We start from the raw sequence: 115,343 nt of genomic DNA on the forward strand, positions 1-115,343 counted from the left end.
AGGCTCGGGGTGTAAGCTCAGTAATGGGTGTAGCTGACGAGTACTAATCGGTCGAGGGCTTATCCTACGGTTTGCTTTTCAAAGCAGACCAACGGCCAAGCCGCACAGGCAAGAGAATTTCTAGCGCAGGTTCGTTTCGCATCCGGTTTTCAGGGCGCAAGCTCTGTAAGCTGCAAAGCTGGTTGGCAAATGCCAAACAGTAGGTCTGGTGGTAATGGCGGAGGGGTCCCACGCGTACCCATCTCGAACACGACCGTTAAGCCCTCCAGCGCCAATGGTACTTGGACCGCAGGGTCCTGGGAGAGTAGGACGTCGCCAGGCTAAGTGCAGTAAAGAGAACCACCTTCTTCGGAAGGTGGTTTTTTTGTTGGTTTTTGCAATTAAGCTGGCATGGAAGTCCGCGGGAAACGAAGATGCGGTTACTAGAACAGGTGGAGAGCAGTGCACCGTTACTCAAGCGCTGCAGGCATCGGACATAGGAGCCGCTGTTTCGCGAAAAAGGGCCCATTTGCGAGAGGCTGCGGACCGAAGAGACGTTATTTGGTGGAGTTAGGGCCTAAACGACCCAAAATCCCGCCAATGCGGATCCTGAGTCCGCGAACGGTCAAAAATTGGCGATCTGAGCAAAAATAACGGAACTGCGGTCCGATTGCTGGATTTATTGAAACGAAAAGACCGCCGGCGCTGTGCGCCGACGGCTTCTTCTAAGTAGAGTGGTTATAACGCGTTCCTGCGGCCGCGGGACAGAAGGACGAGACCGATGATCAGGACGATCAGACCGATGCCGCCGAAGGACCAGACGAATTCGACCGCTGCCTTGGCCAACCAAAGTACGATGGCTACGATAACCGCTAGGATTCCGAGTACGAGTACCATTGTGATGACCTCCATATCGTAAGGGGATATCTTCTATTACCCAAATTCGAGAGTTTGAACAAAATCGCAATAAATTTCGCAAAATTAGCGGGTTGTCTTTAAGCGGCGTGCTGTTAAAATAACGTCGAGCAGCCATTACGAAGGGGAGCGATCCAGTGAAGTTGGAAACGACGAGCAAGCCGGAAATCGTCCGCGTTCGCGGAGATTTGACGAATACGAAGCGCAGGCTGGCGGAAGGCGGGCTTACGGTCGGGTTTATCGGGGGATCGATCACGGACGGACGACCCGGCCACAATTGGCCGGAGCCGGTCGCGCGCTGGCTGGTCGCTCAATATCCAAACGCCAGAATATCCGTGGAGAACGCTGGCATCGGCGCGACCGGGAGCGATTTGGCTGCCTTCCGCGCCAAACGGGATCTGATCGATCGGGGCTGCGATCTCGTTTTCGTGGAGTTCGCGGTGAACGACAATAGCGTAGCGACCGAGAGACGGCAAAAAACGCGGGAAGGCTTGCTCAGACAGCTGCTCGCGAGCGGAACGACTGACGTGGTACTGGTTTATACCTACTGCAGGGAAATGTACGAGCCCATGACGGAAGGGCGAATGCCGCCAAGCATAGCGGAATTCGAGACGCTGGCGGAGCATTATGGGCTTAGCTCCGTATGGATGGGACTGCATGCGTTCAATGAGGTAAAGGCCGGGCTCCTTCGCTGGGAGGAATGGCTTCCCGACAACCTTCATCCAACCGAGCGGGGCAGCTACAGCTATGGCGAGAGCGTCATCGGATATTTGCAATTAGCGATCGCGCACATGCAAGCGGAGACAGCATCCAAAGTCGCCGAGGCTGCCGCTCGTTTGCCGGAACCGCTGGATCCCGGCCATTGGCAGCAGGTTTCCTTCGTGCCGTTCGAGGAGATTCGGACGGAAGGACCGTGGATGATCAAGCGCTGGGTGACGCTGGAATGGATCGACCGCGCGCTGTCGACGTCGGCGATCGGCGCCAAGCTCGCTTTTTCGTTCGAGGGGAGAGGGTTTGCCTTGGCATTCGACTTCGGCAAGCTGTCCGCCGAGTGCCGCTATCGGATCGACGGCGGCGAGTGGCAAGAGACGTCCAGGGTACGCCACGACTGGTGCGGGCCGGCCGGATGGCTCAAGCTAGAGACGCTTGCGGACGATCTGCCGGAAGGCAGGCATGAGGTCGAGCTAGAGGTCATTCACGGCAACAAGCCGGATTGCGGAGGCACGCGCTTCGATCTCGCCTTTATCGGCGTCATTGAATAATTTCACAAAAAGAGGGAGCCCATCGATGGGGCTCCCTTTGTCATTTAGCGCAAGTTCGCGATTGCCACGTCGGGTTCGGCTTCCGCCTCGTAATCGACGGCTCCGGTCTCGAATCCGAACAGCTGGAAAAACTCTTTGCGGTACCCTTCCAGATCGGACAGCTCGTACACGTTGTCCGTCGAGAGCGCCGCCCACAGCTTTTCGACTTCGGCTTGAATCTCGGGGCGCATCTCCCAATCGTCGATGCGAATGCGGCCTTTGTCGTCCACCGCGGTCTCGCTGCCGCCGTACAGCCGCTCGGAGAAGAGTCTGTACATTTGCTCGATGCAGCCTTCATGAAGATCCTTTTCCTTCATAACCTTGTACAGCACGGAAATATAGAGCGGAACGACCGGTATGGCGGAGCTCGATTGCGTGACCAGCGCCTTGTTCACCGATACGAAGGCTCTTCCGCCGGTCGCGGACAGACGGTCGTTCAGACGGAGGCCGGTCTCTTCCAGATGCTCTTTGGCCCGTCCGATCGTACCTTCGCGGTACACGGCATGCGTGATCTCCGGCCCGATATACGTATACGCGACGGTGGTCGCATCCTCGGCAAGAACGCCGGCTTCGCGAAGCGCGTCGATCCACATCTCCCAGTCTTCGCCGCCCATGACGGCGACCGTCTGGCGAACCTCGTCTTCGGTGGCGGGTTCGATCGAGGCGAGCGAGACTTCGCCTGTGTGGAAATTGACCGTCTTGTTCGTGTAGGTGCCGCCCAGCGGCTTGATGACGGAGGAGAACGTCTCGCCCGTCTTCGGATGCGTCCGGCGCGGCGATGCGACGCTGTAGACCACGAGGTCGATTTGGCCGAGCTCTTCGCGGATCGTGGCGATCGTCTTGTCCTTGATCTCGTCGGAGAAGGCGTCGCCGACGATGCTGAACGACTTCAGCCCGGCCTCGGAGGCCGATCGTTCGAAGGCGGCCGAGTTGTACCAGCCGGCCGAAGCCGTGCGGGCGCCTTCTGCGGCTTTGTCGAAGTAGACGCCGATCGTATTCGCGCCGGCGCCGAAAGCGGCGACGATGCGGGAAGCGAGGCCGTAGCCCGTCGATGCGCCGATGACGAGCGCATTGCGCGGGCCTTTGACGGCAGGCTTTCCTTTTACGTATTCCACTTGACGCTGAACCTGGATAGCGCAGCCGTCCGGATGCGCGGTCGTGCAGATGAAGCCGCGAGTTTTCGGTTGGATGATCATGGGTTCGCATTTTCCTTTGCCATATAGAATTTGAGGACTGGTCAAGCTGTTGGTCTAACTTCCCTATTGTACCTAATTCGGGCACGGGAAGGGAAGGCGTGCCGGATGCCGAAACATACGCGATTTTCATATGACAGTTGTCATGCCAGGAAGATTACGGTTGTTAGTGCATGAATATTTTTCCAAACGTTACAATGTCCTTAGCGGTTAGACGAATGGAGGAAGATTGAATGGACCACGTCATCGAACTCGAACGGGTCAGCAAAGTATACAAAGGCAAACGCGCGGTCGACGGTCTGTCGCTTCGCGTGGCCAAGGGCAGCGTGCTCGCCCTGCTCGGGCCGAACGGCGCCGGCAAGACGACGACGGTCTCGATGATCCTCGGCCTGCTGCAGCCTACGGAGGGGAAAGTCCGGCTGCTCGGGGGCGATCCCCGCGAGGCCGGCGTTCGTAAAAGAATCGGCGCGATGCTGCAGGAAGTAAGCGTCATCGACAATCTGAAAGTATCCGAGACGATCGAGCTGTTCCGCAGCTACTACGACAAGCCGCTGCCGCTCGCCGATCTGCTCCGGATCTCCGCGCTTGAATCGGAACGGGGGAAGATGGCCTCGGCGCTCTCCGGCGGGCAGCAGCGCCGTCTCGGCTTCGCTCTCGCGCTTGCCGGCGATCCCGAGGTGCTGTTCCTCGACGAGCCGACCGTCGGCATGGACGTCACTTCGCGCCAGCTGTTCTGGGAAACGGTGCGGAAGATGGCGGATCGCGGCAAAACGATCGTGCTGACGACGCATTACCTGGAGGAAGCGGACAGCATCGCGGACCGGATCGTCGTCGTGAGCGACGGCCGCATCGTCGCCGACGGTTCACCCAGCGAGATCAAAGCCCGCACGACGGGGCGCGTCATCTCGTTCACGGCCGGAGAGAGGACAAGCGACGACGAGCTTCGCGCCATCCCAGGCGTAACGGAGCTCAGCCGAAGCGGCAGGCGCGTGAAGCTCATGAGCGCGGATACGGACCGGCTGATCGCCGAGCTGATCGGCAGGCGCACGGATATGCGCGATATCGAGATCGGCAGCGGAGGACTGGAAGAAGCGTTCCAGGCGCTCGTGAGCAAGGCGGAATAAGACGCACCCCATTTTACATGATCGAAGGAGCTGTTCCTATGAGTCAGACGGCGCGCGCCACTTGGGCGCAATGCAAATCGGAAATGCTGCGCACGGCGAGAAACAAGCGGTTCGTCATTTTTTCGGTCATTATGCCGATCGCCTTTTTCTTTATTTTCACCGGAACGATGAACGCGGACGAGACGATCGACGGCACGGATTGGATCCCGTACTATTTGATGTCCATGACCGCCTACGGCGTCATCGGCGCGAGCCTGACTTCGTTCGCGCCTCGCATCGCCAAAGAGCGGGCGCAGGGATGGATCCGCCTGCTGCGGATTACGCCGCTTCCTTCGGGCTCCTACGTGCTCTCCAAGATCGTGGCCCAGGCGCTTATCAACCTGGTGATCATCGTGCTCGTGTTCGCGGTCGCAGGCCTATCCAAAGGCATCGATCTGCCGGCGGCGGTCTGGGTCGAGAGCGGGCTGTGGATCTGGCTGGGCGGATTCGCCTTCATGGCGCTCGCTACGCTCGTCGGTTCGATGCGCAACGCGGACGCGGTTCAGGTGCTGAGCATGATCCTATACTTGGGCATGTCCGTCATGGGCGGTTTGTGGATGCCGACGAGCACGTTTCCGCAAGTCATGCAAGATATCTCGAAGTGGCTCCCGACCTACCGGGTCGGCCAAGGCGCATGGAATCTCGTAGGAGGCGGGCACCCGGACTGGGCCGGCTTCGGAATATTGGCTGCGTACGCTTTCGTTTTCGTGATAATATCGTCTTATATCATGAAAAAGCAGGAAGCGGTGTAGCATGATGCAAAAAAGCGGGCAGGCGCGAAACGGGCCGCCCCTTTATTTTTCCCTCATATGGCTCGTCTATCTGGCCTTTCCGCTCGAAACGATTCTGAATATGCCGATCGCGCAAATGCTGCCGAGCCTGCTGCTGCTGAGCTTGTTCATCGGTACGTATCTATACAGCTTCAAAGCGCCGCGTTTCCGTTTTACGGCCGCCCTGCTGCTGCTCGCGATGGTCGGCGGCTTCTGCTGGCTATTCGGAGAAAACTTCGTTTTCCTGACCTTTTATCCGTCGCCGATCGTCGGCACGCTGAACGAAAAGTGGAAGCGATTCGCGGGCATGGGCGCCATGCTGGCGCTGCTCGCAGCGGTTGCGGCGTATTTCGGCTTGTACGAGAACGAGACGGATATCTTTCAATATTTGCCCGCGATGCTGATCATGCTGACGGTACCGCTCGGCATGCAGCTGACCAAGCGTTCGAACGAGCTGAAAAATAAGCTGTCCTTGGCCAACGACGAGATCGCACGCCTCTCCAAAAACGAGGAGCGCGAGCGCATCTCGCGGGATCTCCACGATACGCTCGGGCATACGCTGTCCCTCATCACGCTGAAAAGCGAGCTGGCCGAGCGGTTGATCGCCAAAAATCCGGAACGTGCGGCGGCCGAAATCCGGGATGTGCAGAATACGAGCCGAGCTGCACTGAAGCAGCTGCGCGAGCTGGTATCCGGCATGAATGCGGCCACGACGCGGGAGGAGACCGCGCATGCATCGCAACTGCTGCAGGCTGCCGGCATCCGTCTGCAGGCGAGAGGCGAGGCTCATCTTGCAGGGCTGCCTCCGTTGGTCGACAATATTATGGCCATGTGTCTGCGGGAGGCGATTACGAATGCGGTTAAGCACAGCGGAGCCTCCACATGCCGAATCGAATGGACCAAGCATGACGCGGGCATCGCGATGACCGTCAGCGACGACGGCCGCGGCTGTTCGGCTGCTCGCGCCGGCGAGACGAAGGGCGGCTCCGGTCTGCGCGGTATGCGGGAGCGGCTGCGACTGATCGAGGGCGAGCTTGAATGGCGTTCGGAAGCGGGTACGGGAACGCAGCTCGTCATTAAACTGCCGCTGGTGGAAAAAACGGGAGATGAGGAGGCGACGGGCGCGTGAGAGTCATCGTTGCGGAGGATCAAGGCATGCTGCGGGGCGCGCTGAGCGCGCTGCTCGATCTCGAGGACGACATCGAGGTCGTCGGGCAGGCGGCGGACGGCGAGCAGGCGCTTCGGATGATCGAATCGCTCGATCCCGACCTGTGCGTGATGGATATTGAAATGCCGAAGCTTACCGGGCTGGATGTCGCCGAACGGCTAAAGGAAGCGAAGCATGGCTGCAAGGTCGTCATCCTGACGACATTTTCCCGATCGGGCTACTTCCAGCGCGCGATGCGGGCCGGCGTCAAAGGCTTCCTGCTGAAGGATTCGCCGATCGACGAGCTCGGCGCCGCGCTGCGCTCGGTCCATGGCGGGGGGCGCGCGGTCAGTCCCGAGCTGGCCATTCAGCTGTGGGAAGCGGAAAACCCGCTCACCGAAAGAGAGCGGGAGGTGCTGAAGCATGCCGGCGCGGGGCTTGGCGCAGGAGAGATCGCGTCGAGACTGTTCCTGTCGCACGGGACGGTGCGCAATTATCTGTCCGAGGCGATTCAGAAGCTGGACGCCAAAAACCGAGTCGAAGCGACGTTGATCGCGGAGCGCAACGGCTGGCTGGGCTAGCCGGCCGGGACGCATGCGTCGCCGAAAACGCACAAACGGCCTCGAAGGGCGAAAGTCGCCCCTTCAAGGCCGTTTTTCCGTTTGCCGGATCGATTAGAAGAAGCCGACCCGCAGAATGATGACGAGCAATACGAACATAACGAGCGCGAACGCTGCACCGCTGCCTCCGCCTTCAACCGGATATCCCATCGCTATCACCACCGTGTCCGAGGTTAATTGCTCATTGCTCAGACAGTGTATGTGGATCGCGGAGATCGGCTTATGCTATAGCCTAGACGGATCGATTTCACGCTTGCGGCGGCCGTTTCTTTTTCGACGCCCTTACCCGCCGCCAGCCGAAGACGGCAAGCGCGATGCCGGCGACGACGAGGACGGCGCCGACGTAAGGGTTCAGGAAGAGGAGGTCGGCGACGCCGAAAATGACGATTAAAAAGCCGAAAATGACGAATTGAAGCGGGTGGGTCTGCATGCGACGGAACCTCCGAGTATCTGGCGATTAAATGACGATGATACGATCATAGGGCGAACGGGTGCATTTTGCAATTGTGGCGGCCAGCTTTTATGATGAAGAAAAAAGACCGGGTAAGGAGAGTCGACATGTCCACCGTCTCGCGGCTTCGAAGATACGGCTTGTGGTTGGCAGGCTGCGCGGCGATCGTGCTGTTGTATGTATGGTATACGTCGCCCAATGCGGTACCGGACGCATACAAGGGGACGGCCGCCGATCCGTCGCTCTTCTATTCGGCGGATCGGCTCAGCGAGAGCGCGACGCTGAACGCGATCAGGAACGCCATCTTTTTCTTCAGCTGGCCGTGGCAGTGGGCGATCTATTTGTTTCTGCTGACCGGCGGTTGGTCGCGCGCTTGGAAGGAGCGGATTGAACAAAGCAAGCTGCCGGCGATCGTGCGACTGCCTTTTTACGTTCTGCTCGTGTATGCGGCGTCTACCTTGCTTTATTTGCCGCTAAAGATTGCGAGCTATACGGTGTCGCGCAGCTATGGCATCTCGACGCAGACGGCGGGGGGCTGGCTGGAGGACCGGGGGCTCGACTTCGTTATCGGTTATGCCACGCTGGTAGCCGTATACGCCGTAGCCAGATGGATCATGTCCCGGGGCGGGCGATGGTGGCTTCGGCTCTGGCTCATATCGGTGCCGTTTACGCTGTTCATGATGTACGTCCAGCCCGTCGTCATCGATCCGCTCTACGACAAGTTCGAGGAACTGTCCGATCCTGCGCTCGAGTCCGCGATCTTGGACTTGGCGGCCAAGGCCGATATCCCGGCGGATCGGGTGTACGAAGTGCATATGTCCGGCAAGACGAACGCGATCAATGCCTATGTGTCCGGCATCGGGAGCTCGCTCCGCATCGTACTGTGGGACACGGCGCTCGCCAAGCTGGATCGGCCCGAGATTATGCAGATTATGGCGCACGAGATGGGTCACTACGTCAAGCATCACCTGGAATGGAGCGCGGTCGGCGCGATCGGCAGCTCCTTCGCGTTGCTCTGGATCGGCGGCGGAATCTTGCGCATCGTCGTTCGGACGAAAGGCAGGGAGTGGGGCATCCTCCGGGTATCGGACCTGCATGCGCTGCCGCTCGTTCTGCTGCTGTTGTCCGCGTTGAACTTCGTAGCGCTGCCCGTATCGAATGCGGTGTCCAGACAAGCCGAGGCGGCCGCGGACCGGTACGCGCTCGAGATGCTCGGCACGGCCGACGGCGCCGTGACGATGCATCAAAAGCTGGCGGTCGCCGCGCTGAGCGACGTGAATCCGCCGCTGCTCGTCAAATGGCTGCGGTCGACCCATCCGAGCGATATGGCGCGGATCGTGCAGGCCGAACGCTATGCCGCGGCGCACGGAGAGAATGCGCCATGACGGGGGCGAGGGAAACCCAGGCGTTCCCGATTTCGAGCGCTGCGGACGCGAATCCGTTGCTGAGACTGTACTTGCTAAACGGCGTGCGCAGCGCTCCGCACTTTCTCGACCGCCTGAAGGATACGCTGGCGGAGCGCCTGGCTGCACTGGGATTCGAGGTGCGGGGCCGCGTTCTTTTTCCTTACGACGATTGGCACAGGCGTCTGCTGCCGCAAATCCGGGAGGCGCGCTTCGACATCATGCTTCCTTATCGCAGGTATGAGCGCTCCGTCGGCGGACGGCGCGTGTTGGCCGCGCTGGAGCGGGACCGGGCCGAAGAAGCTGCGCCACCTGAACGGCAGGAGGAAGGCCCGGGGCGAACGGATCGCGCGCCGGCGAACGAGACGAAGACAGTGGTTCGTCGAAAGGAGCTCACTGTCTTCGTCGGTCATAGCGCGGGCGGCGTAGCGGCCGTTCACGCGGCCGGACTGCTGCACGCGCGCGAAGAAGGGATGCCGTGCCCGGTCGTCATGATCGGGTCGCCGAAGTGCAAAATCCCCGGGCCGCTGCAAAACGCCGTGCTCTACGTGCAGGCGGAGCGCACGCGGGAAGCGGGAGGCGCAGCGCGAGATGCGGAACGCGGCCCGGAGACGGTGGCAAGGGAGCAGCCGGGCGAGCTGGCTATAGGCAAGTCGGCGGACCCTATCTGCCGGATCGGCTCGTTCGGCGGCTGGGGCAAGGACGCGGACCGGCTGCTGCCGGGATGGCATGGCGATCGTCATGCGCCCGGCGCTCGCGCCGCCGTCCGGATCGCCGGCGGACACGCGGATTATTTTCGCGACCGTCCGCCTTTTATCGCGGGCGACGGCAGGACCAACATGGACGAGACGCTCGCGGCCGTATGGCCTTGGCTGACGGCGCGGCTGGCCGAACGTCTGCGCTAGCCGGCGCAAGCTTCCATGATGAGCGCGTACGAGCGAACCCGGTCGGCGAAATCGTGCGCGTACGAAACGATCATGAGCTCGTCCGCCCCGAACGTCTCGCGCAGTTCGGACAGCCGTCCGCGAACTTGCTCGGGTCCGCCGACGATCATGGCGTGTTCAGAGCCGGGATCGCTCGACCCTGCCGGCCGCGAATCGCCGAGCAGGCGCGCAGCTTCGTCCGGCCCGGGAATGCCGGCGTCGCCGCGGCCCTGGCCGGCTAGCAAGCGCCAAGCCCGCACGCCGAGGGCGATCTCTTCGGCCCGTTGCTGCGTATCGGCGCATACGGCCGACACGGCCAGGACGACGTAGGGACGTTGGCCGCGCGACCGGTCGAAGCCGCCGCGATAGGCTGCGATCGCTTCGCGCGTATTTTCGCGGTTCATAAAATAACCGTAAGCATAGCCCGTGCCGTACGCGGCGGCCAGGTTCGCGCTCTTGACGCTCGTGCCGAGCACCCATGGCGCGGGGCTTTCGCCGGAAGCGCTCGTCAGCGAGCTGGCCGCCCCCGCTTCCGCGGGATCGTTTTCCCCGTGACCCGGTTCCTGCGTTCCGGGTTTTTCGCCGTTCAGGTAGCGGACGAGGGCGGCGAAGTCGTCCGGCATCCGCAGCGCGCGCTCCAAGTAATTGTCGGACAGCGCCATGGAGATCTCGGCAGGACCGCCGGGAGACCGGGCGACGCCGAGGTCGATCCGTCCGGGGAACAAAGAAGCGAGGAGCCGGAACGTCTCCGCGACTTTGTACGGCTTGTAGTAAGGCAGCAGGATCGCGCCGGCGCCGAGCCGAATGCCCGTGGTCATGGCGCCGATCATGCCCAGCATGACTTCGGGCGTCGAGCAAGCGAGCCCTCCGAGTCCGTGATGCTCGGCCAGCCAGTAGCGCGAATAGCCGAGGCGCTCGCCCGCCTGCGCGAGCGCCGCCGCGGACCGCAGCGCGTCGCCGGGGCTTTGGCCGGCGACGACGGGCGCCTGGTCCAATATGCTTAACTTCATGCAGAACCCTCCGATCTATCCTCCTAGTATACCGCAGCGCCTTTAAATAGGCGTTCACATTCCGAATCCCTTCTGATAGCATGGAAGTATTCGTCCGGCGGATGCCGGAACAGCTTGCAACCGGAAAGAAGGAGAACGGATGTCTCGCATGAAAACAGAAGATTCGCGGACGTTGCGGTACGAGCGGCCCGCGCTGGATTGGAACGAAGCGCTTCCGATCGGAAACGGACGCATCGGCGCGATGGTGTTCGGAGATCCGCGGCGCGAGCGGATGATGCTGAACGAAGACACGCTCTGGTCGGGGGAGCCGGCGGATACGAACAATCACGGCGCGCTGCCGCATCTGGCGCGCTGCCGGGAGCTGATCGCCGAAGGGAAGTATTGGGAAGCCCAGCAGCTCGCCGAAGCGAATATGCTCAGCGTCGATACGGAAGCCTATCAGCCGCTGGGCAACCTGGTCGTCGACGTGGAGCCGCTCCGCCCCGAAGCGCCTTCGGGATATGTCCGGCAGCTGGATCTTTCGCGCGCGCTGCACACCGTCTCTTACGTGGAGGACGGCGTCGTCTTTACGCGGGAATCGTTCGTCTCCGCGGCCGAGCAGGTGCTGGCCGTGAGATTGACGGCGAGCAGGGCGGGCGCGCTGAGCTTCACGGCTTCGCTTGAGAGTCCGCATCCTGCGGAGACGTCGGCATTGGACGGGGCCCTGGTCATGAGCGGCCGCGCGCCCGTATCCATCGATCCGGCGGTAATCTATGCGCCGGGACGGGGGACCGCGTTCGCCGCGGCCGTTCGCGCGGTGGATACGGACGGCCGGACCGAGACGCTCGAAGACGGCCGGGTGCGCGTCTTTGGCGCGTCGCGGGCAACGCTGCTGCTGACGGCGGCCACGAGCTTCGCCGGGTACGACAGCGATCCCGCCGCGGGACCGGATCCGGTCCCGCGCTGCATGCAGGATCTCGCGGAAGCCTCGCTGGCGCCGTACGATACGCTGATCGAACGGCATACGGATTCGTACCGCTCCTTCTTTGACCGCACCGACCTTCGGCTTGCTGACGGAGGCGAGGAGGAGCTGGCGGCGCTGCCGACCGACGAGCGGCTGGCGCGCGTAGGACAAGGGGGCGCGGATACGGGGCTGGCTGAGCTGTACTTTCATTACGCCAAGTATTTGCTCATCTCCAGCTCGCGCCCCGGCACGCAGGCAGCCAACCTTCAAGGCATCTGGAATCATCATCTGACGCCGCCGTGGCGCAGCAATTATACGATCAACATCAACACGCAAATGAACTATTGGCCGGCAGAGGCGCTCGATCTCCACGAATTGGCCGAGCCGCTGTACGATTTGATCGGCGAGCTTAGCGTCAAGGGCAAGGAGACGGCGCGAATCCATTACGGCGCCCGGGGCTGGACGTCGCATCACAACACGGACGTCTGGCGCAGGGCGAATCCCGTGACCGGGTCCGCCAGCTGGTCGTTCTGGCCGATGAGCGCGGCCTGGCTGTGCAGGCATCTGTGGGAGCGGTACCTGTACGGCGGCGACCGCGCCGAGCTGGCCGAGCGGTTCTACCCGATCATGAAGGAGGCGGCGCGCTTCGCGCTCGACTGGCTCGTGCCGGACGGCTCCGGACGGCTCGTCACCTCGCCAGCGTCGACGCCCGAAAACCTGTTCCTCGACGAGGAGGGGCGCAAGTGCTCCCTCTCCGCGGGTACGACGATGGACCTATCCATTCTGTCCGAGCTGCTGCGGAGCGTGATCGACGCCAGCGTCGAGCTCGGCCTGGACGAAGCGTGGCGGCCCGAGCTGCAGGACGCGCTGGATCGGATCGAGCCGTTCCGGATCGGCAGCAAGGGCCAGCTGCTCGAATGGTCGGAGGAATTCGAGGAGGAATCGCCCGGTCATCGGCACTTTTCCCATCTGTACGGCATGTACCCCGCCGAGCAGATCGACCTCGTTCGCACGCCGGAGCTAGCCGCGGCGGTACGCCGCAGCCTTGAGCTTCGCCTCGCGGCCGGCAGCGGACATACGGGCTGGAGCTGCGCTTGGCTCGTCAATATGTGGGCGAGGCTGGGCAACGGCGACGAGGCGCACCGCTACGTCGCGCAGCTGCTCGCGAAGTCCACGTATCCGAACCTGCTGGACGCGCATCCGCCTTTTCAGATCGACGGCAATTTCGGCGGCGCGGCAGGCATCGCCGAGATGCTCCTGCAGAGCCATGCGGGCGAGCTTCGGATATTGCCTGCGCTGCCTGCCGCGTGGCCGGACGGCAGCGTGCGCGGACTGCGCGCCCGGGGCGGTTATCGCGTCGATATCGATTGGCGGGGCGGCGATTGGACCGAGGTCCGCATCGCGGCCGAGCGGGACGGATACTGCGCGGTGCGGCTCGCGGGCAGCGAAGCGGCCGCGATCGAAGACGGGGACGGCCGAGCGGTGCCGTTCGGGACGGACGACAGCCGCTTGACGTTCCTCGCGGTCGCAGGTCAAGCGTTCAAGCTGAGCAAGGCCGCCCGCGGCCGGTAAGAGGGACAGGAGGGGATCGAATTGAACCGATTTGATAAAAAGGTGGAGCTTCGGCTCCCGGATTCGTTGAAATGGTCGGGCGCGGATCGCCTGTTCAAAGGCGAGGATCTGCTGCCGTTGTGGGTCGCGGACATGGACTTCGAGGCGCCGGCGCCCGTATTGGAGGCGATCCGCCGCCGGGTAGACGCGGGGCTGTTCACCTATACAGAGCTGCCCTCGTCGCTGTTCGAGGCGGTAGCCGGCTGGCTGGACCGGAGATTTCATTGGAAGGTCGATACGAGAGACCTGCTGTTCGCGCCTGGCGTCGTCACGCTGCTGAAGGCATCCGTTCGCGCCTTCACGCAGCCGGGAGATAGCGTTATCGTTCAGCCGCCGGTATACGGACCTTTCGGCGAGGCGGTGACCGGCCAAGGGCGGGAGCTGGTGCTGAATCCGCTGAAGATCGAACAGGGAAAGTACACGATGGATTTTGAAGACCTGGAGGCCAAGCTGCGGCTCACGGGGGCGAAGCTGCTTCTGCTGTGCAGTCCGCACAATCCGACCGGGCGCGTGTGGGAAGAGGCGGAGCTGAACCGGCTCGCGGCGCTCTGCAGCGCCTACGGCGTGACGGTCGCATCCGACGAGATCCATTCGGACCTGATTCTGACGGGGCGCCATGCGCCGATCGCGTCGCTGCCCGGCATGGCGGAGCGTACCGTTACGTTTATCGCGCCGAGCAAAACGTTCAACCTGGCGGGATTGCACACGTCGTTCGCCGTGGCGACCGACGAGACGTTAAGAAAAGGGCTCGATCAGGCGCTCGGCCACCGGGGTCCGAATCCGTTGTCGATCGCGGGGGCGGAAGCGGCTTACCGGGAAGGAGAAGAATGGCTGGAGGCGTGCCTGACGTACTTGCGCGGCAATGCGTCGTTAGCGGCCGCTTATCTGGCCGAGCGGCTGCCGGAGGCGATCGTCTACGTGCCGGAAGCGACTTATCTGCTGTGGATCGACCTGCGCCCGTTCGGTTTAAGCCAGGCCGAGCTAGGCGAGCTCCTCGTAAAAAAAGCGCGCGTCGCCGTGAGCGGCGGCGGCGCCTTCGTGAGCGAGGGAGAAGGACGCGTCCGCATTAACCTGGCGACCCGTCGCGAGATTTTGGAGGAGGGGCTGAGCCGGATCGCCCAAGCGCTCGGCAGCGTCCGTTCGTCCGGCGGAGCCAAAGCAGGCGAAGGCTAGAGCTCTTCGCCGTTCCAGCTGGCCCTGCGGATCTCCGACGGGGTTCGTCCGGTAATCTGCTTGAGCGTACGCGAAAAATGATGGGGCGTCTTGAACCCGCACTGCCGCGCGATCTCCGCGGCGGGCAGTCCCGTATGCTCGAGCAGCTCCACCGCACGCTCGGACCGGTATCGCCACACGTAATGGATCGGCGTCTCTTGCTCGTACTTGTTGAAAAGCCGCACCAGATGCTCGGGCGTCACGCCGGCCTCCCAAGCCAGATCGCTCAGCTTGATCTCCTTGCCGTAGTGCGAGCGGATCCAGGCCAGCGCTCGTTCCACGGCGGGCGAGGCAGGCGACGCGTCGGTTCCTTCAGCAGCCATGCCGTCCGCGTCGGGCTGAAGCCGGAGCACGGCTGCGCCCAGGCTTCGCATGATCGCGCCGTCGCTTGGCAGCTCGTTTTGCACGGTCAAGATGAGCTCGACGAGCTTGTTCATCTCCGGCGATACGGGCCATACGTCAGGAGGCTCGCCTGCATCTTCGCCGGGGAGCGAGCGCTTGTCGATCTGTACGGCGACCCAGTTGTGCCGCGTTACGTCGTTTCCGGTTATATCAAAGGACTCTACATGTCCCGGTTTCAACAGTATGGCTTGTCCGGCCTTGACCTGCTGGGGCGCGCCGTCGATCGTGACGCGCATCTCGCCCGCGTCCAGCAGCAAAAGCTCAAAATCGCGCTGCCTGCGCGGCCCGAACCGGCCCCCCGACGCATAAGTGGCCGAACCGGCAACCGCCGATTTGACCGCCTCGAAGGGAACTTGCGACCTGCTTGACGCCACTCGCATAACCTCCACTGCTGCGATGCGCAGCCTTCTTCGCTGTTTAGTACATACACGCCTGACGGCCATGTGAATCGCCGTCTCGCGCAAAAAAACGGCCGCGCCGTCCGATGGGGACGGCGCGGCCGTTTTGGCGCGGGCTTGCAGGAGGTTAACGGGCGTTCATGCCGCTCCTCAGACGGAGCGACGCCACGCGCGCTTCAGGCACGAGTCCTTCCGCGGCGGCGCGGCCGAGGAGCGCGTCGACGGCGGCGAAGCCGTCCTCGCCCAGATCGCGGGTGAAGCCGTTCACGTACAGGTCGATATGCGACTTGGCGACCTCGGGCGACAGCTCCTGCGCGTGCGACATGACATACTCGCGGGAAGCCTCGGGATTCGCCCAAGCATAATCGACGGAAGCGCGGATCCAGCCGGCCACCGCCTCCAAGTCGAGCGAGCGCTTCGCGACGATGGCGCCGAGCGGAATCGGCAGGCCGGTATCTTGCTCCCACCAGCTGCCCAGATCCTGCAGCATCGCGAGGCCGTACTGCTTGTAAGTGAAACGGGCTTCGTGGATGACGAGGCCGGCGTCGATCTCGCCGCGCTGCACGGCGGGCATGATCTGATGAAAAGGCATGACGATGATCCGTCCGATGCCGCCGGGGACGTTCCGGGACGCCCACAGACGGAACAGCAGATAGGCGGTCGAGCGTTCGCTAGGCACGGCCACCGTCTTGCCCGAGAGCCGGGCGGGGTCGGACTGTCCGTCCGACGGCCCGCCCGCGGTGAGCACGAGCGGCCCGCAGCCGCGGCCGAGCGCGCCGCCGCAAGGCAGGAGCGCGTAGTCCGGATGCGTCCACGGCAGGGCCGCGTAGGAGATCTTCATGACCTCCGGGCCGTCCGTGCCTTCGGACAGGCCGTTGGTGATATCGATATCGGCATAAGTCACGTCAAGGCGAGGCGCGCCGGGGATCAGGCCCGCCGACCAGGCGTGGAATACGAACGTATCGTTCGGACAAGGGGAATACGCGATTTTCATTAAAGCTCAGCCTCCTTAAAAATGGCGAACGCGGCGGACAGCGCCGACAGCGCGTCGCCGATCCGCCAAGCGTCGCGATCCCGCGGGCCGACCGCGTTCGAGATCGCGCGCAATTCGATAAACGGCTTGTCCGCATCGGACGCGGCGACGGCCACGCCGTAACCCTCCATGCCCTCCGCCACCGCCCCGGGCACTCGCGCCGCGCGCAGGGCCGCGGTGGCGGCCGTGCCCGTGGCCGTCGACGCGGTCACGATCGGACCGGCGGCCGCGACCAGCCCGGCCCTGTTCAGCGCCTGCAGCAGCGCTTCTGCGAGCGAAGCGTCCGCCGCGACGCCCGAAGCGCCGAAGCCGAGCTCGTCGACCGAGGCGAAGCCGTCCGCCGTCTCGACGCCGAGGTCGGCGGCGACCGAGGCGGTGCCGATCGCGAGCGTGCCCACGGGGGCTAGCTCGGGATACCCTCCGGCGATGCCGGCGCTGACGACGAGCGTCCAAGCCTCGCCGCCTGCGAGCGCGGCGGCCGTGCGTGCGGCCGCGCTCGCGGGCCCGACGCCGCAAAGTCGCACGTCGAAGCGGCGGTCGCCCTCCAAGCCGCGGAGCACCGCGTCCCGTTCCGCTTCTACCGCGGTCATCACGAGGACGCGGGCTTCGGAAGGGAGTCCCGTCTTACCCGGGCTTCCCGTTAATTCCGCCATTCTTTTCATCTCCATTTCGTCCCATATCGTTCATGTCCCGTCACGGAGGCATCGTTCTATTTTACCGCAGTTGCCCGCGGCAGTGAAGGGACGGCCGGGACAGTCCGAGCTGGCGAATAAAAAGACAGCCCCGCCGGCGCGGACCGGCGGGACTGTCGAAACGCGTATGGATGGATCACGACTTCGGCTTGATCGCTTCGAGCGGCTTGTGGTTGCCGTACTTCGGATATTCGCGCGTCGACGGCGCCGCCCACTTGGCGGCATTGCTGAGCACGCGGCGAACCTGTTCGTTGTAATAGGTCGGATACGTCTCGTGCCCGGGGCGGAAATAAAAGATCTTGCCCTGGCCGCGATGGAACGTGCAGCCGGTGCGGAACACTTCGCCGCCTTCGAACCAGCTCACCATGACCAACTCGTCCGGCGCCGGGATGTCGAAGTGCTCGCCGTACATTTCCTCGGCTTCGATGTCGATGTACTCGCCGATGCCATCTGCGATCGGATGGTTCGGCGCCACGACCCAGATGCGTTCCTTCTCGTCGGCTTCGCGCCACTTCAGGTCGCAGGACGTGCCCATCAGCTTCTTGAAGATCTTGGAGAAGTGACCCGAGTGAAGCACGATGAGTCCCATGCCGCGCAGAACCCGGGCGTGAACGCGATCGACGATCTCGTCCCTGACGTCGCCGTGCGCCATATGGCCCCACCAGAACAGCACGTCCGTCTCGCTGAGCACTTGCTCGGACAAGCCGTGCTCCTCGTCGTCGTCGAGCGTCGCGTAGCGAACCTCGAACGCGTCCGTGCCGAGTCCTTGCCCGATCGCGGCATGAATGCCTTCGGGATACACCTCGCGTACTTTTTCGTGCGTTTTTTCGTGGCGGTGTTCGTTCCATACGGTGACTCTGATACGCTGTGCCATTTAGCTGCAGCCTCCCGATCGTCGTTTTCTTGTTTATGCTTTCTTGTTATCAGTATAGACAATCGGAGCATGCCGGAATATGTCTGATCTTAATTCATTTGTATTCAAAAGTGTTATACTGCTTGATGAAGCTACTAAAGAGGTGAATGATCGCAGATGCCGAACGCCATCGACACGCACGCCGACGCGGTGAACGAAAAAGTCGTATACCAGAATCCGCTGCTGTTCCTCAAGGTATGGGAGCTCGAAGGCGTCGAGCGGGTTCGCAGGGCGACGGACGCCTGGCATTGGCATTATCATAAAGAAGTGGAGTTTCTGGCGATCTTCGAAGGCGGTCTCGAGGTCCAGACGATGACTTCGCTGACGACGCTCGGTCCGGGAGACGTCATGGTCATCGGCTCGTCCCGGCCGCACCGGACATGGAGCCTGAACGGCAAGCCCGCGCGGTATCTCGTTTTCCAAGTGGATCTCGTGCGGCATTTCGACCAGAGCATTCTGCCGTACCTGCACCATTTCTCGGAGCTGACCAGTCCGCTCGAGGATCTGAACTACATATTCGAAGCGAGTCCCGCCGCGAGAAACGAGGCCCATGCGCTGATCTCGGAGATTTACGACGAGACGTACAGAGGGAAAACGGGATACGAGATCGCGGTCAGCGCCTCGATCAAGCGCCTGCTGCTGCTGCTGCTGAGGGGCGACGACCGCGGCGTGCTGCGGGGCACCGAAGAAGCCGGCATCGCGCGGATGAGGCCGGTGCTGGATTACGTGGAGAGCCGTCTCGGCGAGAAGATCGCGGTGGACGACGTGCGCCGCCTGCTGGGCATGAGCTACCACCACTTCATCAAGACGTTCAAGCGGACCATGGGCATCCCGTTCGTCGACTACGTCAATTACAACCGAATCAAAAAGGCCGAACGCCTGCTGCTCACGACCGACCTGAGCATCATGGAGGTCAGCTTCGAAGTAGGCATCTGGAACATGGCGCAGTTCTACAAATTGTTCAAGCGGCACAATCAGCATTCGCCCAAAGAGTTCAGGCAGCGGATGCGCAATTGACGGCGAAAATTCGAAAACAATCCCTTGACAAATCGGACGGGATGTCACCCTATATGTAGTATGAGCGGGCCGACGCCAGCAATTGTCTGTCCGTCTTTTTTTTGCGAATCGACTGCAATCGACCGCAGCCCTTGCGTGGCGCGGGTTTTGCGAATTCCTGCCTGCAAGTCATAAATTTTAGGCCGCTCCATGGATTGACAGCCACAATATATTGATATAAATTTATAAATGTCCTCAACATATCGGTTTGAACTCCGCGGCGCTTGGTTAAGAGACGGTAGCGGAAAATGACGATAGGTTGACCCGGCAAGCCAATGCCGGCGGTGCAAACAACAGGATATTCGGCGGGTTTTCGACGGCTGCATCGCAGCACAAGCGAAAGCTTATTTCGTGATGCCCGCAAAGCGGATTTCCATGTGCCGATTCTTCAAATTCATTACATATTTTGATTTTTTAAGGAGGTATTGCGCCATGCTGATCGCATACGCATCGAAGACGGGGAACGTACGGAGGTTCATTAACAAGCTGAATCTGCCGGCGGTGCCGATCGACGGGACCGAGACGTTGGACGAGCCGTTCGTCCTCGTGACCTACACGACCGGATTCGGGCAGGTGCCGGACAGCGTGGCGTCCTTCCTGGAACGCAACGCAAGCAAGATGATCGGCGTATCGGCCAGCGGCAACCGCAATTGGGGAGACGGCTTCGCGAAGAGCGCGGACACGATCTCCGAGCGGTACGGGGTGCCGGTGCTTTATAAATTCGAACTGTCGGGCACGCAGCGCGACGTCGATAATTTCAAGCGGGAGGTGAGCGCAGTTGCGGCATATTGAATTGAACAACCTGCTGATGCAGCGCGACGCTGACGGATTCTTTCAATTGGACAAGGACCTGGAGGCCGTCGATGCGTTTATGGAAGAAGTGAAGCAGCGCAGCCTGTCGTTCACGGGGCATCTGTCCAAGGTTCATTATATGATCGAGAACGACTACTACGAGGACGTATTCGCGAAGTACAAGGAGCATGAAGTCGAAGAGGTGTACCGGATCGCGCACGGCTACGACTTCAAGTTTCCTTCTTATATGGCGGCCTCCAAGTTCTACACCGACTACGCGGTGAAGAGCAACGACCGCAGCATCTACCTGGAGCACTACCCGGACCGCGTCGCGATCGTCGCGCTGCACCTGGGACGCGGCGACGTCAATGCGGCCCACCTGCTGGCGCAGGCCATGATGGAGCAGCGCGTGCAGCCGGCGACGCCGACCTTCCTGAACGCGGGCAAGAGCCGCCGCGGCGAGATGGTGTCCTGCTTCCTGCTGGAGATGGACGACGCGCTCAATTCGATCAACCACGTGCTCGGCACTTGCATGCAGCTGTCCAAGATCGGCGGCGGCGTCGCCGTCAACCTGTCCAAGCTGCGCGGGCGCGGCGAGAGCATCAAGGGCGTCGAAGGCGCCGCGAAGGGCATCATGCCCGTGCTCAAGCTGATGGAGGACGCCTTCTCCTATGCCGACCAGATGGGTCAACGCAAGGGCTCGGGCGCCGGCTACTACAATATTTTCGGCTGGGACGTCATGGAGTTCCTCGACAGCAAGAAGATCAACGCCGACGAGAAGACGCGCCTCAAGACGCTGTCGATCGGCCTGATCGTGCCGTCGAAGTTCTACAGGCTGGCCGAAGAGAACAAGCCGCTGCACGTATTCGCGCCGTATACGGTGTTCAAGGCGTATGGCACGCACCTCGACGATATGGACCTCGACGAGATGTACGACACGCTGCTCGCCGACGACCGCGTGAAGAAGAAGGCGATCATGACCGCCCGCGACATGCTCGTGAAGATCGCGACGACGCAGCTCGAATCCGGCTATCCTTACATTATGAATCGCTCCAACGCGAATAAGGATCACGCGCTGAAGGATATCGGCGCGATCAAGATGTCGAACCTGTGCACGGAGATCTTCCAACTGCAGGAGACGAGCGAGATCGGCGACTACGGCCAGCCCGACGTCATCCGCCGCGACATCAGCTGCAACTTGGCTTCGCTGAACATCGCGAACGTCATGGAGCACAAGAAGATCAAGGAATCGGTCCACGAGGGCGTCATGGCCCTGACCGCCGTGAGCGACATGACGACCGTCGCCAACGCGCCGGGCGTCGCCAAGGCGAACCGCGAGCTGCACTCCATCGGCCTCGGCGCGATGAACCTGCACGGCTATCTCGCGAAGAACAAGATCGCTTACGAGAGCGACGAAGCGAAGGATTTCGCCCGCACGTTTTTCATGAGCATCAACTTCCACTCGATCGAGAAGAGCATGGATATCGCGAGGAAGTCAGGCATCACGTTCGACGGCTTCGAGAAATCCGAGTACGCGAAGGGCACGTACTTCGACCGCTATACGGAGACGGACTACACGCCGCGCACGGACAAGGTCAAGGAGCTGTTCGCCGGCATCGCGATTCCGACGCAGCAGGATTGGGCGCAGCTTCGCGCGGACGTCATGACGCACGGCCTGTGCCACGCGTACCGCCTGGCGATCGCGCCGACGCAGAGCATCTCGTACGTGCAGAACGCCACGTCCAGCGTCATGCCGATCGTCGAGCAGATCGAGACGCGGACATACGCGAACTCGACGACGTATTATCCGATGCCGTTCATGCGGCAGGATAACTTCTTCTATTACAAATCGGCCTATCAGATGGACCAGTTCAAGGTGCTCGATCTGATCGCGGAGATTCAGGCCCACGTGGACCAAGGCATCTCCACCGTGCTGCACGTCAACAGCAACGTGACGACGCGCGAGCTGGCCCGCTATTACATTTACGCAGACAAGCTGGGATTGAAGTCCCTGTACTATACGCGGACGAACCGTCTGTCCGTCGAAGAATGCATCGCCTGCGCCGTATAAGACGGCGCGGCGAATCTGAAGGAGATTAGACTATGGCAACGCATAAGGCGGTCAACTGGAACCGGCCCGACGACGATTTCTCCGCGATGTTCTGGAACCAGAACATCATGCAATTCTGGACGGACGAAGAAATCCCGCTGTCCGACGACAAGATGTCGTGGATGGAGCTGAACGACGACGAGCGCGATCTGTACATGAAGGTGCTGGGCGGCCTCACGCTGCTCGATACCGTGCAGGGCGGCGTCGGCATGCCGAAGATTCTGGAGCACGTCGAAGGCCTGCAGCGCAAGGCCGTGCTCGGCTTCATGGCGATGATGGAGCAGATCCACGCCAAGTCCTACTCCAGCATCTTCACGACGCTGGCGACGACGGAAGAGATCGACCAGGTGTTCGCTTGGGTCGAACGCAATCCGCATCTGCAGACGAAGGCGGAGACGATCGCCCAGTACTACAACAACATCAACACGCCGAAGGATCTGTACCTGGCGATGGGCGCTTCGGTTCTGCTCGAGAGCTACCTGTTCTACAGCGGCTTTTTCTACCCGCTTTATCTGGCCGGACAAGGCAAGATGACGAGCAGCGGCGAGATCATCGACTTGATCCTGCGCGACGAGAGCATCCACGGCGTATACGTCGGGCTGCTTGCCCAAGAGATCTACGCGAAGCTGGACGAAGACGAGCAGACGGCCGCATACGAGACGCTGAAGGGACTGCTTCGTTATCTGCATGACAACGAGGAGCGGTACACCGAGAGTCTGTACGGCACGCTCGGCCTGACCGGCGAAGTGAAGGCTTTCCTCCGTTACAACGCGAACAAAGCGATGATGAACATGGGCCTCGAGCCGCTGTTCGAAGACGAGGACATCAATCCGATCGTCCAGAACGGCATCAGCACGCGGACCAAGCAGCACGATTTCTTCTCGAAAAAGGGCAATGGCTACGTTCGCACGACGAACGTGCAGCAGCTCCGCGACGAGGACTTCGTATTCTAATTCGTTGACCGAGCTTCGCTAGACAACTCTATCTATAGATACTTAACATCTCCCGCAGCCGGATTGCCGGTTGCGGGGTCTTTTTTTATAATTTCCTCCGGAGTCCAGGATCTCCCAAGACCAAAGTCTGTCCCGCAAACCGCACCTGCGCCAGATTCCTTTGCATTCGCGCTTTGTTAAGCTAAAGCCATAGAGAATCCATGGCGGGGAGCGGGCGAACATGAACGACGGGAAGCGCAATGACAATCGGGAGAAAAGCATTTATATTTTATTGACCGATACGGGGACGTTGTTCACCACGATGATCAAACGGTTCACGGCTGCGCCCTACAATCATGCTTCGCTCGTTTTCGGCGCGGATTTAAGCGAGGTATACAGCTTCGGACGGAAAAAGCCGACCAATCCTTTTGCGGGCGGATTCGTCGAGGAGGATGTATATTCGGGTACCTTCAGCCACTTCCCGAATACGCATTGCGCGCTGCTGCGTCTGCGGGTTACGCAGCGGCAGTACGAGGAGGCGCGTCGTGTCGTCGGTAACTTCAAGCGGCAGCGGGAGCAATACCGATACAACCTTATCGGGCTGCTCGGCGTGCTGCTGGACCGTGAAATGGGCGCGGACAAGGCTTATTTTTGCTCCCAATTCGTGGCGGAAGCGCTGCGGGAAGCCGGTCTGAAACTATGGGACCGGCCGTCGTCGCTCGTGACGCCGGACCATTTTAGAGGGCATGCCGAGTTGGAAACGGTGTACGAAGGTCGCCTGTACGATTATCCGCTTCTCGATCGCGCAAGGCTCGGTTACGGCGTCGAAGCGCCGGAATCTGCGATGGAGTGGGCAGTGTCGTAAATGTAATTCATTCGCCCGACGTTCGTCCGCCCCGCGGATCGCGTGTCGGGTTATAATTGGTTTGACAATGAGAATCATTATCAATAAAATAAAGCTAAACGAATAACCGACGTGGCGGAAAGGAAGTTGATCATGTACTGTGCTTCTCCGATTACGGATCGACTCTACGCGAAGGAGGGGAGCAGTCATGCAGGCTGACGGGTGGAAGGAGCTCGATCATCTGTGGTTCAAGCTCAGAAGAGCGAAGCGAATCGCGAAAAGTAATGCGCAAGTCGGCATTTCCCTGTCGCAGGGAAAGGGATCCTATACGCTGCTCGCGGTGACGGAAGGACGCGGCGTGCTGTTGACCGACGGTCAAGCGTTCGGCGTCGAAGAAGGGACGATCTATGTCGCTGAGCCAGCAGCATCGATGACCCTCTTGCCGGAGGGCGAAGCGACGACGGAGCTTTATTTGTTTTCCTTCGACGTCATGCGGGACCGAACCCGGGAAATGGCCGGCGAATCGCGGGCGGAGCTTCTGCCGATGCCCCAAGCGGGCAAGCCCCTGCGCATCCCGCCGGTATCGCTCTCCGCGATGAGCCGCGCCGCATACGGCAGCATGACGGGCCAGAGCGGACTCGAGCGTTTTCGCAGCCAGTTCATGTTCCAGGAGCTTCTCCATCGCGTATTTAACGAGTGGATGGCCGAGCCCAGCGACGAGCTCAATATCGCGCTGGAGCATCTGCGTACTTATATCGAGCAGCACTACTATGAACCGTTGTCGGTCAAACGGCTCGCGGGATTGTCCAAGATCAGCCCGCGGCACCTGGTGCAAATGTTCAAGGATAAATATAAAGTCGAGCCGATGGAATACGTCCGAACGCTAAGGGTGCAGCGGAGGAAGGCGAAGACGATGACGGCAGGCCAAGCCTGAGATCCGGAGCGCGAGCATAGCCGAAGCCTGAAGCGCCGAAGCGCGAAAGCGAGAGCCGCCCGCAACGATCAGCCGGGATGGCCGATTCCGCCGATTGCGAGGGGCGGAAGGGCTGTCCCGGCTTGCTTGCGATACTGCCCGGGCGCGCAGCCGACGACGCGCTTGAACAGCGCCGCGAAGTGGGACATGTCCTGATAGCCTACGGCCTCGGCGACGGCGGCGAGCTTCCAATCAGTATCGCGCAGCAGCCGGCAGGCTTCGCGCATGCGCAGCGACTGCTGATAGGCCAGGGGCGTCATGCCGGTATATCGGACGAACAGCCGCTGGAATTGCCGTTCGCCGATGCCGGCTGCGGCTGCCAATGCGGAGGTCGAGAGCGGCGTCGCATACGCCGCGTGGAGGAGGCGAAGCGCCTCCTCGAGCCCGGTTGGAGCGGCAGCGGCGGCCGGAGCGCGCTCTTCGCCAAGGCGAAGCAGCAGGATCAATAGATCGAGCAGGAGTACGTGCAAGGCGGCTACGCGTGCGGAGCGCCGGGCCCGGTGTTCGAGATGCATCCGTCCGAAGAGCCGTTCGCATTCCCCGTCCGCGTCGCGGAAGTAGCGAATGTCCGGTTGCTCGAGCAGCGCCGTCAAAGGGGCGCCTCCCGGCATGCCGCGCAGCAACTCGCCGAACCGCTCCGTATGAACGAGGCAATTGCGGACGACCAGCGGACGGGATCGGGAAGGCGAGACGGGCCTGAACACATGAGAGACGCCGACGGGGATGAGAACGATGTCCCCTTGTTGTACGGCGACGGGCGGCTGGTCGGTATGGTGAACGCCGCTGCCCTCGGACACGTAGCTGATCTCGAGAAAGTCGTGGCGATGCTCGTGCAAGTCGTAGCTTTCGACCGCGCGATTGACGGAAATCGGCAGGTCGTCCTCAAAATACTTTTCCCCGTACAAGATGCGAATGTCCCGTCTAACCATGCGTGCCGCCTCCCCTTCGAGCGAATGTCGGATTTCCCCTGATCGAATGTCGGGATCGCCGCGATTCAACCGCTGTTTTTCATTATAAGATGAAGGCGGTTGCATGAAAAGCGAGAGGAGCTCGAAAATGCCGCTAACGATCAAGGAAACGACTTGCGAATATAAGCGCAGCCCGCTTGGCATCGACACGCCGCACCCGCGGCTGTCCTGGAAGCTGGAAAGCGAAAAGCGCGGAGAAGTCCAAACCGGATACCGGATCCAAGTCTCGGCAGGCGCTGAGAAATTTGACGAGCCGCTGTGGGATTCCGGCCGCGTAGAGAGCGAGGCGTCGGTCCTGGTCCCGTATGCCGGTCCGGAGCTTCGCTCGCGGACGAGGTATTATTACCGGGTAAAGGCGTGGGGCCGCGACGGGACGGAATCGGCTTGGAGCGAGACCGCCTGGTGGGAGGCGGCGTTGCTGTCGGCGGACGAATGGCAGGCGAACTGGATCGGGGCGGACCCGGCCGTGCTGGACCCCGACGATGAAGCGTCGCCGCTGCTGCGCAAAACGTTCGAGCTCGATGGGGAGATCGCGTCGGCGCGCATCTACGCGACGGCGGCAGGCTTGTACGAGCTGTATCTGAACGGCGAGCGGGTCGGCGAGGATCTGATGGCGCCCGGTTGGACGAGCTACGCGAAGCGTCTGCAGTACCAGACGTACGACGTGACGCATTCGCTCTCCCAAGGCATCAACGCGCTCGGCATCGCCTTGGGCAATGGCTGGTACAAGAGCGAATTGGCCAAAAAGAACAATCGGTACGGCAACCGCCGGGCGGCCTTGCTGCAGCTGCACGTCCTGTTCGCGGACGGGAGCGAACAAGTCGTCGTCACCGATCCTTCCTGGAAGGCTTCGACGGGCGGCATCCGATTTTCGGAAATTTATCACGGGGAAACGTTCGATGCGCGGCTTGAACCCGCCGAATGGCGTACGGCCGAATTCGACGATTCAACGTGGCGTGCGGCGACGGCGGCCGAGCCGGGGACAGGTCGACTCGTGGCGCAGGAGAATTGGCCCGTTCGCGTGACGGAGCGGCTCCTACCCGTCGCGCTGCTGCGGACCCCGGCGGGCGACACGGTGCTGGATTACGGCCAGAACTTAGTCGGTCGCGTGCGGCTGCGGCCGAACGTACCGGCAGGGACGACGATCAGGCTCAGGCATGCCGAGATTTTGGATCGCGACGGCAACGTGTATTACGGCAATCTCAGGGGCGCGCGGCAAGAGCTCGTCTATACGGCTTCTGGCGAAGCGGGCGAAACGTATGCCGCCGCGTTTACCTTTTTCGGCTTCCGCTACGTGCAGGTGGAGGGCTATCCCGGCCAAGACGAGGCGGGGCTGCCCTTCGAGGCGTTCGAAGCCGATGTCGTCCATTCCGACATGCCCGAGACGGGCCGATTCGAATGCTCGAACGAGCTGATCAATCGGCTGAACCTCAACATTCGCTGGGGACAGCGGGGCAACTTCCTCGACGTGCCGACGGATTGCCCGCAGCGCGACGAACGGCTCGGCTGGACGGGCGACGCGCAAGTTTTCGTGCGGACGGCGGCCTTCCTCTATCAGGTCGGACCGTTTTTTGCCAAGTGGCTCCACGATCTGGCGGCCGACCAGCATCCGGACGGGGGCGTGCCGTTCGTCGTTCCGAACGTGCTTCAGGGCCACTCCTCGGCGGCATGGGGCGACGCGGCGGTCATCTGTCCGTGGACGATCTATCAATGCTACGGAGATAAGCGTCTCCTCGAAGAGCAGTTCGACAGCATGAAGGCTTGGGTCGAATACATGCGCGCGCAGGGCGAAGACGAATATTTGTGGAATACCGGCTTCCATTTCGGCGATTGGCTCGGGCTCGACGCCAAGGAGAACAGCTACATCGGCGCCACGCCGAAGGACTTCATCGCCACCGCCTATTACGCCTATTCGGCGCGCCTGGTCCGCGACGCGGCAGTCGCGCTGGGCAAAGCCGCCGACGTCCGCTACTTCGGCGATCTGTACCATCGCGTCAGCGACGCGTTTCGGCGCGAGTTCGTCACGCCAGGCGGCAGGCTCGCGGCGCCTACGCAGACAGCGCACGCCCTGGCGCTCGTCTTCGGGTTGGTCGAAGGCGAGGTCAAGACGCGGGTCGCCCGCGAGCTGAACGAGCTGGTCGTGAAAAACGACCATCATCTAACGACCGGATTCGTCGGCACGCCTTATCTTTGCTTCGCGCTGTCGGACAACGGCTATCACGACACGGCGCTGAAGCTGCTTATGCAGGAGAGTTACCCATCCTGGCTGTATCCCGTGAAACAGGGCGCGACGACGATCTGGGAGCATTGGGACGGCGTAAAGCCGGACGGAACGTTTTGGAGCGAGCATATGAACTCCTACAACCATTATGCGTACGGCGCGATCGGCGACTGGCTGTACCGCCGCGTTGTCGGACTGGACGCTGGAGACGGAGGGACGGCGTACCGGGACATCCGCATCGCGCCGCTGTTCGGTGGATCGGACCTGAGCTTTGCGGCCGCGACGCTCGAATCGCCGTACGGCACGATTCATTCGGGGTGGCGTCGCGCGGACGACGAGATCGCGCTCGACGTGGCGCTGCCGGCCGGCACCTCAGCCACGGTACGTCTGCCGGCCGCCGATGTCGCTCGCATCCTGATTGACGGCAAGCCGGCCGACGCCTCGGAAGACGCGGCGGTCCTGCATGCCGGGGAAGGATTCGTGGAACTAAGGATCGGCTCGGGTCGATACGTATTAACCTGCCCGGCATAAGCAGAGGGCGGCCGACGCTTGATCCCATTCATTGACGATTTGCCCCCGCGCGGCAGCCGGGGGCATTTTCGCGTGTCTATTGATTTGTAAACTATTATTTCGAATTAAATAGTCAAATTACAATAACAATTAGCCTAAACTTTACGAGTCGAATACGGTACAATAGGGCAAGAATAATATTATCGAACCTATCGGGATTAGGAGCAATCGACATGACCACGTTGTTGTTGAACGGAAGCTGGGAGCTCTCGAACGGGCGCACCGGCGATCGCTATCAGGCTGCAGTGCCTGGATTCGTGCAAAAGGATCTGATGGAGCAGGGCGTGCTTGCCAATGAATTCGATACCTTGTTCGAGCCGAAAATCGAGTGGGTGGAATTCGACGATTGGACCTACGCCCGCGCGTTCGCGCTTGGCGAAGACGAGCTGGCGCGCGACGCGATCGAGCTGGTGCTGGAGGGCGTCGACACCTACGCCGAAGTGACGCTTAACGGTCAAGTGCTCGGCTCGACTGAAAATATGTTTATCGCTTACCGTTTCGATATCAAAGGCATCGCGCAAGCGGAAAACAAGCTGTCGATCCGCATCGCCTCGCCGACGAAGACGCTGAAGGAGAAGGAAGCCGCATTCGGCGAGCCTTTGAACCTGTGGAACGGCATACCCGCGCGGCTGTTCGGCCGCAAAGCGCAATACGGCTACGGCTGGGATTGGGGAGCCAAGGTCGTGACGGTCGGCATTCACAAGCCGGTGTCCATCGAAGCCTACGACGTCGTACGAACGAACGGCCTTGGCTATGCGATCACGCATCTGACCGACCGCAAGGCGATCGTGAACGCGTCGTTCAAAGTAGCGACCGCAGGCGCGGAGGCCGTAGAAGCGTCGCTCCGCTATCGGATCTTCGACGGCGAGACGGTCGTCTCCGAGCGGACCGAGCGGGTCAGCTTGGACCCGGGCGCCGTCGCTTACGAAGCGGCGCTGGAGATCGCGCAGCCGAAGCGCTGGTACCCGCTCGGTCACGGCGAGCAGGCGCTTTACCGATTGGAGGCCTCGGTGCTGGACGAGGGCGGGGAAGCGGTCGCGACGATGTCCCGCGCCGTCGGCCTGCGCGAGATTCGCATCGACATGCCTTACGACAAGCAAGGGCGCAAGTTCATCATCCAGGTGAACGGCGTGCCTATCCTGTGCAAAGGCATCAACTGGATCCCGCTCAAGCTGTTCCCGAATCTCGATACCAAGGAAGAATACGAGGTCGAGATCGAGCGCATCGCGGCAGCCAACATGAACATGATCCGCGTCTGGGGCGGCGGGACTTACGAGAACCACGACTTCTTCGACGCCTGCGACCGTCTCGGCGTCATGGTGTGGCAGGACTTCATGTTCGCGTGCGGCGACTATCCGGACGACGACGCGTTCAGCGCGCTCGTGCGCAAGGAAGCCGACTACGTCATCTCCGAGTTCGGCAGCCATCCGAGCATCGTGCTCTGGTGCGGCAATAACGAGAACCAGGTGTTCGTCGAGCGCAGCCGCGCCCGCCGCTTGCATGGCTACGGCGAAAAGCTGTACTTCGAGGTGCTGCACGATGCGTGCGCGGTCGACACGCTGCGGCCGTACTGGCCGTCGAGTCCGTATTCGCTCACGTTCGATCACACGAAGCTGGAAGGCAACTACGGGGACCTCCACTCCTGGTTCGTATGGGGCCAGACGCATCCGTACGAGGAGTACCGCGAGGTGAACGGCCGTTTCCTGTCCGAGTTCGGCATGCAGTCCTATCCTTCGAATCTTCTGCTGAACATGGTCGATCCGAGCTGCACGCTGCGCGATCCGAAGCTGGACGCCATGCAGAAGGCGCCGAACGGCATCCAGCGTTTGTTCTATTACACGGTCGGCGATTACAAGCTGCCTGCGTCGAAGGACGACTTCGTGTACGTCAACCAGCTTTTGCAGGCCAACGCGCTTCGATTCGGCGTCGAGCACTGGGTGTCCCGGATGCCGGACACGTCCGGCGCGCTCATCTGGCAGTGGAGCGACCTGTGGCCGTCCATCAGCTGGGCGCTCGTCGACTACGCCAAGGTGCACAAGCCTTCCTATTTTTATATGAAGCGCAGCTTCCAATCGCCCAATGCGTACGCCAAGATCGCGCCGGGCCAGGACGAGGCCGAGCTGTACCTGATTCACGATCACGGCGACTTCGAAGGTCGCATCGTCGTCGAGTTCTACGATCTGGACTCGGATAGCGTCGTACAGTCCGTCGTGAATGAAGTGAAGGGCACGGGTCACCGGTCGACGCTGATCGGCACGTTTTCCGTGGCGGGCTTCGCCCCCGCGCGGACGGTCGTCTGCGTGAACCTGTATCAAGGCGAAACGCGCTTGGCCGCGAACACGTACCTGCTGGGCAAGCCGCATCAGCTCGCGCTGAAGCCGGCGGACGTCCAGGTCGCACAGGAGACGCTGGCGAACGGCGATACGCGCTTCACGCTGACGACCGATGCGTTCGCCAAGGACGTCGGACTCGTCGACCTGCCGGGGACGCTCTCGGACAACTTCTTCGACCTGCGCGCGGACGAGAAGCGGGAAATCGTGCTCAAAGGCGCGCTGCCGGAAGGCGCGAAGGTCCAGGTCGCCTGCTTGAATCAAGTGAAGACGCTCGACTACGTATAATCGAAATGCGTTATTGAAACGCGGCATACCGAAAACAGGCCGATTCGGCCGGTCAAGTCCCGGAGATGCTCCCGCAAGGGAGATATCGACGGGACTTTTTGTATGTGATTTCGCAACCGAAGTCCCAAGTTCGTCCGAATTGATAACGCGCGGAAAAATTTACATATCCAAAATATAGGCCGCCATCCCGGTTTACAAAACCTGCCTATAATGAGTAATAGATCAATCAAAAGAAGGGTGACTGGGCGCACATGGTGATGAAAAAAGCAATCGCGGCAACGATTCTGGCAGCGGCTCTGGGAACGGCAGCGGCAGGAACGGCAGGCGCAGCACAACTCAGCTCGGCGGCCACCGCCAAAGCGGTAACGGCAAAAGCCGTAGCGCTGACGGTCAAGCAATCCGTATTCGTCGTCAACTACAATGACGTGCAAGTCCGCACGGCGTTGTCGAACGGCGAGACGCTGGTCTCGGTACGCGATCTGAGCGCCGCGATCGGCGCTAAGCTGTCGGCGGTAAACGGCTATACGACGCTTACGCTGGATTCGCATTCCTTTGCTTTTAAGACGGGGGTCAAGCAAGCATCGGTCGACGGCAACATCATCAATTTGAATCAAGCGGCTAAGGTATTGGACGGAACGGCGTTCGTAGCGGTCAAGCCGCTTGTACAAGCCCTTGGCGGCACGATGGCGCTGAAGGACGGCAAACTCGCGATCAACACGATCAAGCTGCTCGCAGGCGGCGACAACGCGCGCTTCGTGAACGCAAGCCAAGCGATCGTCTCCGTAGAGACGGACGCGAAGCGCACGGACTATCTGGTGGACGTGGCGACCGGCAAATCGGCAGAGCTTCTCTCTTCCGAAGGCGGTTCGGACCTGATCGTCGCTCCGGGCGGCGCCAAGGCAGCTTACACGGACGCTGAAGGCGCGGTGTACGTGATCGACCTGGCGAGCAAGCAAACGAAGCAAATCACAAGCGACACGTCGATCAAGACCGAGCTCGTATGGTCTGCCGACGGCTCCGCGATCTACTTCCTGCAAGGCGATAAAGGTTCGGTCATCGCGAAGGTAGACATCGCGACGGGCACGATCTCGAAGGTTGTAGAGGACAAGGTCGATTATAAGTCCGCGCTGTCGGTCTCGCCAGACGGCAAGAAGTTCGCGTACCTGGTCACGACGCCGCCGAAGGCGACCGCCGACGGCACGGATCTGGACAAGGACACGGTCGCCATCGACGCGAGCGGCGAGCAAGTACAAGTGAACTTGTACGACGCTTCGGTTGAAAAGCCGGCGGCAGTCGCGCTGACTTCGGCGAAGGACGACAAGCTGTTCGTGGTTTCTCCGGACGGCAGCACGGTTTACTATGTGAGCGTGGCGGACGAAAACGCAAACGCCACGGTCGTATCGGTCGACAAGGACAAGAAGACGGCTACGCTGCTGGCCGAAGGCGACGTAGAAGAGCTCGTCCTGTCCGGCGGCAAGCTGTACGTCCTGACCGCAGTAAGCGATGCCGAGTCCGCGATCTATGAAGTCGATCCAGCCACGGCTTCCAAGAAGCTGATGTACAACGTATCCGCTTCTGCATCCGGACTTGCCGTGAACGGGTCGCAAATCATCATAGCCCTTGAAGACGGCCTGTACGTGAACGCGAACGGCGCTTGGAAGCCGGTCACCCGCTAATCTTTTTTCCTAATACGAGAGGAGCACTTATTCCCATGAAAAAATGGTTCAAACCCGCCGCGCTGATCGCGCTTGCGGTCTCCCTGACGGCCGGCGGCGCTTCCGTCGCGTCCGCGGCAAGCTCGCTTAAAGGCAAGATCGTCATCAACGGCTCGTCGGCGCTGCTGCCGCTGACGCTGCAAGCGAAAAGCGAATTCCAGAAGCTGAACCCGAAGGTCAAGATCTCGGCGTCCGCGGTCAGCTCCATCGCCGGTCCGCAATCGGTCCGCAAAGGCATCGCCGACATCGGCGCGGTAGACTGGGATGCATCCATGGACGTTCCCGGCTTCAAAAAGTTCGACGGCCAAGTGGCCAACCCGGTCGCCGTCACGGTATTCACGGCCGTCGTCAACAAGAACGTGAGCGTCAGCAACCTGACGACCAAGCAACTGCAAGACATTTTCTCCGGCAAGGTCACGAACTGGAAGGACGTCGGCGGCTCGGACGCTAACATCGTCGTCGTCAACCGCAAGTTCGGTTCCGGTACTCGCGTTAACTTCCAACTGAAGGCGCTCGAAGGCAAGGACTTCATGACGAAGGGCGACAACTACAAGGAAACGGGCTCGAGCGGCGACATGAAAACCGCGATCGAAACGACCCCTAACGCAATCGGCTACATCGACCTGCCGTACGTGACCGACAAGATGAAGGCTCTGTCGATCAACGGCGCCGCGCCGACCGAGAAAAACGTGTTGAACGGCACGTACAAGGTATGGGGCATCGGCTACTTCATGACGAAGGGCCAGCCGACGGGCGCGACCAAAGCATTCATCGAGTATATTCAGAGCGCCAAGTTCCAAAACGGCTCGCTGAAAAAGCTGAAGTTCATCCCGCTGGCGGCCGTCAAGTAATAAAAGCGAAACCGATCGTATCACGCCATCAAGCCGGCTGCAGCGTCAAAGCGCTTAAGGCCGGCTTTTTCTTTACGTTTTTACCTGGGAGAGGAGATTCGTCCTATGCTTGAGATGAACGCGCAAAGCCGCGTCATCGCGCCGGCGGAGCTGGGCAACAGCTTGCGCCAAGCCGGCGGCGATCCGCTTGACCGCAGATCCCGGCTGAGATTTTTCAATTCGACGTTTAAGGTCCTCTGCGTATCCGCGGCCGTATTCGTTTGCCTTGTTCTGTTCGGCATTTTGATCTTGATGTTCAAGACGGGCGTCATGACGTTCGAAACGGTTTCGTTCAAAGAATTTTTCTTTTCTACCAATTGGGACCCCGAAAACGGACATTTCGGCGCGCTGCTCTTCATATTCGGCACGTTCGCCTTGACCGCACTTACGCTTGTGCTTGCCGTCCCGGTCGCCGTACTGATCGCCGTGTTCCTGGCGGAGATCACGCCGGTGTGGCTGCGCGGCGCGCTGCGCCCCGTAATGGACCTGCTCGTCGGCATCCCGTCCGTCGTCTACGGCTACCTGGGACTGACGATTCTGATCCCGATGCTCCGCGCGATGACGGGACGCGATCTGGCAGACGGACTGCTCGCCGCCGCAATCGTGCTGGCGATCATGGTGCTGCCGACCATCGCCCGCATAAGCGACGACGCGATCTCCGCCGTTCCGAAAAAATACAGGGATGCCTCGTATGCGCTGGGCTCGACGCGCTTCCAGACGATCTTCCGCGTCGTGCTGCCCGCGGCGCGCAGCGGCATCGTCTACGCGGTCATCCTCGGCATGGCGCGCGCGATCGGCGAAACGATGGCCGTCGTCATGGTCATCGGCAACACGCCGCAGCTTGCCGACAGCCTCTTCACGCCGACCGCCGTGCTGACAAGCAACATCGTCATGCAGATCACGAGCGTTGAATTCGACTCGACCTGGAACTATGCGCTGTACCTGATGGGCTTCCTCCTGCTCGCGATCTCGCTGCTGCTGATCGTCGCGGTTCGGCTGCTGCAGAAGAAGGGAGCGAAGGCTTCGTGAGCGACTCTTCCAAAAACGGCGCGCCGATCGCGCCGGTACCCGGCTCCAATCCCGGAACTGCGGCCGTCCGCCGTGCGAACGCGTTCGCGAGATCGTCAAGCTCCGCCGCCAGAAACGACCGGATATTCAACGTGTTCGTCTGGGCGCTGGGCATTATCGTCATCCTGTTTATTCTCGGCCTGCTGTTCATGCTGCTGCGCAAGGGACTGCCGAACTTGACCTGGGACTTCCTGACCGGACTGCCCAGCGAGATCGAAGAAGGCGGCGGGATCGGTCCCGCGCTGTTCAACTCGTTTTATATTCTGTTCCTGTCGCTCGCGATCTCGATCCCGCTCGGCATGGCCGCAGGCATCTACCTGGCGGAGTTCGCGCCGGACAACCGCTTTATCGGCTTTATCCGCATTTGCGTCGAAGGCTTGTCCTCGGTCCCGTCGATCATTTTCGGCCTGTTCGGCATCTCGCTGTTCGTAGACATTTTTCATCTCGATCTGACGATACTCGGCGGCGCGGTCAGCCTTGCGTTCCTGAACCTGCCGATGCTGACGCGCGTGACCGAAGAGTCGCTGCGGTCGGTGCCCACGGAGCTGAAGAACGCCTCGTTCGCGCTCGGCTCCACGCATCTTCAGACGATCCGTACCGTACTCATCCCGGTCGCCCTGAACGGCATTATCACCGGGATCTGCCTGACCGCCGGACGCGCATTCGGCGAGAGCGCCGTCATCATCTTGACCGCCGGGGTCACCACTTCGGGCGAGCTATGGGACTTCAACCTGTTGTCGCCCGGCGAGACGCTCGCCGTGCACCTGTGGTATGTCCAATCCGAAGCGATCGTCCCGGACGCCGGCGACATCGCGCAGAAGGCGACGGCCGTGCTGATCATGATCGTATTGGCCATCAATCTCGTATTCCGCTTGCCGCTCTGGATGAAGGCGCGCAAAATGAAGGGCTAGCCGACACGCGGCTGGAATTATCGCATCGGACTTATCGTAGTCAAGGAGGAATTTATCGTGCAAGCAACGGCGCTCATTGAAATCAACAAGCTGAATTTGTTCTACGGCGCCTTTCAGGCGCTGAAGCAAGTCTCCCTGGAAATCCCGCAGCGGGCGATTACCGCCTTTATCGGGCCTTCGGGCTGCGGCAAATCGACGCTGCTCCGTACGCTGAACCGGATGAACGACATGATTCCGGGCGCGCGGGTGGAGGGCAGCATCGAGATCGGCGGGACCGATATTTACGGCGGCGACGTTCATGTGGAGACGCTACGAAAAAAGGTCGGCATGGTGTTCCAGCAGCCGAACCCGTTTCCCAAATCTATTTACGACAACGTCGCCTACGGGCCGCGTCTGCACGGCATCACCAAACGCCGCGAGCTTGACGAGATCGTCGAGAGCAGCCTGCGTTCCGCGGCGCTCTGGAACGAGGTCAAGGATCACCTGAAGCGCTCCGCGCTCAGCCTCTCGGGCGGTCAGCAGCAGCGGCTGTGCATCGCCCGCGCGCTCGCGGTCGGTCCCGACGTGCTGCTCATGGACGAAGCGACGTCGGCGCTCGATCCGATCTCCACGATCAAGATCGAGGAGCTCGCGCAAGAGCTGAAGGACCGCTACACGATCGTCATGGTCACCCACAACATGCATCAGGCCGCGCGCGTCTCCCACCAGACCGTCTTCTTCTTGAACGGGGAAGTGGTGGAGTACAGCGCGACGGAGAAGCTCTTTTCCGATCCGTCCGACCAGCGGACGGAGGACTATATCAGCGGGAGATTCGGCTGATTGCAGGTTATCGTGTTTACCGGCTCAAGGCGCAAATTTGGCCTTGGGCTTTTTTTCTTGCGCTTCGAACCGACAACCGTTGGCTCGCTCATCGTCGCAGGCAGTATGCTCGGAATCGGCTGTTCATGCCATTATCCCACTCGCTCAGGAGCGAGTCTCCTCAATTCGTTTGTTATTGCGATAGCTGTCTATGGGATGAATCTGGATGAGGGCGGTCCGGCGTACCATCTATGCTGTTGCAGCAACTAAAGGACGCGGACCACAGTTCCGTTATTAGTTCGAAAATCGGCTTTTATTGGAGGAGGCGGACTATAAATCCGTTAAATCGAGTCTAATGGCCAACGCAGCGGAAATTTGGACATTTTAACGGATCGTATGTCCGATCAGACGTCATTTTGGGCGCAATAGAGAAGAATAACGAATTTGAGGTCCGCAAAATGGATGAGATGGCTGAAACGGTCGTGGCCCTGAGCAAGGGGATAATGGCATGGCGCGCGAAGAGGCACGGAAATGGTGCGCGGAACGGCCGAGGATCGCGTCCTGAGCGAAAGGGATAATGGCATGCAGCAGAAAAAACGGCATAACTCCGGCAATGAGCGAAATGCAACGGCCCGCGCTCCGTCGCAGGAGTGCGGGCCGATCTCGCGCGTATTAATCCCCGGACAGGCCGGTTTCTTTAATCATGACGTCGTGCGCGCCGCCTTCGACGAGGCTGGTCGCGGACACGAGCGTGATGCGGGCCTCGCGCTGCAGCTCGGGAATGCTGATCGATCCGCAATTGCACATGGTGGACTTGATTTTTCCGAGCGTCTTGTCGAGGTTCTCCTGCAGGCCGCCGGCGTAAGGCACGTACGAATCGACGCCTTCCTCGAACAGCAGGTTTTCCTTGCCGCCGCTGTCGTACCGCTGCCAGTTGCGCGCGCGGTTCGAGCCTTCGCCCCAGAATTCCTTCACGAAGTTGTTGCCGACCTTCAGCTTGCGCGTCGGACTCTCGTCGAACCGGGCGAAGTAGCGGCCCATCATGACGAAGTCGGCGCCCATGGCCAGCGCGAGCGTGATGTGGTAATCGTGCACGATGCCGCCGTCGGAACAGAGGGGGACGTAAATGCCGGTCTCCCGATAATAACGATCGCGCTCCTCGGCGACCTCGATCAGCGCGGAAGCCTGGCCTCGGCCGATGCCTTTTTGCTCGCGGGTGATGCAGATGGAGCCGCCGCCGATCCCGACCTTGACGAAGTCGGCGCCGGCCTCTACGAGATACCTGAAGCCTTCGCGGTCGACGATATTGCCGGCGCCGACCGGAATGTCGAAGTTGGACTTGATATATTCGATCGTATCGCGCTGCCATTCGCTGTAGCCGTCGGAGGCGTCGATGACGAGGATGTCCGCGCCGGCCGCCACGAGGGCGGGCACGCGCTCTTCATAGTCGCGGGTGTTGATGCCGGCGCCTACGACGTAGCTTTTTTTGGCGTCCAGCAGTTGGAGGGGATATTCCTTGTGGGCGTCGTAATCTTTGCGGAAAACGAGGTGCTCGAGCCGCTGATCCTCGTCTACGACGGGCAGGACGTTGAGTTTATGCTCCCAAATGAGGTCGTTCGCTTCGGGCAGCGTGATGCCCGACCGACCGCAGACGAGCGATGCGTAGGGCGTCATGAACGTTCGAATCGGTTTGTCGGACGGGTCGCGGCTGTCGCGGTAATCGCGACTCGTGACGATGCCGAGCAGCTTGCCGCGCGGCGTGCCGTCGTCCGTGATCGCGACGGTAGAATGTCCAGTCGATGCCTTGAGCGCCTTGACGTCGGCGAGCGTATGATCCGGCGTGAGGTTGGAGCGGCTCGCGACGAAGCCGGCCTTGAACGATTTGACTTTGCCGACCATGCTGGCTTGCTCGGCGACGGGCTGGGAACCGAAGATGAACGAGATGCCGCCGCTGCGGGCGAGGGCGACCGCCATCGCATTGTCGGAGACGGACTGCATGACGGCGGAGGAGAAGGGGATGTTGAGCGACAGGCGGGGCTGCTCGTCCTTGCCGTACTTGACGATCGGCGTTCGGAGCGATACGCGTTCGGTCGTGCATTCGCGCCTCGTCAAGTTCGGGATCAGCAAATATTCGCTGAACGTGCGCGAAGGTTCCGTATAATATTTGGCCACTGTCTATCGTCCTCCCATAGCTCTCGCTCGATAAATTTTAACAATAGTAGCACGACCGCGCGGGCTTGGCAACGGATGTTTGCGAATCGCGGCGAATCTATCGGCAAATGGAGAACGGTGTGCTAGGATATAGGGTGACGAAAGACGATTCTGATTCCGATCGAGGTGCGAAAATGTCAGCGCTTACCCCAGAAGAACGACTGCTCTGGCCGGATGGAGCTCCATATGCCAAAGGCGACACGCCGGAGGACCGGCCCGCTCTATTTCCTTATTTGCTCGAGGGGACCGACCGTCCGGTCGTCATCGTGGCGCCGGGCGGCGGCTACGGCGTACGGGCCGCCCACGAAGGCGAACCGGTCGCGAAGTGGCTGAACGGCCTCGGCATCTCCGCCTTTGTGCTGCGATATCGCGTCGCGCCATATAAGCACCCTGCGCCGGTTTCGGACGCGCTTCGCGCGGTCCGCACGGTGCGCGCCCGCGCGGCGGAATTCGGCGTCGATGCGAGCCGCATCGGCCTGCTGGGCTTTTCGGCGGGCGGCCATCTGGTCGCGTCGGCCGGCACCCAGTGGGAGGGTCCGAATCCGGAGGCGGCGGACGAGACCGATCGCGTATCCGACCGGCCGGACCTGATCGTGCTTTGTTATCCCGTGATCACGTTCAGGGATCCGCACACGCACGCGGGCAGCCGCCAGAATCTGCTCGGCGAGTCGCCAGACGCGGCGCTCGTGGACGCGATGTCAGCGGAGCTTCGCGTGACGTCCGAGACGCCGCCGGCCTTCTTGTGGCATACGTCCGACGATGCCGCGGTGCCGGTCGAGAACAGCCTTCTGTTCGCCGCGGCGCTGCGGGAGAAGGGCGTACTGTTCGACCTTCACGTCTACAGCAGCGGAGCGCACGGCATCGGACTGGCGGAGGATCATCCGTTCGCCTCCGGGTGGACGTCCGCTGCCGCGGCTTGGCTGAAGACGCAAGGGTTTTAACGAGACGTTAAAGGCGTCAAAAGAAGGCTTGGTCCGGTTGATCCGGGCCAAGCCTTCTTTATGCGGCGAAATCCGCCGTTATAGAATCGGCGTCTGCTCCGGCGTTACCTCGATCGGCTCGGGCACGATGAGCGTATCCGCGAGAAACGCCGTCAGCCGCTCGCTGAACAGCTGGGGCTCTTCCAATAGCAGCGCGTGCCCGCTGTCCTCGAAGCGATGGAGCGTCGATCCCGGAATGAGACGTCGCATCTCTTCCCCAAGCTCGAAGGGACAGATCTCGTCCTGAACCCCGTGGAAAATCGCCGTAGGGACACGGATGAGAGGAAGGTCTTCCCGCAGGTCCTCCGTGCGCAGCGACTCGAGCGCCTTGTAAGTGCCGACGGCGGAGGCTTCGAAGGCAAGCGACTGCAGCCAGGCCGACATGCCGGCGCTCGGCTTCGAAGCCGTCAGCATTTTGCCGAATTGGGCGGCGAGCGTCGGCCGGTCCGCGTACGCCTGCAGGATCATGTCGTCGACCTTGTCGGGCGGCGTGCCGAGGACGAAGTCTTCGCGCTGCACGAACGAAGGCGCGGCTGCCCCGACCAGCAGCAGCTTGGAGATGCCGTGTCCCGAATGGCGGGCCATGTACCGCGCGGCGACCGCGCCCCCTAGCGAGAAGCCGACGAGCGTCGCGCCGGTGATGCCGAGCCGGTCGACGACCGCTTTGACGTCGTCCGCCAGGCTGCAATAATTGTAGCCGTCCCAGGTCGCGTCGGACTTGCCGAAGCCGCGCAGATCGATGCCGATGCACCGGTAGCCGAGCCTAGGCAGCTCCATGAACTGATATTCGAACATTTTGTGATTGAACGGCCAGCCGTGAAGGAAGATGACGGGCGTGCCCGCTCCGATATCCTCGACGTAAATACGGACGCCTTGCTCGCTTTCCACGTAATGCGACATCGCAATCCCTCCTGCTCTGATTGATCTCCGCTTGCGAATCGGCGCTGCCGCTCAAAACCCGGTGGCAGCGGTCCGTTCAAATGTCCTTACCCTTGTCCCGGCAACCTCACGCTCAAGCGCGGATCAAGATATGTTCAAGAGGGACTGTGCCGCCTCGGGTCTTGTCCCGCGCGCATACGTTGTAAGGAGCCTGCCGGCGGATCCCGGACGAACGTACGGCTCGGGGGGAGGGAAAGGGATGTCTTGGACGTTGAACTGCGCGGTTGCCGTGGCCGGTTCGGTGCTGACTTTCGCATTCGGCATGTGGAGCGAAGCGCTGACGCTTCTGGTCGTCGCGATGGGCGTCGATTATGTGACGGGCGTGTACGCGGCAGTCCGTTCCGGCCCCGGCTTGAACAGTCGGACGGGCTTCAGGGGGCTGGCGAAAAAGGGTTTGATGCTGCTTGTGCTTCTCGTTTGCCACCGCATCGACCAATTATCGGGCATGAACGCAGTTATGGGGGGCGCGACTTATTTTTATTTGGCCAATGAGTTGATCTCGATCATCGAAAACTGCGGGCGGCTCGGCCTGCCGCTTCCGGAGCGGTTGAAGCAGGCCGTTCAGATCCTGAAAAGCAAAAGCAAGGACGATGATTTAAAATCGTAAAAATGGCAAAAATTATTAATAGATCGTTCATCAAATTGTCAAATGTGAAAAAAAGTTGACGCTTTCACGTCGTCAATAGTTGAGTTGAAGCGCCCCTTTTAGGTAATATAAGAGGTAGACATTTCGAGGAAGCAGGGGGAGCAACGATGTTTAAATGGATCATGCCGGCTTTGCTTGTCGTGGCCTGTCTTTTTGCTGTGTACCTCTTGGCTAACGATCTGCCGGCGAAGCCCGAGAGCGAGGAAGCAGGTTTGGCCGAAGGCCAGGAGCTGCTGAAGATCACCGCGACATCGGCAGGGTACAAGTTCGACCAAGCGGAGTATCACGTGAAGGCCGGAACGAACTACAAGATCAAATTTTCGAACAAGCTGGGCGTGCACGGCGCGGGTATCGAAGCTGCCGGCCTCGAGCTGAGCGCCGACAAGCCGGAAGCGGACTATACGTTCCCCGAGAGCGACAAGGGCAAGACGATCGAGCTGCACTGCACCATCATGTGCGGACAAGGCCACTCGACGATGAAGTCGACCATCATCGTGGAATAGCGTTTCCTTGCGCAAAGGAGAAAGGAGCCGTTGCCGGCTCCTTTTTTTCATAAGGTCGTTTCGTCCGTCACGCGCTTCTTCGCCTGTAGAGCCTTGCGATCAAGTAGTCGCAAACCGCTCCGATGACGGCGTAGCTGAGCACGGTGAGCGCGTACATACCCATCACGCTGACCTTGTGAATGTCGCCGAACAGCTCCACGAACCAGATCGGCACACTGAACATGAACAAAAAGGCGTTGTGGGGATCGTATCCCGTCGCGTTGAACAAGCATAGCGCAAGTCCGATCACCGTGAACACGATCGTATAAGTGAGCCGCATGACCTGCCTCCTTCCGCGGCGTCCAGCGAGAATGCGTATAGTATGCGCGTCGCGCCGGACGGACATGCGGGATAGCCGGACGGATACATGCGCACAATCCAGAAAGGGGACAAAAAATGCTGACCCATATCGTATTGTTCAAATTGAAGGACCGCAGCCCCGAGAGCGTCGCCAAGACGGCGGCCGTGCTCCGCAACATGGAAGGGAAAATCGAGCAGCTGCTGTCGATCGAAGTCGGCACGGACGTCGTTCATTCCGAGCGTTCCTACGACATCTCGCTCGTGACGACGTTCGCCTCCCTGGAGGACATGCAGGCGTACCAGGTGCATCCCGAACACAAAAAAGTCATCGAGCATATGACGGTCGCTCGCGAAACGCAAGCCGTCGTCGATTACGAGAGCTAAGGGGCGGAAGCATTGAATACGACGACCGACTCCGGTGCCGGCGACCTGTACGAAATGATGACTTATCTGCTGGTGATCATCATCAGCGCGTTGATCATGGTCTATTGGTTGCGGCGCAAAGGCCGCAACAAGCGCGGCAAGAAAGATTGAGGGTGATGGCATGTACTACGTGAATAGAGAAGCGATCGCGAGCCGGCTGCGCTGCGTGCCGGATTTGGGCGACGCATCGTCCGGACTCGCGGCTTCGTGGCAAGGCGATCTGCTGCAGGGGCTGGCGCAGGAGCGCTGCCTGCATCTGGCGCTCGAGATCGTGACGGACGTCGGCAGCTTCCTGATCGACGGCTTCATGATGCGCGACGCGGGCAGCTACGAGGATATCGTAGGCGTCATCGGCGGCGAAGGGGTTATCGGCGAGCGCCTGACCGAGCGTCTGCGCGCGCTCGTATCGCTTCGCAGGCCGCTCGTGCAGGACTACGATCTGTGGCAACGGCAGCAGCTTCATCCGCTTACAGGCGAGCTCAAGGCGCTGCTGGATTCGTTTTCCGAATCGGTAAAACAATACTTGCGCAGCGAGCTAGATCCCTGGGAGCAGCCTCGCTGACGAGGATTGGCAATTTACGCTGCCCGCTTATTCCTATACAATAGGAGCATAAGCGGGCGGCTTTTTTGGTTTGGCGCCGTTCGCACGTGGGAGGAGAGGCCTATGCTGCCGCATGACGAAGGAAGGACAACACGCCAGCAGCTGCTTCAGACGCTCCGTACGGGCGGCGGCAGCAGCATCGCCTCGCTCTCGCAGGCGCTGTCGATCACGGAGATGGGCGTCCGCCGCCACGTCCAGGCGCTGGAGCGCGAGGGACTCGTCGAAGCCGAGACGGTGAAGCAGGCGATGGGCAGGCCCGTTTCCATCTACCGCCTGACGCCGCGCGCGGACGATCTGTTTCCCAAAAATTATCCGCAGCTCGCGCTGGATCTCCTCGGAGAGCTCGATGACGAGCCCGCGGGCGAGGCGATTATCGGCCGCATGTTCGAAGGGCGCCGCGACAAGCTCATCGCCAGGCACAAGTCGGCGATGGCCGGCGCGACGCTCGAGGAGCGTGTAGCGGAGCTGGCCGCGATCCAGCAGGCCGGCGGCTATATGTCCCATTGGGAGCGGGACGGTGCGGGCGAAAGGTTCACGTTGTACGAGTACAACTGTCCGATCGCCCAGGTCGCGGGCAAGTACCGCGAGGCTTGCCGCTGCGAGCAGCAGCTGTTCGAGGCGCTGCTGGGCGCAGAGGTCAAGCGGACCGAATGCATCGCGGACGGCGGGGCGAAATGCGCTTATGCGATCCGGCGTCCTGCGAAGGAACGGGCCGCGACTTCTTAAAAGGCTAAATACTGGCGTAAACATAGCCGGCGGAGGCGGTAAGCTTCCGGCCGGCTTTTTGCTGCGCTGCGGGCAGCGTATTCGCGCGACTTGCAAGACGGGGAGTGAGCGCTAACGGCGGCGCTAATAGCAGATGCATTGGGCGGTCGAACGTCAGGTTAAAAATAAAGCTAGTCCGATGTGTCAGGACGGGCCGCATATTCTTATACTGTGTTAAGCGCATGGGCGGATGCCCGGCTTCACAAGCGAAGGTTCGATTCGGAGGGAGGAGAGACGATGGCCTGGACGATCGCAGGATACGCTGCGGCGGTCATGTTCGCGGCCGTGGCGATCGCGGCGCTGCTCGCGGGGATGTCGGCGGCGCGTGCGCTGAACGCCTGCAGGGAGGCGGCCAAGACGCTGGAGGCGGAAGGCGCCGAATCGCTGCGGCAGATGAGCCGGTTCGCGTCGGGCGCTGCGGAGGCCGCGGAGCTGTGCCGCGGCGCGGCGAGGTCCGCGGCAAGGCTGGCCGAGGGCGGCAGGGCGTTCGGCGAAGCCGCTGCCCGTTCGGCCGAGACTGCGGCGGCGTTCATGGATGCCTGGCGCGGGCGGTTCGTCCGCTGGACGCAGGGAGACGCGGATTCGGCCGACGAACAATGCGACGGACCGCCCCGCGAAGTCTCTCCTTCCGAAGGCGAAGGCAGGACCGGCTGACGCCGCAAGCGCGGATCCGACGCAAGGCACGACGGAATTCGAAAATCGGAGGGATTCACGATGGCAGAACGCAAGGTTGTTAAATCATTCCTTTTTGGAGCGCTGTCCGGCGCCGCGCTCGGCGCGGCCGCAGCGCTGCTCTTCGCGCCGAAGCCCGGCAAGGAGCTTCGCAAGGATATCGCGGACACGGCTCAGCTCGTCGGCGCGAAAACGGCCGATCTCGGCAAGGCGGCAGGCAACGCCGCGCAGACGGCGGCGAAAAAGTCCGCGGATTGGGCCGGAGGCTTGCGCGCCAAGTTCGCCAAGAAGAGCGCGGAGGAGAGCCCATCCGCATCCGACGACGCCGAGGCGATCTGATACCAGGATCGCGGCCTAAGCTGCAAGCCAGCGCCGTCCTGAGCTTCCGGGCGGCGCCGCTTCATGCCTTGAACCGCATCTGAATATGCGCTAATATGTAGGTACCTTTTGCGCGAAAATCTCATAATTTATCTAGATTCGTCATCTCCTTAGCAGAAAGCGGTGTTCTCGTGCAACAAGCGATCGCAGTCCTGGACTCCGGCGTGGGCGGACTGACAGTCGTCAAAGAAGTGATGCGTCAGCTACCCCGAGAGAAGATTTTATATTTCGGCGATACGGCGCGCACGCCTTACGGGTCCCGCTCAGCCGAGCAAGTGGTCGAATTTACCCGGGAGATTGTCGACTATCTGGTCCAATTCAATCCGAAAATGATCGTCATCGCCTGCAATACGGCAACGGCCGTCGCGCTCGAGGATATCACGGGCCGCGTCTCCGTGCCCGTCGTCGGCGTCATCGGTCCCGGCGCGCGCGCCGCGCTAGGACGCACGCGAACGGGCGTCATCGGCGTCATCGGGACGGAGGGCACGATACGCAGCGGCGCCTACGAGGCGGCGCTGAACACGCTGTCGGGCGGCAGCGTCCAAGTCGTCAGCCGCGCCTGTCCGGGCTTCGTGCCGCTCGTGGAGGACGGCAATTTCCGGTCCGAGCGAACGCAGTCGATCGTGGAGTCGTCGCTCGCGCCGCTGCGGGGCAAGCACCTGGACAGCCTGATCCTGGGTTGTACCCATTATCCGTTCCTCGCCGACGCGATCTCCGAAGCGATGGAACCGGGCGTCGCGCTCATCAGCTCGGCCGACGAGACCGCCAGAGAGATCCGCTCGATCTTGGAGCGGTCCGGTCAGCTTGCGGAGGCGGACGGAGCGCCGCTGCACCAGTTTTTTTGCAGCGGGGATCCGGTTAAGTTCCGGGAGATCGCCCAGACTTGGCTCGGCGAACAGATCCGGCTGACGCCTGTCGTCTGGCAGGTGCCGCATATCGGCGCATAAGCATGCCAATTACCGAAGCCTTCCAGTCGTCTCTCAGACGGCCGGAGGGCTTCGTTTTTGTTTTCCGGCGTCATATCCCCGCCTGCCGCGGCATACAAAAATATACCGCATCGACGCAAGGGGAAGGCGAGCCTAGCGCTGCGCGCAGCGGACGCAGGGAGGGATCGTAAAATGCGCATGGAAGAATACGTGGCAGCAAGCGGGGATACGTACAAGTCGATCGCCCGCGCGGCTCGTGTGGGAATCCGCGAACTTGTCGATGCAAACCCGCAGCGGCCTGCCGACGAGCCGCTCCGTGCGGGCGAGCTGTTGTACGTGCCCGCGGGACCTGCGCATAGGCGCATGTATATCGTACAGCCGGGAGATTCGCTGACGGGGATCGCCGAATGGCTCGGCTGCGCGGATCGCCGGCTGAGAGAGCTGAATCCGCAGCTGCCCGCAGGAGCCGACCCGGCGCCAGGGACGCGAATCGCGCTGCCTACGCCTGCGGGTCGCATCGTCATGCCTTCGTCCATCTACGGGCCGGACCGGGTGGCAGCCGACCTGAAGCGACTGGTTAGCGCGTTTCCGTTCATAAAGACGGCTACGATCGGGAGCAGCGTCATGGGCAAGCCGATCCTTGCGGCCGGCATCGGGGACGGTCCGTTCCGCTGGCATTTGAACGCGTCCCTCCACGCCAACGAGTGGATCACGTCGCTCATCGCGATGCGCTTCCTGGAGGATTACGGCCGGGCTTGCCGCCGCAAGACGCAGATCGGCGGCTTCGACGCGGCCGAGCTGTATCGGCGGACGACGCTGTGGGTCGTGCCGATGGTCAATCCCGACGGCGTCGAGCTCGTGCAGGAGGGGCTGCGGCCGGATCATCCGCTCGCCGCGCGGATCGGCCGGTGGAACCGCGGCTCCGCTTCTTTCCGCAATTGGAAGGCCAATGCCAGAGGGGTCGATCTGAACGACCAATTTCCGGCGGGCTGGGAGGAAGAGCGCCGCCGACGCGGGGTGCCCGGCCCTGCACCGCGCGATTATAGCGGCGACGCGCCGCTCTCCGAGCCGGAGGCGGCGGCGCTTGCCGCGTTCACGGAGGCGCAGAGCTTCGACGCGGTCATCGCGCTCCACACGCAAGGGGAGGAGATCTATTGGAACTACGGCGGACTCGAGCCGCCGGAGTCGAAGATCTGGGCGCACCGCCTCGGACTCGCTTCAGGTTATCGGCCGATAGCGCTGACGGGCAGCGACGCGGGTTACAAGGATTGGTTCATCGCGAAGTATCGCCGGCCAGGCTTTACCGTCGAAGCGGGCTGCGGGCGCAATCCGCTGCCGCTCTCGGCTTTCGAGGACGTGTACGACGATTGTTTGCGGCTGCTGACGGAAGCGCTGGACTTAAGCCCCGGGTGAATATACAATAGAACATGATCTCCCCGGCGAGGCCTGTCATCCGCAGGGAGAGATGCCGACGATTGGAGTGAATACGATCATGCAATGCAAGATTACGCGCAATGCGGCCAAGATCCTGAAGCTCGAGCTGGACAAGCCGGAGAACGAAGGATTGTATCTTCGCGTCCTGATTACGCACAGCCACGGCGATCACGCCCACTACGGCCTGGACATGTCCAAGCCGGCAGCGGACGACGAGATCGTCTCTACAGATAAAGGTATCGACGTCCTGCTGACCAAGGGCATCGAGCTGCTTGACGGCGTCAAGGTCGACTATCTCTATTTTCCGCAGGAAGGCTTCGTGATTACGAATCCGAGCAAAGGGAACCATGGCGATCATTGATCGGGGTGCGCCCCCGGAGGTCCGCGTTATTCCTCCCGCGGACCCCAATGCGGGCCCAAGCCCCAACGACATTCGCTTTTGCGACAAGTGCAACCATACTCGGGTCAAGACGCTGACGAGCAAGCTGCAGAAGCTGGACCCGGCGGCCGAGATCCGCGTCGGCTGCAAGTCGTACTGCGGCCCTTGCGCCAAGCGGGCGTTCATCTTCATCAACGGCCGATACATCGCCGCGCCGACCGAAGACGAGGCGCTCGAGAAGATCAAGCCGTTTATCAAAGCCCGCAAATAATTCAAAGAGCGCCCGGCGTTTAACAGCCGGAGCGCTCTTTTTTTGACCGTGTTTATCTTTTATCGATCGATCGGTCAGTCTTCTTTTTTAAGTTCGGGCAGCAGATCGTGCTCGACGACGACGTCCGATACGCGAAGCTCACGATCGGCCGCTGCCTTGCCTGCCGTGCATGCGGATAGGTCCGTCGCCGTGCCGTCCGCGAGCGAGTAGCAGGATCCCGCATCGGCCATGCCGCCGTTCGAAGGCATATAGTACACCTTGCCGTCCGTGAATCCCCCCGTCCGGAAGACGACGGGCTTTTCTGCGGCGGACAGCATGCTGACGCCCATCATCTTGTTGTCTCCCATCGGGATGCCGAGCATCTGCATGATGGTCGGGGCCGTGTCGAGCTGCCCGACCGCCTTTTCGCTGACGCCGGCATGTTCGTCGCCCGGGAAGTGAATGAAGAAGGGCACTTTGCGAATGATCGCGTCCATCTCTTCGTCGGACAGCGATTTTCCAAGCAGCTGTTCGTAAGGCTTTTTGTCGTAAAGCGAGTTGTCGTGGTCTCCGTACATCATGAGCACCGTGTTGTCCCACAGTCCCTCATCCTTCAGCCGATCCACGAGCTCTCCGATGGCGGCGTCGACGTAGTGCGCAGCTTTGATATAATCGCCGAACGTCGTCCCGTCGAAATCTCCGACTTCGAATTCGGTTTTGTAATCGGGCAGATTAAAAGGATGATGGCCGGAAATCGTGATCGCGAAGGCATAGAAAGGCGATGCGCCGCGTTCCTTGATCTGGTCGACCGTCTGCTGCAGGAACGATTTGTCGCCGATCGACCAACCGAGCGGCTCGTCGTCGTCGAAGTCCTTGATACTGTAAAACTTGCCGTAATCCATGTTGTGGTACATATTGTTGCGGTTCCAGAAGCTGCCGTCGTAGGCGTGATGGACCGTCGTATCGTAGCCCTCGGCATTCAAGATCTCCGGCAGGCAGTTAAAGTCGTGGTCCGCGAACCTAATGAATACGGAACCCGTAGGCATCGGATGGAGCGAGCAGCTGGTCAGGAAGTCGGCGTCCGACGTGCGGCCCTGTCCGGTCTGATGATAGAAGTTGGAGAAATACAAGCTTTTGCCGACCAGCGCGTTCAGGTTCGGGGTAATCTGCTGTCCGCCCACCGACTGGCCGATGAGGAACGATTGAAACGCTTCGGCTTGGATCATGAGAACGTTCTTGCCCTTAGCCGCGCCGAACATCGGCTCCGATTCGGCCTGCTCCTGCAGCAGCTTGCGATCGTCGAACCAGTCCTTCGCTTCTTGCACCTGCGATTCGCTGACACCGCCGCTGAACCAGTGCTCCTTGGCATAGCGGAACGTATCGTAGCCATGGAATCCAAGCAAGCCAGTCACGTTATAAATCGGAATGTTCCACCAATTGCCGACGAATAGCCCGCTGGCCCAACCGTTTTTTTGTTGGTTGACGGGTCCTACGATCATAGAAATTCCCAACGCGAGCAGGAGACCTGCCAGTGCGGTATTCAGCATCAGGCGAGAGCGGGACCTGCTGCGTATCCGTACGCCGCCGTTGCGGCGGGCAATCCGCGCCGGGCGCCAGTACCAACATGCCCATACGGCATATGCGAGCGCTACCGGAATGTCGCACAGCAACACCAGATCCCCGCGATGAACCAGGCTCCAGATGCTGTCCTCAAGCGAGCTGACCTGGTTCGCCTGAAGGAGTACGGGAATGGATATGAAATCTTTGAAATATCGGAAGTAGACGAGGTCGGCGAATAAAAGGACGGATATCGTTAAATCGAGCAGAGCCAGCGATACTGCGCGAGCCCGCCTCCCGAGCCAGACCACCCAGAAGGTCGCGATGACCATGGCGCCGTAATTGACCTTCCATTTCCAATGGTTCATGCCCCCGACGTTCAGCTGGTGATCGAGCCAATTCAGCTTGTATACGATCGAGAGAACGACCAGCATGGCGCCCCAATACGGCCAAGAGGCAAGACCGCCGGCCGCCAGCTTGACGCCCTTCGAGGCTGTCGTTCGAAGCTGTGTATTCATAAAATGATAATTCCTCGCTTTCCGGTTGATCCGAGAGTTCCGTTCCGGTTTGCCGCGACCGAGGCGGCCTTTACACACAGAAAACAGTATAACGCTTCCACCTCTTTTTTTCACGCGAACCTTGCAGTATTTTGCAGGAAAGCCGGACAACGTATATAATTTTGTTCGCTTAGGATAAGGGCGGAATCAAATTTTTAAGGGGGGAACCGCGTATGACGGAAAGTCGGGAGGATGGACGGGCAATCAGTCCCGAAGCGTACTTCGACGGATTGTTCGGGGAGGACGCCGACCTGGTTCGCGTTAGCGAATCGATTCGGGAGCGGGGGATGCCCGATATATCGGTGGCGCCCGGTTACGGCAGGCTGCTGACGATGCTGGTCGCCGCGGCGCGTTGCAGGGCGGTGCTGGAGATCGGCGCGCTGGCCGGATACAGCGGCATTTGCTTGGCTCGCGGATTGGCGGACGGCGGCAAACTCACATCGCTGGAGCTGAAGCCGGAGTATGCCGAGCTGGCGACGGCGAATATAGCGAAGGCAGGTTACGGGGACTGTGCAGAAATGATCGTTGGTGACGCGTTGGCGTCACTGGACAAGCTCAATGCAGCGGGAAGGCGTTTCGACTTCTTTTTCATCGACGCCGACAAGGAAAACTATCCGAACTACCTTGAACGCGCGATCGGTCTTGCAGCGCCCGGAGCGTTGATCGCAGCCGACAATACGCTTCTTAGAGGGCGCACGTTAAACGAAGCGAAGCAAGGACCGGCCGTGCAGGCGGTGCGGGATTTCAATCGCCGGCTGGCGACCGATCCCCGTCTGCTTGGCACGCATTTGCCTTCTTATGACGGTCTCGCGCTGTTTATGGTCCGCTAATCGCAGCAGGCGCATTTTTTACGAGCGAGCTTCGCGCCCAGAGCGAGGTGCCGAGAAGAGCGGCCGCGGAAATGAGAAAGAGGCCTTCAATGCCGATGTAGCCGGACAAGGCGCCTCCGATGACAGGACCGGCCATGTTGCCGAGCGCGACGGCGCTGCTGTTGAAGCCGAACGCCATGCTCACTTTGTCGTCGGGGGTATGCCGGCGAATGAGCGCGTTGACCGTGGGGATAAGCCCGCCGACGAAGCAGCCCAGCAAAAATCGGCACACAAGGAGCTGGCCCACGTTCGCTACGAAGGCCTGTGGAATAAAAAGAAGTCCGGCGCCGAGCAGCGAAAAGACAAGTACGCGCGTAGCGCCTTTTCGGTCGCTCAGCTTGCCGAGAAGCGGCGCGCTGATCATATTCGAGAAGCCCGTCACCGAGCCGACGAATCCGGCCCAGAAGGCGAGATTTTCAGTCGTGCCGTGAAGATGCTGCACGTAGATCGGAATGAGCGCCATCGGGCTCAGCATCGCGAACTGGATGAGGAACGTGACGGAAAACAGCGCCGGTAGCTGTCGAATGGCGGCAAGCTGCCGCAGTCCCGATGCAAGGCTGGCTTGCGGCGCGACGCGGGCTGCGGCCCGGTCGAAGCTTTCCCGCACAAGCAGCCAAGAAAGCGCGGAGGCGACGAACATGAGCGAGCCCGTAATATAGAAGATCGGCCGGAAGCCGAACGTGTCCGCCATCAAGCCGCCGATCAGCGGACCGAGAATCGTGCCGGCCGTGCCGCCGGATTGCAGCGTGCCCATGGCGAAGCCGATCTTTTCTTTAGGGGTCGAGGCTGAGACGAGCGACACGGCCGCAGGGGAGTAGCCCGAGATGATGCCGTTGGCCATGCGGAGCAGAAGCAAATGGAGAGGGGTCGCCGCAAAGCCCATCTGCACCATGACGATCGACATGCCGAATCCCGATCGAAGCAGCATCACTTTGCGTCCGTAGCGGTCGGACAGCTTGCCCCAAAGCGGCTGAAAGAAAAAAGAAGTGACGAAGTTCGCCGCGAAGATGAGCCCCGCCCAGACGCCGATCTGATGCTCGCCGATCACGCCGAGGTCCTGCTGCAAATAGAGGGACAGAAACGGCGTGATCATCGTCATGCCGGCCATGACCAGAAAGTTTCCCAGCCACAGCACCGCCAAGTTGATTTTCCAGCGTTCCAAGCGCGCACCTCGCTTCTTCTTCACGGGATATTTAACGGTTTGTCAACTAATTGTCATAAGGACCCGAGGGCGGAAGGTTGTGGCAGTCGGTCAAAAAGGGCATAATAAAACCGAATGATCGCTTCGTGTTCGGGACCCATCCTAATTACTTAAAAGGGGATACTGCAATATGAATGACCGCTTCTTGCGCGCGTGCCGACGCGAGCCCGTAGACCGGGTGCCCGTCTGGTACATGCGACAGGCAGGACGATACGACCCCGATTATCGCAAAATTAAAGAGAAATACAGCTTGCTGGAAATTTGCCGGCAGCCGGAGCTCGCAGCGGAAGTGACGATGATGCCCGTACGCAAGCTCGGCGTGGACGCCGCGATTCTTTACTCCGATATTATGAATCCGGTCGCTTCGATCGGCATCGACTTCGATATCGTCAAGGATATCGGGCCGGTCATCGACAATCCGGTCCGCTCGGAGGCCGACGTGGATCGACTTAAGCCGATCGACGCGGAACGGGACTTGGGACATGTCCTCGAGACGATCCGCATCCTGAATCGGGAGCTCGACGTGCCGCTGATTACGTTTGCGGGCGCGCCGTTTACGCTGGCCAGCTACATCGTGGAGGGCAGGCCTTCCAAGTCCTATATTCGAACCAAGGCGTTGATGTACGGCGAGCCGGCCGTCTGGCACAAGCTGATGGGCAAGCTCGCCGATATGGCCGCCGCGTACTTGCGCGCGCACGTCGACTCAGGCGCCCAAGCGGTGCAGCTGTTCGACAGCTGGGTAGGCGCGCTTGCGCCCCGGGATTTTGCCGAATTCGTGCTGCCGCACGTCGAGAGCATCTTCGCGCAGACCGCGGATATCGCCATCCCGAAGATCTATTTCCCGGGCGTGAGCTCCGGCGAGCTGCTACCTTATATGAAAAGCCTGCGGGCCGACGTGATCGGGCTCGATTGGCGCGTCTCCATCTCCGAAGGCCGAGCGCGCACCGGCGGTGGGTTCGCCGTTCAAGGCAATCTCGACCCGTACGTGTTGACCGCGCCGCAAGAGGTCATCCACGCCAAGGCGCGCGCCATATTGGACGAAGGCATGCGCGAGCCGGGCTTCATCTTCAATCTCGGACATGGCTTGTTCCCTGAAGCTTCGCTCGAGAAATTGAAGGAGCTTACCGACTACGTCCACGATTATACTGGCCAAAAGCTGGCATCGGAGGTATCCCTATGAGCGGTTCCGACCAAGCGCCGATCGGCGTCCTCGTTATGTCGTACGGCACGCCGGAGAGTTTGGAGGGCGTCGAAGCTTATTATACGCATATCAGACGGGGACATCCGCCGACTGAAGAGCAGCTCGCTGACTTGACGTCCAGATACCGCGCGATCGTCGGCGGCGTTTTTCCGCTGCGGGAAAATACGAACCGGCAGGTGGAGGCGCTTCAGCGCCGATTGGACGAGCTGGCGGGGCATGGACGTTACGTATGCTATCAAGGCTTGAAGCATGCGGCGCCGTTCATCGAGGACGGCATCGAGGCGATGTCGCGCGACGGCATCGAGCGAGCCGTCGGCATCGTGTTGACGCCACAATACTCGTCGATGAGCGTCGGCGGATATTTGAAGAGAGCGCGGGAAGCGGCGGAGCAACATAACATCGCTTTCGCCGGCGTAGAGAAATATCATCTTCATCCGGCGTTGATCGAAGCGTTGGCCGAACGGGTCACTGCCGGACTGGACAAAGCAGGCGTAACCGCCGACGACGGTCTGGTATTGTTCAGCGCGCACAGCTTGCCCGCCCGCATCCTCGAGATGAACGATCCGTACCAGGATCAGCTGCTCGAGACGTCGAAGGCGGTCGCGGAGGCCGCCGGCATCTCGCGGTGGCAGTTCACATGGCAGAGCGCCGGCCAGACCGGCCAGCCATGGCTCGGACCGGACATTCTGGAGACGCTGAACGGGCTCGCCAAAGAGAACGTCAAGTTCGTGCTCGTGACGCCGGTCGGATTCGTGTCCGATCATCTGGAGGTTCTGTACGATATCGATATCGAGGCGAAGCGCCATGCATCGGAGCTCGGACTTGCCTTGGATCGTATTCAGATGCTCAATGACGATACCAAATACATGCAGGCGCTCGCGGATTCGGTAATCGGCGCCGCATACCGATTCGACGAGAAAGCCGATGCCGCCGGAGCATCCGGAGTATGAGCGGCGAACGTTCGCTGCGAATCGCGATCATCGGCGGCGGTCTGACCGGATTAAGCGCCGCCTTTTACGCATGCCGCCTGGCCGACGAAGCGGGAGTCCGCGCGAGCGTCGCTATCTTCGATCCCTCGGACAGGCTTGGCGGTAAAGTCAATACGCTGCGGCGCGACGGCTTCGTTATCGAGCGCGGCCCGGATTCGTTTCTGGGACGCAAGCTTCCGATGCTCCATTTGGCCAAAGACCTCGGTCTGTTAGACGAGCTTGTCGGTACGAATCCGGCTGCCGTTAAAACGTACCTGGCCCATGGCGGCAAGCTTCTTCCGATGCCCAAAGGCCTTAATCTAGGCATACCGAACGACCTCGGCGCATTCGCGCAAAATTCGTTGATATCGCCGCACGGCAAGCTGCGGGCGCTCGACGAGCTGCGCCTTCCGCCCAAATTGTCGGAAGAAGACGAGTCCGTAGGCGATTTTCTCGAACGCAGGCTCGGGATAGAGATGGTCGAGGCGATCGCCGAACCGCTTCTCGCAGGCATACATGCCGGCGATTTGTACAAGCTTGGCCTACTGGCAACGTTTCCACAGTTTGCGGAAATGGAGCGCAAGTACGGCAGCGTCATTCGTGGGATGATCGACGCGAAGCGCAAAGCCCCGGCAGCCGGCGCCAAGGCTGCGGCCGCAAGATCGGAGGCGGTCGGCGGCTATCCGATCCCGCCGACTGCATTCCTGACCTTCCGCGACGGACTGAGCGCCTTGATCGAAGCTCTCCAAGCGCGACTCCAAGCGTATCGCTGCGCCATTCGGCTCGGCATCGGAGTCCGCTCGCTCGAACGCGCTTCGAAGGATATTTCTCCAAATGAAAGTCTCAATTCCGGGGCGTACAACTTACATTTGGACGATGGCTCCTCCTATGAAGCCGATCGCGTGCTGCTCGCTTTGCCGGCATTCGCGGCGTCAGAGCTTCTGAGTCCTCATATCGATGTCTCGGCTTTGGAGCGGGTCAATTACGTATCCGTAGCCAACGTTGTGCTTGGCTTTGACGCCAAGCGATTTGGGCATAAGCTGAACGGTTCCGGATTTTTGGTTCCCCATTCGGAGGGGCGGACGATCACTGCCAGCACGTGGACGTCAGCCAAATGGCGGCATACGGCACCTGAAGGGAAGCGACTGATCCGCTGCTACGTCGGCCGCGCAGGCGACGAATCCGGCGTCGAAATTCCCGACGACCGTCTCGCCGAAGCCGTTCGACATGATTTGAAAGAGCTGATGGGATTGACCGCTGTGCCCGAATTCGTAGAGATCACCAGGCTTCGCCGCTCGATGCCTCAATACCCGGTCGGACATACAGACGCTATCGCCGCGCTTCGAGCTCGACTCGCGTCGTCGCTGCCCGGCGTATACGCGACCGGAGCTCCGTTCGATGCGGTAGGCCTGCCCGATTGCGTTGAAATGGGACGAACCGCCGCGACCCAAATGCTGAGCTTATAGCGAAACAATCCACCGCCGTTTTGCCGATTATCGGCGAAGCGGCGGCTTTTGATTTAACTTCCAAAAAAATCCACTCCATTAAACGATCTCTCTTTTTCTCGCCCGCATGCCATTATCCCAATGACTCAGGTAATAAGGGGATGTATGCTCTTTAGAAAACTCCTAATAAACCAGAGACAATAAGCCAGTAAGGGACAAGAAACAGCCAGGAATCATCAGAGTCAGCTTAGGACAAAATCAGCAAGTGGCAGCAAAAGCAAGGAGCAAGAAACAGCCAAACGAGAATCAGAATAAAAACAAGATCAGCATGAAAAAAGAGTCACCATAGAAAATGAATCAGTTAGGGACAAGAAAAAGCAAGAATGAAGAATCATCAAGGGGCAATAATCAGCACCCGATCAGGCCCCCCAACGAGACAAATGCGAACCTCTCCAACGGGCTTTGCTTCCGAAATAGAGCCAAGGCACTTGTAGCTTTGGTTTAAACGCGGTGAGTTGCGGATAGGTAACGACAGGAGAGCTCGCGCACCAATCGACCGTCGCGTGAAAGGCCGAGCTGCCACGATAGGCGCAATTGAGGCGATATGTAAATTCGTTCAAGTAACCTTGCAAATGCTTGGCGCCGATGCCGTTGAAGGTTAGGTTGAGCCAAGCGTTCAATTGTCGAACAACCAAGCTTAGGGCAGGGTGATTTTTGCGATAACGGGAGATCTCGGGCAGAGACGCACAATCGGTATGCGCTTCGTGAAAAGCTTGGACGCCTTCGGGCTTGATAAATCGTTTATTTTCGTAAACGTGGATTGGATCAGGTTGTTTGATCTTGATGAAGGCAGGCAGGGCTTCGTCGTTTAACGAAGCGCCGATCAGCAACGGCTGACGTGCGTCGTCGAAAGTCGGGTCGCCGTAATAACAGCGGTCGATGCGGACATCGCCGGTTAACAGGACGGAGGCATCGGCTTCGGACATGGCGCTCCTGATCTTATGAGCCATCAACCAGGCGGTTTTGTAGGTGACCTGGATCAATTCGCTGAGCCGCAGAGCGCTGATGCCGTCCGTGCGGGATAACAAATAGATTGCATGAAACCATCGGGTCAAGGACGTGCGGCTGCCTTCCATAACCGTTCCTACGATCAGGGATGTCTGGAGCCGGCATGAAGCGCATTCGTACAAAGGTAAGCGTCGCGTCGATACTTCATAATATCGGGCACTGCCGCATGCCGGACAGCGAAACCCGCCTGGCCAGCGAGCCTCGAACAAGGACGAGATACAAGCTTGCTCCGTGCCGAATGCGGCAAGAAACTCGTCGTTTGTCACCGGGGCTTCAAGCATGGCACAGGCGCTCCTTTTATAAAACTCAATTCGTTAGATTAAATTATACCAAACGTATGTTCCTATTTAAATCGGAAGATTCCAAATTTCTGCTAAAAAATACGATCCGAATAATCGGCAACTCGCTTTTTCTGAGCGACGGGGATAATGGCATGAAATCAAAAAAAGAGGTGTATAGCGCCCGCGTCAGCTTGTAGACGATTTTATCCCTCGACCATATGAATGCCTGCTTATGCACGCCCCCGCCTCGCCCTATAATGTGACTACGGCCCGCTTACATCCTGCTATAATGACACCAGGCAGTTAGAAGAACAATCATCCCCAAATGGCGGGGATAGAGGAAGGCTGGGGCCGATGAGTCTGGGCAAGCGCGTGTTTACCGCCTTTTTTTTCTTTATCATCATGCCGCTCGTCGTGCTCGGCACGATCTCTTATTTGACCTTCCAGCATATTACGGAGCAGAAGTATTCGGATCAGATGGAGCTGTCGATGAACGCGATCGGCCGCAATCTGAACAATATGATCAAGGAAGCGAACTATTTCTCGGACTTCTGGGTGACGACGGAGGATAGCGTGGAGAGCGTGGAGCAGGCGCTCGGCGCGGGCGTGCAGAGTACCGGGGGCAAACAGGAAAAGTCCAAGGAAACCGAGAGCGGGGATTACGAAGAGCTGCTCGAGAAACAAAAGCTGACCGGCCGGGTGCTGCTCACGTACCCCGGGATTAAGTCGGTAACGCTGTATCATATCGACGGCAAAGTCGTGAATCTCCGGTTCGTCGTCGACGAGCCGATCCCGAGGGACGTGCTGGAGAGCAATCCGATCTACCCTGAAGTGCTGAAAAAAAACGGCGCGCCGGTATGGATCGGTCCGAACGAGGATGAGAGATTGACGGGCGCGAACAACCTGTTCACGCAGATCCGGGTGCTGCTCGACATCGATACGCTTCAGCCGAAAGGCGTGCTCGTCATGCGCTTCGGAATGACCGAATTGGCGCGGACGTTTAATTTTTATAATACGGAAGGGGACGGCGACAGGCGCTATCTTATCGTCGGAAGAGGCGGCGTCGTCGTGTACGACAGCGCGGGGAAGACGGAAGGCCAGTCGTTCGCGGAAACCGACCCGGACGGCAAGCTGGACCTCTCGCGTAATTTCCAGACCCAAAAAATGAAGTTCGACGGCGAGAAAAGCCTCGTTTCCGTCCACAATCTAGGCGACATCAAGCGCCTTGGCACGGGGGACTGGACGCTGGTCACCGTGACGGACTGGGGGTATTTGTCGGGGGATCTCGCTTCGATTCTCCGATACGTCGTGATGATCACGATCGGCTGCCTGGCCTGCGCGCTCGTGTTCAACTTGATGTTCGTCCGCCGGACCATCAGCTTCATCGTGAGCGTCGTCGGCGCGATGCGGAAGGTGGAGCGGGGCGATCTGACGACGCGGGTGCCCGTGACGGGCAATGACGAGACGGTTATCCTCGCCAAAGGCTTCAACAGTCTCGTCGAGCGGGTGTCGGAGCTGCTGAGCGACGTGACGATGGAGCAGCGGCGCAAGCGGAAGGCCGAGATGATGCTGCTCCAAGCGCAGATTAAGCCGCACTTCCTGTTTAACGCGCTGGAATCGATCAACATTTTGGCGGTACAGAACGAAGGGCGAAAAGTAAGCAAAATGGTGCAGCGGCTAGGCAATATTTTCCGTATCAGCATTACGCAAAAGGAAGAAATCACGATCGAGCAGGAGCTGGAGCATCTGCGCAGCTACTTGGAGATTCAAAAGTTCCGTTTTGAAGAGCTGTTCGAATATACGATCGAAGTCCCGCCGGCGTTGATGTCGCATTCGATTTTGAAGCTGACGCTCCAGCCGCTCGTCGAAAACAGCATTCAGCACGGTTTCGAAGGCATCGATTACTTGGGCAGGATTCGCGTATCGGCGGCGTTTGAAGACGAAAAAATCGTATTTTACGTGGAGGACAACGGTATCGGCATCTCCGACGAGCGGCTCGCCTTGTTCGCCTCCAGCGGCGTGACGACGCTCGAGCAGTTGTACGGGGAATCGCCTGAGACGGGCGAAAGGCGCGGGATGGGCGTCGGAAATGTCGCCGATCGGCTTCGCATTCATTACGGCGCCAACTATGGATTGATGCTGTGCAGCGCGCCAGGGCAAGGAACGATCATCAAGTGCGTCATACCAAGCGAGACGGGAGGCGGCGAAAGTGAGATTAAAGGCGCTGTTGGTGGATGACGAGATTAACATTTTAAAAAACCTTCAAGCCGTCATTCCTTGGGAGGAGCTTTGCGTCGACGTCGCGGGCACGGCCAAAAACGGCGAGGCGGCGCTTGCGCTCGCGCGCGAGCATTCGCCCGAGTTGATCTTGTGCGACATCCGCATGCCGGTTATGGACGGCATTCAGTTTCTGGAAGAGCTGCGCGAGATGGGGTCCGACGCCGAAGTGATCATGATGACGGGCTACCAAGACTTCAGTTATGTTCGTTCCGTCATTCGGTACGAGGTCAAGGATTATATTTTGAAGCCGCTCGACTACGACGAGCTGGGTCAGACGATCAGCAGGCTGGCGGACGGCATCCGGGAACGCAAGGCGGAGCAGCAAAGCATTCAGCGGGAGTGGCACCAGGTGTTTCACCTGGCCTACGAAAAGGTGCTTTATGACGTGCTGATGGAAGTAGGGGGCGGCTCGGCAAAGCCTTTCCTGAAGCAGCATGAACTGTCGGGCGGGGATTTGTCGTTCGCGATGCTGCTCGTGGACGTGGCGGATTATTCGCAGAAGGAACGCAATTGGGACGACAAGGAGCGCAAGCTCTGGAACTTCGCCGTGCACAACGTGCTTCAGGAGTATTTGTCGTCGCTGCAGATCCCGTACACCGTTTTGCAAGTTAGGAGCGGGGAATGGTGCGTGCTGGTCGAGCGCATGCCCGCCGAAACGTTCGACAGGGGACAGTGCGAGGATTGGAGCCGTCAACTGCGGGAAGCCGTCGAACGATATCTCAAGATCCAGATTCGCGTAGCGCTCCATCCGGCGCCGGTATCGCTGGAGAAGCTGGCGCGCGTATATAAAAATTTACAGCGCTCGCTAAGCCTGAATGCAGGGAAAGAAGATGCGATCGTCGTGCCCGAGCGGACGAAGGAGCATTCGGAGCACTCCCAGCGCCTGTGGGACCGGATCGAGGAAATGGTCACGGGTCTCAAGCGATGCGACCGCCGGAAGACGGAGGGCGCGCTGCGAGAGCTGAACGAGAGCTTCCGTCAACTGCCGGACGCTTCGTACGAGCGCGTTCAACCGATCCTGCACTATCTCTGTCTCCACCTGCTTCGGGAAATGCGCGCGATGGACGTGATTCAGGGAGAGGACGAAACGGCTTTTTGGAAACAGCTCGACCGCAACCCTGGCATCCGCGAGACGTTGGCCGTCATCAACCGGCTGGTGGATCGTTCGATCGAAAACGTGATGAAAAAGAAGACGAGCGACGTCCTGATGCTTTCGGCGCGCGATTTTATCGAACGCAACCTCTCCTCCGATCTCAGCATCGATGCGATGGCCGACTATTTGGGAATCAGCGGCAGCTATTTCAGCCTTTTGTTCAAACAGCACTTCGGCGAGACGTTCGTCGAGTACGTCACCAAGCAGCGGATGGAAATGGCGAAGTCGATGCTCGCCATCAGCGACAAGAGCATCACGGCGATCGGCTTGATGGTCGGTTATGCCGAACGAAGATATTTCACCCGGGTGTTCAGCAAATATACAGGGCTTCTGCCTTCGGAGTACAGGGAGCAAACCCAAGGCAAGACGTTGGCGCAGGACAAGAACGATTCCGGACGATAATCGCGCGGCAAAGCGAAGGAGAAAAGTGATGACGAATCTTAATCGCGGTCCGGACGACCTGGACCTCAAGAGCAAAGTCGGCCAGCTGTTCATGTGCGGATTCGACGGACATCAGCCTGCCGACGGCATTCGCCGGTTGATCGAGGATTACGGGCTCGGAGGCGTCATTTATTTCAGGCGTAACTTGAAGGATGCCATTCAGGTCGCTAGCCTGACGAAGGCACTCCAGGAGAGGGCTGCGGTTCCGCTCCTGGTGTCGATCGACCAGGAGGGCGGCATGGTCGTGCGCCTGGAAGAGGGCGTGACGGTCATGCCCGGCGCGATGGCCATCGGCGCAGCCGGCGACGCCGAGTTGGCCCGCGAGGCCGCGATGCGGTCCGGCGCGGAGCTGCGGGCGCTCGGCGTCAACATGAACTTCGCGCCGTGCCTGGACGTGAACAACAATCCGCGCAATCCCGTCATCGGCGTCCGCTCCTACGGAGAGATGCCGCAAAAGGTAGCCGAGCTCGGCACGGCGACCGTTCGCGGCTATCGGGAGGCCGGCGTCGCGGCCGTCGCCAAGCATTTTCCCGGACATGGGGACACGGCTGCCGACTCGCATCACGCGCTGCCGGTCGTGCCGCACGGGAGCGACCGCTTGGATGCGGTGGAGCTCGTGCCTTTCCGGGCTGCCATCGCAGCAGGCGTCGACGCGATCATGACGGCGCACGTCGTATTTCCGGCGTATGAGCCCGACGGGGTACCGTCGACGCTGTCGAGGCGCATCCTGACCGGCCTGCTGCGCGAGCGGCTCGGCTATGATGGCGTCGTCGTTACCGACTGCCTGGAGATGAACGCCATTTCGGAGACGATCGGCGTCGCAAGAGGGGCGGTCGAGGCCGTCAAAGGGGGCGCGGACCTGATCCTCGTAAGCCATCGGCTCGATCGGCAGATCGCGGCGCTCGAAGCGGTGTACGAGGCCGTGCTGGCGGGCGAAATCCCCGCGTCCCGCATCGACGAAGCCGTCCGGCGCGTCTGGTCGCTGAAGGAGAAGCGCGGGCTGTTCGCGAAGACGGCGGCTCCTGCGCCGGACGTCGCGGAGGCATATGCGGTGGCGCGCAGAGTAAGCGAACAAGCGGTGACGGTCGTGAAAGGCGGGGAGCGGCTGCCGCTTCGCGCCGACGGCCGGACGCTGGTCGTCTGGACGGAAGCCCGCGCGAGCACGGAGGTCGTCGAGGCGATCGAACAGAGCTGGACGCTCGGCGCGGCGCTTCACGCGGAAGGGCTGAACGTCGCCGAGCTCGCGATCGGTCTTGAGCCGACGGAAGCAGAGAAGGCCGATGTCGCGGCGGCAGCCGAGTCCGCAGAAGGGATCGTTTTCGCTTCCTACGATGCGGGCTTCTCCCCGGGCCAGTCGGCGCTCATTCGGGCGCTTCACGAATCGGCCGAAACGGCGGGCCGAACGTTCGTCCTAGCGTCCTTGCGCACGCCGTACGATCTGCTAGAGGCTCCGGCGGTTCCCGTCTATATTTGCGCGTACGAGAACAAGCCGGCGATGATGTCCGCCTTAGCGGGCGTATTGTCCGGCAGACTCCCTGCGGTCGGCCGGTTGCCGGTGACGATCGGCGATTATTCTTGTATTTGACCGATAGCATCGTCTTGGATAGCCGCCGTTCAGCGTCAGCGCTGAAGGCGGCTTCTTTTCGTCGACCGACCAGGCATCCGAAGGGGGCTTCGCCTCGGCGTTCGACTCTATGTTATAATAACGGGCATTAAGCAATCGTCGGAGGTCTTATCCGAATGCCTTATTCTCGCGTTCAATCCAAGCAAAAAGCCAAGCGAAGACGCCGTTGGCCGATCGTCTCCATCGCCGTGCTTGCCGTCGCGCTGATCGCGGCCGTAGGCATTTACGCAGCGTTCGTCGCGGGCAACGGAGACGGCGGTGCCTCGCAGTCGCCGCCGCCTGTCGCTACCGCATCATCATCCGCCTCGGCGACCTCGGATTCGCGGCCGGAAGGCGCCACGGCCTCGCCCGCCGAATCGTCGCAAGCTGCCGAAACGCCTGATGCCGCGCCTTCATCCGATCCGGACGACGATGACGGCGGGGCTGGGGATCCGTTAGACGAAGTCTTGCCTGCAGATCCTTCGCCTTCGGCCCAAGAGCCAACAGCCACGCCCGACGCAGGAACGGCTGACGATCCGAGCGATTCGCCGCCATCGGGCGCATCCGTCTCGCTTGCTTTCGTCGGCGATATTTTGCCGGCGTCGACCGTCGGCAAGCTGATCGAGCAATACGGCGTTGACTATCCGTTCAAGCTGGCGAAGCCGTTGTTAGAGTCGGCCGACATCGCGGCCGGCAACCTGGAGGCGCCGATTACGACGCGCGGCACGCCCGCCGAGAACAAACAATTCGTGTTCAAGGGCAAGCCGGAGTACTTGGCCGGACTCAAAAACGCCGGGCTGGACGTCGTCAGCCTCGCCAACAACCATACGCTCGACCAGGGCTGGGAGGGTCTGAGCGACACGATGGACGCGCTCGACGACATCAAGCTCAAGCATATGGGTTCGGGCGCGGACGACAAAGAAGCGTTCGAACCCGTCTATATCGAACATAACGGCATCACGGTCGCCTATATCGGCGTCTCCAACGTCGTGCCGGATGGCTCGTGGAAGGCGGGCCCCGATCATCCGGGCGTCGCCGAGACCTACGATACGACCCGTGCCGTGGCGGCTGTCAAGAAAGCGCGCGAGCTCGCGGAGATCGTCGTCGTGATGGTCCATTGGGGCAACGAGCGCGCGGATACCCCCAAGGACGCGCAGTTCAACGTGGGCCATACGCTGATCGACGCGGGCGCCGACCTGATCGTCGGCAGCCATCCCCATGTGCTGCAGGGCTTTGAGGCTTACAAAGGCAAGTGGATCGCCTACAGCTTGGGCAATTTCGTTTTTACCACGAAGCAAGAGTACTCCAAGACGCAGGATACCGGCGTGCTGACCGCGACTTGCACGGCGGACGGCAAGTGCCGGCTGAAGTTCGATCCGATGTACGCCAAGGCTTCGCAGCCCGGCCCGATGGAGCCTGAACAAGCCCAAGCGCTGCTGGCCAGGTTGAACAAGGTATCGTACGGCGCGACCGTCGATTCGAAGGGACGCGTTTCGGCTAAGTAAAGGGAGCACGAAAGAAAGGACGAATCGCATGAATGTGACGGAAAAGGCAGTCTTGCACCCGTGCGTCGCGCATCGCGGCTGGTCCGGCGCCGCCCCGGAGAACACGATGGCCGCGTTCAGGCTGGCGCTCAGCGAGCCTGCGGTCCAGCGGATCGAGCTGGACGTGCATCTGTCGAAGGACGAGGTTCCCGTCGTGATTCACGACGCGTCGCTCAAGCGAACGACAGGCGTCAAGGCGAGGGTAAGAGACAAGACCGCGGCCGAACTCGCCGCGCTGGATGCCGGCAGCTGGTTCCACCGCATGTATGCGGGCGAAGGTATCCCGTCTCTGTCGCAAGTACTCGAGCTGACGCGAGGCAGATGCAGGCTTAACATTGAATTGAAGGACGGGGAGCCGGACAAGGACCTGCTCGCGCGCAAGGTGGGCGAACTGCTGCAGTCGCAGGGACGCGAGGAGGATTCGATTTTGACGTCCTTCGATCATGCGCTTCTGCTCTCCGCGAGACGCCATGCGCCGCGCACGCGAACCGGGCTCATCATGGACAAGCGGCCGTCCAACATCGCCGCCGTCCTCGATTCGCTGGGCGCCAAGGTGCTATCGCTTAACCACAAATACGTAAACGTCGCGCTGCTCGCGCAGACCGAAGCCGCCGGCGTCGAGGTCATGGCTTGGACGGTGAACGAGCAGCGGGACTTGAACAAGCTGGCGACTTATGCGCAATCTTTTCAGCTATGCACGAATTACCCGGACCGCTGGCTGGCGGCCGTTAGATAAGGAGACAGCAGCATGACGATTTCCAGTACGGTCGATTGCCGCAATATTTACTGCGTCGGACGCAACTATCGCCTGCACGCCGCAGAGCTCGGCAACGCGGTGCCCGATTCGCCGATGATGTTCGCGAAGCCTTCGCATGCCGCCGTGCGGCTTGACGGATCGACCGTTCAACTGCCCGGCGATCGCGGCGCGGTTCATTATGAAGCCGAGCTCGTCTGGCTCGCCGGCAGGCATTATGAGCCCGGCATCGCGCTGCACGAACTGTATTCGCATTTCACGGTCGGCCTCGACCTGACGCTGCGCGACGTGCAGGACGATTTGAAGGCGAAGGGATATCCTTGGCTCGCGGCCAAGGGATTCCGACATTCGGCGCCGCTGGGACGCTGGCTCTCCTACGAGGCGGAAGCGGAAAAGCAGGGGCGGACTTTCGCCATGCGGCTTAACGGCAAGGAAGTTCAAAGGGGCGACGCGAACGACATGGTGTTCGACCTCGCCGCGCTGACCGCGCATGTCGGCGGCCTGTATGGAATCGGCCCGGGCGATTTGCTCTTCACGGGGACGCCGGCGGGCGTAGGCCGTCTATCCGACGGCGACGAAGTCGAGCTCCTTTGGGGCGACGACGCGGTCGGCACGGGCACGTTGCGCTTCTAGCCGGACTGCAAGCGAGCTTTGGTTAAGAAGGACGCGATTTCGGACGAAGGCCGCATGCCGGCGCGTCCGGACGCGTCCTTTTGGCTATCATAGGGCTACTATAGGATTGTATCCCCCGGTTAGGGGTTTGACGTCCTTACATACCGGCCGATTCATTCTACAATGAAGAAGTCAAAGCAAACCAAACCTTGGGAGGGTCAACGAGTGAAAAAGAAACTGACTTCCGTATTGGCCGCATCGGTCGCCATGTCAGCCGTGCTGGCAGGCTGCGGCGGTAACAACGACAACAACAACGGCGCCGCGTCTCCTTCGGCTAGCGAATCCGCCAGCCCCAGCGCATCGGCTTCGGCATCCGCTTCCGCGTCTCCGTCCGCCAGCGCTTCCGAACCGGCGAAGGTCGAGAATTTCACGGTTTCCCTCCGTCACATTCAGATCGGCGAGCCGCAAAAGTTCCGCAAAGCGATCCTCGACGACGTCGTCAAAAAGACGGAAAGCGAAGTGCCGGGCCTGAAGTTCGAGCTCGACGGCGTCGAAGACAGCGTCAACCGCTTCACGAAGCTCCCGGCCGAGATGGCCGCAGGCAATCCGCCCAAAGTATTCTCCCTGTTCGGCGGCGCGGGCGACGCGCAGAAGTACGCCAAAGCCGGCCGTCTGCTCGATCTGACCCCCATCCTCGACGAACTTGGCATTAAAGATAAGTTCCTCAACGTCCTCGATTCCTTCTCCGTGGACGGCAAGGTGTACGGCCTGCCGATCGGCGGCAACACCGAAGGCATTTTCTACAACACCGAGCTTTTCTCGAAATATAACCTGAATCCGCCGACCACGTGGGACGATCTCGTCAAAGCGGCCGATACGCTGGCGCAAAACAAAATCACGCCGTTCGCCGTCGGCTCCAAAGGCGCGTGGGTGCCCAACATGCTCGTGAACACGCTGATCGGCCGCGTCGCGGGCGAAGCCGCCATTCCGGGCTTCAAATCCGGCGAAGCCAAATGGAACTCCCCGGACGCCGTGGCCGCTTACCAGCTGTACGCCGACTGGGAAAAGAAGGGTTACTTCACCAAAGGCGAGCTCGGCAAGGAATACGGCGACATGCTGAACGACTTCGTCGCGGGCAAAGCCGGCATGATGTTCGACGGCTCCTGGCGCAACTCCGCGTTCAAGAACGACGCGGTCGGCGCGGCGATCGCAGGCAAGGTGGCTTATGTAGCGCTCCCGGCCGTTCCGAACGGCAAGGGCGACCAGACGGCCGTTAACGCCAACTACGGCGAAGGCTACGGCTTCTCCGCAGACCTGAACGACAACGAGCTGGCCGCCGTCAAGGCGTTCATCAAGAACATGTACTCCGATGAAATGCAGCTTCGCGGCCTGCTCGAGGACGGCGTCCTGCCTTCGATGCAGCTGTCCGACGCGTCCATCGCGCAAGTGACGGATCCGCTCCTCAAACAAGTGCTCGACGTGCTGAAATCCGCCGGCAAGACGTTCCCGCACTTCGACTCCGTCGTGCAATCCAAGGTGTACACCGAGACCGAGACGCAGCTGCAGAAGCTCATCGCGGGCAAGGCGACGCCGCAGCAAGTCGGCGACGCCATCCAAAAAGTGCAAGACGCGGAAAACGCCGCCGCGAAGTAAGCCGCCGGCCGAAGCGAACGAGTAGCGCCGCCCGCCCAGCGTAGGCGGCGCTTTCTCTATACCACTGAAGACGGCTGGGGAGGGTCCGGAATGAAAACTACGCTAAAAAATCCCTATGTCTACATGCTGTTCGTAGCGCCTACGGTAGCGATGTATTTCCTGTTCTTTATATATCCGACGATTACGTCGTTCGTTTTCGGCTTCACCGACTGGGACGGACTGAACGCCAGGCAGTTCATCGGCTTGGACAACTTCGTCAATGCCTTCAAAGACGCCGAGTTCCGCAGCTCGATCTGGAACAACCTGATTATCCTGCTGTTTTCCTGCTGCATCCAAGTGCCGCTCATTATCGTTTTTTCGCTGCTGATCAGCAACGTCAAGAGATTCCAGGGTTTTTACAAGACGACCGTGTTTATGCCGTCCATTCTATCGACCTCGATCATCGGGATCCTTTGGGGCTATATTTACGATCCGGACGTGGGACTGCTCAACAACTTTTTGAACCTATTCGGCATCGATCCGATCTACTGGCTGGCCGAGCCCAAGTGGGCGATGTTCTCGATCCTGCTGACGAACGCCTGGCAGTGGATGGGCTTCTATATCGTACTGATTCTGGCTGCAATCCTCGGCATCCCCAAAGACATCGACGAAGCCGCGATGATCGACGGGGCGACCGGCGTCCAGCGCGCCTGGTACCTGACCGTTCCGCTAATCCGGCCGATCATCAACGTCGTCATCATGCTGTCGATCGCGGGCGCGCTCCGCGTCGTCGACATCGTCCTCGTCATGACCGGCGGCGGCCCCGCGGGCAGCACCGAGGTCATGGCCTCGTACATGGTCAACAAGGCGATCAAGTACGGCGATTACGGCTACGGCTCCGCGCTCTCCATCATTATTTTCGTCATCGCGCTCATCCTCACCGCGCTGTATCAGCTGCTCATCGCGAGAAGACAGGAAAGGATTGAGTACTGATGCCGGTCGCCGTCAAAAAATCCATTCCGCATTTCTTCATGATCATCTACGTCGTCATCATTCTCGTGCCGTTCCTGTTCGTGTTGTTTTCCTCGCTCAAGGCGAACAATACGGAGATCGCGCTGCACCCGTTCGGCTTGCCGAAAACCTGGGTTTTCGAGAACTACAAGGAAGCCTGGGTGAAGGCGAGGATCAGTGTTTACTTTTTCAACAGCTTGTACCTGGCCGCGAGCGCGGCCATCGTGGGCGTCCTCATGGCCGCCGCCACGGCGTTCGCCATGGCGCGCATGAAGCTGACGCGGATCAGCAAATGGATCTATCAGCTCGTGCTCGTCGGCATGCTGATTCCCGGCAACGTGCTGTTTATCGCGCAATATTTCCTGGTCCGGGATCTTCACATCCTCGATACGCACTGGGCGCTGTTCCTGCCCTACACGGCTGGCGCGCTGCCGTTCAGCGTACTGCTGCTCGTCGCCTTCATGCACAACATCCCGCACGAGCTCGAGGAGGCCGCGACGATCGACGGCATGGGCGCGATCCGCATGTTCTGGAAGATCATCCTGCCGCTTACGATTCCGGCGCTCGTCACCGTGTTCATCGTGAACTTCCTGGGCAACTGGAACGAGTACCTGCTCGCCAACTTCTTCATCAGCCGCGATGCGCTCCGCACGCTGCCGACGGGCATGGTCGGTTTCCGCGACGCTTTTCAAACCAACTATGCGCTCGTCTGCACGGGCATCGTGTTCAGCGTACTGCCGGTGTTGCTCCTGTATTCGTTCCTGCAGCGGCAGATTATCGAAGGCCTGACCGCGGGCAGCGTCAAGGGCTGAAGCCTGAATCGTCTGGATTCGATTCTTTTATAAGCTCGTCCGATTTGCCTTCCGGCGCTCCGCTATGACAAAATGGTGGGACGGAGGTGAGCCGACATGACGACGCCAAACAAGGTTTATGCCTTGCCGCCGGTCGTTGACGCGCATTCGCGGATTCTTTTTCTGGGCAGCATGCCGGGGACTGCATCGCTAGCCGCGAGCCGTTATTACGGGCATGCCCGGAACCACTTTTGGCCGATCCTCTACAGACTGCACGGCGCAGGCGCGCCTGACGAGTCTTATGAGGATCGGCTTCGTTTTGCGTTGGCGCACGGCTGCGCGCTTTGGGATACGATCGCGGTCTGCGAGCGGGAGGGGAGTCTGGATGCCGATATAAAAGAGGCCGAGCCTACGGATATTCCCGGCTTGCTGCAGGCGTATCCGAACATCGAGGTCATCGTGTGCAACGGAGGGAAATCGTTCGAGACGCTTGCCAGGCACCATGGCCAGAATTCGGAGGTGCGGCGGCGCGTCGTGCTGAAGCTGCCGTCGACGAGTCCGATCCCGACACGGCAGCACAAGGGACTCGAGGAGAAGGCGGCGGCTTGGCTCGAGGCGCTGGCGCCGTTCGTTTAGCCGCGGTGGGATGCGTGAGGAGGCAGTTGCCGAACTGACTACCCGGTTTCTTCGTTCATTCCGTCGTTCAATCGGTCGCGGATATCGACCAGCTCGCCGAGCTTGTCGAAAAAGACGTCCACGACGGCGGGATCGAAGTGCCTTCCCCGTTCCTCCCGGAATAGCTTCTCGATGCGGTCGAGCGGCCAGGCGGCCTTATAAACGCGCTCTGCGCTAAGCGCGTCGAACACGTCGGCAACGGCGGTGATCCGCCCGAAAATATGGATGTCCTCGCCGGAGAGCCCGTTGGGGTAGCCGCTGCCGTCCCACTTCTCGTGATGCTGCTCCGCGATGATCGCGGCAGCGGCGAGCAGCTCGCGGCGCGAGCCCTTGAGGAGTTGGTGGCCGATCCGGGTGTGCGACTTGATGATATCGTATTCCTCGTCGGTCAGCTTGCCCGGCTTGTTCAGCACGGCGTCGGGAATAGCCACCTTGCCGATATCGTGCATCGGCGACACGTCGCGCAGCGTCTCGGCCTCGCGATCGGACAGCCCGTACGCCTTCGCCAGCACGTACGAATACTCGGCGACGCGCCGAACGTGGTTGCCAGTCTCCTTGGACCGGATCTCGCCGATCTCGCCCATCGTGGAGATGATCTCGCGCTGCGTGTCCGCGATCTCTTGGTGCAGCATGACCGACTCCAGCGATTTGCCGGCGTAGGAGGCGGCGAGCGACAGCAGGTTCATGTCGTAGTCCGTGAATTTGCCCGCTTCGGTCATCTTATTGATCGCCTGATAGGCGCCGATCGTCTCGCCGTCGTTGTTCCTGAACGGAATCGTGATGATCGATTTGGTCTGGTAGCCCGTCTTGCGGTCGTTTTCCGCGTTGTGACGCGGATCGTGGCGGGCGTCCTCGATGACGACCGGCTCGCCGGTCGCGATGGCGTGACCGACGAGGCCCGATCCGATCGGGATCCGGATTTCCTTGACGCCGTGGGCGACCGTCGTGTACAGTTCGCCGCTTGCTTCGTCGATGAGCCAGACGGTGCAGCGATCGGCCACGATCATCTCGCGGCCCATATTGGCCATCAGCACGAGCACCTTGTCCAGCTTGGATTCGCTGGAGATCTTGGCCATATATTCGAATATAATGGTCAGCAATTGTTCGGACGACAAGTCCTTCCGCAGCATCCTATCCCTCTCCCCGTCAACATTCCGTGTATCTATTCGTGTCGATAGGGCTCGATTCCTGCCGAGTTTTGGTTCGATAGTATAAAAAAGAACACCCGCGATCGGCGGGCGTTCCAAAGGCTCATGCAGTTTAGGTCTTATTTCTCAGTTAATTGCTCCATTTGCTCGATCAATCCTTCGAACACGCTGAGCGCCTGCTCGATCGGGGCCGGCGTCGACATGTCCACGCCGGCTTTTTTGAGGATGTTGATCGAGTAGTCGTTGCCGCCGCTCTTCAGGAAGCCGAGATAACGGTCGACCGCGGGCTGGCCCTCGCTCAGAATCTGCTTGGCGAAGCTGGTCGCCGCCGAGAAGCCCGTCGCATACTTGTATACGTAGAAGCTCGTATAGAAGTGGGGGATGCGCGCCCATTCCATCTCGATGTCCTTGTCCACGACCATATCGGTGCCGTAGTACTTGACGTTCAGGTCGTAGTAGATCGCCGACAGCTCTTCGGGCGTCAGGGACTCGCCGCTCTCGGCCTTGGCGTGAACGATCTTCTCGAACTCGGCGAACATCGTCTGGCGGAACACCGTCGTGCGGAACTGATCCGCATAGTACGTGAGCAGGTACATTTTTTCCTTCGGGTCCTTCGATTTGTCCAGCAGGTAATCCATAAGCAGCGCTTCGTTCAGCGTAGAGGCGACTTCCGCGAGGAAGATCGTATACTGCGCGTCGCGATATTCGTTGCTCTCGTCGGAGTAGTACGAATGCAGCGCGTGTCCCATCTCGTGCGCGAGCGTGAACATGCTGTTCAGATTGTCCTTGTGGTTGAGCAGCACGTACGGATGCGTGCCGTAGGCGCCCCAGCTGTACGCGCCGCTGCGTTTGCCCTCGTTTTCGTAGACGTCGATCCAGCCTTTGTCGAAGCCTTCCTGCAGCACCTTGCGATAGTCGTCGCCGAGCGGCTTCAGGCTGTCGTACACGGTTTTCTTGGCGTCCGCGTAGCCGATATCCATATCGAACTCGTCGACTAGCGGCGCGAACAGATCGTACATATGAAGCTCGTCGACCTTGAGCAGCTTTTTGCGCAGCGCCATGTAGCGGTGCATGAGGGGCAGATGCTCGTGAATCGTCGAGATGAGGTTGTCGTAGACGCTCACCGGGATGTTGTCGCCGAAGAGAGACATCTCGAGGGCGGACGGATAATGGCGGGCATGCGCGTAAAACAGGTTTTTGGTCACGTTCGCGTTCAGCGTCGCGGCGAGCGTGTTGCGCCATTTGCCGTACGTGTCGTACACCGCCTTGAAGGCCGCCTCGCGCACGCCGCGATCGCGGCTTTCGAGGAACTGGATGTACCGGCCGTGCGTCAGTTCGACTTCCTCGCCTTTTTCGTTTTTCACCTTCGGAAACTTCATGTCCGCATTGTTCAGCATGCCGAAAATCGTGGTCGGCGCCTGGGACAGGTTGCCGACCTGGGCGAGCAGCGACTCCTCGCTCTTGGATAGCGTATGAGGCTTGCGCCGCAGCATCTCCTCGAGCGTGCGCCGGTATGTAGGCTTGAGCGAAGGATCCGCGACGATGCCCTCGAGCGTCTCCTCGGAAAGGCTCAAAATTTCCGGCGTAATATAGGAGGTCGCTTCGCCGGCCTCGACGCTCAGCTTTTTGGCTTTCTCGGAAAGCGCTTGATACTTCGAGTCGGCCATGTCCTCATGGCTCCGCATGTTCGCGTAGACGTAGAGGCGTTCCGTGAGAAGCGACAGCTCGTCGTCCTTGGCGAAGCAGGCGGAGATCGCGGCAGCGTCCTTCAATTTGCCTTGGAAGGAAGCGATCTCGCCGATCTGCGCGCGCACTTGCGCGTATTCGCGGTCCCAGGCTGCCTGGTCCGGGTAAATGTCCTCCAGGTGCCAGCGATGTTCGGCGGGCACTTCGCCGCGTTTGAGCACTTCGTTCATCTTGGTTAGCCTCCTCGGTACGTTGGATTCGTCGCGGGCGTACGCCTGCGCGATCGTCGTCTTGCTGCCGCCTTGCGCGGCGGCTTCTTCGGGCTGCGCCTGCGCGCATGCCGCGGACAGCATCGCAGCCGAGAGCAGCGCGGCCAGCGGCTTCGCGGATATTCTCATCGGACGGACCTCCGTTTAGCAACGAATGGCAATCCGAGATAGTATATCCTGTCCCCGCGCGCTTCATTAGGCTGGCTTCAGGCGCTGCCTGCCGAGAAAAAGGCGTAAACGATCAGAAAAAATGCGAACGCCACGAGCAACAGCGATACGGTCGCGAGACCTCTGCGGAGCTTGGCCGGCACGTGGTCGCGCTGCCAGATGAGCACGGCTGCGAGCCCGAATGCCGCGATGGCGTAAATCAGCGTGGCGCTGTAGTCCATATAGGTCGCGTCCTCCTTTCCCGACGGCCGGCGCTTGCCGGCGCTAGACGTTGCGCAGGCTGTTCATCACTTCGGCCAGCTGCTGCTCTCCGCCAGGGAAGTCCTCCGCGACTAGGTGCCTCTCGGCCCAATGCATCATCTCGGGGCGGCTAAGAAACTTGTGGCATTCCTCGCCCCACTGGTCCGAAATCTGGCGTACGACGAGCGTCTTGCCCTGGACCTCCACGGTCAGCATGTTGTAGTGGTCGTTTTTGTAAATGACGTGCTTGGCGAACATGGTTAACGCCTCCCGTGCGGCAGCATATGCGCCGATTCTGATACGGCGAAGCCGTTATTCATGACTATAGAAGAGATGAAGGCAGAAATCAATGTCGACCCGCGGCCCGACGGGAAAAACGAGCAGCAAGGAAGGGATTGACAGTCGCCGGGCGAGGTGGCAAAGTAGGAATAACCCACAGGGGCCTAAGCAGAGACGAGACGAGCTTGAAGAGACGAGAGGAGACTAGCGACAAATGGAAAAAAAGCCTGCATACCCCCAGACGGGGGTCGCTTCGACTTGCCGTTCGTACGAGGAATACGAGCGGATGTTCGGGATCGAGGCCGACAAGCTGCCAGGAGAAAAAGTATTGGACGTGGCGGGTGGCGCATCTTCGTTCACGGCGCACCTTTGCGCGCAAGGGATCGACGCTTACGCGGCGGATCCTTTTTACGCGGGAGACCGGCAAGCGATCGTCGCCGCGGCGGCGAAGGAGATCGATACGTCCTCCGCCAAGATCGCCGCCATGTCGCACGTATACGACTGGAGCTATTACGGATCGCCGGAGCGCCACAGGCGCATTCGCGAGGCGTCGCTCGCTTCGTTCGCCGCCCATTTTCAATCGGAGGCGGGGGGAGAGAAGTACCTGGCCGCGTCTTTGCCGCGATTGCCATTCAAGGACGATACCTTTTCGCTTGTCGTATGCAGCCATTTTTTATTTTTGTATGCGGATCAATTCGGCGAACGGTTCCACGAAGAGGCGCTCCGAGAGCTGCTGCGCGCGACCAGGCCGGGCGGCGAAGTCCGAATCTATCCGCTCGTCACGCTGGCCTGGGAGCCGGTACCTTACCTGGACCGCTTGCTCCGCGCGCTGGAGGCGGAGGCCGAAGCGTCGTTCATCCCTTGCGGCCTGCCGTTCGTGCCGCGCGAGAGCCGCGTGCTGGCGCTCCGCAAAAAGGCGATCGCAACCGCGGTTCGATAATAAGACAAAATGAGACACAAAATTCACATATTGCGTCTTGACAAAGATTCGGATATAATAATGACATTCGCCGATTTACGGCGAGATTTTAGGAGGTTTTTCATTTGAGAGGAACAGTTAAGTGGTTTAACGCAGAGAAGGGCTACGGCTTCATCTCGGTCGAAGACGGCAACGACGTATTCGTTCATTTCTCCGCTATCCAAGGCGACGGGTTCAAGACTTTGGACGAAGGCCAAGCGGTAGAATTCGAGATCACCGACGGCAACCGCGGACCGCAAGCATCCAACGTCGTTAAGCTGTAAGCACCGCCCGCGCGGCCGCTCATTATAGCACGACAGCGTATCGAAGAGCCTCCGGCCGATGCCGGAGGCTCTTTTTTTGCGCGTATCGCTCCATTATCGCAAAACCAAAACCCCGGCTGCCTCGTCTATTAAGACAAGGCAGCCGGGGTTTTCCCATGATATCGCGCAAGCGATGACGAATCTTAGCTTCGCTCGGACAGCGCCGCCTTGTGCACGCGTTCGATCGTGCCGCCGCCAAGGCAAGTCTCTCCGTCGTAGAAGACGACGGCTTGGCCGGGCGTGATCGCCTTCTGCGGCGCGTCGAAGGCGACCTCGATCGTTCCGTCCGCTTGCGGCGTCAACGTCACGCCCTGATCCGGCTGACGGTACCGGAACTTGGCGGTGCAGCGCAACGGCGCTTCGAGCTTGGCGGGAGCGATCCAGTTGACCTGACCTGCGGTCAAGCCTTGGGAGTACAAGATCGGATCGCGTTCGCCCTGGACGACGTACAGCACGTTGCGCTCCAAGTCTTTGTCGGCGACGAACCAGGGCTCGCCTGTGCCGGATCCGCCGATGCCGAGACCTTGGCGTTGTCCCAGCGTGTAGTACATCAAGCCGTCGTGGCGGCCCTTGACTTCGCCGGTAGCCGCGTCGATCATGTCGCCGGGACGGGCGGGGAGGTACTGGCTTAAAAATTCCTTGAAGTTTCGTTCCCCGATGAAGCAGACGCCCGTGCTGTCCTTTTTCTTGGCGGTCGCGAGGCCCGCGGCTTCGGCGATGCGCCTTACTTCGGGCTTGGGCAGGTGGCCGATCGGGAACATCGCGCGTGAAAGCTGGTCCTGGTCGAGCGCATGGAGGAAGTACGTCTGGTCCTTGTTGGCGTCGACGCCGCGAAGCAGCTTGTATTCGCCGTCCTCGAACGCGACGCGGGCGTAGTGGCCCGTGGCGATGACGTCCGCGCCAAGGTCGAGCGCCTTCTGCAGGAACTCGCCGAACTTGATCTCCCGGTTGCACATCACGTCGGGATTCGGCGTGCGGCCTCTGCGATACTCGTCGAGGAAGTAGGCGAATACTTTATCCTTGTATTCTTCTTCGAAATTGACGGTGTAGTAGGGAATTCCGATCTGATCGCAGACGCGGCGCACGTCTTCGGCGTCCAGGTCGGCGGTACATACGCCGGACTCGTCGGTATCGTCCCAGTTTTTCATGAACACCCCGATCACGTCGAAGCCTTGCTCCTTGAGCAGCAGCGCCGTGACCGAAGAGTCCACGCCGCCGGACATGCCGACGACGACCCGGGTGTCCGCGGGGTTGGCAAACCTTAAATCTTTCATTATAATAATCACTCCTGCGCAAGCGAATGGGATAGGGCCGAACCGGCATTCCCCATTGTAGCACAAGTTCGCGGCATGCGCCGAACGGGGAGCGGCGCCGCGAGCGGGCAAGGGAGATTCGGTCGAAAGTAGGCGCATTCTAAATTACATGAATATGTCACCGATTTTTTGACCACAACGATGGATGATGTGATAACATAGATGTGATATTGGGATACTCCCTTTTTTTTGCATCCATGATACTGATCTATCAATATAAAAGACGACTGCGCCGCTGTCTGCGTGGAACGAGGTGCCGATTTGAAGATTTCGACGAAGGGCCGTTACGGACTGACGATTATGATGGAACTGGCCTCCAAGTTCGGCGAGGGCCCGATCTCCCTGAAAAGCATCGCCGAAAAAAACGGATTGTCCGAGCATTACCTGGAGCAACTGATCGCTCCGCTGCGCAACGCGGGATTGGTGAAGAGCATTCGCGGGGCTTACGGCGGCTATATTCTCTCGAAGGATCCGGAAGGTATCACCGCGGGGGACATTATTCGCATTCTCGAAGGGCCGATCAGCCCGGTCGACTTTACCGAAGAGGACGACGCCGCCAAGCGCGACCTGTGGCTGCGCATCCGCGACAGCATCGCGAGCGTGCTGGACTCCACGACGCTGTCGGATCTCATCAATTTCAAAGATGAGGGCAAGCCGGACAGTTATATGTTCTACATTTAGATGTAGCCGGTGATGGATATGAATCGCATTTATATGGATTACGCCGCGACGGCGCCGATGCTCCCCGAAGCGCTCGCCGCCTACGTGTCGGCGGCCGGCGATGTCCCCGGCAACCCGTCGAGCCTCCACGCGTTCGGCCGCGGCGCCCGCAGCCGCGTGACCGAAGCTCGCGACGCGCTGTCCGGCGCGATCGGCTGCCGGCCGGACGAGCTGACGTTCACCGGCGGCGGCACCGAGAGCGACAATGCCGCGCTGTTCGGAGCGGCCCGGGCGCAGCGCGCCAAGGATCCGCGGCGGACCGGCATCGTGACGACGGCCGTCGAGCATCACGCGGTGCTGCACGCCGCCGAGCGGCTGGCCGACGAAGGCTTCGCGCTTATCGTGCTGCCGGTCGATCGCCTCGGACGCGTCTCTTTAAGTGACGCCGAAGCCGCGATCGACGATACGGCCGCGGTCGTCAGCGTCATGTACGGGAACAACGAGACCGGCACCCTGCAGCCGATCGCGGACATCGGCGAGCTGGCCCGCCGCCACGGCGCCGTCATGCACGTCGACGCCGTTCAAGCGCTGGGCTACGCGCCTATCGATGTCGGCAAGCTGCCTGTCGACCTGCTCAGCCTGTCCGCTCACAAGATCGGCGGACCGCAGGGCGTAGGCGCGCTATATGTGCGTACGGGCACCCCATGGCAGCCGCTGCTGTACGGCGGATCCCAGGAGCGCCGCAGGCGCGCAGGCACGGAAAACGTGGCTGGAATTGCCGCATTCGGCGCCGCCGCATCGCTCGTAACGCATACGATAGACGCGCGGCGCGCGCATGCAGAGTCCGTTCGCGATGCGCTGCTGACAGGCTTGCGCGAACGGCTCGGACCCGATGCAGTGACCTTGAACGGCGATCCCGACCCGTCAGGGCGGCTGCCTCATATTTTGAATATCGGCATCGAGGGCATTTCTAATGAGTCCTTGTTGATGAATTTAGATTTGCAGGGGATTGCCGCATCCGGCGGATCGGCATGTACGTCCGGTTCGCTGCAGCCGTCGCACGTGCTGACCGCGATGGGACTGTCGCCTCAATTTTGCAAAAATTCGGTAAGATTTAGCTTCGGAATGGGCAATACTATCTCTCAAGCGGACAAAACGGCTGAAATTGTTGCAACCATTGTCGCCCGCTTGCGTAAGAGATAACAGGCAGCCGCCTATACATGCGAGGTTGATATGAATCGTAGCCTGCAGCAGATGATCGGATTGCCGGTGCTGCTCCCGAACGGCAAGCGCGTAGGCCGCGTGCTGGACATCGGATTCGACGAGTTTTGGGAGGCCGAGTACGTCGTCCTGGACGGCGGGTTCGGGCTCCGGCGCAAAGTCCGCGTCGCGAAGTGGACGGACGTTCTTACGAGCGGCGAAGACGCCTTGGTCGTCAAGGACAAGGACGCGATTCGCAGCCTGCCTCGCAAGAGCCTGCAGCGGACGTTTCACACGGGATTGATCCGAATGCGAGAACTTCCCGTCTATACGTTGGAGGGCCAGGAACTCGGCCGCATCTCCGATGTTTATTTTCGCAAGACCGCGGGTACACAAATAGCAGGCTATGAGTTGACGGACGGATTACTCGCGGACGTGTTCGAAGGACGGCGGCGCATGTACCTGCCGGACGGTCCCAAGGACTTGACATTGGGCGAGGATGCGATCCTCGTACCCGCATCATATGAGCGAATTATGGATAGAGACCCTAACGCGGAAAGTGAAAGGTGATAACCGATGATGAGATGCCCGAACTGCAATTCCAAAGATATCGGCAAGATCGGATCGCATCAGTTTTACTGCTGGAGCTGCTTTATCGAATTGACGGTGAACGGAGACAAGATGTCCGTTTATCAAGTCGAGGAGGACGGCACGCTGAGCTCGCTCGACGATCTGTTTTTCGGAGAGCCGATACCCCCGCATATTCACGCAGGCGGCATGTGACGATTCATTCCGGGCGATCGGATTATCATCACCCCCTGACGGCCCCAGCGCTCCTCATCGAGCGCAGGGGCTTTTTTGTATGGCCGGATAACCGGAGTTCGTCCTTCGATACAGGTTTATGCAGGCGCGGTTGTACATATACTGGAGGGTGGACCGGACAAGAACGGTCGGGGGGTGAAAAGATGAACCGGCTGTCGCAAAGCCGCCTGCTGGCCGTACTCGTCTATATCGTGCTGGCGCTGCTCGCGCTGTATCTGGCGACGCTTGTCAGACCGATGCTGTTGTCGGTTTGGCGCTTCGCGAAGGCCGTGTCCGCGCCTTTTCTCATTGCGATGATCATCGCGTACGTGCTCAATCCGATCGTCGCCATGCTGCACCACCGGAGAATGCCGCGGACCGCGGCCGTGCTGCTGATCTACGCCGTGTTCGTCTGCAGCAGCGTCGTCGTGCTCGTGAACGTGGCACCGATGTTCGCCGCGCAGGTGCGGGAGCTGAACGAGCATATGCCGGAACTGACGTTGCGGGCGCAGAGCCTGGTGGACAGCTTCAACAAGAACGACTCGCTGCCGGATACGGTGAGAAGCGGCATCAACCGGGCCGTATTCGGGCTGGAAAAGCAGGTCTCGATGCGCATCTCCGATTTTTTGAACAATATCGGCGCCGTCGTCAACGTCATCTTTCTCCTCATGATCGTTCCTTTCCTCGTATTTTATATTTTGAAGGATATGGACGTCTTCGAGCGGGCCGTGCTGAAGTATTTGCCTCGCGCCAGAAGGCAGGGCACGATCCGGCTGTTCAAGGAGATCGACATGGCGCTGGGCAGCTACATCCGCGGACAGTTCATCGTGTCGATGTGCATCGGGCTCGCCGCATATATCGGCTATCTGATCATCGGCATGCCGTACCCGCTGCTCATGGCCGCATTCGTCGCGCTGTTCGATATCATCCCGTATCTCGGGCCGTTCCTCGGCGCGCTGCCCGCACTCATCATGGCGAGCACGATCTCGTGGAAAATGGCGCTGTTCGTCGTCATCGTGAATACGCTGTGCCAGACGCTCGAGAGCAACGTCATCAGTCCGCAGGTCGTAGGCCGGTCGATGAAAATGCATCCGCTCACGATCATTTTCGTCCTGCTGATCGGCGGCGAGCTGGCCGGCGTCGTCGGGCTGCTGCTGGCGGTGCCCTTCTATGCGGCGCTGCGCGTCGTCGTCCAGCATCTGTTCGCGTACTATATCCGGCGAAAAACCGTTTGACACCGCCGAAAGCGCAATTCTATAATGGTAACGTCGCATGAAAAGCGTGAGTAAGACATAGTCATCGAGCGTTGAAGAAGCAAGAGTACCCCGAGAGTCCGCAGTGCAGAGAGAAGACGCCTTGCCAGATCGCCCCCGAGCCCTTCGGCTATGCGGACAAGCGGTATCCGGCCAGGCTGCGAGCGTCTTCGTGCGAAGGGCGGGGGAAGCCGGCTTCCGAGCTTCGGACCCAATCCGACGGGCAGGCCCGTTACAGCCTGAATAAGGCGATTCCGCGCCAATCTGCACGGCTGCTTGCCGGCGTCAGGCGGAATAACCAGGGTGGTACCGCGATCGATTCGTCCCTGAATTTCAGGGGCGTTTTTTATTTTTTTACCGGTAAAGAACTGGCCGAAGAGCCGCAATGACAAGGGAGGAACCTCATTATGCAACCGTTAAAAGCCGCCGAAATCCGCGACAGATGGCTTCGTTTCTTCGCTTCCAAAGGACATCGCGTCGAGCCTAGCGCATCGCTCGTCCCTCACAACGATCCCTCGCTTCTGTGGATCAATGCCGGCATGGCGCCGCTGAAGGCTTACTTCGACGGCCGCGAAAAGCCGGAAAACCCGCGCATCGCGAACTCCCAGAAGTGCATCCGCACGAACGACATCGAGAACGTCGGCAAGACGCGCCGCCACCATACGTTTTTCGAAATGCTGGGCAACTTTTCGATCGGCGACTATTTCAAGGAAGAAGCGATCACTTGGGCTTGGGAATTTCTGACCGGCCCGGAATGGATCGGCTTCGCGCCTGATCGCCTGTCCGTCACCGTGCATCCGGAGGACGAGGAAGCGTTCAAATTCTGGAACGAAAAGATCGGCATTCCGGCCGAGCGCATCGTCAAGCTGACGGACAACTTCTGGGACATCGGCGAAGGCCCTTGCGGACCTTGCACCGAGATCTTCTACGACCGCGGCGACGCGTACGGCGACCTGTCCGATCCGGAATGCTATCCGGGCGGCGAAAACGAGCGCTTCCTCGAGGTGTGGAACCTCGTCTTCTCGCAATTCAATCACAACAAGGACGGCAGCTACACGCCGCTGCCGAACAAGAACATCGATACGGGCGCGGGTCTCGAGCGCTTCGCTTCGATCGTGCAGGACGTCGATTCGAACTTCGACACCGACCTGTTCCAGCCGATCATCTCGCGGGCGGCTGTGATCGCCGGCGTCTCGTACAAGGCGAATCCCGACCATGACGTGGCCCTCAAGGTCATCGCGGACCACATCCGCACGGTCGCCTTCGCAGTAGGCGACGGCGTCATGCCGTCGAACGAAGGCCGCGGCTACATCATCCGCCGCCTGCTGCGCCGCGCGGTCCGCTACGGCAAGGTCATCGGCGTGGACCGTCCGTTCCTGTGGGAGCTCGTGCCGACGGTCGGCGAGATCATGGGCGGATACTACCCTGCAGTCGTGGAGAAGGCCGAGTTCATCGAGCGCGTCATCCGTACCGAAGAGGAGCGCTTCCACGAGACGCTGAGCGAGGGGCTGTCCCTGCTGGCGGACCTGTGCGCGAAGGCTACCGCGGCAGGCGAAAAGACGATCGCGGGCGCGGACGCGTTCAAGCTGTACGACACGTACGGCTTCCCGTTCGACCTGACCGAGGATTATGCCGCGGAGCAAGGCATGACGGTCGACCGCGAAGGCTTCGACGCTTCGATGGAGGAGCAGCGCCAGCGGGCGCGCGCGGCCCGTCAGGAGACGGAGAGCATGAAGGTGCAAGGCGGTCCGCTCGCCGACTATACGGTCAAGAGCGAGTTCGACGGCTACGGCACGTTGACCCTCGGCGCGACCGTCGCCGCGATCGTGTCCGGCGACCGGTTCGTCGACGCAGCCGGCGCCGACGAGACGGTATCGGTCATCCTCGACCGGACGCCCTTTTACGCCGAGAGCGGCGGCCAGGTGAGCGACAGCGGGATGCTGGTCGGCGAGAACGGCCTGGTTGCGGCCGTCTCCGGCATGAGCAAGGCGCCGCACGGCCAGCCGTTGCATCAAGTGACGGTCACTTCGGGCACCCTGAAGGTCGGCGACAAAGTGACGGCGAGCGTAGACGCGGTAGACCGCGCCGACATCGTCCGCAATCACACGGCCACGCACTTGCTGCACAAGGCGCTGAAGCAAGTGCTCGGCGAGCACGTCAACCAAGCGGGCTCTCTGGTCGAGCCCGGCCGGCTGCGCTTCGACTTCTCGCACTTCGGCGCGATCACGGAAGCCGAGCTGGCGGACGTCGAACGCAGGGTCAACGAGCAAATCTGGCTCGGCACCGACGTCGACATCAGCCTGAAGCCGATCGACGAAGCGAAGACGCTCGGCGCGATGGCGCTGTTCGGCGAGAAATACGGGGACATCGTGCGCGTCGTGCGCGTCGGCGACTACAGCCTCGAGCTGTGCGGCGGCTGCCACGTGTCGAACACGGCGCAGATCGGCCTGTTCCGCCTCGTGGCGGAAAGCGGCATCGGATCCGGCGTCCGCCGGATCGAGGCTGTCACCGGACGCCACGCCTACGGGTTCATGGACGAGCAGATCGGCCTGCTGAAGGGCGCCGCCGCGCTGCTCAAGACGGGCGTGGCCGAGGTGCCGCGCCGCGTCGAGGCGCTTCAAGGCGAGCTGCGCCAGACGCAGCGCGAGGTGGAGTCGCTGCAAGGCCGGCTTGGCCGGCTCGAGGCCGCCGGGCTGCTCGGCGGCGCCAAGGAAGTGGGCGGCCTGACGCTACTCGCCGCCCAGGTGAACGTCGGCGGCATGGACGCGCTGCGCGGCGTCGCCGACGAGCTGAAGGCGAAGCTGCCGGAGGCCGTGCTCGTGCTGGGCGCGGTGCACGACGACAAGGTGAGCCTCGTCGTCTCCGTATCGCCGACGCTCGTGAAGCGCGGCCTGCACGCGGGCAAGCTGATCAAGGAGCTGGCCGCCATCTGCGGCGGCGGCGGCGGCGGCAAGCCGGAGCTCGCGCAAGCCGGGGGCAAGGACCCTGCCAAGCTCGGCGAGGCGCTGCGCGCGGCCGAAAGCTTGGTGGCGGCCGCAGGCGCCGAGGCCTAACGGGAATTCGGCGGCTTGCGATACGGCGCCGAAAGCGCCCGTTCGCCGGGTTCGCCGGGCGACTTCCGAACAGGGCGGGAGCGCGCTTCCATTTCCCGTCCAGCTGAGAATATGATATGATGTTGGCATAAAGCGAGGTGCTGCGAAAATGAGCTCGTCCGACAAGAATCAAATGGATAAGACGGTCAAATTCGACGTCATGCCCGACCCGGAGGAGATCTCCGCGAAGGATATCCTGCTGACGGTGCACGACGCGCTGGTGGAGAAGGAATACCATCCCATCAATCAGATCGTAGGCTATCTGCTGTCCGGCGACCCTGCCTACATTCCGCGGCACAACAACGCAAGAAGTCTGATCCGGAAGAAAGAACGCGACGAACTCATCGAAGAGATGGTCCGCTTTTATCTTCAGCAGCACCGCTGATGCCGAGGATCATGGCGTTGGACTACGGAGACAGGCGCACGGGCGTGGCCGTCAGCGACGCGTTCGGCTGGACGGCCCAGGGCGTCGAGGTCATCCAGCACAAGACCGAGGACGCATGCCTGCGCAGGGTCGCGGAGCTGGCTGCGGAGCTCGAGGCCGACGAGATCGTCCTCGGCTTGCCTAAGAACATGAACGGCTCCATCGGCCCCAGAGGCGACTTGTGCATCGCGTTCGCGGGCAGGCTCGAGGAGACGCTGAAGCTCCCCGTCAAGCTGTGGGACGAGCGACTTACGACCGTCGCGGCGGAGCGCGCGTTGCTCGAAGCCGACGTGAGCCGGGCGAAGCGCAAGCAGGTCATCGACAAGATGGCCGCGGCTATCTTGCTTCAGAGCTATTTGGATTCCAGATCGAGAGGGGTTAATCTGCATGGCTGACGATACGATCCGCCCTGAAGACGAAGCGGAGATTATTTATATCCCGGACGACGACGGCAACGACGAGGCGTTCGAAGTGATCATGCGCTTCGAACTCGACGACGGCACCGACCGCAAGTATATGATGGTCGTGCCGGCCGACGCCGAGGACGAAGAGCAAGAGGTATACGCGTTCCGCTTCGACGAAGAGGACGACGAGATCAAGCTGTATCCGATCGAGAGCGAAGAAGAGTGGGAGATCGTCGAGGAGACGTTCAACACGCTTGCGGCCGAGTTCGGCGGCAGTGAAGAGCAATGAGCGACGCCGGGAAGCAGGGGCATGCCTCACCGGGCGGCGCGCTGCATCAGGCGTTCGGCTCCGAGATCGAGCTGACCGGCGAGAGCGGATCGACGCAGGTCTACCGGATCTTGGCCGAGCTTAGCGTGAACGGCAAGCCTTATGCCGTGCTTCAGAGCGATGCGATGCGCAAGGAAGGCGAGATCGAGGTGTTCCGCGTCTTGTCGGAGGACGCCGGCGAGCCGAAGCTCGAGTCGGTGGACGACGACGAGGAGTGGGAAGACGTCGCCGAGGCTTACGACGACTTGCAGTTCGGGTCGGACGACCGGCCTTAAGGGCCATAGGTGCGGCATTCGTGGAGAGCGGGCGACCGCTCTTCACGGCTATTCGGCCGCTTTTTATTCAAGCAGGAGGGACGAGAGCGTGAGCAAAGACGACGACAACAACGGGTGGAAATCCGTATATTCGGGCAATCTTCCGGAAGACCGCGAAGAACCCGATGCGGAGCCTGCCCGGGTGCGCGACGAAGAAGAGCAGCCTGCGATCGCGCCGCTGCCGCCGCGGGCGCGATCGGTATCGCCGCCTGATCGGTCGTCGGCGGCGCCCGCGCGGAATGCCGCCGCAGGCAAGCCCGAATCCGCGCCCGAACCCGAGGAAGAAGAGGCCGAAGACGACGAGCCGCCGAAGAAGGGGCACGCCGGGCTTTGGTCCTTCCTGATCGCGCTCGGACTCGTCGTCATCGCCGCCGCCTCGATCCTTTTTTACGTATGGAACGGACTTCGGCCGCCCGGGTCCTCGGATCAAGCGGTACGCGTCACCATCAGCAAAGGGATGGGCGCCAAAAAAGTCGGCGAGACGCTGGAAGCGAAAGGACTTATCCGCAACACCTTCTTATTCAGCATGTGGCTCAAATACAAGAACGAAGGCTCCAGGTTCCAGGCCGGCGACTACGACTTCACGCCCGGCATGACGAACGGCGAGATCGTGGCCAAGCTGAACAACGGCGAGACGGTCGCCGCCGAGACGATTCGCTTCACGATTCCCGAAGGATTCACGGTCGTGCAGATCGCGGACCGTCTGGCGAAGGAAGGGATCGTCGACAAGGACAAGTTCATGAACGCGGTGCGCAATCCGTCCCAGTTCTCGAATTCGACCTGGACCAAGCAGATCCCGACCGACGGGGACCTGCGCTACCCGATCGAAGGCTACTTGTTCCCGGAAACGTACGAGATGAAAAAGGGGAGCACGGAGTCCGATATTATCGACAGGATGCTCGCAGAGCTCGACCGCAAGCTCGGTACGCTGCCGGAAGATTGGCAGAGCGTACTGGAGGAGCGCGGCTGGACGCTTCACGAGCTGCTGACCGCGGCGTCGCTCGTCGAGCGAGAAGTCGTCGTGGACGAAGAGCGGCCGATCGTGGCCGGCATTATCCTGAACCGTCTGGACAAGAAGATGCCGCTGCAGATCGACGCGACGATCCAGTATTTGCTGGACAAGCAAAAAGAGAAGCTGACGAACGACGACCTGAAGGTCGACAGCCCGTACAATACGTATCAGAACAAGGGGCTTCCGCCTGGGCCGATCTCGAGTCCGAGCCTCAAGTCGATCGAAGCGGTGCTGTATCCGGCCGATACCGACTATCTGTATTATGTAACTAAAAAGGACGGCTCCAACACGCATCTGTTCGCGGAGACCTACAAGCAGCATCAGAAAAACATTCGCGAAAGCGAAAAGAACGAACAGTAAAGCGGCGCAAGCGAAGGCTTGCGACCGACATCACGGCCCGGCGGCGGCTATCGCGCGGCGCGTCATCCCAAGCGGATGCGCGCCGGCGGAGGCAGGCGCCGGGCCTCACGTTTGGATGAGGTGAGGGAAATGACAACGGAGCTGTTGATCTCGGCCGGCTCGCTTGCCCAGATCAAAGCCTATGCCGAAGCCGGCGCTAGCGCCGTGCTCATCGGCGATGCCAGATTCGGGGCGCGACTTCCCGGGTCGATCGCTGCAGCAAATCTGAAGGAAGCCGTCGCCTGCGCGCATGCGCTCGGCATCAAGGCGTATATCTCGGCAGGCAAGCTGCTGCGCAACCATGAGCTGACAGGGTTGCCGGACTATCTTCGCGCGGCGTCCGAAGCAGGCGCCGACGGCATCACGTTCGGCGATCCGGCCGTATGGATGGCCGCCCGCGACGCGGCGCCGGGCATCGCGCTGCATTGGAACGTCGAGATGACGGGCACGAATTCGGCGGCGGCGGCCTTCTGGGCGAAGCGCGGCGTAACCCGGGCCGTCCTGGCGCGGGAGCTGAACGGCGAGGAGATCGCCGATTTCAAACGGAGCGGGTCGATCGACGTTCAAGTCCAGGTGCACGGCATGACGAATATTTACCATTCGCAGCGCAACCTGCTGCAGAGCTATATGGACTACCTGGGCAGAGAGGCGAGCCTTGTCGATCTGGGACCGAGCGAAGGCCGGTTCCTGATCGAGGCGGAGCGTCCTGACGAGCGTCTGCCCGTCTACGAGGACGCGGACGGCACCCACGTGATGAGCGCGGACGATATTTGCCTGCTCGAAGCGCTGCCGGAGCTGCTCGAGGCGGGCATCGACAGCTTCTATATCGAGCCGCTGCTGAAGTCCGAGGCGTACAACATCGCCGCGCTTCGCAGCTACCGGCATGTCATCGACGCCTGGCATCGCGATCCGGAAGGGTACGAATTCGACGAGGAATGGCTGGAGCCGATCCGGGCGCTTCAAGATCCCGGCCGCGAGCTCAGCTTCGGCTTTTTATACAAGGAGCAAGTTTACTAATGGAGGTGTTGACGATGAACGGCACTGCCGTCCATGACGCCGAATCCGCGGCAGGGAAGGGCCGCCGGTACCGGCTAGACCGGCCCGAGCTGCTCGCGCCCGCCGGCAATCTCGAAAAGCTGAAGTTCGCCGTCCACTACGGCGCCGATGCCGTCTATATCGGCGGTCAAAGCTACGGCTTGCGGTCGAATGCGGACAACTTCAGTTTCGAAGAAATGCGCGAAGGCGTCGAATTCGCCGCGCGCTACGGCGCGAAGGTTTTCGTGGCAACCAATATTTATGCCCATCAGGAGGATCTCCCGGGCATCGCCGAATATTTGAAGCAGCTTGAAGCGGCCGGCATCGCGGCCATCATCACGGCCGATCCCGCCATCGTCGAGACGGCGATGGCGCATGCGCCGGGACTCGAAGTACACCTGAGCACGCAGCAGTCGACGATGAACTGGCAGGCCGTTCAGTTCTGGAAGGAAGTCGGGCTGCCCCGCGTCGTGCTCGCGAGAGAGACGTCCATGGAGGAGATCCGCGAGATCAAGTCCCACGTGGACCTGGAGCTCGAGGTGTTCATCCACGGCGCCATGTGCTCCTCGGTATCGGGACGCTGCGTGCTCTCCAACCATTTCACCGACCGCGACTCGAACCGCGGCGGGTGCTGCCAGTCGTGCCGTTGGAAGTACGACCTGCACCAGGACCATGGGCCTGTCGGCGATCCCGGCGACCATATGTTCACGATGGGCAGCAAGGACCTGTGCATGATCCGGCATATTCCCGATCTCATCGAAGCGGGCGTGGACAGCTTCAAGATCGAAGGCCGGATGAAGAGCATCCACTACGTCGCATCGGTCGTGGGCGCCTATCGCCAGGCAATCGACGCTTACATGGCGGATCCGGCGGGCTACGCGCTTCGCCCGGAGTGGGAAGCGGAGATCGGCAAGGCGGCGAACCGTCCGCTCAATACCGGCTTTTTCTACAGCACGCCAGGCGCTTCAGAGCATATCTACGAGCCCGAGGAAAAGCCGGCGCCGTACGACTTCGCCGCCATCGTACGGGAGTACGATCCGGAGACCGGGATCGCCGTCGTCGAACAGCGCAGCCCGTTCCGTCCGAACACGGAGGTCGAGTTCGTCGGCCCGGGCGGACGAAGCTTCAAGCAGGTCGCGGGACCGCTAGCCGATATGGACGGGACCTCCGTCGACGTAGCCCGGCATCCGCTCCAGCTGCTCCGGATCCGGACTTCCGAACCTGTCGCCCCGCTCGACATGATGCGAAAAAAGATCGGTTCCGTCTGATTTCGACAAAAAAATAAATAGTTTGGACGAGAAAACGTTTCAAAAGGATATTAAAACAGCTTGTCGAATTAACACTGATAGTGCAGATGACCGATATATATTCGGAGATGATTCTGCGCTATCGGATGTTCGGCAAGCTTTTTTGTTTTTCCGGCATCCACGATAGCAATTTAGTAACGGGTTCCCGCTCGAGATCCGTACGCCTTTAGGCGCAGTCTCGGCGGCCAAGAGTCATTTAACTAAGTCTCGGAGGGTGTGTCAGATGAAGCAAAGTTGGCGCGATCGTGTCAAGTCGGTGGAGTGGAAGCAAGGAGCCGACACGCTGGGAGGGTTCGCGAAGAAATTCGGGCAACAAATGAAAGAAACGAAGCTGGAAAGCCCGATCCGTTCTGTCGGCGTGAAGCTGTTCATTCTTGTATTCTGCGGGATCCTGCTGTGCGTCGTGTCACTAGGACTATTCTCCTATTCCAAGTCCCGTTCCGTCATCGAAAACAAAGTATCCGAATCCAGCATGGAGACGGCGAAGCAAGTATCCGGACGAATGGACCTGCTCCTCTCCGGTTATGAGCGCAAGTCGATGGAGTTTTTGTCCGACTCGGAGTTTATCTCGCAGGTAAGTGCCGCTATTTCGTCTACGGACGATTTCGAACGCTTCGACAACCAGCGTACGATTACGACGAAGCTGTCCAACGTCATGATCTCGGACAATTCGATCGCCGGCATTTTCTTGCTGCCTACCGATCCTTCCATGGCCGTGATCGGCTCGTCCAATGCGGGAGGCGTCCCCGACATGAAGGAGAACCCGCCTGCATTCATGGACACGATGAAGCAAGCGGCAGGCAAGGTCGTATGGGTGCCGACGATGCAAACGGGCATCACCGGCAAACAGACGGCGCCGACGATCGCGGTCGGGCGCGCATTGATGAACGTCAATTCGGGCAATCCTTATCTGCTGGTCATCGAGCTTAACATCAAGGCGCTGCAGGACATGCTGGCGAACGTGAGCTTCGGCGACGGCAGCGCGACGTATATCGTCGCGCCGGACGGCACGATCGTCTATGCGGCCGACGCCGCTTTGATGGGCCAGAAGTACGAAGAAAAGCTGCCGGACCAGTCCGGCGAAATCAAGATCAAGTCGGGCGGCAAAGAAATGCTCTCCGTCGGCTCCGCATCGGCCGGCACCAGCGGCTGGACCGTCGTCGGGAACATCCCGACCTCCTCGCTCGTCAAGGACGCGAAGGTCATCCGCAACCTGACGTTTCTCATGTGCGGTCTGTCCGTGCTCATCGCGGCGCTCATCGGCCTGTTCATCATGTGGACCGTCGGCAAGCCGCTCGGCCAGCTGCGCCATCTGATGAACGAGGGCGAGCGGGGCAATCTGACGGTGCGCAGCTCCATCCGGCAGAAGGACGAGATCGGACAAGTATCCGACAGCTTCAACCGGATGATGGAGCGCATCACGGAGCTCGTGCGCCAGACCAATCAATCCGCGAGCGAGGTGCTGGAGACCGCCAGCTCGCTTACGCTCGCGTCGACGAAGACGGCCAGCGCGGCCAAGGAGATCGCCGTGGCGACAGAAGAGATCGCCGGCGGCGCTACGAACCTGGCCGTCGAGTCCGAGCGCGGAAGCGAGATGACGAGTCAGATCGGCGACAAAGTGGTATCCGTCATCGACTCCAACGTAGAGATGGGCAAGTCGGCCTATGAGGTCGAGGAAGCCGGCCGGAAGGGCACGCAGTATATGGCCGGCCTGATGGAGAAAACCGGGCACACCGAAGAGATGACGCGCTCGATGGTCGACAAGGTCGACAAGCTCAAGGAGAGCACCGGATCGATCAGCAAAATTCTCGACGTGCTCGGCAACATGACGAAGCAAACGAACATTTTGTCGCTGAACGCCACGATCGAAGCAGCCCGCGCGGGCGCGGCCGGCAGAGGCTTCATGGTCGTCGCGGACGAGATCCGCAAGCTCGCGGACCAGTCGCGCCAATCGATCGGCGTCGTCGGCGAGATCGTCGACCGAATCGGCCAGGAGATCGACGAGACGGTATCCGTGCTCTCCGACGCGTATCCGCTGTTCAGAGAGCAGATCGAAGCCGTCCGGGATGCCAACAAAATTTTCGAAAACGTACAAACGCACATGGGCGACTTCAATGAGCGCCTCCATGCCGCTACCGCATCGGTATCGCAGCTCGAGCAAGCCCAGGAGACGCTCACGATGACGATGACGAACGTCAGCGCCGTCGCGCAGCAAGCTTCGGCGACGAGCGAGCAGGTCGCCTCTCTAAGCAACGAACAGCTTGGCATCAGCGACGGCCTCGTGCAGCTGTCCAACAAGCTGGAGACGGTGTCCCAGCAGCTACGTCAATCGTTGTCGCAATTCACCGTCGCTTAATCGATTCGAATCGCATTGCATTAAGACATTGGATGCCGCTCCCGAGTTCGGGGGCGGCGTTTTTCTTTTTCGCGAGAAAACGGGTCTCCCCGCACGCGGCAGGTTAGCGGTTAAGCGACCGGGCAACAATGGGGAATAACAGCGTTACAATACGTAGACGGGGAAGGGATGACCGTTGAACGGTCCGGTGCATGCTCGGATTTTTAAACTGATGATCGTGCTGGCCGCCGTCTTCGGCGTGATGGAGGCGAGGCTGGCATGGGTACAGCTTGGGGGAGGCGGCCGAAGCGAGAATGCTGTCGCAGGCCTGTCCAAGCAAGCCTATCTGCAGCATTCGGATCCGCTGGAGCTCGATAGCGGTCGCGGGCAGTTCGTCGACCGCGACGGATTGCCCCTGACCGGCAAGACGATCCGCGCGCTCGCGGCGTACCCGACCGGCGGAATGCCTCGCGGCTCCGACCGTCTGCTGCAGAAGCTGGCGGATACGCTCGGGGAGAGCGTCGAGCAGGTGGGCGCCTGGCTCGACGCGATTCGCGAGCCGCTTGTATGGAAAAAAGGGAAGACGGGTACGGTCGTTGCGCTGACGGAGGCGCAGGAGAAGCAAATCGGAGGGCTGGGCCTGACCGGCGTGGCCGTGGTGCCTTATGTCGAGCGCTACGGCGCTGAGGCCGGGGGCGGCTTGGCGCTGCATGCGATCGGCTATACGGCGCAGGACCCCGCGCGTTTGACGAAGCTGTACGGCAAGGAGCTGGCTTCAGGAAAAGCGAAAACGGCCGACCAGATCGGGGAGGCGGGTCTCGAGCTGTCGCTCAACCGGCTGATTCGCGGCATCGGCAGCACTTACGCAGTCGCGACGACAGACGGCGCGCGGCGTCCGCTCGCCGGCATCGGCATGCGCATCTCGGGACCGGCGAATCCGCATTATCCGCTTCAGGTGCGGACGACGATCGACGCGGACGTACAGCGCGCGGCAGAGGCGGCAATGAAAAAGCATGGGATTAAAGAAGGCGCCGTCGTCGTGCTGGACGCGGACCGTGCAGACATCCTCTGCATGGTTTCGCTGCCCGCGTTCGACCCGGCACACATCGGCATCGCGGGTACGGACGCGCGCAACCATGCGCTCATCGCCGTTCCGCCTGGTTCAGTATTCAAGACGGTCACGCTCGCTGCGGCGCTAGAAGCCGGCGTCACGACGCTAGACGAGACGTTCCGCTGTACGGGTACATACGGCAGGTACGGCCTGAACTGTTGGCTGCACGGCGGCCACGGCGTGCTGACGGTCAAGGAGGCGTTCGCGGAATCATGCAACGTCGTGTTCGCCGCGCTTGCGGAGCGGCTCGATCCGGCGCTGCTCGCAGAAACCGCCGACAAGCTCGGGCTTGGCCGGCAGATCGGATGGCAGATCGGCTCGTTCGTCGACGGCAAGCCGCTGCGCCTGCTGGAGGAGGAACAGCCGGGCGCGATATTCGCAACGCCTGTGGCCGGCAAGGACGGCGGGGTACGGACGGGGACGGGCATCGGCCAGCGCGACGTCCGGGTGACGCCGCTGCAAGCGGCCAACCTGGTCGTGACCCTGCTGCATGGCGGTCGCGTGCAGTCGCCGCGGATCGCCACGGAGATCCGCTACGCCGACGGCGGGCTGCTGGCGAGCATGCCTGCGCGCGGAGCGCCGTCCGAATTCGGCAGCATCAAGCCGGCTACGGCGGCCGCCCTGCGCGAAGCGATGCGAGCGGTCGTCACGGAAGGCACGGCCGAGCAGGCGCTCGGGTCAAACGAATGGCCGCTTGCCGGCAAGTCCGGCACCGCGGAGCTTGCCGGCAAGCGGCCGGCGATGAACGATCAATGGTTCGTGGGATACGGACCGGCCAAAGGCCGTCCTCGATATGCGGTAGCCGTGCTGCTGGAAAATCGTACGGCCGGCGTCCGCAATGCGGCGCCGGCCGTATTCGGCGACATTATGGACGCGCTTCGTCGGTTGGAGCGGACGGACCCGGTCCCCCCGGCACGGTCGTAGTCTCCGCGACGGGATTAAAGGGCGATACGATGAATTCCTCTTTGGGCCAGCGAATCCATCTGTGGAAGTAGCCTTGATCGTACAGCGCCTTGAGCAGGATCATCAGGATCGGCGCCACGATCAGGCCCGCGAAGCCGAAGAAGGACAACGAGATCATCATGAAGGCGAGCATCGTAAATGCGGAGACGCCGACGGTCTGTCCCGTGATGCGCGGCTCCAGGAACTGGCGGGTCAGCGTCACGACGAGCAGCAGCGCGGTGAGCCAGATGGCGAGGCCCGTCTGTCCGACGATGAACAGATACAAGATCCAAGGAATGAACAACGTGCTGACGCCGAGCAGCGGCAGGACGTCGAAGAAGGCGGCGAGCAGCGCGATCGTAAACGCATTGTTCACCTGCAGCGCGAGCAGGGCGATCAGGATGACCAGAAAGGTGATGCTGATCAGCTTGAGCTGGGATTTGAGGTAAGCCCCGATGCCTTTAAACACATTTTCGCGCAAAAAGGTAAACGCGGTTTTGAGCGTCTTGGGCGAGCGCTGGCCTGCCAGCCGTTTCCACATGTCGATCTCGACGCTTAAGAAGTAAGCCAGGATCAGGGCGATCGAGAAGTTCAGCACGAACGAGGAAAAGGAGCTGACGAAGCCGACCGTGCCGTTGAACAGATTGGTAGCCAGCTTTGTGCCGAATTTGACGATATTTTCGGCGGCGCCCTGCAGCTTGTCCGCGAGGCCGTCCGGCAGGCTGTCGGAGCGCTGTTGCACTTCGGCCGTGATCGATCGGATTTGAGCTTCGACCTGGTCTTGGTATTTCGGCAGCTTTTCGACGAGCTCGGAAGTTTGGTGGTAAAACATGAAGCCGATGCCGGCGAGCGCGGCGAGCAGCACGGCCGTGAACAGCAGCACGCTGATGCCGGAAGCGATCGCCTTGCGGATGCCCAGCTTGTGCAGCCTGCGGGCGAGCGGCTCGATGCAGAGGAAAATAATAAAGGAAAGGAATACCGGCGTAGCAATCTTATACAAATAACTAAAAGCGAACATGATAAGCCAGACGGTCAAAACGACCAAAGCGATGTCGAACGCGGTTCTCCAGTATTTTTGATACAGCGAGAGCATTATGTACTTCTCCTTTGTTGGTTAGATGAGGCTATGGTTACTATATTAACCGATAATACGCGGACAAGGCTACGGCGTCTCAAAATGAGAAGCGCGGTTATTCGGATCGCGTCCGACTTCAAAAAGATATACGACGCATCGTCAATTTTCGAACGACCTATGTTAAAATAAGAGAAGTTGAACGGCGGCAACATTCATAACAGAAAGCAAGATGGTGGTAACGCATGGACGTCATTCTTTGGTGGGGCTTTTATTTTTTGACTTTTTACGCGTTTTTGCCGGGATTCATCAGCCGGATGTTCGGATTTCGCGTCTTTTCCCGAGGCATCGCAGAGCGCGAGATCTCGCTGACGTTCGACGACGGGCCGCACCCGGTCTATACGCCGAGGCTCCTCGACCTGCTTAAGGCGCACGGCGCGCACGCGACTTTTTTCGTGGTCGGCGCGCATGCGGAGAAGCATCCGGACATCGTGCGGCGCATGCATGAAGAGGGGCATGACATCGGCATCCACAACTACGTTCACCGCAGCAACTGGATCATGGGGCCGGTCAGCGTCAGGCGGCATGTCGTACGGACCGGCGATATCGTGGAGCGCATCACGGGGACGCGGCCGAGATATTACCGCCCGCCTTGGGGCATCGTCAACGTCTTCGATTTTATCGGTCGCGGCAAGCCGCAGATCGTCTTGTGGACCGCGCTGTTCGGCGACTGGAAGCTCAAGGTGGGCGCCGAACGCCTCTACGGGAAGATCAGGCGCAAGCTGCAGCCCGGCGCAGTGCTGCTGCTTCACGATTGCGGCGATACGTTCGGCGCCGATCCCGATGCGCCGGCCAATACGATCGATGCCGTCGGCCGCATTCTCGAGGACGGCAAGCGGGAGGGGCTGCGCTTCGTCGGCATCGGCGAGATGATGCGGCAGACCAAGCTGAACAAGGAGGAATCCAAAGCGCGAAGCGGCGGGCCGAGCGCCGATTCTTCCGAAGGAATCTTTCAGCAAGGTCAGGGCAAGTCGGCCGCAGCGCCGAAAACGGGACCGTTCAAGCGGACGGTCGTAGCGGCTTGGATGCTTTGGGAGGACGTATTCGGCTGGATCTTCCGTCTTCGCCCGGTCGGAGACGGCAAATCGTTTCACTACCGGATCATCCGGTACGACGGACCGGCGATCACGCTTGAAGACGGCGGCCGGATCGAACGGGGAGACCGGGTGTTGGAGCTGCACTTCGTCAATAAAATGATGCTGGATATCGGCATGACCTCCCGTTCGGAGATGCAGATCGCCATCCGCGTCATCCAGTCCGTCAAGAAGGCATTGCCGCTCTTGGCCAAGGAGCTTCGCTCGCTGCCCGGCGGCGAAGACGTCAAGGCGCTGTACGGCATATCGATGATCAACCGCGGGTCCGAGGGCCTGGGCTTCGAGACGTTCGCGCTTCAGAAGGGCGTTTTTGCCTGGTTTACGAACCGCTATCTGCGTCTTTTGACGGCCATTATTCATCCGCAGGGACGGACGCGGGTCAAATCGCACGGCGAGCGGATGGAGCCGCGTATGCTCATCATGTCTAGAATCAAGCTCATGGAATGGGAAAAAGGGTCGTATTCGCCCGCCAAAGCGCGCGCCTCGAAGGCCGAGATCGAGCAAGGCATGGCGTCGGTAGGGGCCGCGGGTTACGGCGATACCGAAGCCAGGCTCGGCAGCGACGGACGAACCGGCGATCGGGCTTAGAAGCGTCTGCGAGTCCGGACATCGATGGTTAAGCATGTACAGGAATGAAACGCAGGGAGAAGGTCATTTGCCTTCTCCCTGCGTTTTTGTTCATAGGTCGCTTCAGCGGGGCTTCAATCGCACGCCTCGTACGAGAAAGGCATCGCCTGTCCGGTTAGGGCAGGAAGGGATCGACACCTTCCGTCCGTTTTGAATCATGATGCCTCGCTGGGAGAGCTTCAAGCGAGGATTGCGCCCGTTCGCGCGGCAGCAAGAGAACGCAACCGGGGTCAGTCGCGCGAAGTTGCTGATCGTCCCTCCGACCTGCGGGGCTTCGACGATCCATTCGGCGGACGTTCGAGGTCCTTTGTAGATTTGGACCGTACGAAACCGCCAGCCGCGCGTTAGATTGCGCAGCGAGATCGACCACTTGCCGCTTCCTTGATTCGCGATGACGGCGCGCATGCGATCGCCCGGATGAACGGGATACGGGATGACAGTCTCGGCTTCGGGCAGTATCTCCCACCAAGCGTAATAGCTCGCGCTGCCGTTCGCGAATTCATGCGCCGTGCCGGTCTGGATCAGGCTGCCGTTCTTGTACCCGTCGATGCCGATCCAGGCGGACGAGTAGACCGGACGCGCGGAAGGGAATACAAAGGGGACCGTCCAATACGCAGAGACGCGATTGTAAGCACCTGCGCCGCCGGACTGGGCGTAACCGCTCCAGTTGGCGGAAGTCCAGCCGACCGCCGTGCCTTGCGCCTTGTCCGATCGGACGAATTTGCAAGGACGCTGCAATCGGATATTGCGGCTCATATTGGGCATTCGGCGCCACCGCCCTTCTCGTGATGCTATAAGGGATGCGTCGGAGGAGCGGAACGTATGGGTGAAGTTAAAATTCAGGCGATAACGGAGGGCGCCTAGCGGAAAGGGAGGGGAGGCATGCAAAAAGCGGGAGCCGTCGGCTCCCGCTTCTTCGTGTGGCTCGCATAGAGTGGTTCGTGTAAAGCGGTTCGTGAAGAAGGGTTAACGAGTACTCGTCGTTACATCTTCATGACGCCGCCGCGGCTGGCGTTGGTCACCATCGCGGAGTAGCGGGCGAGGTAGCCGCGTTTGATCTTCGGCTCGAAGCCCGGCCAGTTCGCCCGGCGGCGATCGAGTTCTTCGTCGCTTACTTCGAGGGTGATCGTACGGTTGTTCATGTCGAGCTCGATCATGTCGCCGTCTTCGACGAACGCGATCGGACCGCCTTCTGCCGCTTCCGGCGAGATGTGGCCGATGGCGATGCCGCGGGAAGCGCCGGAGAACCGGCCGTCGGTGATCAGGCCGACCTTCGTGCCGAGGCCCATGCCGACGATCTGCGACGTCGGCGCGAGCATCTCGGGCATGCCCGGGCCGCCCTTCGGACCTTCGTAGCGGATGACGACGACGTGGCCTTCCTTGACCTTGCCCTCAGCCAGACCGCGCAGCACGTCGTCCTGCGAGTCGAAGCAGATCGCCGGGCCGCGGTGATAGCCGCCGACCGACTTGTCCACCGCGCCGACCTTGATGATCGAGCCGCCCGGCGCCAGGTTACCGAACATGACGGACAAGCCGCCTTCCTTCGTATGCGGGTCGTCGATCGGACGGATGACGGAGTGGTCCGTGATCTCGGCGCCTTCTACGTTCTCGCGCAGCGTCTTGGCGGATACCGTCATGACGTCGCCCTTTAGCGTGCCTTCCTTTTTGAACAGCTCGTTAATGATGGCGCTCACGCCGCCCGCGTTGTGCAAGTCTTCGATATGGTGGTCGGAGGCCGGCGCCAGCTTGGACAAGTACGGCGTACGCTTAGCCACTTCATTAATGCGCTCGATCGGGTACTCGATGCCGGCTTCATGCGCCAGCGCGAGCGTGTGCAGCACGGTGTTGGTCGAGCCGCCCATCGCCATGTCGAGCGCGAACGCGTTGTCGATCGAGTCGAGCGTGACGATGTCGCGCGGCTTGATGTCCTTCTTGATGAGCTCCATCAGCTGGGCGGCGGACTTCCTGACGAAGTCGCGGCGCTCCGGCGCGACGGCCAGGATCGTGCCGTTGCCCGGCAGCGCGAGGCCGAGCACTTCGGCGAGGCAGTTCATGGAGTTCGCCGTGAACATGCCGGAGCAGGAGCCGCAGGTCGGACAGCCGAACTGCTCGAGCTCGGTCAGGCTCTGCTCGTCGATCTTGCCCGTCATGTAGGCGCCGACGCCCTCGAAGACGGAGGTCAGCGAGATGGCGCGTCCGTCCTTGGTGCGTCCGGCCTTCATCGGGCCGCCGCTGACGAACAGCGTCGGGATGTTGACGCGCAGCGCGGCCATCATCATCCCCGGCGTGATCTTGTCGCAGTTCGGGATGCAGACCATGCCGTCGAACCAGTGGGCGTTGACCATCGTCTCGACGGAGTCGGCGATGATCTCGCGGCTCGCGAGCGAATAGCGCATGCCGATGTGACCCATCGCGATGCCGTCGTCGACGCCGATCGTATTGAACTCGAACGGGACGCCGCCCGCTTCGCGGATCGCTTCCTTGACGATTTTGCCGAATTCCTGCAGGTGGACGTGACCCGGCACGATGTCGAGGTAAGAGTTGCAGACGGCGATGAACGGTTTGCCGAAATCTTCTTCCTTGACGCCGGCAGCGCGCAGCAAGCTGCGGTGGGGCGCGCGGTCGAAGCCTTTTTTGATCATATCGGAGCGCATTTTGGAAGCCATGATGAGAATCCCCCGTTTCTTATGAATGCCGTGCTAGGACTTGGGTAGGGCAAGTGCGAATAGAAACAATTTTATCACATGAGGGCGCCTAACGGCTACTATGCCGCTGAGGCGACTGCAGGCAATCGACGCGATTGCCGCAGCTTGCGCGAACGCCCCCTGCCTGTCGGCAGGGGGCGAGAGTCGAATCGAGGCGTCAATGGTCCGAATCCGGGGGCAGCAGGCCCGACAGCGCCGCGAAGGGCAAATTCTCGAAGTGCCCCGTCTTGTAGACGACTTCGGATTCGGTCTGGGGCTCCTCGGCCGGCTTGTTGCGCCTGAAGGTCAAACGGTCATGCAGCTTTACGAGCACCTGCGCCGTATTAAGCGCGTCGTCGAGCGCCCGGTGGTGGGAGCCGGAAAACGGAATCTCGAGCATTTCGAGCGCAGCCTTGAGCCCCATCTGCTGGTGCTTTTCCAGCTTGAACACTTTGGACAGCATTTTCTGCAGGTTGTTGTGATTGATCATCCACTTCGTGTCGATCTGCATCTGACGGCATTCCTGCAACAGCTGGCGCAGGTCGTCGGGACCCCAGGCGCAGAGGAAATACTCGTCGGGACCGATCCAGGAGACGAAGGCGGCGAGCGCCTCCGGAAGCCGGCTCGCGGCGTCGACGTCGTCCTGGGTGATGCCGGTGAAGGCGGTCGTATCGGTTGAAAGCGTCGGCACGACGGTCGGACGGACGAAAGCTTGAAACGTATCGAGGATGCCCGGAACGCCTTCGACGAGGCCGACTTTGGCCGCGCCGATCTCGATGATCTCGGCGATCTGTCCTTTTTTCCGGCGAACGGTCATCTCCAGGTCATATACAATGTAAGTCAAGGAATCACACCTCGGGCCGTCCGCGCGGCGGTGCGCACCGCGGAACATCGCGTAATTAAAAGTCCGGCTTAACGTATTATAGACCTCCGCCAATTATTTGTCATGGTGTTCACGGCAAAATGCCGGCGTCCGTCCCGGGAAAGGGACGATCGCCGGCACCAGGCTCGGACGAAATTCGCGTTAAAGCGCGGGCTTGAAAAACATGAGCAGAAATAGGACGATGCCGAGAATGGTAGCTACGTAATTGATCGCGTTGACCTTGGCGACGCCCGCTTGAAGCTCGGCCGAGGCTTGCCGGTCGGCTGGACCCGCGTCGGCTTGCGCCTTGGCCGCGACGTCGGCCGCCGCACGCGCCATGAAGGCGATGACGACGATTTGGATGAGCACGTAATCGGCGATGGAAGCGATAATCCACAGCTGATTCCAGCCGTAATCGCCAAGCCAGACGAGCAGCAAGCCGGACAGCACGGCGAGGGAGCCGAGCGTTTTGGGGAACATTTCAAGCTTGGCGGACAGCCGCAGCGAATCGCGCAGTTGACCGAGCGTCTGGCCCTTGCGAAGCAGGACATGGCCGAAGTAAGTCGGGCCGATGCCGACGATCGCGGAGATCACGTGGACGGCGACCAGCAGGCCAAGCCAATTTTCTTCCAGATAAGCGTACCCTGTAAACGACATTTTTTGTTCGTTCTCCTCTCGTTTTAACGGAATAATCCCATGCTAGCACGGTATTTTTCTGCGGGCTGTCATCACTTTTCATGACGGAAATGCATGACGAGTCACATCGGGAAACGGCGATTCCGGGCCGGGAATGTAACGGTTTGAAATCCTTTCCGTGCCGCGTTGCGGACCGATCGTGTTGTATAATGAACAAAAAGAATGACAAGAAGGTGTTCGTCTTTGAAATTTTTCCATACCGCGGATTGGCATCTCGGGAAATTGATCCAGAACGTATACATGACCGAAGACCAGCAATATATACTTGAGCAGTTCATGCGCGATATCGAGACCGAGCGGCCCGACGCGGTCGTGATCGCGGGCGATCTGTACGACCGGGCGGTACCGCCGACGGACGCCGTCGGACTGCTGGACCGCACGCTGCAGCGCATCGTGCTGGAGCTTGCCACGCCGGTGATCGCAATCTCCGGCAATCACGACAGTCCTAGCCGGCTGAACTTCGGGAGCGGCCTCATGAAGGCTGCGGGTCTTCACATGGCCGGCGAGTTCGACCCTTCGTCGGGCCCGGTCGTGCTGCGCGACGCGTACGGGCCGGTTCATTTCCACCTCGTGCCGTTCGCGGATCCGGCGGCGGTGCGCCTCGCGCTGCGGGACGAGACGATCCGCACCTACGACGGCGCGATGGCCGCGATCGCGGAGCGGATCCGCGGCGCCATGGACCCCGCGGCGCGTCACGTGCTCGTCGGACACGCCTTCGTGACGCCGCGCGGCGAGGCGGAGCCCAATACGAGCGACTCCGAGCGTCCGCTCTCGATCGGCGGCACGGAGCACGTGAGCGCGGGACATTTCCGCGGCTTTCATTACACGGCGCTCGGCCATCTGCACCAGGCTCACTTCGTCGGTTCGGAGACGGTCCGCTACGCGGGCTCGCCGCTGAAGTACTCGATCTCCGAGGAGCGCCACCAGAAAGGCTATCTCATCGTGGAGCTGGACGGAGAAGGCGGCGCCTCGGTCGAAAAGCGGGTGCTCGTCCCGCGGCGCGACATGCGCACGGTAACGGGATATATCGAGGAGATCGAGCGGCAGACGCCGAGCGAGGATTACATATACGTCAGGCTGCTGGACGAGCAGGCGGTGCTGTCTCCGATGGAGCGCGTCAGGTCGGTCTTCCCGAACGCGATGCACGTGGAGCGGGAGCTGGCGATGCAGCAGGTCGCGGCCTCGGCCGAGGAAGGGACCGCGCCGGGCGGCAAGGCCGGCATGGACATGCTGACGCTGTTCCGCGCGTTCTACCTGGAGGCGAAGGGCGGGGAAGCGTCCGAGGAGACGGAGCGTCTGTTCCTTGCGGCGCTGCGGGATATCGAAAACGAGGAGGATGAGCGACATGTTGCCGGTACGGCTGACGATGACGGCGTTCGGGCCGTATAAGGACAAGGAGGTCATCGACTTCGCTGAGCTGTCGGGCAACCGCCTGTTCCTGGTGTCCGGCAATACCGGCGCGGGCAAAACGTCGATCTTCGACGCGATCTGCTTCGCGCTGTACGGCGAGGCGAGCGGCGAGGACCGCAGCGACGTTCGCATGCTGCGCAGCCAGTTCGCCTCGGACGAGCTGTATACGTCCGTCGAGTTCGAATTCGAGCTCAAGCGCCGGACGTACCGCATCCTGCGGCAGCTGCCGCACGTGAAGACGGGCAACAAGAGCGCGACCGGCGAAAAGTACGAGTTCGTCGAAACGACCGGCGGCGAGGAGACAATGATGGTGGATCGCCATGCCGTCCGGCAGATCAACGAACGGATGCAGGCGCTGCTCGGGCTGACCAAGGAGCAGTTCAGCCAGATCGTCATGCTGCCGCAAGGCGAATTCCGCAAGCTGCTCACTTCGGATACGGAAAACAAAGAAGAAATTTTGCGGCGGATCTTCCGCACGCATCTGTTCAAGTTCGTCGCCGAGTATTTGAACGAGAAGCGCAAAGCGTCGCAGTCCGAATGGGAGCTCGCGAGGCGCGATCTGGACATGCAGGCGGCGAACCTGAAGCTGTCGCTGGCAGAGCGGGAGGGCTCCGCGCTCGTGCGCGTGCTCGGCCAGGAGCACTTCAACGTGCACCAGGTGCTCGAGGCGTTGGACGAAGAGATGGCTTACTATGAAGGCGAAAAGGCCGTCCGGCAAGCCAGGCTCGACGAGGAGAGCCGGCTGCATAAGACGCTGATCGAGCGCTATCATGCGGCAGCGCGCGTGAACGAGCTGTACGGCGAGCTGGACCGCAAAACGGCGGAGCGCCAGGGACTTGAAGCGCGAATCCCGGAGATCGAAGGGAAAAAGCTACGGCTCGCGCTGGCGGAGAAGACGCTGCCGCTCGAGGTCCGGGAGCGTCTGCGCGAGAGCGCTCAGGCGCAGGCAAAGGCTGCCGAGGGCCTTCGGCAGTCGGCCGTAGAAGCGTCGGAGCGGGCGGCTCGCGAATTTGCCGCCGCGCGGGAGCGCCATGCGCAGGAGGAGGGGCGCGGCGAGCGGCGCGAAGCGCTCGTGCGCGAGCTCGAGCGGCTCTCGCGCGACCTGCCGGCCGTTCGCGAGCTGGAGGAGCGCCGCGCTTCGCTCGGCCGGCTCCAGCGCGAGGCCGCGGCGGCGCTGGGCGAGCAGCAGGCGGCTGAGGCCGCGGCTGCCGCCCGGCAGGAGGCGCGCAAGGCGCTGGCCGATCGCGCGCGGCAGGCAGAGGAGGCGGTGCGCGGACTGCCGGAGCTCGCCGAGCGCTTCGAGCGGATGCTGCAGGAGGCGACGCTGCTGCGCGAGTACGTGCTGCTTAGACGCGCGGCCGTGACGCAGGCGGAGGAGGAAGCGGCGCTTCGCCTCGCGCACGAGGAAGCCGCGAAGCGGTACCTGGCGCTGGAGGCGGGATGGCTCGAAGGCCAGGCCGGCCAGCTGGCCGCGCATCTGCACGACGGCAAGCCGTGTCCCGTATGCGGCAGCGAGGCGCATCCTCGTCCGGCCGAGCCGCCGGCCGACATGCCGACCCGCGAGGCGTTGGACCGCCAGCGCGGGGACAAGGCGGAGCGGGAGACGCTGTATCTGGCGGCGAAGACGAAGCGGGAGCACACGGACGCGCAGCTGCGGGACAAAGCGGGCGAGATCGAACGCGGCGGGCGCGACCCCGGGCAGGCCGAGGCGGCATACGCGGAGCTCGTCGAGAACGGCAAGCGGATGCGCGTCCAGGTGGACGGGCTCAAGGCCGAGCAGGCGGCGCTGGACGAGCTGCGGCGCAAGCTGGCGGAGGCGGAGACCGCGCTTGAAGCCGCGGCGGCGGACAAGGAGAGGAGTACGGCCGTCGCGCAGGAGCGGCGTACGGCTCATGCCGCGGCGCAGGCGGTGTACGACCGGACGCTGGCCGGGTTGCCCGAGGGACACCGGACGCTCGAGGCGCTGCAGCGGCTGCTCCGGGAGGCGGAGCAGGAAAAGGAACGCCTGGACGCGGCGTGGCGGCTTGCGCAGGAGCAGCTGCGGCAGGCGGGGGAACGCCAGGCCGCGGCGGCGGCTCATCTGGAAGGCGCGGAGCGGCAGCTGGCCGAGGCGAATGCGCGTCAAGCGGAGGCGCAGGGCGATTTTGCCGCGGAGCTGGTCCGGGCTGGCTTCGCCTCGGAAGCCGACTACCGGGCGGCCAAGCTGCCGGAGCGGGATATGGCGGACATGAAGGCGGAGATCGAGCGATTTTTGGCCGGGCTCGCTGCGGTCGTGCGGCAGATCGAGGAGCTGGGCGTCCAGCTTCAGAGCAAGGAACGGGCCGACCTGGCCGCGCTCGCCGAGGATGCGGAGCGGATGGAGAGGCAGGCGGAGGCGACGCGATCGTCGCTGCGCGAAGCGCAGACGCATCTGGAGAAAGGCGCCGAAGGACGCGCCAAATTGCTGGAAGCCGAAGACAAATGGCGGAAGTCGGAGCGGGATTTCCAGCTCGTGAAGGATCTGTACGACGTCGTGCGCGGCGACAACCGGCATAAGATCTCGTTCGAGCGCTACCTGCTCGTGGAATTTCTCGACCGCATCCTCTCGGCGGCCAACCTGCGCCTGCGGACGATATCCGGCGGACAGTTCTATCTCGTGCGCAGCGACCGCCGGGAAAAGCACGGCAAGCAAAGCGGTCTCGGCCTGGACGTCTTCGACAACTACACCGGCCAGCTGCGCGACGTGAAGACGCTCTCCGGCGGAGAGAAGTTCAACGCATCGCTTTGCCTGGCGCTCGGCATGGCCGACGTCATTCAAGCTTACGAGGGCGGCGTGTCGCTCGAGACGATGTTCATCGACGAAGGCTTCGGCTCGCTCGACGAGGAATCGCTGAGCAAGGCGGTCGACACGCTCGTCCAGCTCCAGCAGACCGGGCGAATGATCGGCATCATCTCGCACGTACAGGAGCTCAAGCAAGCGATCCCGGCCGTGCTCGAAGTGAAAAAGTCGGCCGACGGCTGCAGCTATACGAAGTTCCGGATCAGTTGAACCGAATTCTGCCGCAGGCAGGCAACATTTGTCTATACCGGCGCCTCCCGTCATATACATGAACCAAAAAGACGAGAGGTGTGGGACGTTTGGACAAGGCTGCGGTCAAGCGGTTTTACGACCTGAAAAGCAAACAGAAGGAAATCGAAAAAGAGCTGTCGGAACTGCGCGGGGAAATCCTGACGTATTGCGAAGCTGAGGGGCTGTCTCAGGCGGAGATCGGCGGCTACAACGTGAAGATCGTGCAGCAGGAACGAAGGGAATACGACGACGAGAAGCTGAAGGCGGCGCTCCCCGACGACGAGCTGTGGCGGCTCGTCTCCCGCGCGGATCCTTCGAGGCTCGCGGGGCTCGTCAAGCTGAACGTGCTTAAAGAAGAGCAGCTTTTCGGAACCTATGCGTTAAAGAAAATCGCGCTGGTCCATGTAGAGCGGGAGTAGCCGAGATATCGCGGCGATTCCGAAGCCTGTATAAAGCACGCCAAAAGCGCCGGTCTCGTCGACCGGCGCTTTGCTTATGTGCGATTGCCGTTACCGGACGCGAGGTTCGCCGTCGCTTCCGGCGGATCGCGTCAGCCGATGATCCGGCTCGCGACGAATGCCAGATCCTCGATATCGACGACTTCGTCGCGGTTGATGTCGGCGGCTCGTGCCGTCGACCAATCCGCGTCCGCGGCGGTTTTGCCGTAGTACCTCGCGATCTGAACGAAGTCGGCGATGTTGAATTGCTGGTCGCCGTTCGCGTCGCCGGTCGAGGCCGTGATCCGATTCGCTTCGAAGGCGGCGATCGCGTCGGACAGATTCGCCAGCGCGGACTGAATCTGCGCCGGCGTCGGATTCGCCTGCGCGAGTACCGCCTTCGCGGCGTCAATGGACGAGGCGAGCGCGGACTTCAACCCGGGCAGCGCCGCCGGGAAAAATTCGCCCGTGGCCGTGCCTGGCGTAGCCTGGTCGCGAAGCCCTTCCGCTTCCGCGATCAACGCGGCAAGCGCTCCGACGTTGGATACGGCGATCTCGACCGAGCTTGCCGCCAGCTCGGTAACGGTGCCCGACTCGGACGATGCTTTGACGGCCGACGTGGCGAAGGTTGAAGCGCCTGTAGGCGCGCTCGCCTTGACTTGGAACTTCAGGGTCAGGAAGCTGCCGCTGGCGGGCAGCGTACCGGTGCCTGTGCGCGCCGCGAGAATCCGCAGCTTGCCGTTTTGCGCGTCGTCGGTCACGACGACCGCTTGCTGGGCGTAGTCCTTCACGTATTCCGCATAGGAGAAGCGCTCCGGATCGTACGACACCGTCAGGTCGACGCCAGCCGCAGGATCCGCGTGGTCGAGCGACAGGGAGACGCTCGCGGTCTGACCCGGGCTAGCGGAATCATTGGCTGCCGTAAGCTTCACGGCCGGTTCCGACTGCGCTTCCGATTTGATCAGACCGACCCAGTCGACATTCATCGCCCCGGCAATATTCCACATTTTCAGCTCCAGCGGTCCTGCGGACAGTTCGGCGCCGGTCCGGATCGTGACGGCTTTCCAGTATTCCGGCTTCGTTCCCCAGTCGAACGTTCGCGGAAGATCGGAAGTGTAATATTGCGAGCCGAGCTTGACGAGACGGGGCGCGAAGCCGTTCGTCGTTTCCCACCCGCCCGCGTACTTGATCGCGACGTCGTACTTGCCGGCTTCAGGCACCTGGAGCTGCCAGCTTATGCTTTGGCCGGGACTGTTCCAGCCCGAGATCCCTTGGCCGCCGGACAAGAAGGGCCGCGTGCTGTAGGCGGAGATGTCGCCGCCTTCGTACCCGCTGAATGTCTCGGCTTCGGCGAAGACGTCCAGATCCGCCTTCAGCGCATCGTAGTCGGCCGCTTCGTCGGCAGGCGACTTTTCGCCGGAGCCCACGCTGCGCAGCTTCAATGCGCCGGTCAGATGGGGCACGATGATTTTGGCGTTCGTACCGATCGTCATGACCGGCTGCACGCCGCTGTTGTTTTCGAAGACGATGCCTTCGGGCGCCTCAAGCACCTCGTACATGCCGCCGGCGATGCTCAGCTGTCCCCAGCCTGCGGCCCCGCCGCGGCCGTCGCCATAAGTAGACAGCGATACCGAAGTCGCCGTGCCGTTAATCTCGACAGGCAGGCTGACCGCGGCCATCGGAGCGGGCGCCGGAATATCGTCCAGCAGCAGCAGGTGCTGCCCGCGGTCGACGTTCAGCGTGAGCGCGTCGCTCGTCGCCGTCCAGTGGACGCCGCGTTTGTAGACGGCTTCCGCGACGCTGCCGCCTTGCGGAAGCGCGCGATACGACTCGTCGAGCACCGTCGTGACGCCGGACTTGCGCAGGGCCACTTGCGATTCGTTCATGCCGGTGACCGACAGTTCGTCGCCCGACAGCGCGATAGTCGCCGGCTGCGTGCTCTCGATTAGCGTGACGCCGTTCTTCGAGAGTTGCGTCCCGCCGGTGAGCACGACGGAGTCGCCTTTGATCGCGACCGCGATGCCGTCGAACTGAACGCTGCCGGCGTCGACGAGGCCGCTCAACGCCTTCCGCACGTAAACGTCCGTACCGTCCGCGAAATGCAGCTTTTTATAAGTTGCGAAATCTTCGACCGCGATGTTCTCCGGCGTCGTGCCGACCCGATAAGGCACGTAAGTCGAAACGATCGTCGCCTCTTCCTTTTTCGGCGTGACGAACGTCGCATGCTGGCGGATACGCCCCGTGAATCTCGTATTCGGATCGGGCGGCGCCTCCGTGCCTGCGGCGGTGATATATTTGTCGGTCACCGAAGCCGTCAAGTTCGGCTCGTACAGCCTGACTTTAAGCGCTGCCTGGTTTTTGACGATCGTCGCGCCGCTTTGATCCGCGTCCAGCACGAGCGATTTGTCGGCATGCAGATTATATTCGAAGCTCGACCCGCCGGGCTCGCGGGCCTTCAGGTTGTCGACGACGACGAACGCGCCCGGCTTCACGTAAATGACGCTGCGCTGCGCCAGGTCCAGTCCGATGTTGGTCGCCGGATCCGTATTGTAGGCCGTCGTGGCGTCGCCGACCGCCGCGTCGAAGTCCTTGTTCGTCGCAAAGCCCGTGATCTGCCCCGACGCCTTCATTTCATAGATCTTTTGACCTTTTTTTCCGTCGTACGTAATCGCGTTTTTCGCGAAGGTTTGTTTGGTGTATTGCTGATTGTGCACGCTGCTGAACGAATCGTAGAACCCGCCGTCCACCGTCAGGTCTTCGCCGTACGCCATGATGATCAGCGCATTCTGGTCCGGCGCGCTATGGTTCCAGCTGCCGTAGGGGCTCGACTTGAAGTAGAACGAGATTCGCTTCGGATCGTACAGGCTCGAATGCATCGTCACCCAGCCGATATCGTCGAAGTATTTGGCCGTCGGCATCTCGACCGGCGGGCGGACGGCAAGACTGCTGTCCTGGTACAAATAAGAATATGGTTCGTCCGCCAAGTAGGGACTGATCTGCGCGTACCAGTTCATAACGGGATCCTGGTACATGGACGCGTTGCGCGTAATGGCGAGGGACACGTAATCGGGCGCCATCAGGTTGATGTCGTCGCCGAATTCGCCGCTCTTTTGACCGACCGGGTACGTGTACAACGGATAAAACGACTCGTTGCGGGCGAAGGCCTTTTGATAGACGTTAAATCCGGTCGATTGATAGAGCACGTCCATCAGCCATTTGTCGCCGTACGACGACCATTGCCAATAGCCTGGACCTTGCGCCCAGCCGCCGTCTTCGCCGCCCCATGGCGGCATGAGATTGATATAAGCGGGGATGCCGATCTTGTACCATTCCTGCGCCTTCGCCGAGACGAGCTCCCCGCCGATCACGATGTCGTCGTGAAGGAGCGCGGTGGAGATGACGCCCAGGTAAGCGACATTGGACCAGCCGTGGGAATTGTACGGACTGACGGTCAGGCGGCTGGCGCCGATGGCGACATCGTTGGCGATCGTCTGCGTTCTGTCGACGATCATCGTCAGCGCCTGAACCCGGTCGGCTTCGCTTAGCGTGTCGTAGATCCAATCGTACGTCAAGGCGCTCTTGCGAGCGATATCCCGGTGAATCTGATCGTTGACCGCATAGTAGGTGGGGCCCGATTTGGTATTCCAAGTCGACAAATTGAGCAGACGGGCCCGCGCATAGGTGGCGTACTTCGTCTCCCCCGTCAATAAATGGATGAAGGCCGCGTAGTACATTTTGTTCGTTTCGGTAGAGACATAAGTCAGATCATCGGTCTTTGGCTCCGGCGGCGGCGCGTTGGCCGCCGGATTGTCCTGATAAGCCTGCAGCGCCGCGTCGGCCAGCGTTTTGATTCTTTCGAACGTCCGTTTGCCGTCGCCGTCCTTGCGCGCGCGGAAGTCCGCCAGCTCCGACGCGTTGGTCAGAATGCGAGGATGGGTCGTCGACACCTTGCTCATGATCTGCTCGACGGGCGGCACCGCGAAGGGAACGGCGTCCGCGTCGATGCGGAACTTGCGCGTATCGCTCCAGCCGGACCAGCCCGCCGTCTTGTGGAATCTCACTCTCCAGAAGTATGATTCGCCTGCAGCGAACGTGACCGGAAAGTTGTAGTAGTTGACCGCGATGTCGCTCTTCTGATAAGCGATATTCGCGAATGCGCTGTCCGTTGCGACCTGCACCTCGTACGAATCCGCTCCGTTGATGAAAGGCCAGCCGAAGTCCGGCGGATTCTGCGTCGTTACGAGGTGATCGATCGGTTGGAAATGCCTCGTGAGAGCCGGGTCCAGGTTGGTCGGCCAAACGAGCGAGCCCGATGGCGGCGTCGCGGTCGGGGTTGCGGTCGGCGACGCCGTCGGGGAGGCCGTAGGCGACGGACCCGCGTCGGCTGCCGTCAAGGAAGCCTGATCGAAGTAGACGTCGGCCGTACCTGTGCCCGACGTGGACAGCTCCAGCTGCACGGCGGTCGTGCCGGCAGGCGGCTCGGCCGTTACGCTCAGCGTTTCCCAGCTGCCCGTGCCTACCGTCTGAGCGTCCGCGAACTGGTTCCCGGCAGTTCCGATGTAGCGCAGGATCAGGCTGCCGGCGCCTGAAGCGGCATTGGCCTTAACGGAGGCCGTGTATGCCTTGCCGGCAACGACGGGCGTCTCGGGGCTTTTGACGCTATAGGCGTCCGTTGTCGAGCCGTCCACGATTCGCAGCGACCGGCTGCCATGATAGACGGTCGAATTGACCGAGACGATGCTGGTTGCGAGCCCTTGATCGACGGCCGTCCAAGCTGCCGGCCTCGTGCCCGAAGTCTGCTCGAAGCTGGGATTCGGCAGCAGCTCGGTCGTTTTGAACGACACGTCGTCGAAGTAGGCCGTCCCGGTAGGCGTCGCGCTCGGGATGACGAGCAGGATCCGGCAGAAGACCGCATTGTCGGGCGGCGTTGCGCTTACCGTAAGCGTTTGCCAATTCGGGGAGGCGGTCGTCGTCGTGAAACCCTTCTGATTGATCGCGTCTCCGTGAATCCCGTCGTAATAGCGGATCAGCAGGCTCGCGCCGCCCGATACGACCTTTGTTTTGACGCTGGCGGTATAAGCCGTCCCCGGCGAATAATAGATCGGATCGCTGGTCGCCGTCGCGGTCGTAGCGGAGGTGTTGTCGATCAGCTTCAGGCTGCGCTCTCCCGCGCCGACCGGATCCGCGGAAGATTCGTAAGAGACGTCGGCGTTCGAGTGATACGTCCAGTTTGCCGGCAAAGAACCCGACAGCGTCTCAAAGCCGGCGTTGGGCGCAAGCTCGGGACCGAGCACCGGATTTGCGCCGGCCGCGCCGGCAAGGGGCGCCGCAAACAGGCTTAAACAGAAGCTAAGCGTCATCAAAAATACGGTCGAACCGGAAATTCGGCGTTGCCAACTGCGTTTGGTCACACGGATTCGCCTCCTGTTTAAATAAAATCGGATTCAAAACGGCTGTTGCTCTCCTCCTTCAAAAAGATGGTTTTCATGCGGCCTTCCGTGATGTACGCTTATTGTATAAGGGACGGGCATGGCCGTTACATTCACATTCTTTTCGGAAATTGACTTATTTCGCCGGAATCCGCAGCAAAATTGAAAACGCTTTAAAATACGTTCGCGCAAACAGGAGGTCTCTATGGAAACCGAGATATTCTATAGCGGCTATGTCTACCACGGAAAACCGGTCCATAACGAAATATGGCACACGAGCGAATATTATTTGGTCCGTTTACAGACGGAAGGTTCGTGCGCGATCGAGATCGACGGCGTCGCGGAACGGCTGTATCCCGGCGATTTTTTGCTGCTTCGGCCCGGCGAGCACTATCGTTTGATCTTGGAAAACGACGAGCATGGCAAGACCGGAAGCGGGGATTTCTACGCGATCTGCAAAGGGACGTGGATCGATCGATGGGCGTCGAGAGGCTACAAGCCCAAACGGGCGCGCATCCATCCGGACAGTACGCTGCTGGACATCTGGAAGCTCGTCGTGCTGGAGCGGCGCCGGATCGGCGATACGAACGCAGAACTCGTCGACTGCTTGCTGCGCGCGCTGCTACTGGCGATCGAGTCCGCGCTCAAGCAAGGCATGGAGGGCAATGCGAGAGCGGGGGTCGCGTACCGGATGAAGCGATATATCGAAGAACACGCGACGCGCACCATCACGATTGAAGAGGTCGCGGCGAGCGTGCGGCACAGCCCGTCCCGCGCGGCGAAGCTGTTCAAGGAAGCGTTCGGGGAGACGATCGTTCAATTCGCCATGCGCGTCAGAATGTCGATCGCCATCGAGCGCATGCAGTACAGCGCGCTGTCCCTGGAACAGATCGCGGAGAGCTGCGGCTTTGGGAGCTATCCTTACTTTTACCGTTGCTTCATGAAGCGCTTCGGCGTCTCTCCGCGGCAATACCGGGAGCAGTACGGTGATTTCGCCACGGATGTTTAACCGCGAAGAGGGCCGCTCCGCGCGGGAGCAGCCCTCTTGCCGTCCATTTATTTTTTTGCTTTGTAAAACTCGTGGTACAGCTTCATGAGCGCCCGCTTTTCGATCCGCGATACGTAGCTGCGGCTGATGCCGAGCTCCCGCGCGATCTCGCGCTGGGTACGTTCGTCCCCGCCTTTGCCGTCCAAGCCGAACCGGCCCCGGATGACCTCCTGCTCCCGTTCGTCGAGAATATCGAGGTTTTGATAGATTTTGCTTTTTTCGATTTTCAGCTGCACCTTTTCGACGACGTCGTCGGGCTCGCTGCCCAGAATATCCTGCAAAGTAATTTCGTTGCCTTCTTTATCGGTTCCGATCGGATCGTGAAGGGACACGTCTTTGCGCGTTTTTTTGAGAGACCTCAAGTGCATCAATATTTCGTTTTCTATACACCGCGCCGCGAACGTGGCGAGTTTCGTGCCTTTACCGACCTGAAAGCTCTCGATCGCTTTGATGAGGCCGATCGTGCCGATCGAGATCAGGTCCTCGAGATCCTCGCCGGTATTGTCGAACTTTTTGACGATATGCGCGACCAGCCGCAGATTGTGCTCGATCAGCAGGTTGCGCGCCCTGGCGTCGCCTTCCGCCATGAGGCCTAAGTATTTGCTTTCCTCCTGCTCGGACAGGGGCTGGGGAAAAGCGTTGTTTTTGACATAGGAGACGAGCAGGGAAAGCTGCTTGATGAAGAGCGCAATCGAAGTAAAGAATCCGGGCACGTGACGGCCTCCTCCGGTTGTAAGTTCAGGTTGACGCGCGACCATTACCATTGTATGTGGGCCGGCGCCCATCCGTGCCTGTCAGGGGGAAAAAGGTCGGCAGAGCCGATCGTATCGACGCGAGCCTCCCCACCTTTTCCCATCCATAACCTTCATCTCCTCGGCAAATAATGATTGGGACTACAGTCCGAACCGGAAAGGGGATGGCAGCCATGGCGACCAAAGAGGCCGGAAGAGGCCCCGCTTCGTACAAGCCGTTGTCCATGTCGCCCAAGGAATATCAGCAATTCGCGAAAAGCCGGCAGCCTTCGCGGCCCGTCTTCGCCAATTGCGTCCGCGCGTTTTTGGTGGGAGGCTTCATCTGCTTCATCGGCGAGGGCGTGCAGCACTTTTTTATGGCTGCATTCGACATGACGAGCAGGCAGGCGGGCAATCCGACCGTGGCCGTCATGATCTTGATCTCGGTCATTCTGACCTGCCTCGGCGTATATGACAAAATCGCGCAATGGGCGGGTGCCGGGACGGCGGTTCCCGTCACCGGCTTCGCCAATTCGATGTGTTCGGCGGCGATCGAGCATCGCAGCGAGGGACTCGTGCTCGGCGTCGGCGCCAATATGTTCAAGCTGGCGGGCTCCGTTATCGTCTTCGGGACCGTTGCGGCCTTCTTCGTCGGGATCGTCTACTGGATCCTGGGGGTGAGTCACTGATGCTGCAGGGCAGGCGAACGTGGATCTTCGACAAGCCCCCGGTCATCGTCGGCACGGGTACCGTCGTCGGCCCTGACGAGGGCGAAGGGCCGCTGGCGAGCGACTTCGATCTCGTACATCCCGATATGACGATCCAGCAGCCGAGCTGGGAGAAGGCGGAGCGGCTCATGCTCGAGCAAGCCTCCGATATCGCGCTCTCCAAGGCCGCGCTGTCGAAGGACAAGATCAACTTTTACGTGGGCGGCGATTTGATCAACCAGATCATCAGCAGTACGTTTGCCGCCCGCACGCTGGGCGCGCCTTACTTAGGCGTGTTCGGCGCCTGTTCGACTTCGATGGAGTCGCTGGCGCTGGCCGCGCTGCTCGTGTCAACGGGGGCGGCCCGCTACGCGATGGCGGGTACGAGCAGCCACAACTGCACGGCGGAAAAGCAGTTCCGCTACCCGACCGAATACGGCTCGCAGAAACCGCCGACCGCGCAATATACGGTGACCGGCGCGGGCGCCGCCGTCGTCGCGGCGGAGGGCGACGGGCCTCGAATCACCTCGGCCACAATCGGACGGATCATGGATCTCGGTCTCAAGGATCCGTTCGACATGGGCTCGGCGATGGCGCCGGCCGCCGTGGACACGATTCAAGCGCATCTGCAAGAGACCGGGCGCGACCCGGGCTACTACGACATGATCGTGACCGGCGACCTGGCGTCGGTCGGCCATCCGATCGCCGCCGACCTGCTCAAGCGGCACGGCGTGCCGATCGCGGAGACGCAGTTCAATGACTGCGGCCTGCTCGTCTACGACATCGCCAAGCAGACGGTCCAGGCAGGGGGGAGCGGCTGCGCCTGCTCCGCGACCGTCGCATACGGACATTTGCTCAAGCGTATCTCGAAAGGCGAGTTGAAGCGGCTGCTCGTCGTGGCGACGGGCGCGCTGCTCTCGCCGCTGTCCTTTCAGCAGGGCGAGAGCATCCCCTGCATCGCGCATGCCGTATCCATCGAAAGCTAATCGATCCGAAGGAGGAACAAACGATGCAATATTTGTGGGCATTCCTGGTCGGCGGAGCGATCTGCATCGTCGGCCAGCTGCTATTCGACGTCGCCAAGCTGACGCCCGCGCATACGATGGCTACGCTCGTCGTGGCCGGCGCGGTGTTGGACGGCCTCGGACTGTACGATCCGCTCGTCGATTTCGCGGGCGCCGGCGCGACCGTCCCGATCACGAGCTTCGGCAACGCGCTCGTCCACGGCGCGCTGAGCGAGCTGCAGGAGGTCGGATGGATCGGGATCATAACCGGCATCTTCCAAATTACGAGCGCCGGCATCTCCGCGGCGATTATTTTCTCGTTTTTGGCGGCGCTGGCGGTCAAGCCGAAGGGATGAATGTTAATTTAGGTAAATTTTAGGCGTCTTGATCGGAGAGACGACACGTTGAATTGCGACTGCCCGCAGGCCGCCGCGTTTTGCCCGCGGGCGCGGGGTGCCGCGCTCCGTATCGCTTTTCGGGACGCCATGCCTATTTCCAACTGCCGGTTCGCCTAGCGCGAATTGGCTTTTTTTCTATGATTATTTGGAGTTTTGCAAAATTGTAGTCCCGAATCCCCATCAAGTATAATAGTAGAGTAGCGTCCGACTACCGCCAGATCCCATTAGGAGGGACCTCAATGGAACAACAGACCGCCATGCAACTGTTAGATTCGATCAGACGCAACATGGAATCTTGCATATACGGAAAAAAAGACGAGATCGCCTGGCTGCTAACCGCGCTGGTCGCGGGTGGACACGTGCTGATCGAGGACGTGCCGGGCACCGGCAAGACGCAGCTCGTCAAGGCGCTCGCCCGATCGATCGGCGGTTCGTTCCATCGGATCCAATGCAATCCCGATCTGCTGCCCACCGACATTACCGGCGTATCCATTTATCATCCGAAGCAGGAGCAGTTCGTGTTCAGGCCTGGACCGGTCATGTCCAACCTGCTGCTCGCCGACGAGATCAACCGGGCGACGACCAAGACGCAGTCCGCTCTGCTCGAGGCGATGGAGGAGCGTCACGTGTCCGTTGACGGCGTCACTTATCCGCTGCCGCAGCCTTTTATTTTATTCGCCACGCAGAACCCGATCGAATTCGAAGGCACCTACAACTTGCCGGAGGCGCAGCTTGACCGTTTCTTGATGAAAATCTCGCTCGGCTATCCGGACGAAGAATCGGAGAAACGACTGGTGCTCGAGCCAGGGTCGTCGCGCGCGGCGGACCAGCTCGAATCCGTCGCCATGGCGGAGGACGTCGTGAGCATTCAGCGGCTGGCGGCAGGCTGCCACCTGGACGGCGGCGTGGCCGACTACCTGGTACAGCTGATCCGCGCGACGCGCAAGCATCCTTCGGTGCTGCTCGGCGCCAGCCCGCGCGCCTCGGTGGCGCTCGCGGCCTGCGCGAAGGCGTATGCTTTCCTTCAGCACCGCAGCTACGTCATTCCGGACGATATTAAGATATCCGCGCCGTTCGTCCTCGCGCACCGTCTCCACCTGCGGTCCGAAGCCCGCATGCAGGGCGCTACGGCCGGAGGCGTCCTGCAGGAAGTCCTGAAGCAGCTGCCGGTGCCGGTAGCGCTGGAGCGTTGAGCATGAAGCGCCTGCCTCAGGTCCGCTTCGGCTGGTTCTGCGGGATTTTGTACTTAATGGCCTTATCGTTCGTCGTATTTCAAGGCGGCAAAACGTCGTTGATGTTGTTCGTCATCATGAACGGCCTCGGCCTTTATCTGCTCCTCGGACGGTGGAGCGGCATCGGCGGCATTCAGGGCAAGCGCGCGCTCGGCGCGGGTTTCGGCC

The 115,343-nt window shown here is 60.9% G+C and carries 105 protein-coding genes, 1 rRNA gene and 1 pseudogene (1 of these 107 running past the window's edge); 78 read left to right on the top strand and 29 right to left on the bottom strand.

The genetic code is table 11. The features are described 5' to 3' along the window. The first annotated feature begins 204 nt into the window (after window positions 1-204). Window positions 205-321 (top strand): 5S ribosomal RNA (gene rrf / locus BM235_RS15180). A 396-nt stretch (window positions 322-717) separates the two neighbouring features. On the opposite strand, the gene BM235_RS32060 is transcribed toward rrf, so the two are convergent. Beyond that, on the bottom strand, window positions 718-876 hold the full coding sequence (locus BM235_RS32060) for a hypothetical protein (protein WP_158543922.1): 159 nt from the start codon (window positions 874-876) through the stop codon (window positions 718-720). Between the two features lie 155 nt (window positions 877-1,031). On the opposite strand from BM235_RS32060, the gene BM235_RS15185 reads away from it, so the two are divergent. After that, on the top strand, window positions 1,032-2,156 hold the full coding sequence (locus BM235_RS15185) for an SGNH/GDSL hydrolase family protein (RefSeq protein WP_158543924.1): 1,125 nt from the start codon (window positions 1,032-1,034) through the stop codon (window positions 2,154-2,156). Window positions 2,157-2,200: 44 nt separating this feature from the next. Here the strand turns inward: BM235_RS15185 and fabV are convergent, their stop codons facing one another. Beyond that, on the bottom strand, window positions 2,201-3,391 hold the full coding sequence (gene fabV, locus BM235_RS15190; protein WP_090114674.1) for an enoyl-ACP reductase FabV: 1,191 nt from the start codon (window positions 3,389-3,391) through the stop codon (window positions 2,201-2,203). A 230-nt stretch (window positions 3,392-3,621) separates the two neighbouring features. Between fabV and BM235_RS15195 the strand changes: the two genes are divergently transcribed. The 4 genes from BM235_RS15195 to BM235_RS15210 are packed head-to-tail and all read left to right on the top strand — an operon-like array spanning window position 3,622 to window position 7,049. Beyond that, entirely contained in the window at window positions 3,622-4,512 is an 891-nt protein-coding gene (locus BM235_RS15195; protein ID WP_090114676.1) for an ABC transporter ATP-binding protein, read from the top strand. A gap of 38 nt (window positions 4,513-4,550) precedes the next feature. After that, window positions 4,551-5,303 carry an ABC transporter permease gene (locus BM235_RS15200; RefSeq protein ID WP_090114678.1) on the top strand — a complete coding sequence of 251 codons (753 nt, stop codon included), beginning with the start codon at window positions 4,551-4,553 and terminating at the stop codon, window positions 5,301-5,303. A gap of 1 nt (window position 5,304) precedes the next feature. Beyond that, window positions 5,305-6,450: a sensor histidine kinase gene (locus BM235_RS15205; RefSeq protein WP_090114680.1), complete on the top strand. Its 1,146-nt coding sequence runs from the start codon at window positions 5,305-5,307 to the stop codon at window positions 6,448-6,450. Then, a complete protein-coding gene (locus tag BM235_RS15210) occupies window positions 6,447-7,049 on the top strand; it encodes a response regulator transcription factor (protein ID WP_090114683.1) in 603 nt (200 codons plus the stop codon). Before BM235_RS15205 ends, BM235_RS15210 begins: the two co-directional genes overlap by 4 nt. Before the next feature lie 93 nt (window positions 7,050-7,142). Here the strand turns inward: BM235_RS15210 and BM235_RS15215 are convergent, their stop codons facing one another. Together BM235_RS15215 and BM235_RS15220 are read right to left on the bottom strand one after the other, a co-directional pair. Continuing rightward, a complete protein-coding gene (locus tag BM235_RS15215) occupies window positions 7,143-7,238 on the bottom strand; it encodes a sporulation protein YjcZ (protein ID WP_090114685.1) in 96 nt (31 codons plus the stop codon). Window positions 7,239-7,335: 97 nt separating this feature from the next. After that, window positions 7,336-7,518: a hypothetical protein gene (locus BM235_RS15220; RefSeq protein ID WP_090114687.1), complete on the bottom strand. Its 183-nt coding sequence runs from the start codon at window positions 7,516-7,518 to the stop codon at window positions 7,336-7,338. A 128-nt stretch (window positions 7,519-7,646) separates the two neighbouring features. Between BM235_RS15220 and BM235_RS15225 the strand changes: the two genes are divergently transcribed. Further along, complete coding sequence (locus BM235_RS15225; protein ID WP_090114689.1) at window positions 7,647-8,924, top strand: M48 family metallopeptidase; 1,278 nt, start codon at window positions 7,647-7,649, stop codon at window positions 8,922-8,924. After that, window positions 8,921-9,847, top strand: coding sequence for a hypothetical protein (locus BM235_RS15230; protein ID WP_090114691.1), 927 nt, complete (start codon window positions 8,921-8,923; stop codon window positions 9,845-9,847). Before BM235_RS15225 ends, BM235_RS15230 begins: the two co-directional genes overlap by 4 nt. On the opposite strand, the gene BM235_RS15235 is transcribed toward BM235_RS15230, so the two are convergent. Beyond that, window positions 9,844-10,875, bottom strand: coding sequence for an MsnO8 family LLM class oxidoreductase (locus BM235_RS15235; protein WP_090114693.1), 1,032 nt, complete (start codon window positions 10,873-10,875; stop codon window positions 9,844-9,846). The genes BM235_RS15230 and BM235_RS15235 overlap by 4 nt on opposite strands. 148 nt (window positions 10,876-11,023) lie before the next feature. Between BM235_RS15235 and BM235_RS15240 the strand changes: the two genes are divergently transcribed. Both BM235_RS15240 and BM235_RS15245 read left to right on the top strand, forming a co-directional pair. Next, window positions 11,024-13,390: a glycoside hydrolase family 95 protein gene (locus BM235_RS15240; RefSeq protein ID WP_199408952.1), complete on the top strand. Its 2,367-nt coding sequence runs from the start codon at window positions 11,024-11,026 to the stop codon at window positions 13,388-13,390. A gap of 21 nt (window positions 13,391-13,411) precedes the next feature. Next, window positions 13,412-14,602, top strand: coding sequence for a MalY/PatB family protein (locus BM235_RS15245; protein WP_158543927.1), 1,191 nt, complete (start codon window positions 13,412-13,414; stop codon window positions 14,600-14,602). Here the strand turns inward: BM235_RS15245 and BM235_RS15250 are convergent. The 4 genes from BM235_RS15250 to BM235_RS15265 form a co-directional block, all read right to left on the bottom strand. Further along, window positions 14,599-15,417, bottom strand: coding sequence for an AraC family transcriptional regulator (locus BM235_RS15250; protein WP_158543929.1), 819 nt, complete (start codon window positions 15,415-15,417; stop codon window positions 14,599-14,601). The two genes, BM235_RS15245 and BM235_RS15250, sit on opposite strands and share 4 nt — an antisense overlap. A gap of 151 nt (window positions 15,418-15,568) precedes the next feature. Next, a complete protein-coding gene (locus tag BM235_RS15255) occupies window positions 15,569-16,435 on the bottom strand; it encodes a 1,4-dihydroxy-6-naphthoate synthase (protein WP_090114703.1) in 867 nt (288 codons plus the stop codon). Next, window positions 16,435-17,127, bottom strand: a complete 693-nt coding sequence (locus tag BM235_RS15260) for a futalosine hydrolase (protein ID WP_199408953.1) — start codon at window positions 17,125-17,127, stop codon at window positions 16,435-16,437. Before BM235_RS15260 ends, BM235_RS15255 begins: the two co-directional genes overlap by 1 nt. Window positions 17,128-17,302: 175 nt before the next feature. Then, complete coding sequence (locus BM235_RS15265; RefSeq protein ID WP_090114707.1) at window positions 17,303-18,040, bottom strand: ThuA domain-containing protein; 738 nt, start codon at window positions 18,038-18,040, stop codon at window positions 17,303-17,305. A gap of 156 nt (window positions 18,041-18,196) precedes the next feature. Between BM235_RS15265 and BM235_RS15270 the strand changes: the two genes are divergently transcribed. The 6 genes from BM235_RS15270 to BM235_RS15295 all read left to right on the top strand — a co-directional run bounded on the left by BM235_RS15270 (window position 18,197) and on the right by BM235_RS15295 (window position 24,747). Continuing rightward, window positions 18,197-19,096, top strand: a complete 900-nt coding sequence (locus tag BM235_RS15270; RefSeq protein WP_090114709.1) for a helix-turn-helix domain-containing protein — start codon at window positions 18,197-18,199, stop codon at window positions 19,094-19,096. A gap of 471 nt (window positions 19,097-19,567) precedes the next feature. Then, on the top strand, window positions 19,568-19,927 hold the full coding sequence (gene nrdI / locus BM235_RS15275) for a class Ib ribonucleoside-diphosphate reductase assembly flavoprotein NrdI (RefSeq protein WP_090114711.1): 360 nt from the start codon (window positions 19,568-19,570) through the stop codon (window positions 19,925-19,927). Continuing rightward, entirely contained in the window at window positions 19,914-21,998 is a 2,085-nt protein-coding gene (gene nrdE / locus BM235_RS15280) for a class 1b ribonucleoside-diphosphate reductase subunit alpha (protein ID WP_090114713.1), read from the top strand. The genes nrdI and nrdE overlap by 14 nt, the downstream gene beginning before the upstream one ends. A gap of 32 nt (window positions 21,999-22,030) precedes the next feature. Next, a complete protein-coding gene (gene nrdF, locus BM235_RS15285; RefSeq protein WP_090114715.1) occupies window positions 22,031-22,990 on the top strand; it encodes a class 1b ribonucleoside-diphosphate reductase subunit beta in 960 nt (319 codons plus the stop codon). A gap of 220 nt (window positions 22,991-23,210) precedes the next feature. Further along, the gene (locus tag BM235_RS15290; RefSeq protein WP_090114717.1) at window positions 23,211-23,834 is read left to right on the top strand and encodes a C40 family peptidase; all 624 of its coding nucleotides are present in this window, start codon (window positions 23,211-23,213) and stop codon (window positions 23,832-23,834) included. 187 nt (window positions 23,835-24,021) lie between these two features. Next, window positions 24,022-24,747: an AraC family transcriptional regulator gene (locus BM235_RS15295; RefSeq protein ID WP_090114719.1), complete on the top strand. Its 726-nt coding sequence runs from the start codon at window positions 24,022-24,024 to the stop codon at window positions 24,745-24,747. A gap of 68 nt (window positions 24,748-24,815) precedes the next feature. Here the strand turns inward: BM235_RS15295 and BM235_RS32975 are convergent, their stop codons facing one another. Beyond that, the gene (locus tag BM235_RS32975) at window positions 24,816-25,301 is read right to left on the bottom strand and encodes a helix-turn-helix domain-containing protein (RefSeq protein WP_369803521.1); all 486 of its coding nucleotides are present in this window, start codon (window positions 25,299-25,301) and stop codon (window positions 24,816-24,818) included. 60 nt (window positions 25,302-25,361) lie between these two features. Beyond that, window positions 25,362-25,898: pseudogene (locus tag BM235_RS32980) on the bottom strand (cupin domain-containing protein); the annotation flags it as partial. Between BM235_RS32980 and BM235_RS15305 the strand changes: the two are divergent. From BM235_RS15305 to pstB, 7 genes are all read left to right on the top strand, one after another. Next, a complete protein-coding gene (locus BM235_RS15305; protein WP_090114724.1) occupies window positions 25,843-28,506 on the top strand; it encodes an alpha-L-rhamnosidase in 2,664 nt (887 codons plus the stop codon). The pseudogene BM235_RS32980 and the gene BM235_RS15305 sit on opposite strands and share 56 nt — an antisense overlap. A 212-nt stretch (window positions 28,507-28,718) precedes the next feature. Further along, entirely contained in the window at window positions 28,719-31,163 is a 2,445-nt protein-coding gene (locus BM235_RS15310) for a beta-mannosidase (protein ID WP_090114726.1), read from the top strand. A gap of 257 nt (window positions 31,164-31,420) precedes the next feature. Continuing rightward, on the top strand, window positions 31,421-32,839 hold the full coding sequence (locus tag BM235_RS15315; RefSeq protein WP_255374399.1) for a stalk domain-containing protein: 1,419 nt from the start codon (window positions 31,421-31,423) through the stop codon (window positions 32,837-32,839). A 35-nt stretch (window positions 32,840-32,874) separates the two neighbouring features. Further along, window positions 32,875-33,729, top strand: a complete 855-nt coding sequence (locus BM235_RS15320; protein ID WP_090114730.1) for a phosphate ABC transporter substrate-binding protein — start codon at window positions 32,875-32,877, stop codon at window positions 33,727-33,729. Between the two features lie 114 nt (window positions 33,730-33,843). Next, a complete protein-coding gene (gene pstC, locus BM235_RS15325; protein ID WP_369803522.1) occupies window positions 33,844-34,797 on the top strand; it encodes a phosphate ABC transporter permease subunit PstC in 954 nt (317 codons plus the stop codon). 122 nt (window positions 34,798-34,919) lie between these two features. Further along, entirely contained in the window at window positions 34,920-35,747 is an 828-nt protein-coding gene (gene pstA / locus BM235_RS15330) for a phosphate ABC transporter permease PstA (RefSeq protein WP_255374428.1), read from the top strand. 54 nt (window positions 35,748-35,801) lie between these two features. Continuing rightward, window positions 35,802-36,566 (top strand): phosphate ABC transporter ATP-binding protein PstB, encoded by a 765-nt coding sequence (gene pstB / locus BM235_RS15335; protein WP_090114735.1) that lies wholly within the window; start codon window positions 35,802-35,804, stop codon window positions 36,564-36,566. Window positions 36,567-37,217: 651 nt separating this feature from the next. On the opposite strand, the gene BM235_RS15340 is transcribed toward pstB, so the two are convergent. Next, window positions 37,218-38,717: an IMP dehydrogenase gene (locus BM235_RS15340; RefSeq protein WP_090114737.1), complete on the bottom strand. Its 1,500-nt coding sequence runs from the start codon at window positions 38,715-38,717 to the stop codon at window positions 37,218-37,220. Between the two features lie 173 nt (window positions 38,718-38,890). On the opposite strand from BM235_RS15340, the gene BM235_RS15345 reads away from it, so the two are divergent. Continuing rightward, on the top strand, window positions 38,891-39,697 hold the full coding sequence (locus tag BM235_RS15345) for an alpha/beta hydrolase (protein WP_090114739.1): 807 nt from the start codon (window positions 38,891-38,893) through the stop codon (window positions 39,695-39,697). A 78-nt stretch (window positions 39,698-39,775) separates the two neighbouring features. On the opposite strand, the gene BM235_RS15350 is transcribed toward BM235_RS15345, so the two are convergent. Beyond that, on the bottom strand, window positions 39,776-40,636 hold the full coding sequence (locus BM235_RS15350) for an alpha/beta fold hydrolase (protein WP_090114741.1): 861 nt from the start codon (window positions 40,634-40,636) through the stop codon (window positions 39,776-39,778). 238 nt (window positions 40,637-40,874) lie between these two features. Between BM235_RS15350 and BM235_RS15355 the strand changes: the two genes are divergently transcribed. Together BM235_RS15355 and BM235_RS15360 are read left to right on the top strand one after the other, a co-directional pair. Next, window positions 40,875-41,282: a phage holin family protein gene (locus BM235_RS15355; protein WP_090114743.1), complete on the top strand. Its 408-nt coding sequence runs from the start codon at window positions 40,875-40,877 to the stop codon at window positions 41,280-41,282. 146 nt (window positions 41,283-41,428) lie between these two features. Beyond that, window positions 41,429-41,824, top strand: coding sequence for a cupredoxin domain-containing protein (locus BM235_RS15360; protein WP_090114745.1), 396 nt, complete (start codon window positions 41,429-41,431; stop codon window positions 41,822-41,824). A 67-nt stretch (window positions 41,825-41,891) separates the two neighbouring features. Here BM235_RS15360 and BM235_RS15365 read toward each other — a convergent pair whose 3' ends face one another. Then, complete coding sequence (locus BM235_RS15365) at window positions 41,892-42,143, bottom strand: hypothetical protein (RefSeq protein ID WP_090114747.1); 252 nt, start codon at window positions 42,141-42,143, stop codon at window positions 41,892-41,894. Between the two features lie 116 nt (window positions 42,144-42,259). On the opposite strand from BM235_RS15365, the gene BM235_RS15370 reads away from it, so the two are divergent. The 10 genes from BM235_RS15370 (at window position 42,260) to BM235_RS15410 (ending at window position 48,012) form a co-directional block, all read left to right on the top strand. Further along, a complete protein-coding gene (locus tag BM235_RS15370) occupies window positions 42,260-42,547 on the top strand; it encodes a Dabb family protein (protein ID WP_090114749.1) in 288 nt (95 codons plus the stop codon). 12 nt (window positions 42,548-42,559) lie between these two features. Further along, on the top strand, window positions 42,560-42,697 hold the full coding sequence (locus BM235_RS32065; protein ID WP_158543932.1) for a hypothetical protein: 138 nt from the start codon (window positions 42,560-42,562) through the stop codon (window positions 42,695-42,697). Between the two features lie 10 nt (window positions 42,698-42,707). Continuing rightward, a complete protein-coding gene (locus tag BM235_RS15375) occupies window positions 42,708-43,148 on the top strand; it encodes a DUF86 domain-containing protein (RefSeq protein WP_090114751.1) in 441 nt (146 codons plus the stop codon). A gap of 102 nt (window positions 43,149-43,250) precedes the next feature. Further along, entirely contained in the window at window positions 43,251-43,913 is a 663-nt protein-coding gene (locus tag BM235_RS15380; RefSeq protein ID WP_090114753.1) for a helix-turn-helix transcriptional regulator, read from the top strand. 276 nt (window positions 43,914-44,189) lie between these two features. Further along, window positions 44,190-44,606 (top strand): hypothetical protein, encoded by a 417-nt coding sequence (locus tag BM235_RS15385; protein WP_090114756.1) that lies wholly within the window; start codon window positions 44,190-44,192, stop codon window positions 44,604-44,606. A 60-nt stretch (window positions 44,607-44,666) separates the two neighbouring features. After that, window positions 44,667-44,963, top strand: a complete 297-nt coding sequence (locus BM235_RS15390) for a YtxH domain-containing protein (RefSeq protein WP_090114758.1) — start codon at window positions 44,667-44,669, stop codon at window positions 44,961-44,963. A 170-nt stretch (window positions 44,964-45,133) separates the two neighbouring features. Further along, window positions 45,134-45,949, top strand: a complete 816-nt coding sequence (gene racE, locus BM235_RS15395; protein ID WP_090114760.1) for a glutamate racemase — start codon at window positions 45,134-45,136, stop codon at window positions 45,947-45,949. Between the two features lie 171 nt (window positions 45,950-46,120). Further along, entirely contained in the window at window positions 46,121-47,341 is a 1,221-nt protein-coding gene (locus BM235_RS15400; RefSeq protein WP_255374400.1) for a M14 family metallopeptidase, read from the top strand. Window positions 47,342-47,420: 79 nt separating this feature from the next. Beyond that, window positions 47,421-47,723: an iron-sulfur cluster assembly accessory protein gene (locus tag BM235_RS15405; protein WP_090115433.1), complete on the top strand. Its 303-nt coding sequence runs from the start codon at window positions 47,421-47,423 to the stop codon at window positions 47,721-47,723. A gap of 28 nt (window positions 47,724-47,751) precedes the next feature. Then, a complete protein-coding gene (locus tag BM235_RS15410) occupies window positions 47,752-48,012 on the top strand; it encodes a YuzB family protein (protein WP_255374429.1) in 261 nt (86 codons plus the stop codon). Window positions 48,013-48,086: 74 nt separating this feature from the next. On the opposite strand, the gene BM235_RS15415 is transcribed toward BM235_RS15410, so the two are convergent. Continuing rightward, entirely contained in the window at window positions 48,087-50,066 is a 1,980-nt protein-coding gene (locus tag BM235_RS15415; RefSeq protein ID WP_090114764.1) for an LTA synthase family protein, read from the bottom strand. A 212-nt stretch (window positions 50,067-50,278) separates the two neighbouring features. On the opposite strand from BM235_RS15415, the gene BM235_RS15420 reads away from it, so the two are divergent. Continuing rightward, window positions 50,279-50,935, top strand: a complete 657-nt coding sequence (locus BM235_RS15420; protein WP_090114766.1) for an O-methyltransferase — start codon at window positions 50,279-50,281, stop codon at window positions 50,933-50,935. Here the strand turns inward: BM235_RS15420 and BM235_RS15425 are convergent. Next, window positions 50,922-52,136: an MFS transporter gene (locus BM235_RS15425; RefSeq protein ID WP_090114768.1), complete on the bottom strand. Its 1,215-nt coding sequence runs from the start codon at window positions 52,134-52,136 to the stop codon at window positions 50,922-50,924. The two genes, BM235_RS15420 and BM235_RS15425, sit on opposite strands and share 14 nt — an antisense overlap. A gap of 169 nt (window positions 52,137-52,305) precedes the next feature. On the opposite strand from BM235_RS15425, the gene hemE reads away from it, so the two are divergent. Genes hemE through hemG form a run of 3 tightly spaced genes read left to right on the top strand, consistent with a single transcriptional unit; the run spans window position 52,306 to window position 55,810 of the window. Continuing rightward, window positions 52,306-53,355 (top strand): uroporphyrinogen decarboxylase, encoded by a 1,050-nt coding sequence (gene hemE / locus BM235_RS15430; protein WP_090114781.1) that lies wholly within the window; start codon window positions 52,306-52,308, stop codon window positions 53,353-53,355. Continuing rightward, window positions 53,352-54,326, top strand: a complete 975-nt coding sequence (hemH, locus tag BM235_RS15435; protein ID WP_090114783.1) for a ferrochelatase — start codon at window positions 53,352-53,354, stop codon at window positions 54,324-54,326. Before hemE ends, hemH begins: the two co-directional genes overlap by 4 nt. Continuing rightward, entirely contained in the window at window positions 54,323-55,810 is a 1,488-nt protein-coding gene (hemG, locus tag BM235_RS15440) for a protoporphyrinogen oxidase (protein ID WP_090114785.1), read from the top strand. The genes hemH and hemG overlap by 4 nt, the downstream gene beginning before the upstream one ends. Before the next feature lie 398 nt (window positions 55,811-56,208). On the opposite strand, the gene BM235_RS15445 is transcribed toward hemG, so the two are convergent. Next, window positions 56,209-57,138, bottom strand: a complete 930-nt coding sequence (locus tag BM235_RS15445) for a transposase (protein WP_090114787.1) — start codon at window positions 57,136-57,138, stop codon at window positions 56,209-56,211. Between the two features lie 354 nt (window positions 57,139-57,492). On the opposite strand from BM235_RS15445, the gene BM235_RS15450 reads away from it, so the two are divergent. The 10 genes from BM235_RS15450 to BM235_RS15495 all read left to right on the top strand — a co-directional run bounded on the left by BM235_RS15450 (window position 57,493) and on the right by BM235_RS15495 (window position 69,595). Continuing rightward, a complete protein-coding gene (locus tag BM235_RS15450; protein WP_090114790.1) occupies window positions 57,493-59,376 on the top strand; it encodes a cache domain-containing sensor histidine kinase in 1,884 nt (627 codons plus the stop codon). Then, complete coding sequence (locus tag BM235_RS15455; protein WP_090114792.1) at window positions 59,348-60,973, top strand: response regulator; 1,626 nt, start codon at window positions 59,348-59,350, stop codon at window positions 60,971-60,973. The genes BM235_RS15450 and BM235_RS15455 overlap by 29 nt, the downstream gene beginning before the upstream one ends. Before the next feature lie 28 nt (window positions 60,974-61,001). Further along, entirely contained in the window at window positions 61,002-62,597 is a 1,596-nt protein-coding gene (gene nagZ / locus BM235_RS15460; RefSeq protein ID WP_090114794.1) for a beta-N-acetylhexosaminidase, read from the top strand. A gap of 155 nt (window positions 62,598-62,752) precedes the next feature. Beyond that, on the top strand, window positions 62,753-64,120 hold the full coding sequence (locus BM235_RS15465; RefSeq protein WP_090114796.1) for a CapA family protein: 1,368 nt from the start codon (window positions 62,753-62,755) through the stop codon (window positions 64,118-64,120). 28 nt (window positions 64,121-64,148) lie between these two features. Next, complete coding sequence (locus BM235_RS15470; RefSeq protein ID WP_090114798.1) at window positions 64,149-64,895, top strand: glycerophosphodiester phosphodiesterase; 747 nt, start codon at window positions 64,149-64,151, stop codon at window positions 64,893-64,895. Window positions 64,896-64,907: 12 nt separating this feature from the next. Continuing rightward, on the top strand, window positions 64,908-65,546 hold the full coding sequence (locus BM235_RS15475; RefSeq protein ID WP_090114802.1) for a fumarylacetoacetate hydrolase family protein: 639 nt from the start codon (window positions 64,908-64,910) through the stop codon (window positions 65,544-65,546). Between the two features lie 204 nt (window positions 65,547-65,750). Then, the gene (locus tag BM235_RS15480) at window positions 65,751-67,178 is read left to right on the top strand and encodes an extracellular solute-binding protein (RefSeq protein WP_090114804.1); all 1,428 of its coding nucleotides are present in this window, start codon (window positions 65,751-65,753) and stop codon (window positions 67,176-67,178) included. 90 nt (window positions 67,179-67,268) lie between these two features. Beyond that, a complete protein-coding gene (locus tag BM235_RS15485; RefSeq protein ID WP_090114806.1) occupies window positions 67,269-68,150 on the top strand; it encodes a carbohydrate ABC transporter permease in 882 nt (293 codons plus the stop codon). Beyond that, the gene (locus tag BM235_RS15490; RefSeq protein WP_090114808.1) at window positions 68,150-68,980 is read left to right on the top strand and encodes a carbohydrate ABC transporter permease; all 831 of its coding nucleotides are present in this window, start codon (window positions 68,150-68,152) and stop codon (window positions 68,978-68,980) included. The genes BM235_RS15485 and BM235_RS15490 overlap by 1 nt, the downstream gene beginning before the upstream one ends. Window positions 68,981-69,076: 96 nt before the next feature. After that, window positions 69,077-69,595 (top strand): DNA-deoxyinosine glycosylase, encoded by a 519-nt coding sequence (locus tag BM235_RS15495; protein ID WP_090114810.1) that lies wholly within the window; start codon window positions 69,077-69,079, stop codon window positions 69,593-69,595. A gap of 38 nt (window positions 69,596-69,633) precedes the next feature. On the opposite strand, the gene BM235_RS15500 is transcribed toward BM235_RS15495, so the two are convergent. The 4 genes from BM235_RS15500 to BM235_RS15515 form a co-directional block, all read right to left on the bottom strand. Next, a complete protein-coding gene (locus BM235_RS15500) occupies window positions 69,634-70,764 on the bottom strand; it encodes an HD domain-containing phosphohydrolase (RefSeq protein ID WP_090114812.1) in 1,131 nt (376 codons plus the stop codon). 137 nt (window positions 70,765-70,901) lie between these two features. Beyond that, window positions 70,902-72,698, bottom strand: coding sequence for an oligoendopeptidase F (pepF, locus tag BM235_RS15505; RefSeq protein ID WP_090115434.1), 1,797 nt, complete (start codon window positions 72,696-72,698; stop codon window positions 70,902-70,904). A gap of 245 nt (window positions 72,699-72,943) precedes the next feature. Beyond that, a complete protein-coding gene (locus BM235_RS15510) occupies window positions 72,944-73,126 on the bottom strand; it encodes a hypothetical protein (protein WP_090114814.1) in 183 nt (60 codons plus the stop codon). A gap of 43 nt (window positions 73,127-73,169) precedes the next feature. Then, window positions 73,170-73,403 carry a hypothetical protein gene (locus tag BM235_RS15515; RefSeq protein WP_090114816.1) on the bottom strand — a complete coding sequence of 78 codons (234 nt, stop codon included), beginning with the start codon at window positions 73,401-73,403 and terminating at the stop codon, window positions 73,170-73,172. A 235-nt stretch (window positions 73,404-73,638) separates the two neighbouring features. On the opposite strand from BM235_RS15515, the gene BM235_RS15520 reads away from it, so the two are divergent. Together BM235_RS15520 and BM235_RS15525 are read left to right on the top strand one after the other, a co-directional pair. After that, window positions 73,639-74,364, top strand: a complete 726-nt coding sequence (locus BM235_RS15520; RefSeq protein WP_090114818.1) for a class I SAM-dependent methyltransferase — start codon at window positions 73,639-73,641, stop codon at window positions 74,362-74,364. Window positions 74,365-74,468: 104 nt separating this feature from the next. After that, a complete protein-coding gene (locus tag BM235_RS15525; RefSeq protein ID WP_090114820.1) occupies window positions 74,469-74,666 on the top strand; it encodes a cold shock domain-containing protein in 198 nt (65 codons plus the stop codon). 182 nt (window positions 74,667-74,848) lie between these two features. Here the strand turns inward: BM235_RS15525 and mnmA are convergent, their stop codons facing one another. After that, complete coding sequence (mnmA, locus tag BM235_RS15530) at window positions 74,849-75,979, bottom strand: tRNA 2-thiouridine(34) synthase MnmA (protein ID WP_090114822.1); 1,131 nt, start codon at window positions 75,977-75,979, stop codon at window positions 74,849-74,851. 300 nt (window positions 75,980-76,279) lie between these two features. Between mnmA and cymR the strand changes: the two genes are divergently transcribed. From cymR to BM235_RS15610, 16 genes are all read left to right on the top strand, one after another. Further along, window positions 76,280-76,699, top strand: coding sequence for a cysteine metabolism transcriptional regulator CymR (gene cymR / locus BM235_RS15535; RefSeq protein ID WP_090114823.1), 420 nt, complete (start codon window positions 76,280-76,282; stop codon window positions 76,697-76,699). A gap of 18 nt (window positions 76,700-76,717) precedes the next feature. Next, on the top strand, window positions 76,718-77,881 hold the full coding sequence (locus BM235_RS15540; RefSeq protein ID WP_090115435.1) for a cysteine desulfurase family protein: 1,164 nt from the start codon (window positions 76,718-76,720) through the stop codon (window positions 77,879-77,881). A 30-nt stretch (window positions 77,882-77,911) separates the two neighbouring features. Then, window positions 77,912-78,448 (top strand): PRC-barrel domain-containing protein, encoded by a 537-nt coding sequence (locus BM235_RS15545; RefSeq protein WP_090114825.1) that lies wholly within the window; start codon window positions 77,912-77,914, stop codon window positions 78,446-78,448. Between the two features lie 6 nt (window positions 78,449-78,454). Then, window positions 78,455-78,661: a hypothetical protein gene (locus tag BM235_RS15550; RefSeq protein WP_090114827.1), complete on the top strand. Its 207-nt coding sequence runs from the start codon at window positions 78,455-78,457 to the stop codon at window positions 78,659-78,661. Between the two features lie 182 nt (window positions 78,662-78,843). Further along, on the top strand, window positions 78,844-79,914 hold the full coding sequence (locus tag BM235_RS15555; RefSeq protein WP_090114829.1) for an AI-2E family transporter: 1,071 nt from the start codon (window positions 78,844-78,846) through the stop codon (window positions 79,912-79,914). Between the two features lie 71 nt (window positions 79,915-79,985). After that, window positions 79,986-80,321 carry a hypothetical protein gene (locus tag BM235_RS15560; protein WP_090114831.1) on the top strand — a complete coding sequence of 112 codons (336 nt, stop codon included), beginning with the start codon at window positions 79,986-79,988 and terminating at the stop codon, window positions 80,319-80,321. Between the two features lie 18 nt (window positions 80,322-80,339). Next, the gene (alaS, locus tag BM235_RS15565; protein ID WP_090114833.1) at window positions 80,340-82,985 is read left to right on the top strand and encodes an alanine--tRNA ligase; all 2,646 of its coding nucleotides are present in this window, start codon (window positions 80,340-80,342) and stop codon (window positions 82,983-82,985) included. A gap of 148 nt (window positions 82,986-83,133) precedes the next feature. Next, complete coding sequence (locus BM235_RS15570) at window positions 83,134-83,409, top strand: IreB family regulatory phosphoprotein (protein ID WP_177244236.1); 276 nt, start codon at window positions 83,134-83,136, stop codon at window positions 83,407-83,409. Then, entirely contained in the window at window positions 83,409-83,843 is a 435-nt protein-coding gene (gene ruvX / locus BM235_RS15575) for a Holliday junction resolvase RuvX (protein WP_090114835.1), read from the top strand. The genes BM235_RS15570 and ruvX overlap by 1 nt, the downstream gene beginning before the upstream one ends. Next, entirely contained in the window at window positions 83,836-84,141 is a 306-nt protein-coding gene (locus tag BM235_RS15580) for a DUF1292 domain-containing protein (protein ID WP_090114837.1), read from the top strand. The genes ruvX and BM235_RS15580 overlap by 8 nt, the downstream gene beginning before the upstream one ends. Continuing rightward, the gene (locus BM235_RS15585) at window positions 84,138-84,455 is read left to right on the top strand and encodes a DUF1292 domain-containing protein (protein ID WP_090114849.1); all 318 of its coding nucleotides are present in this window, start codon (window positions 84,138-84,140) and stop codon (window positions 84,453-84,455) included. The genes BM235_RS15580 and BM235_RS15585 overlap by 4 nt, the downstream gene beginning before the upstream one ends. An 88-nt stretch (window positions 84,456-84,543) precedes the next feature. Beyond that, entirely contained in the window at window positions 84,544-85,866 is a 1,323-nt protein-coding gene (mltG, locus tag BM235_RS15590) for an endolytic transglycosylase MltG (RefSeq protein WP_255374401.1), read from the top strand. 129 nt (window positions 85,867-85,995) lie between these two features. Then, complete coding sequence (locus BM235_RS15595) at window positions 85,996-86,922, top strand: peptidase U32 family protein (RefSeq protein WP_090114852.1); 927 nt, start codon at window positions 85,996-85,998, stop codon at window positions 86,920-86,922. After that, complete coding sequence (locus BM235_RS15600) at window positions 86,922-88,208, top strand: peptidase U32 family protein (protein WP_255374402.1); 1,287 nt, start codon at window positions 86,922-86,924, stop codon at window positions 88,206-88,208. The genes BM235_RS15595 and BM235_RS15600 overlap by 1 nt, the downstream gene beginning before the upstream one ends. Window positions 88,209-88,470: 262 nt before the next feature. Further along, entirely contained in the window at window positions 88,471-90,603 is a 2,133-nt protein-coding gene (locus BM235_RS15605; RefSeq protein WP_255374403.1) for a methyl-accepting chemotaxis protein, read from the top strand. 175 nt (window positions 90,604-90,778) lie between these two features. Further along, the gene (locus tag BM235_RS15610; RefSeq protein ID WP_090114853.1) at window positions 90,779-92,617 is read left to right on the top strand and encodes a peptidoglycan D,D-transpeptidase FtsI family protein; all 1,839 of its coding nucleotides are present in this window, start codon (window positions 90,779-90,781) and stop codon (window positions 92,615-92,617) included. Here the strand turns inward: BM235_RS15610 and ytvI are convergent. Then, on the bottom strand, window positions 92,559-93,728 hold the full coding sequence (gene ytvI / locus BM235_RS15615) for a sporulation integral membrane protein YtvI (RefSeq protein WP_090114855.1): 1,170 nt from the start codon (window positions 93,726-93,728) through the stop codon (window positions 92,559-92,561). The two genes, BM235_RS15610 and ytvI, sit on opposite strands and share 59 nt — an antisense overlap. A gap of 224 nt (window positions 93,729-93,952) precedes the next feature. On the opposite strand from ytvI, the gene BM235_RS15620 reads away from it, so the two are divergent. After that, a complete protein-coding gene (locus tag BM235_RS15620; protein ID WP_090114857.1) occupies window positions 93,953-95,449 on the top strand; it encodes a polysaccharide deacetylase family protein in 1,497 nt (498 codons plus the stop codon). A gap of 102 nt (window positions 95,450-95,551) precedes the next feature. Here BM235_RS15620 and BM235_RS15625 read toward each other — a convergent pair whose 3' ends face one another. From BM235_RS15625 to BM235_RS15640, 4 genes are all read right to left on the bottom strand, one after another. After that, window positions 95,552-96,253 (bottom strand): G1 family glutamic endopeptidase, encoded by a 702-nt coding sequence (locus BM235_RS15625; protein ID WP_255374404.1) that lies wholly within the window; start codon window positions 96,251-96,253, stop codon window positions 95,552-95,554. A gap of 218 nt (window positions 96,254-96,471) precedes the next feature. Continuing rightward, complete coding sequence (ilvD, locus tag BM235_RS15630) at window positions 96,472-98,142, bottom strand: dihydroxy-acid dehydratase (RefSeq protein ID WP_090115441.1); 1,671 nt, start codon at window positions 98,140-98,142, stop codon at window positions 96,472-96,474. 208 nt (window positions 98,143-98,350) lie between these two features. Beyond that, window positions 98,351-99,016 carry a 3'-5' exonuclease gene (locus BM235_RS15635; protein ID WP_090114859.1) on the bottom strand — a complete coding sequence of 222 codons (666 nt, stop codon included), beginning with the start codon at window positions 99,014-99,016 and terminating at the stop codon, window positions 98,351-98,353. A gap of 180 nt (window positions 99,017-99,196) precedes the next feature. After that, window positions 99,197-99,691: a DUF2269 family protein gene (locus tag BM235_RS15640; RefSeq protein ID WP_090114861.1), complete on the bottom strand. Its 495-nt coding sequence runs from the start codon at window positions 99,689-99,691 to the stop codon at window positions 99,197-99,199. A 222-nt stretch (window positions 99,692-99,913) separates the two neighbouring features. Between BM235_RS15640 and BM235_RS15645 the strand changes: the two genes are divergently transcribed. The 3 genes from BM235_RS15645 (at window position 99,914) to BM235_RS15655 (ending at window position 104,608) form a co-directional block, all read left to right on the top strand. After that, complete coding sequence (locus tag BM235_RS15645; protein ID WP_090114863.1) at window positions 99,914-101,119, top strand: exonuclease SbcCD subunit D; 1,206 nt, start codon at window positions 99,914-99,916, stop codon at window positions 101,117-101,119. Then, window positions 101,076-104,168, top strand: coding sequence for an AAA family ATPase (locus tag BM235_RS15650; RefSeq protein ID WP_090114865.1), 3,093 nt, complete (start codon window positions 101,076-101,078; stop codon window positions 104,166-104,168). Before BM235_RS15645 ends, BM235_RS15650 begins: the two co-directional genes overlap by 44 nt. An 80-nt stretch (window positions 104,169-104,248) precedes the next feature. After that, entirely contained in the window at window positions 104,249-104,608 is a 360-nt protein-coding gene (locus BM235_RS15655; protein ID WP_369803516.1) for a hypothetical protein, read from the top strand. Window positions 104,609-104,739: 131 nt separating this feature from the next. Here the strand turns inward: BM235_RS15655 and BM235_RS15660 are convergent, their stop codons facing one another. After that, window positions 104,740-110,037: a DUF4962 domain-containing protein gene (locus tag BM235_RS15660; RefSeq protein WP_090114869.1), complete on the bottom strand. Its 5,298-nt coding sequence runs from the start codon at window positions 110,035-110,037 to the stop codon at window positions 104,740-104,742. A gap of 223 nt (window positions 110,038-110,260) precedes the next feature. On the opposite strand from BM235_RS15660, the gene BM235_RS15665 reads away from it, so the two are divergent. Beyond that, entirely contained in the window at window positions 110,261-111,064 is an 804-nt protein-coding gene (locus BM235_RS15665) for a helix-turn-helix domain-containing protein (protein WP_090114871.1), read from the top strand. A gap of 47 nt (window positions 111,065-111,111) precedes the next feature. On the opposite strand, the gene sigK is transcribed toward BM235_RS15665, so the two are convergent. Continuing rightward, a complete protein-coding gene (gene sigK / locus BM235_RS15670; RefSeq protein WP_090114873.1) occupies window positions 111,112-111,816 on the bottom strand; it encodes an RNA polymerase sporulation sigma factor SigK in 705 nt (234 codons plus the stop codon). 212 nt (window positions 111,817-112,028) lie between these two features. Between sigK and spoVAC the strand changes: the two genes are divergently transcribed. The 5 genes from spoVAC to BM235_RS15695 all read left to right on the top strand — a co-directional run. Next, a complete protein-coding gene (spoVAC, locus tag BM235_RS15675; protein WP_090114875.1) occupies window positions 112,029-112,523 on the top strand; it encodes a stage V sporulation protein AC in 495 nt (164 codons plus the stop codon). Continuing rightward, on the top strand, window positions 112,523-113,527 hold the full coding sequence (spoVAD, locus tag BM235_RS15680) for a stage V sporulation protein AD (protein ID WP_177244237.1): 1,005 nt from the start codon (window positions 112,523-112,525) through the stop codon (window positions 113,525-113,527). The genes spoVAC and spoVAD overlap by 1 nt, the downstream gene beginning before the upstream one ends. 23 nt (window positions 113,528-113,550) lie before the next feature. After that, window positions 113,551-113,901: a stage V sporulation protein AE gene (gene spoVAE, locus BM235_RS15685; RefSeq protein ID WP_090114878.1), complete on the top strand. Its 351-nt coding sequence runs from the start codon at window positions 113,551-113,553 to the stop codon at window positions 113,899-113,901. Window positions 113,902-114,182: 281 nt separating this feature from the next. Then, the gene (locus BM235_RS15690; RefSeq protein WP_090114880.1) at window positions 114,183-115,136 is read left to right on the top strand and encodes an AAA family ATPase; all 954 of its coding nucleotides are present in this window, start codon (window positions 114,183-114,185) and stop codon (window positions 115,134-115,136) included. 2 nt (window positions 115,137-115,138) lie between these two features. Continuing rightward, on the top strand, window positions 115,139-115,343 hold the 5' portion of the coding sequence (locus tag BM235_RS15695; RefSeq protein WP_090114881.1) for a DUF58 domain-containing protein. It continues 1,037 nt past the right edge of the window; 205 of the gene's 1,242 nt are visible here — the first part of the coding sequence; the start codon lies at window positions 115,139-115,141; the stop codon falls past the right edge of the window.

Origin of the sequence: Cohnella sp. OV330 (genome assembly GCF_900112065.1) — a bacterium.
GTDB lineage: Bacteria > Bacillota > Bacilli > Paenibacillales > Paenibacillaceae > Cohnella.

Excerpts from the sequence above, each read along its gene's own strand:
- BM235_RS15540 (WP_090115435.1), top strand. The coding sequence starts at position 76,718 with ATGAATCGCATTTATATGGATTACGCCGCGACGGCGCCGATGCTCCCC.
- BM235_RS15295 (WP_090114719.1), top strand. The coding sequence starts at position 24,022 with ATGCAGGCTGACGGGTGGAAGGAGCTCGATCATCTGTGGTTCAAGCTC.
- BM235_RS15270 (WP_090114709.1), top strand. The coding sequence starts at position 18,197 with ATGCCGAACGCCATCGACACGCACGCCGACGCGGTGAACGAAAAAGTC.
- BM235_RS15415 (WP_090114764.1), bottom strand. The coding sequence starts at position 50,066 with ATGAATACACAGCTTCGAACGACAGCCTCGAAGGGCGTCAAGCTGGCG.
- BM235_RS15625 (WP_255374404.1), bottom strand. The coding sequence starts at position 96,253 with ATGCCCAATATGAGCCGCAATATCCGATTGCAGCGTCCTTGCAAATTC.
- BM235_RS15515 (WP_090114816.1), bottom strand. The coding sequence starts at position 73,403 with ATGTTCGCCAAGCACGTCATTTACAAAAACGACCACTACAACATGCTG.
- BM235_RS15390 (WP_090114758.1), top strand. The coding sequence starts at position 44,667 with ATGGCAGAACGCAAGGTTGTTAAATCATTCCTTTTTGGAGCGCTGTCC.
- BM235_RS15225 (WP_090114689.1), top strand. The coding sequence starts at position 7,647 with ATGTCCACCGTCTCGCGGCTTCGAAGATACGGCTTGTGGTTGGCAGGC.
- BM235_RS15350 (WP_090114741.1), bottom strand. The coding sequence starts at position 40,636 with ATGTCGCATTACGTGGAAAGCGAGCAAGGCGTCCGTATTTACGTCGAG.
- ilvD (WP_090115441.1), bottom strand. The coding sequence starts at position 98,142 with ATGCGCTCCGATATGATCAAAAAAGGCTTCGACCGCGCGCCCCACCGC.
- nrdF (WP_090114715.1), top strand. The coding sequence starts at position 22,031 with ATGGCAACGCATAAGGCGGTCAACTGGAACCGGCCCGACGACGATTTC.
- BM235_RS15555 (WP_090114829.1), top strand. The coding sequence starts at position 78,844 with ATGAACCGGCTGTCGCAAAGCCGCCTGCTGGCCGTACTCGTCTATATC.
- BM235_RS15215 (WP_090114685.1), bottom strand. The coding sequence starts at position 7,238 with ATGGGATATCCGGTTGAAGGCGGAGGCAGCGGTGCAGCGTTCGCGCTC.
- BM235_RS15585 (WP_090114849.1), top strand. The coding sequence starts at position 84,138 with ATGAGCGACGCCGGGAAGCAGGGGCATGCCTCACCGGGCGGCGCGCTG.
- BM235_RS15385 (WP_090114756.1), top strand. The coding sequence starts at position 44,190 with ATGGCCTGGACGATCGCAGGATACGCTGCGGCGGTCATGTTCGCGGCC.
- BM235_RS15315 (WP_255374399.1), top strand. The coding sequence starts at position 31,421 with ATGAAAAAAGCAATCGCGGCAACGATTCTGGCAGCGGCTCTGGGAACG.
- BM235_RS15520 (WP_090114818.1), top strand. The coding sequence starts at position 73,639 with ATGGAAAAAAAGCCTGCATACCCCCAGACGGGGGTCGCTTCGACTTGC.
- ytvI (WP_090114855.1), bottom strand. The coding sequence starts at position 93,728 with ATGCTCTCGCTGTATCAAAAATACTGGAGAACCGCGTTCGACATCGCT.
- BM235_RS15665 (WP_090114871.1), top strand. The coding sequence starts at position 110,261 with ATGGAAACCGAGATATTCTATAGCGGCTATGTCTACCACGGAAAACCG.
- BM235_RS15495 (WP_090114810.1), top strand. The coding sequence starts at position 69,077 with ATGACGACGCCAAACAAGGTTTATGCCTTGCCGCCGGTCGTTGACGCG.
- BM235_RS15370 (WP_090114749.1), top strand. The coding sequence starts at position 42,260 with ATGCTGACCCATATCGTATTGTTCAAATTGAAGGACCGCAGCCCCGAG.
- BM235_RS15500 (WP_090114812.1), bottom strand. The coding sequence starts at position 70,764 with ATGCTGCGGAAGGACTTGTCGTCCGAACAATTGCTGACCATTATATTC.
- BM235_RS15265 (WP_090114707.1), bottom strand. The coding sequence starts at position 18,040 with ATGGCACAGCGTATCAGAGTCACCGTATGGAACGAACACCGCCACGAA.
- spoVAD (WP_177244237.1), top strand. The coding sequence starts at position 112,523 with ATGCTGCAGGGCAGGCGAACGTGGATCTTCGACAAGCCCCCGGTCATC.
- hemG (WP_090114785.1), top strand. The coding sequence starts at position 54,323 with ATGAGCGGCGAACGTTCGCTGCGAATCGCGATCATCGGCGGCGGTCTG.
- alaS (WP_090114833.1), top strand. The coding sequence starts at position 80,340 with ATGCAACCGTTAAAAGCCGCCGAAATCCGCGACAGATGGCTTCGTTTC.
- BM235_RS15650 (WP_090114865.1), top strand. The coding sequence starts at position 101,076 with ATGTTGCCGGTACGGCTGACGATGACGGCGTTCGGGCCGTATAAGGAC.
- BM235_RS15465 (WP_090114796.1), top strand. The coding sequence starts at position 62,753 with ATGCCTTATTCTCGCGTTCAATCCAAGCAAAAAGCCAAGCGAAGACGC.
- BM235_RS15550 (WP_090114827.1), top strand. The coding sequence starts at position 78,455 with ATGATGAGATGCCCGAACTGCAATTCCAAAGATATCGGCAAGATCGGA.
- BM235_RS15640 (WP_090114861.1), bottom strand. The coding sequence starts at position 99,691 with ATGTCGTTTACAGGGTACGCTTATCTGGAAGAAAATTGGCTTGGCCTG.
- BM235_RS15235 (WP_090114693.1), bottom strand. The coding sequence starts at position 10,875 with ATGAAGTTAAGCATATTGGACCAGGCGCCCGTCGTCGCCGGCCAAAGC.
- BM235_RS15510 (WP_090114814.1), bottom strand. The coding sequence starts at position 73,126 with ATGGACTACAGCGCCACGCTGATTTACGCCATCGCGGCATTCGGGCTC.
- BM235_RS15260 (WP_199408953.1), bottom strand. The coding sequence starts at position 17,127 with ATGGCGGAATTAACGGGAAGCCCGGGTAAGACGGGACTCCCTTCCGAA.
- BM235_RS15570 (WP_177244236.1), top strand. The coding sequence starts at position 83,134 with ATGAGCTCGTCCGACAAGAATCAAATGGATAAGACGGTCAAATTCGAC.
- BM235_RS15450 (WP_090114790.1), top strand. The coding sequence starts at position 57,493 with ATGAGTCTGGGCAAGCGCGTGTTTACCGCCTTTTTTTTCTTTATCATC.
- BM235_RS15405 (WP_090115433.1), top strand. The coding sequence starts at position 47,421 with ATGCAATGCAAGATTACGCGCAATGCGGCCAAGATCCTGAAGCTCGAG.
- BM235_RS15605 (WP_255374403.1), top strand. The coding sequence starts at position 88,471 with ATGAAGCAAAGTTGGCGCGATCGTGTCAAGTCGGTGGAGTGGAAGCAA.
- BM235_RS15620 (WP_090114857.1), top strand. The coding sequence starts at position 93,953 with ATGGACGTCATTCTTTGGTGGGGCTTTTATTTTTTGACTTTTTACGCG.
- ruvX (WP_090114835.1), top strand. The coding sequence starts at position 83,409 with ATGCCGAGGATCATGGCGTTGGACTACGGAGACAGGCGCACGGGCGTG.
- BM235_RS15360 (WP_090114745.1), top strand. The coding sequence starts at position 41,429 with ATGTTTAAATGGATCATGCCGGCTTTGCTTGTCGTGGCCTGTCTTTTT.
- BM235_RS15305 (WP_090114724.1), top strand. The coding sequence starts at position 25,843 with ATGCCGCTAACGATCAAGGAAACGACTTGCGAATATAAGCGCAGCCCG.
- BM235_RS15365 (WP_090114747.1), bottom strand. The coding sequence starts at position 42,143 with ATGCGGCTCACTTATACGATCGTGTTCACGGTGATCGGACTTGCGCTA.
- spoVAC (WP_090114875.1), top strand. The coding sequence starts at position 112,029 with ATGGCGACCAAAGAGGCCGGAAGAGGCCCCGCTTCGTACAAGCCGTTG.
- BM235_RS15475 (WP_090114802.1), top strand. The coding sequence starts at position 64,908 with ATGACGATTTCCAGTACGGTCGATTGCCGCAATATTTACTGCGTCGGA.
- BM235_RS15240 (WP_199408952.1), top strand. The coding sequence starts at position 11,024 with ATGAAAACAGAAGATTCGCGGACGTTGCGGTACGAGCGGCCCGCGCTG.
- nagZ (WP_090114794.1), top strand. The coding sequence starts at position 61,002 with ATGACGAATCTTAATCGCGGTCCGGACGACCTGGACCTCAAGAGCAAA.
- pstC (WP_369803522.1), top strand. The coding sequence starts at position 33,844 with ATGAACGCGCAAAGCCGCGTCATCGCGCCGGCGGAGCTGGGCAACAGC.
- hemE (WP_090114781.1), top strand. The coding sequence starts at position 52,306 with ATGAATGACCGCTTCTTGCGCGCGTGCCGACGCGAGCCCGTAGACCGG.
- fabV (WP_090114674.1), bottom strand. The coding sequence starts at position 3,391 with ATGATCATCCAACCGAAAACTCGCGGCTTCATCTGCACGACCGCGCAT.
- BM235_RS15220 (WP_090114687.1), bottom strand. The coding sequence starts at position 7,518 with ATGCAGACCCACCCGCTTCAATTCGTCATTTTCGGCTTTTTAATCGTC.
- BM235_RS15200 (WP_090114678.1), top strand. The coding sequence starts at position 4,551 with ATGAGTCAGACGGCGCGCGCCACTTGGGCGCAATGCAAATCGGAAATG.
- BM235_RS15355 (WP_090114743.1), top strand. The coding sequence starts at position 40,875 with ATGTCTTGGACGTTGAACTGCGCGGTTGCCGTGGCCGGTTCGGTGCTG.
- spoVAE (WP_090114878.1), top strand. The coding sequence starts at position 113,551 with ATGCAATATTTGTGGGCATTCCTGGTCGGCGGAGCGATCTGCATCGTC.
- BM235_RS15470 (WP_090114798.1), top strand. The coding sequence starts at position 64,149 with ATGAATGTGACGGAAAAGGCAGTCTTGCACCCGTGCGTCGCGCATCGC.
- hemH (WP_090114783.1), top strand. The coding sequence starts at position 53,352 with ATGAGCGGTTCCGACCAAGCGCCGATCGGCGTCCTCGTTATGTCGTAC.
- BM235_RS15345 (WP_090114739.1), top strand. The coding sequence starts at position 38,891 with ATGTCAGCGCTTACCCCAGAAGAACGACTGCTCTGGCCGGATGGAGCT.
- BM235_RS15310 (WP_090114726.1), top strand. The coding sequence starts at position 28,719 with ATGACCACGTTGTTGTTGAACGGAAGCTGGGAGCTCTCGAACGGGCGC.
- BM235_RS15380 (WP_090114753.1), top strand. The coding sequence starts at position 43,251 with ATGCTGCCGCATGACGAAGGAAGGACAACACGCCAGCAGCTGCTTCAG.
- pepF (WP_090115434.1), bottom strand. The coding sequence starts at position 72,698 with ATGAACGAAGTGCTCAAACGCGGCGAAGTGCCCGCCGAACATCGCTGG.
- BM235_RS15205 (WP_090114680.1), top strand. The coding sequence starts at position 5,305 with ATGATGCAAAAAAGCGGGCAGGCGCGAAACGGGCCGCCCCTTTATTTT.
- BM235_RS15485 (WP_090114806.1), top strand. The coding sequence starts at position 67,269 with ATGAAAACTACGCTAAAAAATCCCTATGTCTACATGCTGTTCGTAGCG.
- BM235_RS15545 (WP_090114825.1), top strand. The coding sequence starts at position 77,912 with ATGAATCGTAGCCTGCAGCAGATGATCGGATTGCCGGTGCTGCTCCCG.
- BM235_RS15690 (WP_090114880.1), top strand. The coding sequence starts at position 114,183 with ATGGAACAACAGACCGCCATGCAACTGTTAGATTCGATCAGACGCAAC.
- BM235_RS15255 (WP_090114703.1), bottom strand. The coding sequence starts at position 16,435 with ATGAAAATCGCGTATTCCCCTTGTCCGAACGATACGTTCGTATTCCAC.
- BM235_RS15490 (WP_090114808.1), top strand. The coding sequence starts at position 68,150 with ATGCCGGTCGCCGTCAAAAAATCCATTCCGCATTTCTTCATGATCATC.
- BM235_RS15420 (WP_090114766.1), top strand. The coding sequence starts at position 50,279 with ATGACGGAAAGTCGGGAGGATGGACGGGCAATCAGTCCCGAAGCGTAC.
- BM235_RS15595 (WP_090114852.1), top strand. The coding sequence starts at position 85,996 with ATGACAACGGAGCTGTTGATCTCGGCCGGCTCGCTTGCCCAGATCAAA.
- BM235_RS15580 (WP_090114837.1), top strand. The coding sequence starts at position 83,836 with ATGGCTGACGATACGATCCGCCCTGAAGACGAAGCGGAGATTATTTAT.
- BM235_RS15445 (WP_090114787.1), bottom strand. The coding sequence starts at position 57,138 with ATGCTTGAAGCCCCGGTGACAAACGACGAGTTTCTTGCCGCATTCGGC.
- BM235_RS15195 (WP_090114676.1), top strand. The coding sequence starts at position 3,622 with ATGGACCACGTCATCGAACTCGAACGGGTCAGCAAAGTATACAAAGGC.
- mnmA (WP_090114822.1), bottom strand. The coding sequence starts at position 75,979 with ATGAAAGATTTAAGGTTTGCCAACCCCGCGGACACCCGGGTCGTCGTC.
- BM235_RS15400 (WP_255374400.1), top strand. The coding sequence starts at position 46,121 with ATGCGCATGGAAGAATACGTGGCAGCAAGCGGGGATACGTACAAGTCG.
- BM235_RS15290 (WP_090114717.1), top strand. The coding sequence starts at position 23,211 with ATGAACGACGGGAAGCGCAATGACAATCGGGAGAAAAGCATTTATATT.
- BM235_RS32975 (WP_369803521.1), bottom strand. The coding sequence starts at position 25,301 with ATGCATCTCGAACACCGGGCCCGGCGCTCCGCACGCGTAGCCGCCTTG.
- BM235_RS15320 (WP_090114730.1), top strand. The coding sequence starts at position 32,875 with ATGAAAAAATGGTTCAAACCCGCCGCGCTGATCGCGCTTGCGGTCTCC.
- BM235_RS15375 (WP_090114751.1), top strand. The coding sequence starts at position 42,708 with ATGTACTACGTGAATAGAGAAGCGATCGCGAGCCGGCTGCGCTGCGTG.
- BM235_RS32060 (WP_158543922.1), bottom strand. The coding sequence starts at position 876 with ATGGTACTCGTACTCGGAATCCTAGCGGTTATCGTAGCCATCGTACTT.
- BM235_RS15230 (WP_090114691.1), top strand. The coding sequence starts at position 8,921 with ATGACGGGGGCGAGGGAAACCCAGGCGTTCCCGATTTCGAGCGCTGCG.
- BM235_RS15600 (WP_255374402.1), top strand. The coding sequence starts at position 86,922 with ATGGAGGTGTTGACGATGAACGGCACTGCCGTCCATGACGCCGAATCC.
- nrdI (WP_090114711.1), top strand. The coding sequence starts at position 19,568 with ATGCTGATCGCATACGCATCGAAGACGGGGAACGTACGGAGGTTCATT.